The organism is Acinetobacter colistiniresistens, from assembly GCF_000413935.1.
GTDB classification, from domain to species: Bacteria; Pseudomonadota; Gammaproteobacteria; order Pseudomonadales; family Moraxellaceae; genus Acinetobacter; species Acinetobacter colistiniresistens.
In genome coordinates this window covers 92627-207969 of record NZ_KE340378.1, presented here as the reverse complement: position 1 = coordinate 207969, position 115343 = coordinate 92627, and the positions used below count along the sequence as shown (strand labels likewise).

Here is a 115343-nt window from a genome sequence, read left to right as displayed (position 1 = left end):
TCGAGTAAGTCAACACGGCCAATCAAATCTTTCAGTGATGCAACACCCAATGCAGCTAACCATTCACGGGTTTCTTCTGCAATAAACTTGAAGAAGTTGATCAGCATTTGTGGCTCACCAATATAATGTTCTTGGCGTAAGTGATCCTGTTGTGTTGCCACACCCGTTGCACAGTTATTTAAGTGGCAGATCCGTAGATATTTACAACCGAGCGCAATCATTGGTGTCGAACCAAAGCCAAAGCTTTCAGCACCTAAAATCGCGGCTTTGATGACATCTAGACCTGTTTTCAAACCACCATCGGTTTGTACACGTACCTTGCCACGCAAGTCATTCACACGTAGCGCTTGATGTGCCTCGCTTAAACCGAGTTCCCATGGCGAACCCGCATGGTGAATGGATGATAGTGGTGATGCAGCTGTACCACCGTCATAACCAGAAATGGTAATGAAATCGGCATAGGCTTTTGCCACACCTGCTGCAATCGTTCCAACACCCGGCTCAGATACGAGTTTTACTGAGACCATCGCTTGAGGGTTGACTTGTTTCAAGTCAAAGATCAATTGCGATAAATCTTCAATCGAGTAAATATCGTGGTGCGGTGGTGGGGAAATCAAAGTCACACCCGGCACTGAGTAACGTAAACGTGCAATTAAGCCATTCACTTTACCACCTGGTAACTGACCGCCCTCACCTGGTTTTGCACCTTGTGCCACTTTAATCTGCAACACTTCAGCAGAGGTTAAATACGCTGGAGTAACACCGAAACGACCCGATGCAATCTGTTTGATCTTCGAGTTACGGATGGTGCCATAACGCGCTGGGTCTTCACCGCCCTCACCTGAGTTTGAACGACCACCAATGGTGTTCATGGCAATGGCAATGGCTTCATGTGCTTCTGGTGACAATGCACCTAAAGACATGCCTGCAGAGTCAAAGCGTGGCAAAATATCTTCAATTGTTTCAACCTGATCTAAAGCAATCGAATCCGTGGTTTTTAACTTGAATAAGTCACGGATGGTTGCCACAGGACGGTTATTTACCAACTCTGCATATTCTTTAAAGTCTTGGTATTGACCTGAACGCACCGCTTTATGCAGTGAGTTAATCACGTCTGGGTTAAACGCGTGATACTCTTTACCAAATACGAATTTAAGCAAACCACCTTGATCAATCGGCTTACGATTCTGCCAAGCAGTGCTTGCTAATTTCTTCTGATCACTTTCCAGATCAGCAAAAGTCGCCCCTTGAATACGGCTAGGTACACCAAGGAAGCATTTATCCACTACTTCAGAAGATAAACCGACTGCTTCAAACAATTGACCACCGCGATAAGAAGCAACTGTCGAAATCCCCATCTTAGAAAGAACTTTGAGTAAGCCTTTCTCAATCCCTTTACGGAAGTTAGCCTGTGCATGGATTGGGTCACCCAAAAGTTCGCCTTTTGCAACCAAGTCATTGATTACGTCATAAGCCAAGTATGGATACACCGCAGTTGCACCAAAACCAAGTAACACAGCAAATTGATGTGGGTCACGTGCAAAACCTGTTTCAACTAAAATGTTTGCATCGGTACGCAAACCGGTTTTAATTAAATGATGGTGCACAGCGCCTGTTGCCAATGCCGAGTTCGCAGGTAAGAAACCTTCACGCAAGTTCTTATCAGTAAGCACAATCAACGTTTTACCGTCACGAACCGCTTGAGCTGATTCTTCACAAATCCGTGCAATTGCCGCTTGCAGACCTTCTGCTTCTGCATAGTTCAAATTGATATCAACAACGCCATAGCCTTCACGTTCTTTTTCAACATCACGAAGCTGCTGCATTTTCGAATTCGATAAGACAGGGCTTGAAATGATGATCCGATCCGCATGTTCCGGGCCTTGCTCAAACACGTTCTGTTCACGGCCTAAGCAAGTTTCCAATGACATCACGATTGATTCACGTAATGGATCGATCGGAGGATTGGTCACTTGCGCAAACTGTTGACGGAAATAATCAGACACATGGCGAACTTGGCGAGACAATACTGCCATTGGCGTATCATCGCCCATTGAACCCACTGCTTCCTGACCGCTTTCTGCAATTGGACGCAATAATTGATCACGCTCTTCAAATGTCACCATAAACATTTTTTGCGCTGCTTTTAAGGCATCACCTGTTAAGCCTTGATCAAGTAACTGCTCTTCAAGCTGTGGATTAGCTTGTAAACGGATCGCATGGTCACGCAACCATTCACGGTATGGACGCATATTTTTAAGATGGTTACTGACATCTTTGGTATCCAGCACCTTACCAGTCAAAGTATCAATGACTAAGATTTGACCTGGCCCCACACGACCTTTAGACACCACATCTTCAGGTTCATAGCCCCATACACCAATTTCTGATGCAAGCGTGATGTAATCATTCTTGGTGATCACCCAACGCGCTGGACGCAAGCCATTACGGTCAAGCATACAGATGGCATGACGACCATCTTGAATCACCAGACCCGCAGGGCCGTCCCACGCTTCCATATGCTTCGAGTTGAACTCATAGAAAGCACGTAAGTCAGCATCTAGAGTTTCCACGTTTTGCCATGCAGGTGGAACCAGCATACGTAGTGCACGGAACAGATCCATACCGCCACCCACCAAGATTTCAAGCATGTTATCCAAGCTTGATGAGTCCGAGCCAGTACGGTTCACAATTGGATTTAACTCAGTTAAACCTGGAAGTAATGGATTTTCAAATTTTGGCGTACGTGCCAATGCCCAGTTACGGTTTGCAGTAATGGTGTTGATTTCACCATTATGTGCTAAATAACGGAACGGCTGTGCCAACGGCCAACGTGGTAGCGTGTTGGTTGAGAAACGTTGGTGGAATACTACAATGTGTGAAGTTAACCGTGCATCGGCCAAGTCGGTATAGAAGTCAGCAATCGCAGCTGGCATCATCAAACCTTTATAGCTGATAACTGTAGTCGCCAACGTGGTCACATAGAAAAGTGGGTCATTTTGTAATTGTTGTTCTGCACGACGACGCGCCAAGAAGAGCTTACGGTTAAACTCAACTTCAGTTAAGCCCATTGGGCAGTTCACTAAAATTTGTTCAAATGCCGGTAAGGATTGCAGTGCAATTTCCCCTAGAGCATCATTATTTGTAGGTACAACACGCCATGCTGCAACAGTTAAGCCTTCGGCAGCAATTTCTTTATTCAAAATGTTTTTGGCATTTTGTGCTAAAGCAGGATCGATGTTTAGGAATACAGTTCCTGCAGCAAAAATCTCTGTCAGGTTACTCCCGAGTTTCTGTGCTTCTTCACGGAAAAACTGTTTCGGCATCGCCAATAACAATCCGCAACCATCTCCTGTCTTACCATCCGCGGCAATACCTCCACGGTGCGTCATGCAACTTAAACTGTGAATCGCAGTTTCGACCAGATGATGGCTTGATTCACCCTTCATATGGGCAATCAGACCAAAACCACAGTTATCCTTAAACTCGTCAGGCTGATATAAACCTTGAGCGGGAGCTACAGTATTAGGCGATGGCATGTGCATAGCGTACCCTTCTTTAACATGGCTCTTTCGAGCAACAAACAATCAATTCATTTTCTGCGATATTGCCGAGCAACTCATATAAAGTTCAATGCTTCGCGAAAACATTTTTCATGGCGGATTTGCAATATACGCCTTTCTTATCCCAGACGCAGCGCAATTCGCCATATAAAGTGTTTTCAGTTATTACACCCTCACAAATGTTTGTAAAGCACAAAAACTTTCCATTTCACTAAACTAATGAATCATTTAGTATCAAAAGGAGCAATGAGCAGACAAATTAGCACCACAAAAAAGCAAAAAACATGCCATGTAGGCATGTTTTTACTAAATCATTAAAAAAGTTAAAATAACATCAGAACATGTATGAGGAAGGGCTCATTTTTGCGCACAAAAATGCACCAAAAAATATCATGCTGCTATAAAAGGAAACACATTTGCACAATTATGGTGCAATATTAGTTAAATGGGTCACTCACTTCTCGTTTTGGAACATCTGAATTTTCTTTTATTTTTTCAGTAGTTGTAGTCGGTTTAGGTGCCGATTGGCTTTGCTTGACATTGACCACATTGCCCTGTGCATCGCGCTGAGTCACTGTCGTTTTTACTGTAGTGGATGTCTCTGTTGTCCGCGGCGTGCTGGTATTTTGTGAACCACTTCCGATCAGCAAGCTTTCATCTACACGAGGCAATGCTGCTGGTCTTAACTGTACCGCATATAGCTGATTGGTCGCCGACTTCATTTCATCAGAACCCAAGTCATTTACCAAAGCTGCATAGCTTGATAATTGATGTGCTGTAGGGTGAATTGATTCAGGTAGTGCTAAATTCAACTGCGACAATTGACGGTTAGCGTCTTCCGCACTCGCAAATACTCCATAAGCTAAAACGTATTGTTCAGCCTGATCTTCGCCACTTAAACGGAAATATACAAATTTTCTGCGGTCTTCACGATTGAGCAAAAAGTTTTTCACAATCGCCTCATCCGAACTACGGAAAATTTCCATCGTCCATTGGCGTTGATTTTCTTTGATAAACTTAGTTCCACGAAATTCAGGTGCATGCTCACTAGAGACGACAACACGCGTGGTTAAGTCCAATGGTTTTACTTCATCGGAAAGTGCACCAAGATGCGTGGTTGCCGCTACTTTTTCTGGCTGAATTTGAACCTGTGCATCCGTTTCAACGGGCTGCGCCTCTTTGACCAGTGCATTGCTATCTGTAACACCCCAGAATACCAATGCAGCAATTAAACAAGCTAGCGCAAAAACGAGCCAGCTATACTGTTGAATATTTTGCCAAATTGATCGTGATACAGCCATGCTTTTCCCAAATGATTAATTATGCAGTTTGATTTGCAAGAATAGATTGTTTCATCAGCTCAACATCAAAGTCTTTGGTAATCGTCGCTTGTCCTAATTTCTTCAACAGAACCAAGCGCAATTGACCATTTAAAACTTTTTTATCGTGCGACATATAAGCCAAGAATTCATCTAATGGAATTTGCGGACATGATATCGGTAAATTAGCGCGTTGAATGATATTTTTTGTACGTTGCAGATCTTCAGGAGAGATCCAGCCCAAACGCTGTGACAAATCTGCCGCCATCACCATTCCTGTGGCAACAGCCTCTCCATGTAACCATGTCCCATAACCGAGATAAGATTCAATCGCATGTCCAAAAGTATGTCCAAGATTGAGCAACGCGCGCTCACCTTGTTCTTTCTCGTCATTCGCAACAATACGTGCTTTGTGCACACATGAACGATAAACCGCTTCCGCCAACAAATCTGGATTACGAGCAATTAAAGCATCTATGTTTTGCTCTAACCATTCGAGAAAATCAATATCTCCAAGCAAGGCATATTTAATCACTTCAGCCAAACCTGCGGAAAGCTCACGATCTGGCAAAGTATCCAATTGAGCCATATCCGCAAGCACCACTTGCGGTTGCTGAAAAGCACCCAGCATATTTTTACCTAAGGGGTGATTAATGCCTGTCTTACCACCGACACTCGAATCTACTTGTGATAATAACGTTGTTGGCACTTGTACAAAATATACGCCTCGCTGGAAACAGGCAGATGCAAAGCCCGCCATATCTCCAATGACACCGCCCCCCAATGCGAGCACGGTACAATCACGGTTAAAACCAGCTTCCAGTAAAGCATCAAAAATGAGGTTCAGATGCTGAATGTCTTTATATTTTTCACCATCTGGCAAAATGCACTGTGCAACTTGTTTATCCAGCTGAGCCAAAGCATCGGCATAATGCTGTAGGTATAAAGGTGCAACCGTTGTATTCGAGACCAACATCACCTGACGCCCATGCAGATAGGGCTCAAGTAATGTTTTTGGATCTAAATGACTGCCAATAAAAATCGGATAACGACGATCACCTAACTCAACATGTAACGTTTGCATAAACTTAGACCAACCAAAGACTATTTAACTTGTTTCGATAAAATAACGTGCAAAATACGTTGCGCCAGATCTCGCGCTGCACCTTGATTTGTTTCAATAACATGATGCGCAACTTCACGATATAAAGGATCGCGTATTGCCAGTAAATCACGTAATTTTTGCTCTGGATTTTCGACTTGTAATAAAGGGCGATTTTTATCGCGATAGGTTCGCTGTAATTGCAGTTCTACAGGTGTGTAAAGATAAACAACAATGCCGCGCTGTTTTAAGAATTCACGATTTTTAGATTGTGTAATCGCACCACCACCCGTCGCCAATACCAATAAAGAGCGAGAGGTGAGATCATTTAAAACATTGGTTTCACGTAACCGAAACCCAACTTCCCCTTCTTTTTCAAAAATCCATGGAATGGTCGCACCGGTTTTACGTTCAATTTCGTGATCACTATCAATAAAATCACGACCTAACAATTCTGCTAAATGTCGACCAACTGTTGTTTTTCCTGCCCCCATTGGCCCTACCAAATAGATATTTGGCAGGGTTTCAAACGCTTTGCTTGGCAACGCGCCACCTATATTCATTGCAATTATTGAAAATATATTAATGATTTCTGGTCAAAGTGTCATTAACAATTCTCGGTGTCACAAAAATAAGCAGCTCTCGTTTATTATCCGTTTTAAGGTCACGACGGAATAAGCGCCCCACATATGGCAGATCCCCCAAGAAAGGCACTTTCACCTGAGAACTAATATTTTCCTGTTCAAAAATACCACCCAAAACAACGGTTTCACCATTATCAACCAGAACATTGGTATCAATCTGGTTCTTATTAATCGTCAACTGGCCCGTTGGCGTTGGTGTACTTTGTGAATCTTTGGTAATGTTCAGCTTCATCATCACCTTACCGTCTGGGGTAATGCTTGGGGTGACATCAAGACTGAGTGTGGCATCAATAAATTCGGTCTTAGGTACAGCATTGGCACCGCCACCGGTAGAAGAGGTATAAGGAATTTTCTTACCCGATTCAATTTTTGCTGGCTGCTTATCCGCAGTCATCACTTTTGGCGTCGAAATCACTTCACCATAACCATCTGCTTGTACAGCTGATAGCTCCAGATCCAACATAAAGTCAGACAAACTAATTAAACCAAAAGCAATACGGCTTGCGCCTGGTGTGACCGCACCTAAATCGACATTCAGATTATCTGGACGTTCAATTTCGTACTTCCAACCACCCGTATCACTGTTTTTTTGCGGATCTCTTAGATTCCATAATGTCGTATTACTACCACCAACCAAAAGATCATTATTCTTGGTAATTCCTTGCGACAAAATCCCCCACTTCACGCCCATTTCTTTGGTGAAATCTGTACTCGCACTGACAATACGTGCTTCAATCATCACCTGTTTAACCGACACATCAAGCAAATCAACCATCTTGCGAATTTGATCAATCTTCTGAGAGGTATCATTTACAATGAGCGTATTGGTTCGGGGGTCAACAGAAATGGTTCCTCTAGGACTTAGTAATCCGCCTGCCAAAGTATCATTGCTGATAGAGCCAGAAGAGCCGTTATTGTTATTACTTACATTTTTACCCTGTGTAATGAGCTTCTCAAGATCCGTCGCTTTGGCATAATTTAATTTAATATATTCGGTTTGCAACGGTGCCAATTTTACACTCTGTGCAAGGGCTTTGGCTTCTTCTTCCTCAGCTTTAATCAGCTCAGAAACAGGCGCAATCCAGATCACATTACCATTACGGCGTTTATCCAGATTTTTAGTTTTTAATACAATATCAAGGGCCTGATCCCAAGGTACATCTTTGAGACGCAAGGTAATATTACCCTGTACCGTATCTGCTGCCACCATATTGATGCCGGTAAAGTCGGCCAATAACTGTAACACTCGACGCACTTCAATATCCTGGAAGTCCAGAGAGATTTTATTGCCCGTATAGGTTTGTGCCTTGGCTTTGGTTGGAGAGTTATCGACAGGACGTTTCAAGCTAATGGTCAGCTTATTCTCTGCCTGATAAGCCATATATTCATAGCTCCCTGCAGATTGAATGGTAATCACACCATTGCCCTTATCGTTATAAGCATCCACACTCGCGACAGGCGTGGCAAAATCATTGGTATTTAAGCGACGTGCCAAATGGGTTGGAATCTTATTCCCCATAGTCCGGACGACAATTTTACTGCCTTGTTGCTGTACATCGACAGGCGTATTATTTCCTAATAAATCAATAACAACCAGCCCTTCGCCTTGGCTTCCTCTCTGGAAACCAATATTTGAAACGCCCTGCTGTAGTTGACGCGTAACAGCTGATGGTACATTTACGGCAGTAGGCTTAGCAGAATTAATTTTGAGAACGAAGGTGTTTCCCTCAACACGCGTGGTAAATGCGCCCGCATCTTTTAAATTCACAATCACACGAGAACGTTGATCATCTGATGCGACTTCGACAGAACTCGCCTCAGCTGTTGATACGGGAATTGAATTTTGCTTTAAGCTCTGTTGCGCTTTATCAAAATCCAGAATCAAACGAGCAGGCTGCTCGAGTTGATAAGCTTGTGGCTGTGGAGGGAGACCATTAAACATCACACGAATTTCTGTGCCTTGATCGGCCAAGCTCATTGGTACGATATTGGTCATGCTGACTTGTGCTGATGCCACTTGCATCACCGCAATCGCAACAGCACCCATAGAAAATTGACGGAATGCATGATTCATGGTCTTCGCTTCCCCAAATAAAGAATCTTTAAACTGTTTTTTCATTGTTATTCCCTTAATCTTACGGCGCTGGCCCAATTAAAACGAGTGTACGAGGTCTTTCGACATAACCTTCTCGTCCATCGGGCACAATCTCCACCAAATCAATTTGGGTTGGACTAATTTTAATAATACGCCCTTGATTCATCCCCAAATAACTGCCGACTTGTACACGCTCAATCTGACCGTCAGGTGTTTGGATCAGCGCAATGGTGTCACTGCTTTTACCACGCATACTGCCTTTCATATTCAGCGACTCTAATGCATAAGCTTCGAGTGGCTGTGGCTGACGGTTAAAGTTCGGATAAACACGCTTACCGGCCATAATCTTTAATTCAGCAGCCAGCGAGCTTGGCATAAATGGGCTTTTCAACTGATGGGCTGAATAATTAAATAAAGGCACAGGAGTAAACACCGGTGCAGGCTCAATCGGCAGCGGCGGCTGATTACGAATTTCTGCAATCTTCTGATTGACGGCATCAATGCGAGAATCACAACCGACAAGGCTTACCCCAATCAAGAAACCAAGTAATAATTTATAGTTATTCACTACTATTTTCCTCCTTGTGCAGGTGGAGTAGTTGCTGTTTGAGTTGCTGGTGCCCCCGCAGCATTATTGGCTTGATCATCCGTTCCAACATAACGATAGGTTTTTGCTTTAACCGTATAGTTCACTACAGGAATATCAGATTTTTTCTGTGTATCTTCTTTTGCTTCAACCGTAAAGTCATGCAAAGTCACAATTCGGGGTAAAGCGGCAATACCTGTTACAAATGAGCCAAAAGCATGATAATCCCCTGTCGCATCGATACTGATTGGCTGTTCAATAAAGAACTCTTGCTTAACCTCATTCTCTAAACGGATATTTTTAAATTTCAGTCCAGAGTTCACCCCTGTTAAGTTAATATCTTCAACTAGACTTGGAATTTCAGTTTCTTTTGGCAACTGTTCTAGCTGTTGATTAAAATTGGCTTCCATTTCCTGAAGCTGTACTTGATATTGCTGCAAGTTACGTAATTTTGAGTCTTTTTCTTTAAACTCATTGAGTAAACTTTGCTCTTTGGCTTGTTCATTGGCAATCGACTCTAGTTGAGACTTAATCACCAAAAAATAGCCCAACGCAGCAACAGCCAAGAAAATAAAAATCCAGCAAGTAATTTTGACAGATAGCGGCCAACTACCATAATTATTCATATCCAGCGTATTGAACTGCTGGAAAAATTGATCTACCGTCATTTTCTTTTTCTTTGTAACAACGGTGTCTTGATTCAGATCATCTGATTTATCTAGGCTCATTTTGCCACCCCGACTGCCCCTGATGCCGCTGGTTCTGAGGTTGGTGCAGCCTCAGCCGTTGTACCAAGCTCACCCAAATCTACAGTGACCACAAAACTTCCATAATTCTCCTCAACCCGAGGCACCAAAGAACTGGCTGTTTTATCTTTATTCTTGTTCTCATCCACAGCAAGGAATGAGTTCATAAAGGCATTTCGATACCACGGAGAAGCTTCCAGATTACGCAACAGTTCCGCCACAGTATTGGGGCTTTCCGCCTTCCCTTCAATGCTAAACTTATCACCGGTACGGCTAAACTTGGTTAAATACATCGTAGGTGGCGTGACACGTACCAACTCATCCACCAAACGTACCGTAACTGGACGCTGACCTTGCAAGCCTTGAATCAACTTCATCCGTTCGATAATGGCATTACGGCGTTCCTGCAAGCCATCCAATGCTTTTAATTGCGTATCCAAATTCTGGTTGGTGCTCACAATCAACTGATTGGCTTGTTCTTGGTCACTCAACTTGTGATCAAAATACATCCATCCAGAAAAAACCGATGTGATCCCCAATGCAGCAACCCCAACACAAAAGACAATAAACTGTTTCTTTTTTTGTTCTCTTAGCTCGTCACGCCAAGGGAGTAAGTTAATCTTTGCCATTAATCAAAACTCCTCAATGCCAAACCACATGCGACCATCAAAGAAGACGCATCATTTTCAATTTTTTTAATATCAATTTGGGAAGAGAAACCCATTTGTAGGAATGGATTGGCAATCGTGACGCGGTAACCGAGTTTTTGCTGTAATAGCTTGGCTAGACCTGGGATATTGGCATTTCCACCCGCCAACAGGATATGATCAATTTCATTAAATTGAGACGATGAAAAGAAGAATTGAAGTGAGCGTGCCGCTTGTTGAACCACAGCATCCAAGAACGGTTCAAGCACTTCGGTATCATAGTCATCAGGCAAACTTCGTTCTTTTTTGGCACGACCTGCCTCTTCAAAAGAAAGGCCATAACGGGTCTGAACATCTTGTGTCAGCTGACGGCCGCCAAAGACCTGCTCACGGGTATAGATAATCTTGCCTTTTTGCATCACTGATAATGTGGTCATGGTATGACCAATATCTAAAATACCGACAGTATTCGCACCCATTGGCAATGTATCTGCAAATACACTAAACGCCCGCTCCATCGCGTAGCTTTCAACTTCAGCAATTTTGGCAGTCAAACCAGCAAGTTCAAGCACTTCTACACGTGTGTCGACATTCTCGGTACGAGTCGCGACCAAGAGCACATTGACCCGATTCTGATTCGCCAAGCGATCAGATAAAACCTCAAAATCAAGACTGACTTCATCTAATGGGAACGGGATATATTGCTCAGCATCCATCCGAATTTGAACTTCACGTTCTTCATCAGACATGTCCGCATCCATTTCAATGATCTTGTTGATCACCATAGATGTCGGCACTGCAATAGCGACATTGGTGGTATGAGGATTTGCAAGGTTGACCACTCTCTCAAGTGCATCGCCTACCGCCTCCGGATTCAATATGCTTTTTTCCACGACACTGCTTTCAGGCAATGGCATCACCGCATAGCTTTCAACCCAATATCTACCGTTCTTTACAGAGAGCTCCAATAACTTAACAGTTGTCGAACTAATATCGACACCCACTAACCCCTTATTTGGTTTACGATATAACCTGAGCACAGTACTTTCCTATTATTTTTTTATCCCCAAAAAATACAACATACTAATTCGTTTTGGTCTTTAATTGATACGGATACAATAACTCATCTAACAATCCGCATGTCTAAAGGATATACTGACCACAATTAGTTTGCCATTCGCTCTTATTAAAACTTACTTATTATGAAAAAGCTATCCAGTTCTGGTATTGTTCGCCCATTTTTTTTGATCGTTATTATTATCTTAGTCTCACTTCCAATGGGATTTTATGGCATGTATCTCTATCTTGCACCTTCGCTGCCAGATATGAGTTCACTCAAAAAAGCGCCGTTACTAAAACCATTGCAAGTCTATACGACGGATGACCAACTGATTGCAGAATATGGTGGGAAATTATCCATTCCGGTTAAGTATGAACAGATCCCTCCGACCTTTATTCATGGTTTCCTCGCAGCAGAGGATTCCTCTTTTTTTGAACATAATGGGATTAGTTTTAAAGGGCTTGGGCGAGCACTCACTGAATCTGTTACTGGGTCTGATGTCCAAACTGGGGGCTCGACCATTACCATGCAGGTGGCAAAAAACTATTATTTAAGTCCAGACCGAACTCTTCGACGCAAACTAACCGAAGTATTTCTAGCACGTAAAATCGAGCAAAACTTAACAAAACAGGAAATTCTGACCGCTTACGTCAATAAAATTTTCTTAGGTAAAAATGCCTACGGGATTGCGGCAGCTGCACGGGTCTATTACAACAAAAACCTGAATGAACTGACCACCGCACAAATGGCCATGATCGCAGGCCTTCCTAAAGCACCTTCAAAATATAATCCTGTGGTGAATCCAGAGCGAGCGCTAGAACGCCGCAACTGGATTTTAGGTCGCATGTTACAACTCGGCTATATCAACCAAAATCAATACCAGCAAGCAGTCGCAGAACCAATCAATTTGAATATGGTTGATCGTTCCGTCAGCAATGTCTTCCCCTATGTCGGTGAAATGGTCCGCTCAGAACTGGTCGAACATTTTGGCGAACAAGCCGTTGATTCAGGCTACAAGGTTTACACCACCATTGATAGCAAACGCCAGCGTTATGCTGAACAATCGATTCAAGATGGTTTAGAAGCCTATGATCGTCGCCATGGCTGGCGTGGGCCTGAAGCCCATGATAAACCGTTGAAGCAATTCATTGCTTATGCCAACACCTATCCCGCACAAGTGATCAAGGTCAATAACAATTCTTTTGATGCCTTAATGCAAGATGGCTCAACTGTGACGGTGAACTGGTCAGGGATGTCATGGGTACGCCCTTACCGCAATGCCAATAGTGTCGGCGGTGCACCTTCGAATGCCTCTCAAATTGTTAAAGTCAAAGATATCATTCGCCTACGTCCAAATGAAGGCAAAACTGTTTGGTCACTGGTTCAGGTTCCTAAAGTCCAGGGACAGCTCATTGCCATCAACCCAAATGATGGTGCGATTGAAGCAGTAGTAGGTGGATATAATTTTTATCAATCTAAATTCAACCGTGCAATACAGGGCTGGAGACAGCCTGGTTCGACCATTAAACCCTTTGTTTATGCATTGGCGCTAGAACGTGGCATGACCCCGTATAGCATGGTCAATGACAGCCCGATTACCATTGGTAAGTGGTCTCCAAGAAACTCAGATGGCCGCTACCTTGGCATGATTCCTCTACGTCGTGCACTTTATTTATCTCGAAATACGGTGTCTGTGCGTTTATTACAAAATGTCGGCATTGAACGTACGCGTCAATTGTTTATGGATTTTGGTTTACAAGAAGACCAAATCCCGCGTAACTATACCATTGCTTTAGGGACACCTCAGGTACTCCCTGTGCAAATGGCAACAGGCTATGCCACTTTTGCCAATGGCGGTTATCGTATTCAGCCACACTTTATTAAACGTATTGAAGATGCTTCAGGCAAAGTGATTTATGAAGCGAAGCCTGAATATGCGTGTATTCCATGTATTAGCAATCCAAATACCAATACAGCACAGCAAGCTGCTGACACAGACAAAGATGAAAATAAATCCAAAGATCAAGTCACAGACATCACCAATCAAAGCCTGGATCAAGATGGTGCTGCTTCTGAGGCACAACTGGTGGCAGCGGATACAACACCGGCAACCAAAACCAATAGCGATTACCGTCAAGCACAACGCATTTTAAAATCAAGCTCAGCCTATGACATGGCCAATATCTTACGTGATGTAATCCAGCATGGTACAGGTCGGGCAGCACTGAAAATTGGCCGTGATGACTTAGGCGGTAAGACAGGAACCACCAATGATGCCAAAGATGCATGGTTCGCAGGCTTTAATGGCAACTTAGTTGCAATTGCTTGGGTCGGTTTTGATCAGCCACGCACCCTCGGCCGTCGCGAATATGGTGGCGTTGCTGCACTTCCAATCTGGACCAACTTTATGGGTCAGTCTTTAAAAGACACGCCATCCGCATGGGTTCGTCTAGATAAAGATGCCAAAGATCCAATCTCTCGTGATAAGTTGCAAATCCAGCAAAGCGAAGATAAAAAGGAATATCGCGCCTCTCCGCCATTGGCTCGTCCACTATATCGCCCTGCACCACCTACGCCAACGCGTTCAGTACAAAATGATTTTTCTGATTTACCGGGAACATCATCAGCACCTGACGAACAGCCGATTGTGCCTGCTAAAAAGCAACCGCCAGCGATGGGATCAAACTCACAAACTCAGACACCTCCTCCACCAAAAGAAAAGGATGGTATTGAGCATTTGATTAATCAAATTCAGTAAATAAAAAAAACAAGCCATCAATTTGATGGCTTGTTTTTTTTCTGGAACAGATAAATTTGAAAAGCGGCTGTCACCTCAAAGGTCTGTGCTTGCTCCAGTGCTTTACGTCGCTCAGGATTGGCTTTATACGCATAAGGGGTCATCGCGATTAAGTTCTTTAAGGCCTGTTGTTCCAACTGCATCGGCGCTTCAACGATTTGAGCCTGTTTTAATTCAAACTGAGCCTCCAACTGCTGCACAAACTTCTGTGGCTCATGTAAATTGACTTGTTCAAATAGGGCTTCACGTAAATCGAAGAGATGTCTTGGCGCAGGGGTAACCACGATTAGATAACCATCATTAGCTAAGACTCTGACGATTTCATCTTGTGGAATGGGGCTAAATAAACTGGTGCAGAGATCCAGCGAATGATCCTGAACGGGCAATGTTGCCCCTGTTCCCACAACCCAAGTCACTTTTGTATTTAATTTCGCAGCGCGTTGTACCGCAGTTTTAGCAATATCCACACCAATACACTGCTGAGTATGCGCTTGCATGGCGCTGGTATAATAACCTTCACCACAACCAATATCCAAAACAGCTCGTGGTTGGAGCTGCTGTAATAATGCAACAACGGCTTGTTGTAGCGGCTGATAAAATCCAGCTTGCAAGAACTCACGGCGTGCCAATACCGACTCAGCTGTATCTCCTGGGTTCTTGCTATGCTTGTGTTGTACCACATGCAAATTGACATAGCCTTGTTTGGCAACATCATAATGATGCCCTTTTTCACATTGCCAAGAATTCGCGACCAAATTCAAGGCTTGGCGACAAACAGGACACATCAACAAACTCATCTATTTTCTCCAAACATAAAAAAAGCTGGTCATCACCAGCTTCTTTCTTGAATCATGGTTTAACGTAATTTTAGCGTCATTAGACCCAATACAACGAGGAAAATGGTAATAATCCAGAAGCGGATGACCACTTGTGTCTCTTTCCAGCCTTGCTTTTCATAATGGTGATGTAACGGTGCCATCAAGAATACGCGCTTATTCCGCATGCGTAATGAACCGATTTGCAAGAAGACCGAAATTGCTTCCATCACAAAAACACCGCCCATAATGGCAAATACGATTTCCTGACGAACCATTACCGCAATCGTACCAAGCATAGCTCCAAGCGCCAATGCACCCACATCTCCCATAAATACTTGGGCTGGATGCGCATTGTACCAGAGGAAGGCTAAACCAGCACCGACCATGGCAGAGCAAATTACCACCAGTTCCGAGGTATATTTTACATAAGGAATATGCAGATATTCAGCAAAACGAATGTCACCTGACAAATAAGCAAATACCCCTAAACCGGCAGCCACCATCACAATCGGCATAATCGCCAAACCGTCCAAACCATCGGTCAAGTTGACCGCATTGGATGCACCATTAATAACAAGATAAGTGAAGCCGATAAATGCTAAACCTAATGGCACAGCCGAAAGCGGAATGGACAGATTCTTAAAGAATGGGAGCAGCAGATCCAGCATATCTGCCGTATGCTGAACACTATCTTGTTGTTTCGCAATGATATACAAGGCAATACCTGCGCCCAAAGACGCCACCGAAGTCCAGAAAAATTTCTTACGTGCTGGCAAACCTGCATTGTCTTTATAACGGACTTTAATCCAGTCATCCGCCCAACCCACTGCACCAAATACCACCATCACACCGAGCACAATCCAAACATAAGGATTAGATAAATCAGCCCACAACAAGGTACTGATGCCAATGGAAAGCAGGATTAAAATCCCACCCATGGTCGGTGTCCCCATTTTCTTGGCATGGTTTTCAGGCGCAAACGAGCTCACCGCCTGACCATATTTTAATGCTTGTAATTTACGAATCATCACTGGCCCTAAAACCAGCCCGATCGTCAAGGCAGTCAGTAAACTCAACAAAGAGCGCAATGTTAAATAACGAACAACCTGAAACGAACTGTTATAGTCCGCCAATTGCTCAAATAACCATAACAACATTTAAATTTTCTCCATCAAGTCAGTCATCAACGTTTCCATATGGGTATAACGAGACCCCTTGAACAGGAAACTCATTGACTGGGGTTGATGTGTTTGGACTAAATTAATTAAAAACGGCAATGCATCTGCTTGAGAAGCAAAAGCATGTAACTTTTCCGCATGGGTGGAACCCTGCTGAGCAGCTGCAGCAAACTCACCGACGACAACCAATTGATCTAAAGGCAAAGCCGTTAAGTCTTTCCCAAGATCATGGTGCTCTTGCCAACTGCTTTCACCTAATTCCCCGATATCGCCCATCACCATGACTTTTAAGCCTTGCTGTTGCAGCAATACCTGTGCTGCTGCACGCATAGACGTTGGATTGGCATTATAAGTATCGTCGATAAATAGATGATTTTGGTGTTGAATAAAGTTCAAACGACCTTTCGCCCCTTGCGCCTGTTCCAAACCTTGCACAATATCATCCAGCACAATACCGATTGCCAAGGCAAATGCAGTCGCTGCTGCTGCATTCTGCACATTATGGGCACCTGCAAAGGGTAAATTTACAGCACGAACCCCTTGAGGGGTATGTAAATTAAATTGGGCGGATTGAGGATGAAGTTGAACATCGCTCGCAAAGATATCTCCGCCTTCGCCAAAACTGAGGATCGGATGTGCTTGCGCATTGTCACGAATCGTTGCGGTGAAATCATCATCGGCAGGAACAATCGCGGTGCCTTGAGGCAAGATATGCGCATAAATCTCGGACTTGGCACGACAAATGCCATCACGACCACCAAACTCACCGAGATGTGCTGTCCCAATATTTAAAATACCGGCCACATGCGGTTGAACCAAATCCGAGGTGTAATCAATTTCACCTTGATGGCTGGCGCCCAGTTCCATGACCGCATATTGATGCTCTGGACGTAACTCGAGTAGCATCATCGGTACACCCAAATCATTATTCAGGTTGCCGCGAGTAATTAAGGTCGGTGCCAAACGGGATAATATGCTACCAAGCATTTCCTTGGTGGTGGTTTTACCACTACTTCCCGTCAACGCAATCACTTTCAGTTGCGGATTCTGTTGACGGCGATACGCACCAAGCTGCCCCAAAGCCAAGCGGGTATCTTTTACAATCAACTGGGCAATATTTGCATCGATCGGACGCTCTACAATCGCAATTTGGCACCCTTGTGTTGCCACTTGTGCCACAAAATTATGCGCATCAAAACGCTCACCCTTTAAGGCAAGAAAAGCATCGCCGGCTTCCGCATGACGTGAGTCGGTTAAAATACGCTTAATTTCACCCTGAGGCAGATTTTGCTTGTACCACTCACCTTGAGTCGCCTGCTGTAATTGTTCTGCTGTCCAAGGTTGTAATGGAACGGTACTGGTGGTTGAAGTATGCATACGCTTTTTTACCTTTGAGTCCTATTGCGCAGAATAAGCTGAATCGACAGAATGAAGCTGTGCCGCAATCGCAGACTGCACCTCCACCACATCATCAAACCAATGGCGAACGCCATCAATTTCTTGATAGTTCTCATGCCCTTTACCTGCGATCACGACGATATCTCCCGCTTGAGCCTGAGCCACCACAAATTTAATGGCTTCACGACGATCATGAATTTCATGCATCACATGTTGTGCAAAGCTGATGCCTTGTTTCATATCTGCAAAAATCTGTTCAGAGCTTTCGGTACGGGGATTATCGGAGGTAAGGACTACAGGATTGGCATGATCAAGTGCGGCCTGTGTCATCAATGGACGCTTACCCCGATCACGATCGCCACCACAACCAAAGACAGCCCAAAGCTGCCCCGTAACATGGCGCTTTAGCGTGGTCAGGACTTGGATCAAGGCATCTGGAGTATGTGCATAATCCACTACAAATAGACGCTCCGCATCTTGAATCACCTGCATGCGACCCGGTGCACCTTTGAGCTGAGGCACAAACTGAACCAGATCGGCCAAGGAGAAACCCGCACACTCAGCCGCAATCAGGCTTGCCAACAAGTTCTCAACATTAAACTGTCCAAGTAACGGACTCTGAACTGGATAAGTCCCTGTAGGACTGATCAGGCTAAAACTGGCCCCACTCAGACGATACTGTAAGTCCGCAATATGATAATCCGCAGTGCTTTGTGTTAAGGAATAAGTCAGAATTTTAGGTTGCGCCAGATTGGCTTTCGCCGCTTCCAACATCAGCGCCGCATGTGCATCATCCAGATTAATAACCACAGCTTTTAAAGTCGTAAACTTGAATAACAAGGCCTTGGCTTCAGCATAAGCATCTAAAGTGCCATGATAATCCAGATGATCACGGCTTAAATTGCTATATACCGCAATTTCAAGTTCACAGCCATTTAATCGGCCTTGTTCCAAACCATGTGAACTGGCTTCCAATGCCACAAAACTCGCCCCTTGTTTGGCATAGTCATGCAGGGCCTGTTGTAATTGCAATGCATCTAAAGTGGTATGCGTTGATGGAGTTAAATTTGGCAAAATACCATTGCCCGTCGTCCCCATTACAGCACAACCTTGCCCTTGTGAGCTGACCAATTCCGCAATGAGACGAGAAATGGTGGTTTTACCGTTGGTTCCTGTGACTGCAATACCTCGTAATGGCACGATCGGATCAACGGCTTGCACATACTGTTTTTGCCATTCACCCATCAAATAACGCACATCTGGACAGACCCATTCCTTGTCTAGTCCTAATTCAGCTTCACTAATAATCGCCAAGGCACCTGCATTTAAAGCATTCTGTGCAAACTGGCGGGTTTTTTCAGGCTGGCTATAACTGTTTAGGGCAATAAAAATTTGCCCCGTGCTGACCTTCCGACTATCCAGACAAAACCCTTGAAAAGGCTGCGTATACCAAGCCGCATCGATGTTGATTGGATGTATCTGTTGAAAACTAATCGACATAATCTACCTACGGATTGGATTTTATAGAAGTATCAAGGGGCTTATCTAAAGGCACATTCAGCAGACGCAATGATTCTTGCATCATTCTTGCAAACACTGGAGCAGCAACAAGACCACCGTAGTAACGCCCCTGTGGGTTTTCAACAACGACAATCATGGCCAGACGTGGATCACTGATCGGCGCAACCCCAGCAAACAAAGCACGATATTCACTGTTTGAGTAACCTTTACGGTCTGCACGCAATTTATGTGCAGTCCCTGTTTTACCACCCACGCGATAACCGGGGATGACGGCTTGTTTTGCAGTTCCGCCTGGCATGGTCACTTGCTCAAGCATCGTTAAGACCTGATCCGCTATTTTAGGTGCAAGAACCTGTTGGCCTTCAGGAGCTTTGTCTAATTTACGCAGGCTCAATGGCATTTGCACACCATGATTGGCCAGCATGGCATACCCTTGTGCAACCTGCAAAATGGTCGCATTTAAGCCATAACCATAGGCCATAGTCCCCAATTGAGACGGATTCAACTTATCGCCCGAATATAGTAAACCTGCGCTTTCACCCGGGAATTTGACTGCCGAGCGCTGGCCAAAGCCCGCACGTCTAAAGAAGGACGGCACCGTGTCTTTGGGTAGAGACAGGGCAATTTTAGCCGAGCCCACGTTCGAAGATTTAATAATGACCCCAGAAACCGTTAATGCGCCATAGTTATGTGTATCACGGATAGTGTGCCAGCCTAAACGCATTGAGCCCGGTGAGGTATTCACGATGGTATTCGGCGTATACTTACCACTTTCCAAAGCCGCTGCAATCGTAAACGGCTTCATGGTCGAACCCGGCTCAAACATGTCAATCGCACCACGGTTACGCATGGCGTCTTTATTATTGAGACCATTTTTGTCGTTCGGGTTGTACGATGGCCAACTGGTCATTGCCAAAATCTCACCCGTTTTCACATCAACCGCAATCGCAGTCGCCGAACGCGCATTATTGGCTACGCCTGCTGCGGTCAATTCACGATACATAATATATTGCAGACGTGAATCGATGCTCAGGGTGACATTTTCGCCTGATTCTACTTCTTTAATTACTTCTGAGACTTTAAGGCGGTTACCTTTTTTATCACGAATGATTTTCTGCTCGCCATCTACCCCAGACAACTGTTTATTCAGTTGCATTTCCAAGCCTTCAATCCCCACCCCTTCACTATTGGTCAACCCAATAATCTGTGCATTTGGTTGAGGTTGCGGGTAATAGCGCTTATAACTTTTCTCGGCATATACCCCTTGGAAATTACGCTTGGTAATTAAATCTGCTTGCTGCGGTGGAATTTCTTTTTGTAGCACCAAATAACGTGAGCGTGGACGTGCCTGCATTTGCTTTTTCAAATCCGCACGGTCAACACCCACAGCATCCGCCAACTCATCCAGATTTAAATTTTTATCGGGCAATTGACGTTTTAATTTACGGTTATTTGGATCTTTTTTTAGCTCAGCAGTAATTTCATCAAATTGCTGCTTAGTCTCCCAATAGTCTCTTGGATCAATCACAATTTTCATGATTGGCGTGCTAATCGCTAAAGGAACACCATGCCGATCACTGATCACGCCACGCATCGCTTCTAAGCGTTCGGTGCGTAAAATATTGGCATTGGCTTTATTTTGCAGAAAGTCTTTATTCACCACTTGCACATAGAATGCACGTGCAACCAATACCACAAAGCACAGCAATACTGCGCCCCAAAGCAAGTAAAATCGCCACATATCCAAAGCAAGGGTCGGTCTTTCAGAAATGGACTGCTGTTTTTTTCGTATTGGTTTACTTCGCTTATCTGCCATACAGCATGCCTTATTTATCTTGCTTTGAAGTCATAGGTAAAGAAATCACGACCGTCTGCGTCGCTGGTGGTGAAAACATACGGAGTTGCGTCACTGCACGTGAACCGATCTGGGCGGTTGCCCCGAAGGTCTGCTGTTCAATCAGCAAACGCCCCCATTCAGCGTTTAAATCATCTCTTTCACGCATATAAGTACTCAAGTCACGATAATCATGCCGATATTCAAACACTTGAAACACCACCATCATCGCACTGATAAATACCAATGCAACGAGTACAGCATAAACAGCAACCTTTTTCAGTCCCTTTCTGCTGCTTGATATAAGGTCTTCGTCATTGTTGTTGTTCATTCTCAGCCTTTTTGCTCTAAGCGCTCTGCAACACGTAGCCATGCACTACGCGAACGAGGATTTGCTTTTACTTCTGCTTCACTCGCACGAATACGAGAAACTTTCTTTAAACGTCGAGTATCCACCTGTGCTTGAGGCATGCCCCAACCCGAATCTTCAGGTAAGCTCGATTCTTTTTGGATAAACTGCTTGATTAAACGATCTTCCAAAGAGTGAAAGCTAATCACTGCCAACTGCCCTGTTGCTTTTAACAAGCTTACAGCTTGCGGCAAAAAGCTCTCGATATCATCAAGTTCTTTGTTAATTGCAATACGAATCGCCTGGAAAGTACGTGTTGCAGGGTGTTTATGCTTTTCCCACTTTGGATGTGCTGTTTTAACCACTTCTGCCAGTTGTGCGGTAGTGCTCATTTCACCAGCCAGTTTAATCGCTTTGGCAATACGGCGGCTATAACGTTCTTCACCATATTGGTAAATAATGTTTGCGAGTTTTTCTTCTTCAATTTCAAGTAACCATTCTGCTGCGGTTGGACCCTGTGAATTGTCCATACGCATATCCAGTGGCCCATTTTGCATAAAGCTAAAACCACGTTCCGCTTGATCCAACTGTGGCGATGAAACCCCAAGGTCCGCCATGATCCCGTCAACTTCGGTAATCCCGATATTGGCGAGCTCCGCTTGAATATCGGCAAAACTGGCATGAATGATTTTAAAGCGCGAATCTTCTTGTTCTAATTGTGCTGCAACCTCAAGGGCTTGCGGATCTTTATCAAAGGCATAGACGCGTGCATTGGCATCTAGTTTTGACAGTAATAGCTTGGTATGCCCCCCTCGACCAAAGGTTGCATCAACGAAAATACCAGTATCGCGGCCTGCCAATACGCCATCAACGGTTTCATGAAGTAAGACAGAAATATGCGACATAAGAAATGAATCAACAGCTAAAAATGTAACTGCACATTATCACCTTGTTTTATGCCAGTACCAAACGACTTTTTGTAGAGAATTCTTAACTTTTCATAGATAAAACCGTTTTCTTGTCATTTTTCAGTCAATAAAAAAGCAAATACTTCCTGTATTTGCTTTTTTAAATTTAGATACCCAATGAATAGCAGCCCGATCTATGGTTTTTCTGCATAAATTTGATCGAAGATCGCCCCATTCACAAAGTGGGTTTTCTGCGCTTTTGCCCATCCACCAAACACGTCATTAATTTTGAAAAGTTTGATCTTCGGAAATTGTTGTGCATATTTGGCAGCCACTTGAGGATTACGTGGGCGGAAATAATATTTTGCAGCCAGATCTTGCCCCAAGGGTGAATAAAGGAAGTTCAAATAACCACGTGCTAATTGACGATTACCATTTTTATCGACAGTTTTATCAACGATTGCCACTGAAGGTTCTGCCAGAATTGAAATCGATGGATACACAATTTCAAATTTATCCTTGCCCAAGCCTTGGGTCGCCAATAATGCTTCATTTTCCCAAGACAACAGCACATCGCCAATGCCACGCTCAGCAAACGTAGTTAAGGAGCCACGTGCACCCGAGTCCAAGACTTTGACATTCTGATAGAGTTTTTTTACCAGTTCACGCGCTTTGGCATCATTTCCACCTGGTTGCTTCAGTGCATAACCCCAAGCTGCCAGATAAATACAACGTGGCGCGCCCCCTGTTTTTGGATTCGGGGTAATGATTTCTACTCCTGGCTTGGTCAAGTCATTCCAATCTCGGATATTTTTGGGATTGCCTTTGCGTACCAAAAACACAACCGTTGAAGTATAAGGAGCCGAATTGTCTTTAAATTGTTTTTGCCAGTCTTTGCGGATTAAACCTGCATTGGCAATTTCATCGATATCATTGGCTAAAGCCAAAGTCACCACATCCGCTTGCAGACCATCAATCACTGAGCGTGCCTGCTTGCCAGAACCACCATGTGACTGCTTGAAATCCACATCTTGCCCGGTTCTTTTCTTCCAATACTGACCAAATGCCTGATTATATTCTTGATAAAATTCACGCGTTGGATCATAAGATACATTTAAAAAAGTGGTTGCTGCTTGCGCAACACTATTCAGACCCAACGCCAATAACGCTGCTGCAATAACTGTTTTCATTTTATTCTTCGCTTCTATCACCCCGTTTGTGTTCACTATATTTGTTTAAAAATATTTTACAATCATGCAGTTATATCAATAAATCAATTACTATTCTGTTTTTTAGATATGTCTGTTGATTGTGATTCTATGTATTTTTTAATTAAAATGAGAAAAATTATTATTCTCCACTTTTTCTACACATTTGCTTGCTAAATTCGACTTGTATAGAAAGTAGACAATTTGCTATAAACACCTATCAGAATGTGTCAATTTTTTATATTTTTTGTAAAAAGTGTGACTTGGTTCTACTTTTTTATTAAGATTTATGTTTGAATCGTATTATTAAAGCAATACTATAGTAGTTTGGTTAGTCTTGTAGACTCAAAGTCATAAAGGGGTGTGAGCAATGCGAGCATTAGAATTGAAAAAAACACTATGCTTCAGCTTGTTTTTAGCATGTTCTGTTCAACTGGGGCATGCGGCAGCAATTAAAGAAAGCAGTAACATAAGAACGATTGATAAATCATCTTCGAGCCTGATTGTTAAAGCCCTTGATCAGCAAAAACGCAATACCAGCATGTTACCGTCATCAGATGACGAGTTAAAAATGCTGAATACGATTCGCACAACGCCAACACAAACATTCTTTGCTAGTCAGCATGAACGTTTTTCCCGTTTCGTTCAGACCATATTCCAACCCCATACTTCTTAATCGTTAAATATGTGCCCCTTCACATATTTAAATCAAGCCTAGTCATGCCGTGACTAGGCTTTTTCGTTATAATCATTTTAATTTAAATTTTAGCTCCGATCATTTATGAAAGTTCGTACCCGTATTGCGCCTTCTCCTACTGGTTTTCCACATGTAGGCACAGCTTATATTGCGTTATTTAATCTATGTTTTGCCAAACAGCACGGCGGTGAGTTTATTTTACGTATTGAAGATACGGATCAACTTCGCTCAACACCTGAATCTGAAAAGATGATTTTAGATTCTTTACGTTGGTTGGGATTAAATTGGTCAGAAGGTCCAGATGTGGGGGGCCCACATGCGCCTTATCGCCAATCGGAACGTATGGGCATTTATAAGCAATACGCTTTGGAACTAGTTGAAAAAGGCCATGCTTTTTATTGCTTCGCAACCGCAGAAGAACTTGATCAAATGCGTGCAGAACAACAGGCACGTGGCGAAACACCAAAATATGACGGTCGTGGTTTAAAACTCTCACAAGAAGAAGTACAACGTCGCCTCTCTGCGGGTGAACCGCATGTGATTCGCATGAAAGTACCTGAAGAAGGGATTTGTAAAATCAACGACCTGCTGCGTGGCGAAGTGGAAATTCCATGGGCACAAGTGGATATGCAAGTATTGTTAAAAACAGATGGCTTGCCTACCTATCACCTTGCCAATGTGGTCGATGACCATTTAATGGAAATCACCCATGTATTACGTGGCGAAGAATGGTTACCCTCTGCACCAAAACACCAGTTGCTGTATCAATACTTCGGTTGGGACATGCCAACACTATGCCACATGCCTCTATTACGTAACCCGGACAAGTCAAAACTGTCTAAACGTAAAAACCCAACCTCAATCAACTACTATCGCGACATCGGTGTCCTCCCTGAAGCCTTGTTGAATTACCTCGGTCGCATGGGTTGGTCCATGCCGGATGAGCGTGAAGTGTTTACCTTAAATGACATGATTGAGCACTTTGACGTACAACGTGTTTCACTCGGCGGACCGATCTTTGATGTTGAGAAACTCAACTGGCTCAATGGTCAGTGGATCAAAGGGTTGACACCAGGTCAACTTCTGGATCGTTTGTTGGCATGGAAAAGTGACCGCCAAACGCTTGAAGATATTGCTGCTGCGATTCAGCCACGTATCCACTTATTGTCTGAAGCAGTCAATTGGGCAGGTTTCTACTTCAACCATATGCCGCAAATCAGCAAAGAACTGTTTGAAAGCAAGAAATTGACCGAAGAGCAAGTGCGTCAAAGCTTACAGTTTGCAATCTGGCGTTTAGAAAGCCAGTTCACATGGAATAATGACACCGTTAGCCAAACCCTGATGGACTTGGCCAACCAGATGGAAATCAAATTACGTGATTTCATGCCTGCTTTCTTTATTGCGATTGCTGGATCAACAAGCTCTACCCCAGTGATGCAATCCATGGTGACGTTGGGTCCAGATTTGACCTTTGCACGTCTCCGTCATGCCTTAGAACTGGTCGGTGCACCAAGCAAGAAAGAACTGAAAGTTTGGGAAAAGCTAAATGAATCACTAAAATTGCCGAAAAATGATGCAAATAGTGAGACTTAATTCAGTTTAATGATTGACGTGTGAGCGCATTCCCCCTAATATTGCGCTCACACATTCTGGGGTCATAGCTCAGTTGGTAGAGCGCTACAATGGCATTGTAGAGGTCAGCAGTTCGATCCTGCTTGGCTCCACCAGAATTTCGAAATCGCAACGCGGTATCGAGATGAACGCTAGATTTCGATCATTCGTGTGTTGCCTCATCTGTCCCTATCGTCTAGAGGCCTAGGACATCGCCCTTTCACGGCGGTAACCGGGGTTCGAATCCCCGTAGGGACGCCATATTCTTTATACGAATAATTATATTTTTCTCACAATCTTCCTCAATCAGATTGCACATTTCCGAATTTTCCATAAAATAGCCGCTTCTCTATGCTTGGACAAATTGTCGTATGCAATCTTCCAACTCGAATACGCATTCAGAATCAAAAACTTTAAAACGTGCAATGAGCACTCGCCATTTAGTTATGCTTTCTTTAGGCGGTGCAATTGGTACAGGTTTATTTTTAGGTTCTGGTGAAGTTATCGCTCAAACTGGCCCTGTGGGTGCAATTATTGCCTATATCCTAGGTGGTTTAATTGCTTATATGGTCATGCTCTGTTTAGGTGAACTTGCAGTACATATGCCTGTTGCTGGATCTTTTGGTGCATACGCTCAAAAATATATTGGTCCAGGCACAGGTTATATGGTTTCTTGGGTCTACTGGCTCACTTGGACCGCGACCTTAGGGACCGAATTTACTGCTGCTGCCCTGCTGATGCAGGAATGGTTCCCTGATATCTCAATGTGGATCTGGACCATCATTTTTGCCGTGACCATCTTAGGCTTAAATCTGACTTCGACCCGAATGTTTGCTGAGTCGGAATTCTGGCTAGCCTTAGTTAAAGTCGTCACCGTCATTGCCTTCATCATTTTAGGCTTATTGGCGATTTTTGGTTTGATCTCATTTAATGGTTACGAATCAGCACCCCTGTTCCACAATCTGACTGCGCACGGTTGGTTCCCGCAAGGCCTGATCCCCATCTTTACCACCATGCTGATTGTCAACTTTGCTTTCTCGGGCACAGAATTGATTGGGGTTGCTGCAGGTGAAACCAAAGACCCTGCTGAAAATGTGCCTAAAGCCATCAATGCAGCGATCTGGCGCCTATTAATTTTCTTTGTCGGTACCATCATTGTGATCAGTGCCCTACTGCCGTTCCAAGTTGCAGGCTTAGGCGGTGAAGGCGTGAGTAGCAGTCCTTTTGTAACGGTATTTAACTACATTGGTATTCCTTATGCCGATGACATTATCCGTTTCGTGATTATTACCGCACTCCTTTCGGCTGCAAACTCTGGACTGTATGCAGCATCACGTATGATGTGGTCTTTGTCTGATCAACGCCAGCTACCAAGTGTATTCTCACGTTTATCAAAACGTGGTACGCCTGTGATTGCACTGGTCGTCACGATGTTTGGTGCGATTCCCGGTCTGTTATCCGAACACTTTGCGCCTGAAACGATTTTCAAGAATCTATTGGGTGTTGCAGCCTTCACAATGGTCATTGTGTGGATGAGCATCTGCTGGAGTCAGTTTAACTTTAGACGTGAGTGGTATAAGGCCGGTCATTCAGCAAAAGATTTAAAATTTGCTGCACCGCTTTACCCGATTGTGCCAATTTTAGGCTTTGTCTTCTGTTTCATTACCGGTTTGAGTATGGCTGCAGACCCTGAAATGCAGGCAGGTTTTATTGGCTGCTTACTGTTTATCGCAGCCTGCTATTTAAGCCATTATGTTTTTTATCGTGATCGTAAATAAACAACCCTTAAAAAAATGCAGCTGAAGCTGCATTTTTTTTGCCTCTTAAACACATCAATTTCTCAATATTTTTGCTTAACTGCTTATTTTTGATTATTTATTCCGCAACATGTTTTATTTTTAAACACTTATCCACTTTTTTTAGATTTTCTTGAGAAAAGTGTTTGACACCCCATCCGATTCACCCTAATATACGCCCACCTCTGAAACGTCCCTATCGTCTAGAGGCCTAGGACATCGCCCTTTCACGGCGGTAACCGGGGTTCGAATCCCCGTAGGGACGCCACTAAATTCGAGGAAAAGCAAAGAATTAAATCTTTGCCGAGAATTTAGGCCTAGCGATCAATATGTATTACATATGCCGCTCAGGTAAATTTCCTCAGATATGTCCCTATCGTCTAGAGGCCTAGGACATCGCCCTTTCACGGCGGTAACCGGGGTTCGAATCCCCGTAGGGACGCCAAATTCTGAAAAAGCCACTGCATTGACAGTGGCTTTTTTATTGCCTATTCACTCCCAATCCCGACCTGCACTTCCAGACGCCCAGACTGTACCCGCAGACCCCGAATCTCAAATTGATCCACCAGTTGTTGTACCAACTCCCGGCTTTCTTGCAAAATATTTAGACCCGGTAAAATACTAAAATCGGTCAAGTTTAGAAGTTTATCGACCATCCATGAGCGGTTATTAATGAAATCAATAAAACCTGCCTCTTCCAGATCGATATACCATAAGCGATGCCCTTCTTTTTGAATACCGGGGATATCGCGAATCAGATGATTGATCAGAAATGGGATCGGTAAAGAATTAATTAATTCAAAACTGACATTGCCAACACGACGTGCTGCCCAATTGGTCAGGGTTCCGCCATGACGGATTTGTAAATCCAGATGCTCATCAACCTGGCGTAAACGTAAATACTTTTCTTGTCCGATACGACACTCTAAGACATTAAATTCGAGTGAAAGACGATATAGAAAACGACGATAGTGCCCATCCAATTCAATATGGAAACGGTCATTCCCACATTCAATTTTAATGTCATCAATTTCACTACGATCCATTCGCTTGCGAATTTGATTATTCAGCAACATCTCGGGAAGATACAAGGTCAGACTACTTTTGCCTAAAGAGGCTCTCGCCATGGCCAAAGCGACCTGACGTGCTGCTTCACTGGTCTCCGAGACCATATCACGTACGGTATTGCGCACCCCTTCGACACCACGCTTGGTATGATGCGTGACATGATCCAAGGCATCCAGCGCTGCATCTGCCACACCCGCAATATTGCGCGAAGTATCACTGGCAAATTCCACCGCATCCTGTGCATGCTGCAATGTTTTATTGATCAGTCGACGTGATAAGGATGGTTTCTCCGCAGAAACTTCCGCATCGGCCGGCATAATATCGAACATCGCTTTTTTATCATCTTGTCGATTCAAGATGCTCTCCCTCTTCCTTTTCTTACAGGCTCATTTCTTATGAGCATCAATCTGCTTTATGAACTTATTAGATATTTTTCTGTAGATTAGCACGCTCTTCGCTGTGATTTGCGTATTTTTGTTGCATCGCCTCAAATTATTTACCACTTCAGAGCAACGCCGCTTTGACATAAAATTCTATGGTTCATCCGCTTGAAGAGGCTCTTGCCCATCTTCGGCGCTCAGCGCCTGAATCTGCTCTAAACGCAGCACTTTATACTGTTTCAATATCGATTCAAGCTGCTGTACTTTTTCCTGCCCAACACCAAAATTTGGTAGTTCACGCAAAGCCACCCATGCAGCTTGCATCTGCTCAAACTCACTACCTTTTGCCAATTTTAGCGTCATCCAGTCAGCAAGATCCTGTACACGTTTATGCATTTCAAACTGCAATGCAAATAAATGACTGACTAAGGCTGATGCATCCAATTGCCTCAACAAGTCTTGAACATGGCGAAGCTGCTGACTTTGTTGTTGTAGATATGGAGCTAAAACGTCCTGATTGAACCAGACTGCAAAAGCAATCATGTCCTCAATAACAAGATCACGCTGTAGATACAGTGCATTCCGTTCAGGATGTTGTTTATTCAAACGAATATCACCTAAATACGCCATCAAGCCTTGTTGCAAGATCAGCTGAATCTGGCCCAGATCAAAATCTCGCTTTGGTTTCGAATCAGTCTGGTGAAGTTGACCCAGCAATACTTCATATTGAACAGGGGTTTGTAATAAGCGCAAAATTTCTGCATTTTGTTGGATGGCTTGCCATAAACAAATCAGCGGTAGATCAGCTTGCCCTGTATTGATCGTATCCTGCGCCAGAACACGCTGCCATGCGGCTTGCATCGTATTCTGCTGAACTAAGCTTGTGAGCACACTCTGCTCGGTTAAAAGCTGTGGTGCAGTTGCAATCACCTCCTGACTAAAAGGGAGATGCGCTTGCTTAGCACCAAAAATACCATTTAAGGATTTTCCCAGTGAATTCAGACCACGTCCCAAATCCGCCAACAGATGGGTATTTGCGGCTCGTGTTCGAAGGATGGACTCGGGTAATAATAAGCTGACCGCACGCTGTAATCGCTGGTTCTGATTTTTCTGATCAATTGGTTTCAGATGGTGCAACAACAAATGAAGGGCATATTCAACATCACTCAGCTGTGGCTGATATTCAGGCTGATTGCGACTCAGTAAACAATCAATATAAGCATAAAAGGCGGTTTCATTGCGTTGCTGCGATTGTTGTGCTGCCCATTCATAGTATTCAATCGCTTGCTTATATTGCGTCGCCCCTGCATAAGCTTTGGCCAGTGCGATCGCATATTGCGCACTCGGATAATGTTGTTGGAAATAATGCAAGAGATCAATCTTTGGTTGTTGATCTAGACAGCGATCCAACCGACGCAGGTAGCCATTGATGTGTTGCTGATTCGGCTGTTTCACAATGAAATTCAGTCTATAGACCAAACACTGCTCATACCATGCATACTTACGCGCATGCGACTCATAAGCACTCAGCAACTCATCTTCAATCAACTGAATTAATTGGCTGGCATAGAGAATGTCTTCATCACTCTCATGCCTGAATTGCCATTGTTTGGGTAAAACCACTTTAAATAAACGTAACAGAAAATGTGCACTAAGATCAGGGCTTTCCATCGTCACCAACATGAGCTTCTCTTGAGCTGACAGATGTTCTTTGCCCTTCTGAATACGTAATAAACGCAATTTGAGAATCTTGGTGGGTAACATGCGCTTCCTTTCGCATTCTTCAGCCTGCTCAAGTTGCAACTTAGCAGACTGCCCCAGCTTTTGCGAATGGCTTTAGACGAGCTGTCGCAGTACTTCTAAAGCCAATATGATGCTCGGCGCTGTGGCGCGATAAACGATAAAAATAAGTAAATTTATGTATTTGAAAGGCTCAAGATTTTTGCTTTCACATAATTTTCGTTAAAATGAACAAAACCGAATAGGAATTCTCTATGCAATATCGTTGCCCTAAATGTCAAAGCGCAAAAATCATGCCCGCCAGTCAGGGAATGAACAGCCCCCGCCCGAATGTACCTAAAAGTTTGGTGCTTTTAGTTCCTGCAATTTTTATTTTGTTGCTCTTGGTGCTGATCAGCGTTGGCATGTGGATTTTTGGCAATGGTGCGGGACAAGGCCTGCAAATCACGACGGTTGTCGTCTTTGTAATCTGTGTCATTGCAGGTGTTCTATTCTGGCGTGATCTACCTGATTTTAAAATTTCTATGCAAGCGTTTATGCAGGCACAGAAATATTGGAAATGCCGTGACTGCAATCATGAGTGGCAGAACTAAAATATCGAGATGGAGATTCACATCAGCTTAATGCTGATGTGAATGAGCCTGTTCTTCATTGTCAGCATGTTGATGCGTATGCTGACAGTTGATTTCTGCATCATCTTCAATCTGCAAAGTCACCTCAGCAATACCATGCTCATGCGATAACATTTCCGTAGCAGCACGATGCAACTGATTACGATCAGCATTTGGTGCGAACAGATGAACCGTAAGATGAATATTCTTTGAGGTAATTGCCCAGACCTTTAACTGGTGGATACTCTCAACGCCATCCAATCCGAGTAAATCATTTCTGAGTTTTTCAATATCCACTTCTTCGGGAACACCTTCCAGCAAGATATTGATACTTTGCTTGAGCAGAATCCATGTTCTCGGTAAGACCCAGAAACCAATCGCAACCGCAAGAATGGTATCAACCCAGTACCAGTTGGTGTAATAGATAATCACCGCACCCACGATGACAGCGACTGAACCCAGTGCATCACTCAACACTTCCAGATATGCACCTTTCATATTCAGGCTTTCTGCAGCACTGGACATTAACAGCTTCATGGAAATGAGATTAATAATCAGGCCCAAGCTTGCCACGATCAGCATGCCAACACTTTGAATTTCAGGCGGTTGCGTAAAGCGCTGATACGCTTCGTACAGGATATACATGGCCACAAAGAACAACATCGATGCATTAAACAATGCCGCCAGAATCTCAAAACGCTGATAGCCAAACGTGCGCTTGTTATCTGCTGGACGTTTGGCAATTTTAATCGCCACCAAAGCAATCGCCAACGCAGCAGCATCGGTAAACATATGCGCTGCATCGGACAGTAATGCTAAACTTTGCGTTATTAAACCCGCGACCACTTCAACCACCAAGAAGGTTGAGGTCAGTATCAGCGCAATGGTGAGTTTTTTGATATTACCTTCTGTGACTGCTGCATGACTATGGTCATGCCCTTGATGTCCACTCATGTAGGACTCCTCTTATCATTATCAAAGCAAGACCTGTTGCAGTCTTACCGTCAGCCAAAGCGAAAATCGCTTTGGCTGGTTCAGATTCTTCTTAATAAAGTGCTTCATTAAGAAGATAGCATAAACGGATTAAATTGCACTTTCCTGACGTTTGCTCTGTTTCGCTTCATTCATCCAACGATATACCACAGGCAGGATCAACAAGGTCAGTAAGGTGGATGAAATAATCCCACCAATCACCACGGTTGCCAGTGGACGCTGTACTTCCGCACCCGTACCCGTGGCAATGGCCATCGGAATAAAGCCAAGCGATGCAACAAAAGCGGTCATCAGGACGGGGCGTAGACGCAATACCGCACCATGCCAAGTGGCATAATGAACATCATATTGTTCTCGCAGCTCTTTGATAAAGCTCAGCATCACCAAACCATTCAATACTGCGACACCCGAAAGGGCAATAAAGCCCACACCTGCCGACATTGACAATGGAATATCGCGTAGCCATAGCGCCACCAACCCACCCGACAAGGCAAATGGCACACCACTAAACACCAGCAGACTCTCTTTAAAGTTGTTAAACACAGCCATCAACAGAATAAAGATCATCAACAAGGCCAATGGCACTACAATCTGCATTCTGGCTTTAGCCGAAGCAAGATTTTCAAACTGCCCGCCATAACCGAGCCAATAACCGCTTGGTAATTTTTGCTGTGATAACTTCTGTTGCATCTCACCCACAAACGAGCCTAAGTCACGATCTCGAACGTTGGTGGTCACTACAACACGGCGCTTGCCATTCTCACGACTGACCTGAGCCAAGCCTAAAATGTTTTCCACTTTTGCAACGTCTTGCAATTTGATTAATCCGCCATTCGGCAGCTGGATCGGTAACATCGCCAATTGCTGTGGCGTACGCATCACATCATCTAAACGCACGACAAAATCGAAACGGCGGTCACCCTGTAAAATCTGTCCGACACTTTGTCCACCAATACTTGCGGCAACTAAATCTTGGATCGATTTCATCGACAAGCCATATTGCGCCGCCAGTGCATGGTCAATATCGACATTCAGCAACGGTAAACCGTCCGTCTGCTCGACTTTAACTTCGCTCGAACCAGTAATCGTCCTCAGGGTTTGAGCAACTTTTTCAGCCTCTTGATTCAAGACCTGCATATCATCACCAAACACCTTCACCCCAATATCACTGCGTACACCTGAAATTAATTCATTAAAACGTAGTTCAATCGGTTGTGAAAACTCACTGTTATTACCCGGGATTTTCTCCACATAAGCCAACATTCGAGTCCGAAGGTCATCGATGGTTTCCGACTTGTCTGGCCACTGATCACGCGGCTTTAACAGCACCACAGCATCGGAAATGTTTGGTGGCATCACATCCGTTGCCACCTCTGCGGTCCCTGTACGTGCAAAAATCGCTTTGATTTCAGGAAATTCTGCAAGTAATTGCTTCTCAACACTTTCCTGAATTTTAAGTGACTCTTCAATCCCGGTACTCGGCGCACGCATCAACTGCAAGGCAAAGTCACCTTCACTTAGTTGAGGTGCAAACTCGCTGCCGACACGCGAGCCGATTGCAGCAGTTAACACTAAAATCGTGACTGCTCCTGCTATCACGACATAACGGAAAGCATAGGCTTTATCCAATAAGGCCTCATAATTGCGCTTTAATGCCGCCATCCAGCGACTTTCTTTCTCTTTCACTTCACCGGTAACAAATAAAGCCACTGCCGCAGGGACAAAGGTCACTGATAAAATAATGGCACCGATCAAGGCCAACACCACCGTCATTGCCATAGGATGGAACATTTTTGCTTCCACACCTGCCAATGCAAAGATCGGTAAATACACCACCATAATGATGATTTGTCCAAAAATCAGTGGACGTCGCGCTTGTTTCGCTGCCAAGAAAACTTCGGTGAAACGTTCAGAACGGGTCAGCAACCGCCCCTTATGATGTTGTGCTTCGGCCAGCCGTCGAATACAGTTTTCGACAATCACTACCGCACCATCGACGATAATCCCGAAATCCAGCGCCCCGAGACTCATCAGGTTGGCACTGATTTTCTGTTCCGCCATCCCCGTCAGGGTAAACAACATCGATAAGGGAATAATACAGGCGGTAATTAATGCAGCACGGAAGTTCCCCAAGAACACAAACAGAATCACAATCACCAGGATTGCACCTTCAATCAGGTTTTTGGCTACCGTTTTAATGGCTTTATCCACTAAATTACTGCGGTTGTAAACGGTTTCAATCACCACGCCTTCTGGCAATGAGCGTTTGATTTCCTGCATTTTGCTGTCGAGTGCTTGGGCGATCGATTTACTGTTCTCGCCCATCATCATCATGGCAATGCCCAGTACCGTTTCTTCACCGTTATAGGTCGCACCACCAGTTCTCAGATCATGGCCAATCGAAACGGTTGCGACATCAGCAACACGGATCGGTAAACCATTTTTGGTACTGACCGTCACGTTTTCAATATCTTGTACGGTTTTCAGCATGCCTGGAATACGCACGGTAAGCTGTTGACCATTTTCTTCAATAAAACCCGCACCGCGGTTTTCATTATTTTCGGTCAACACCGTTTGCAAATCGGATAACGGAATTTGCAGTTGTTGCAAACGTTTTAAATCTGGAGAAACCACATAGGTCTTGTTATATCCCCCGATGGTATTAATTTCTGCAACGCCTGGCACTCGCTGTAATTGAGGGCGAATAATCCAGTCCTGAATTTCACGCAAATCCATGGCTTGATACGACGTCCCATCTGCCTTTTTCGCATTCGGTTCCGCCTTGACCACCCATTGATAAATCTCCCCCAGACCGGTTGAAATCGGTGACATTTGCGGGTCAATCTCATCTGGCAAAGCACTCTTGGCTTCCTGCAAACGCTGATTAATCAGCTGACGCGCCCAATAAATATCCGTCCCATCTTTAAAAATCACCGTGACTTGTGATAAGCCATAGCGTGAGATTGAGCGGGTCTGTTCCAGATTTGGAATACCAGACATGGCATTTTCAATCGGATAGGTAATACGTTGCTCAACTTCAGGCGCAGTAAATCCACCAGCCTGACTGTTAATTTGCACCTGTACATTGGTAATATCAGGGACGGCATCAATCGAAAGCTTCTGGTAGCTATAAATCCCAACCCCGATCCATGCCACCACAAACAGCATGACCCAGATCGCATTGCGGATTGAAAACTGAATAATCCGATCAAATAGGCCTTCCGCAGGCGGAAGCCCCAAATTATCCTTAGTGTCCATGCTCAGCCTCTCCTTTCTCGATCTCAGATTTCAAAAGGAAACTGCCTTGACTGACATATTGTTGCTTTTCAGTCAGACCGGATTGAATTTCCACCCATTGCCCATCACTTGAATAACTACCGAGCTGAACAGGTGTTGGCGTGAAATGCATTTGGTCTTTTTCTTGCTTGGCCACAAACACCGTCGCTTTGCCTTCGATCTGCTGAATCGCTGCTTTGGCAACACGCAACACAGGTTTTTTATCGGTGCCATCTAACAGCACATTCACCATTAAATTCGGTCGTAATTCTTTGGCAGGCGTTAACACTTTGGCACGTACCTGCAAACGACCCGTTTGCGTATCTGCGGCTGTGGTTAAGGTCTGGATTTGTGCTTTAAAGCTATTATTGGTTTGCAGTGATTTAAACTCGATCTGCTGATCGGGTTGGACATTGATGTTATTCACGCTCGGTAAAATAAATTCAATCCAGAGTTGATCCAGCTGATCAATCACAAAGAGCTGCTTATCTGCAGTAATTTGCTCACCGACCACAATATCTTTCAGACTCACCACCCCACTTAAAGGCGCGGTCAAGACATAGCGCCCCTGACTGCCACTGGATGCACCCAAGGCAGATAAACGGCTTCGCGCAGCCTGTACCTGAATCTGTGCCTGACGATAGGCATTATAGGCACGTTGATAATCCTGACGTGCAGAAACACCTTGCTCCCAGAGTTGCTTTTCACGCTGATAGTCTTGCTGAGCAAGCGTTAATGCTTGCTGCGCAATACTTAAATTGGCTTGTTGATCGACTAAATCCGGAATGAATAAGGTGGCTAACACCTGCCCTTTCTTGACCTGTTGACCCAGTACTGCATTGACGCTTTCTACACGTCCAGCAAAGGTTGCTGAAACATGCGCTTGTTGATCGGTATTGGTCACCAGTTTCGCAGGATAGGCAAATTGCTGTCCAACCTCCCCGACACCCACCTGAGCCAGTTTAACGCCATACTCGGTCATCTGTTTTGGGCTTAGATTTAAACTGCCTTCCTCACTTTCCTTACCTTGCCCAGCTTCACCTTCTGCATGCCCGTCCTCGCCCTCAGCATGGCTATCGCCCGCACTAGCGGCATCACCACCAGCTTTGTTCTTGCCAGTGAAAAATAATAATGCGCTGAGGACTAAGCCAACCACGACAACCAGAATGACCCAAAACCACTGCTTTTTAGATTTATTTGTCGACATTATTCTGCTCCTACTACAGTGGGAAGGTTATTGGTATCTTTCCAAAGGGTTTGATTAATCTGGTTTAAAGCATCTGTTGAGCTCACAACACTTGGCTCAATGCCCAGTGCTAAACTCTCAGCTTCAATTTGTTTTTGCCATGCACTTTTCAGTAACTGCACTTTATTTAGGCGCTGATCTTGCAATTGCATGGTGGCTTGCTGCACATCGGTAATGGCATATTTACCCACTTTAAAACCTAGCAGCATTTTTTCTTGTACGGTTTCAGACAGTGGAATTTGTCGTTGGTTGACCAAATCAAACTGTTGTTTTAAACCCATCAGTTCAGCTGTAAGCGTCTGAATGGCATTTAAGTTTTGCTGTTTATAAAACTGTTGCTGTTTGACCAACAAATCTTGTTTGGCATTGGCAATCCGCAGAGAATATTGCTGACGGTTAAAAATATTCAAAGGAATCTCGATCCCCACTCTGAACTTGTTATCCGTCGAATTGGTATCCGCACTTTTACTTTGCACCATGCCGAGATTGACCGTTGGATTCGGTCGGTTGGATGCTTTTAAATAATCAATATTGGCTTTTTGTCGCACAATATCGAGCTGAATTGCACGCTCAAATAAGTTGTCCTGCAAATAGCTTTGCAGATCTTGTTGTTGCGGCCAAACATTGGCCATTTCAGCCGAGTAGCGGTTGTCAGTACTGCCCCACAAGTTTGCCAACTGACGCTTTGCTGTGGCTAAAGCCAGTTCGGTTTGCTGAAATAAACGCTGATTTTCAATATGCGCCATTAGCGTACGGTCTAAATCGACCTGTGCGATACTGCCTGCTTTCAGTCTTAAACGTGTCGCATCTAAAGTCGCCTGACTAGTTTTTAACTGTGCCTGCACCACATCATGCTCAAGTTCTAAAATCACAACTTGTGACCAAAGATATTTGACGGCGAGCTCTAGCTGCGCATCGTAAAGCGCCTGATTAAGCCCCACTTGGGTAGCTTGCACATCGGCGAGTTTGACCGCGGCACGACGTTGACCAAAAACATCCAGTTTTTGCGACACACCAAATTCAAGCTCTTTATCCTTACCAGACCTGAAATCAGTCTGCTGAATAGAGACACTTGGATTTGCCCATAAAGCGGCTTGTTTGACATTGGCCTCGGCAATCCCCTGCTGGGTTTGCCATACGCCCATGCTTGCTTGATGTTGTTTAACATCTTGCAAAACTTGTTCAAAGCTCAGGTTGCGTTGCGCCACCTTGCTTGAAGGCTGATTTGCATCAAGCAAAGACTCTGCTGCAATGGATGGACTCAAAACGGCAGTGCTTAAGGCAATCGCGATGACCGACCACTGCAATGACAATTGAATACGATTTTTCTGCGTATGCTGCTCAATCGCATGGATACGCTGATTTAAACGAAAAGACATATAAAGCCCCGCAAAGTAATAAGATTGCGGTGGGCTATTTTTCGGCTACCCCACCTATAGCGGGGTCAATACAGGGGGCGGATTTAATCCGATTAAATGGGGGGACTGATACGAATTAGACCAGTAATATTTTTGTTCTGCTTTATGCATCCGCAACATGGGTTCATTCAGTTGCTGTTGAACTTCAGCCACCACTACATGGAAGCATGAAGGTAAATGATCATGATGATCTTGCAGACTGAGCGGCATAGGCAAGTCAGAGGCATCTTGATCCACCACGACTTGCTTTTTCTCTGGCACATGATGCCCGAAATGGTTCAGGCTGCTGTACTCACTTGAGGTTTCGTGCGCGCAAAACGCTGCCGCCACATTCCAGAAACTTTGGAACATGAACAGACTCAGCAAGACGGTCACGAAAACAGTTGAGCGTTGCAACAGCACACCCTTACAGTAAATTGCACAAAGGCACTATAGCAGGCTATTGCGATGTAATAAAATTACAAAACAATTTTTAATCAATTTCTCTCTGATTTAGAAAGTTTTTTCGTCGACTTTGATCACCATGATTTTTCTTTGACAGGTATTTTATGTCTAAAATCTTCTCTATTTTGCTGTTGGCTATGGGGCTTAGCCTCAGTGGATGTGCCACCACCCTTCTTTCAACTGCGCTCCCCAATGAGACCAGTCGTATTCAAACCGACACCTTAAAAACCGACCAGATTATTGCACTGGGGCAAGCCATTCAAAACCAGCAAAGCCAAGGACTGGTGTTTATTGGTCAGGATTTTAATTATTTAATGACGGATGGGAGTGCTGAGCTACTCAAACTTCTGCATGCAATTCCAGCGCAACAGCGATCTTTCACCAGCGCATCTCCTTTGGTTCTCACGATGGAAGATCCAAATCATTTTCGTGGTGTCTTACAAATTCAATATAATACTCGCATGGTTGATCTCAATCAGAAGCAAAAAGATTTATTAAAGTCTTTAGGCTTTAGACAAAATTTTGACTTGATTCAAAATCAGCAAACCGCCCCTTATCCTTATATTAATGTTTTTTTCAAAGGCCAGCTGTATCAGGGCTTAGACCGCCAGAAAGTTCAGCAACAATTGGCAACGCCTTATCCTATTCGGCTACAGCAAGAAACAACCATTACCACCAAACATCCAGTAAAACGAGCAACTCGTATGGTGTTATATCCTTTAGCCATGGTTTTTGATGTTGTTACCGTTACACCGCTATTAATCTGGTCAGATCTGCGTGGCGATTTTAATAAATAGCTTGGGTTTAATGCTAACGCTCACTTTTGAATCGTTAACATTATTCGCTCATCTTTTAAATTAGCAGTATGATCTTTTATTATGACTACAAAGTCTCATTCATTTAAATCAATAAAGACGCACGATATGAAGAAAAATCGGATAATAGTCCCTCTTCATTTCTTTTTTAATATAACAGTTTAAATAAATGTGACGGTGTTTACATTTTAATCTCATTATATACATAAATAAATTAACACAAGCTAATAAAAAAGATTTATATTCAAATCACAATAATGAAAAAGCTTGAACTAAAGGAGACTGCTATGAATCTAAATATCGTAAAACAACAGTTGCGCTCATGTTTCCTTAGTTTGAAGGAGAATGATGCAGTTCCTGAATCAGAACGAGAAATTAATAAAGCACAATTCTTTGAAAGTTTAGCAATCAGTGATCACTATAAAGAAGATCACTATACCATTTCCTCTAATGACCGAAATGCAATGTGGTATTTTCTACGCGCAGCACTAAGAGGTAATGCGAATGCCGCATTTAAATTAGGTGAAAGTTACTTACACGGTGAACTCGGTCTAGATAAGGACTATAAAAAAGCCCAATATTGGCTAGAAAGAGCAATGCACCAAGGGCATCCTCAGGCAAAAGATTATCTCTATACTGCATTTAGTGAATTGGCTTTTTCATAAGCTAAAAAAACCAGCTCGAAAGCTGGTTTTTTCAGACCTTAGCCTGTGATTTTTTTGTACTTGGTTCGTTTTTGAGCGGCATCATCACCTAAACGAGATTGGCGATAAGCTTCATATTCTGCATAGTTACCTGTGTAGAATTCTGGCTGTTCGTTCTCAAATGACAAGATATGCGTTGCAATACGGTCAAGGAACCAACGGTCATGCGATACCACCATCACGGTGCCCGGGAAGACCAGAATTGCATCTTCAAGTGCACGTAAGGTTTCAATATCCAAGTCGTTCGATGGTTCATCCAGTAAGATAACGTTTGCACCTAACTGTAAGATTTTCGCCAGCTGTAAACGGTTACGCTCACCACCAGACAATTCACCTACACGTTTTTGCTGATCTTGGCCTTTAAAGTTAAAGCGACCGATATAAGCACGTGATGCAATTTCGTAATCACCAATTTTTAAGATATCCAAACCACCAGAAACTTCTTCCCAAACGGTTTTGTTGTTATCTAAGGTGTCACGGATCTGACCGACGTAAGCCACTTTAACTGATTCACCTAACGTCACCGTACCCGTATCTGGTTGTTGTTCGCCAGTCATCATACGGAATAAGGTGGTTTTACCTGCACCGTTTGGACCCACGATACCGACAATCGCTGTAGGCGGTACAGTAAACGTTAAGTTTTCGTAAAGTAAGCGACCATCAAATGATTTACTGATGCCTTCAACTTCTACAACTTTATTTCCTAGGCGTGGACCTGGTGGAATATAAATTTCAGAGGTCTCATTACGCTGTTGGAACTCACGTGAGTTAAGTTCTTCAAAACGCTCCATACGCGCTTTGTTTTTCTTTTGCTGACCTTTGGCATTTGAACGAACCCATTCAAGTTCTTTTTTCAATGCTTTGGCAAAAGATTCTTCTTGTTTGTTCTCTTGCTCTAGACGGGCATTCTTTTGTTCCAACCAAGAAGAATAGTTACCTTGATAAGGAATCCCCATGCCACGGTCAAGTTCAAGAATCCACTCAGCCACGTTATCCAAGAAATAACGGTCATGCGTAATCGCCACGATCGTACCTGGGAAATCTTTTAAGAAACGCTCTAACCAAGACACTGATTCAGCATCTAAATGGTTCGTCGGTTCGTCAAGAAGTAACATGTCTGGCTTAGACAGCAATAAACGGCACAAGGCAACACGGCGACGTTCACCACCTGAAAGTAGCGATACATCTGCATCCCATGCAGGCAGGTTCAATGCATCCGCAGCAATTTCAAGCTGGTTATTGAGGTTGTGTGCATCCCATGCATGGATGATCGATTCCAATTTTTCCTGCTCTTTCGCAAGTGCATCGAAATCTGCATCTGGTTCAGCATATTCAGCAAAAACCTGGTCAAGACGCGCCAAAGCATCCAATGCTTCACGTACGCCATCTTCAACGTTACCACGAACGTCTTTAGTCGGATCAAGTGGCGGTTCTTGTTCTAAGTAGCCGATTTTGATTCCGGGTTGTGCACGTGCTTCACCTGAGAAATCTTTATCTACGCCAGCCATAATACGGAGTAAGGTTGATTTACCTGCACCGTTCAAACCAAGCACACCAATTTTTGCGCCCGGGAAAAATGATAAAGAGATGTCTTTTAAGATTTCGCGCTTCGGCGGAACCATTTTCGACACTCGGTTCATCGTATAAATATATTGGGCCACGCAGGACTCCTCAATTGAAAAACCAATACATCGCAAATAAAGCGAATAAATAATCGGGCGTATTATACGCTGAAAACCCAATTGACTTGAAGTTAAGTTAGGATTTGTTTAGCCCAAAGCACAGATTTTCTTTTTCAAGACATTACAGGCTTGAATGATTTCACTTTTCTTAAAACAATTACTGGCATTATGGAACTCGCTATATCACGAAAAACGCTATACAGCGCAAAATTTATGCACCATTTTGGATAAAATATGCGCTAGACTCGGTCAGTATTTAACTCACGTAGATGATGTAATCATGACCTATAAAGATGAAACTTTAGCCATTCATGCGGGATATTCACCAGAAGCGACCACCAAAGCCGTGGCCGTGCCGATTTATCAAACCACTTCTTATGCCTTTGATAATACGCAACATGGTGCAGATTTATTTGATCTCAAAGTACAGGGCAATATCTATACCCGAATCATGAATCCAACCACCGCCGTGCTGGAACAGCGTATTGCAGCACTGGAAGGCGGGATTGGTGCCTTGGCTTTAGCCTCTGGCATGGCTGCGATTACATATGCGATTCAAACCATTGCCGAAGCGGGTGACAATATTGCATCGGTATCGACCTTATATGGCGGCACTTATAACCTGTTTGCCCACACCTTGCCAAAGCAAGGCATTGAAGTCCGTTTCTTCGATTATCAAAACCCAGAAGCATTGCGTCAAATTATTGATGATAAAACCAAACTGGTCTTCGTTGAGTCGATCGGTAATCCACTCGGCAATATCATCGACTTAGACGTGATTGCCAAGATTGCACATGAATACGGGGTTCCTGTGATCGTAGATAATACGGTGGCTACGCCTGCGTTGCTCAAACCTTTTGAATTTGGTGCAGATATTGTGATTCATTCACTGACCAAATACATCGGTGGTCATGGCAACAGTATTGGTGGCGTGATTGTCGATAGCGGCAAGTTTCCTTGGGGCAAATATCCTGAACGCTTTAAGGCGCTCAATACGCCTGACCCAAGCTATCACGGTGTGAATTATGTCGAAGTACTGGGTGAAGCGGCTTATATTGCACGTGCACGTGTGGTGCCGTTGCGCAATACAGGCGCTGCGATTAGCCCTCTCAGCGTGTTTTTGATTCTACAAGGTCTGGAAACCTTGAACTTACGCATGGAGCGCCATACTGAAAATGCCATCAAGGTTGCTGAATATTTAAAACAGCACCCCAAAGTAAAATGGGTGAATTATGCAGGCCTCTCCGATCACCCACAGCATCATTTGGCCCAAAAATATGTGAAAGGTAAACCTTCTGCCATCCTGTCTTTCGGCGTCCAAGATGGATTGGCTGGCGGGACCCGTTTTATTGATGCATTACAGCTATTTACCCGCTTAGTAAACATTGGCGATGCCAAAAGTCTGGCTTGCCATCCTGCCACCACCACCCATCGTCAACTCAATGCCGAAGAGCTGAAGTCAGCAGGCGTCAGTGAAGACCTGGTCCGCTTGTCTATTGGGATTGAACATGTAGATGACCTGATTGCTGATCTCGAACAGGCCCTTGCACACGTTTAATTTGAATGAAATCGATCAGCCCCTGAAATGGGGCTTATTTTTTATACAAATATTTAAAAATATTATTTCTTTTTCAACTATTACAATATCTTATTTTAGAGTTTTTACTCTAAAAAAACTATTATTTTTCAGATATTTACACTAGACAAACAAAAAATATAGACTAATATTAGACCAAAATAAATTGCAATGTTAATCGCAATAAGAAAGCATTGCACACAACAGCGTGATTAATGTAGGACACTTACATGAATGCAAAACTCAAAAAACTTTTTCAGCAAAAAGTCGACGGTAAAACAATCATTGTCACTGGTGCATCAAGTGGCATTGGTTTAACGGTTTCAAAATACCTGGCTCAGGCAGGTGCTCATGTCTTATTGCTCGCTCGTACGAAAGAGAAGTTAGATGAGGTCAAAGCAGAAATCGAAGCTGAAGGTGGTAAAGCCTCTGTTTTTCCATGTGATTTGAATGAGATGGAATCGATTGATGCCGTTTCAAAAGAAATTTTGGCGGCGGTCGATCATATCGATATTTTGGTCAACAATGCAGGTCGATCAATTCGTCGTGCCGTACACGAGTCCGTGGATCGTTTCCATGACTTTGAACGAACCATGCAGCTCAATTATTTCGGTGCAGTCCGTCTGGTTCTGAATATCTTACCGCATATGATGCAACGTAAAGATGGTCAGATCATTAACATCAGCTCGATTGGTGTATTGGCCAATGCAACCCGCTTCTCGGCGTATGTGGCCTCTAAAGCAGCACTGGATGCATTTAGCCGTTGTTTGTCTGCAGAAGTTCATTCACACAAAATTGCGATCACCTCTATTTATATGCCGTTGGTCCGTACACCAATGATCGCACCAACCAAGATTTATAAATATGTCCCGACGCTGTCACCAGAAGAAGCAGCAGACTTAATTGCTTATGCCATCGTGAAGCGTACAAAGAAAATTGCCACCAACCTAGGTCGCCTTGCGTCAATTACTTATGCCATCGCACCTGACATCAACAATATTTTAATGTCCATTGGTTATAACTTGTTCCCAAGCTCTACGGCTTCTATCGGTAAGCAAGAGAAACTCAATCTGATCCAACGTGCCTATGCACGTTTGTTCCCAGGTGAACACTGGTAAGCCGCTCAAATTTAAAAAACCTCCCTGTTTGGGAGGTTTTTTATGCGCTATTGGCAAAAACCAGGCTGATAATCATAGACGAATTGTGTTTTGGTCGCAGTTGAACTCGGTGCATTAAATTGCGTTAACGCTTTTAAGGCACTAAAACTTAAGGCTGCGCGCGAGACCACTTTTTTGGTGTAATTGGCGTTGCCATCTGCATATTTAAATGAAACTTCTGCCACTGCGGGTTTTAGTCCATTATAAGGCATTTGCGTATACCAGAGGCTAAGCTCCAGATCTGCATCAAACTCCCCCAAATCAATGGTTGCACCGGCATATTTACGTTCATAAATGGTTAAGCCACTCACCACTTGCAGTGCCTGACTATTGCTATAACTATAGTTATTTTTAAAGCCTGAAAATAAGGTATTAATATCCTCAAAATCATTGATCGTCCGTGTGGTTGGCACAGTGGTGGACTTACTTGCAACCACCAAGAAGCCCAGATTGTCCTTACGGGTAATATCATCTTCCAGTTTGGTTTTCGCCCCCGCCACACTGCTACTGAGATCTTCAAAATCGGTAATATAATGATCATAGCCGCGGTATTTCAGCGTGACTTCTTTTTTACCCGTTTCAATCCGCTCTCTCAGGCTATACCCCATACTGTTTAAGGGGCAACTGCCCTGTGTGTCATAAAAACGGATTTCGCGCTGTGTATCCAGACTCATATTGCCCGTCACAGTACGAGCAATCTTGTTTTCAATAGCCGTTTTTGCCTGAGCAAAATAGCTATTGACGTTGCTCGCTTCTGTTACATAGCTAAAGTTATTCGGGTCTAAAAGCAGTTTATATTCACGGCTCACCACTTTCGGTGCCGCATGGCTGATACTCGGCAAAATCATGGTACTGGCTAACAGCCCAAACATCCATTGCTTCATTTTCATCGTCTTCCCACCCTTAAAACAGTATAAAAAAGGCTGCCTAAGTTTTATGTGTGTCTAGATCTTATGGGTTAAAAAGATTGAGCTTATCAATGACATATAAAGTCGATGCATCGATACGTGTGCGCGCCTGATCTAAATATTTTGCTTCCAGCCCCTTGCTGTTTTTCCATACCCCCATGTCATCGTCATTGACGACACCGAGATGATGTTGGTCAATCAGCCATAGCCCTTCCATTTTATCATGTGCATAGCTGACACGTTTCGCCATATCGAGTACCAAGGTTTTGCTTACAGGCTGAATATTTAGGGCTTGGAGTTTGTCCCACCCCTGTGCCAAAACATACTGTTCCAGTGTTTTGCCTGCTATCGTCAAACCAAGTTTTGGATCTTGCTGGATATCTCCCTGTACAACCACGCTTTCCAAATTGGTCGCATTGCGTAAATCAATCCGATAGACATGCTTCATGATATTGGGCTCATCTTTTAAGAAAGCCCCATCACGCTCAAGCACCAAGAACTCATGATCATTGATGGCCACAATCGCAGAATTTGAATTGGCCTCAATCTCTTGTCGATAGAGATATTGTCCAATTTTTCCTGTTTCCAGATTAATGGTCACAATACGTGTCAACGTCGACTTATTTACCGCTTTGGTCGGTAAATCCATGGTCGACTGCATAATGCCTACCAAGGTTTTCTGATCTGGGGTAATCGTTAAGCCTTCCATACCACGATTGGCACGGCGATAGCTAAACTCTTGTGGCAGAGTAAAGGTATTGCGTGCATCATTCGGGAACGGATTGATCCGTCCGATCTCTTTCCCATTGGCATCATAGTGCACAATGTGTGGACCATATTCATCACTGACCCAGAATGTGCCATCTTTTAAAGCAGCCAGCCCTTCACTGTCTAGGCCGTAATCATCCAGTTTGATTGGATTGCTGACAGGATCATAGGGTTTATTGGGATCGACCGTAATCACACGACCATTGATGTCATAGGGAGTTTCACCTGTGCCACCCAACGCAGCCGTATTCGGTATACCACTAATATTTTTACCATTACGATCTTTCAGAAAAATGGTTTTGACCAATGTCACTGAACCATCGTCCTGTACCTCGAACAGACCAATTTTAGGCACATAATCGGGAATCGGAAAAATCTTACCTGCACCATGTATCCCATCATCATAATCCGCATTTGGGCCACGATCGGTTAGTGCATAAAACTGTTTTTTATTACTTGGATGCGCCGCCACATCTGAACCAAAGCCACCTTGCCGAATGGAGAAGGGGCTATCGATGGTTGTGCCATTTGCCTGATACTGCCCTAACACTTGATAAGGCAGAACACTGCCTTGGGCAAACAGATTCGGCCCACACTGTACCGAACTCTGCTGGATTTCATCCGCATCTAACTGACCATTTCTATTTTTATCCAATCCACTATCAAAGCGCGTCCCTGCACTCCAACATGCATCGTTACCTAGCGCCAATGATGTTTGCTTGACCAAACTGTTGAGGCCATTTTGACCATCATCCCCCTCTGAACAGGCAGTCATTAAGGTGGTTGATGCAAAAAGCATCCATACAAGCGGTGTTCTTTTCATTGTTTTTCAATATCATTATTAAAAGATGGCTTTATGCTAAAAAGCAAAAATGACAAGCCGATGAAAAAATAAGCATTAAATCGCATCCATTGCACGTGTGTATAAAACAAAACTTATCCACAGCTTTGCTGCATTAAGCAGCAACGCAGTCTGCTACCTTGTCCACAAGCCTATTTTCTGGATCCGTTATTTTTCAGCGTGATGATCAAATCGTGCTACAACACCCGCATACCTTGGCTTAAATCGGAATCATAAAATCACACTCACCAGCATGCTTTCATGACAATCCATGTACATAACACCACATGATTTACTGAACAGAATTATCCCCTCCCACAATTCAATTAGTTGCTTTTAAAAACATTAAATTCTCAATATTGACTATTTTGACATTGCTTTCCTGTCAAAGAGTTAGCAAAAAATCGCGCCTATTCTCCACATATAAAAATGTTTTCATAAAAAACATACAAAATAGTGCCATTTTCATGCTTTTTTAGCGGTATATAACATTCTGTAAAGATTCAGTTACAGAATCTTGCTTGGTTGAAAAGGAACGTATATGAGTCAGACATATAGCAAGGAAGAAAGAACAAGCCGTATCAAGGGTATTGTCGGTGCGGCATCAGGGAATCTAGTTGAATGGTTTGATTTCTATATTTATGCAGTTTTTGCGGCTTATTTTACGCATGCATTAACTGCACCAGATATGGAACCAACCACCAAAGCAATTTATGTTTGGGGGGTGTTTGGTGCCAGCTTCTTTATGCGACCAATTGGGAGCTGGCTCTTCGGACGGATTGCTGACCGTCAGGGCCGTAAGCAGTCGATGGTCATTTCGATTTGCTTGATGGCGCTCAGCTCATTCCTCTTTGCCGCTTTACCGACCTATGATCAAGTCGGAATGTGGGCACCGTTTTTACTGCTCATGGTTCGTTTATTACAGGGTCTCTCTGTTGGTGGTGAGTATGGTGCTGTAGCGACCTATATGAGTGAACTGGGTTTAAAAGGACAACGCGGCTTCTTTGCTTCCTTCCAGTATGTCACCTTGTCAGGGGGGCAGTTACTGGCCAGCTTGCTTGGGGTAATCTTGCTTGGTTTCATGACTGAGCAGCAGTTGAATGATGGCGGCTGGCGGATTCCATTCGTTATTGGTGGTATGGCTGCATTGCTTTCTTTAGTCGCACGAAGCCGCTTAGAAGAGACTTTATCGCATGAAGATGCCGAGCGCGAAGAATCGGGCAGCTTAATCGCATTGCTAAAACAGCACTGGAAAACCTTCTTATTGGTGGTGGGCTATACCTCGGCAGGTTCACTGACCTTCTATGTGGTGACCGTTTATTCAAAAACCTATCTCACCAATATCGGCATGGAAGGCAAAACCGTCGGTTTCATCATGACCACTGCCTTGTTTGTGTTTATGTTGGCTCAACCACTATTTGGTATGCTTTCAGACCGTATCGGTCGTCGTGCATCCATGCTGGCCTTCAGTTTACTCAGCGCCATATTTATCTATCCAGTGATGGTCACGGGCATGCGTAGCTTTGCCGATTCGCCAGTCATCATTACCTTATTGTTGATTTTCCTGATGATGTTACTGAGCTTCTATACCTCGATCAGTGGTCTGGTCAAAGCTGAAATGTTTCCACCGCATGTCCGTGCTTTGGGCGTTGGTTTTTCTTATGCAGTCGGTAATGCCTTGTTTGGTGGTTCGGCCCCCTCTGTGGCCTTATTGTTCAAAGATGCAGGCATAGAAAATACCTTCTTCGTCTACGTGATTATTATGCTGATTATCTGTTTCTTCTGTAGCTTGGCCTTACCGAAAAAACCAGAATATCTGGAACATGATCACTAACTCAATCCGTTGAAATACAAACCACTTTTGCTGAAGCAAAGGTGGTTTTTTTATATGCGGTACTCATCATGCATAGGGATTTAACTTCACCAAGTGCTTGAAACCACTATTTACCAACATTGCGGTCCGAGATTTTGGACGTCTTTGTCCTTCCTGCTGGGTAAATTCAATCATGTTTTGGCTGAAATCCAAGCGCGGATACTGCTGCTGTAATTGCTGTCTGAACAGGCTGGAAAATTCAAAACCGCGACTGCCAATCACATCACAACTGGCAGCCTGTTGCAGTAAATGTGCCTCGACCCCTTCATCCAATGCAACATAAGGATTCATATGCAGGCTAATTGCGTCAAACAGTTGATCTGTGCGTAATTGTTGCCACCCTCGTTGAATCGACCAGTCTTTTGCAGCATATGCCCCTTGCCCGGCAAAGCAACGGCAGTTTGCATGATGCTGATCATATTGCTCCGTCATGCCCAAATCATGCAATAAACACGAAACTGCCAACAATTCATCATCGCGTTTTAATTGTTGCATCTTGGCAAATGCAACAGCATAACACCATGTACGCAGACAATGATTTTGCAAAGCCTCTGCGCTACAAGACTGCATCAGCTCCAATGCCTGTTGTACCTCTAAACTATCGGGTAGCTCTAGGTCATCCAGATTCAATTGAAACTGAGATGCAGGCCTTATACGGTGCGACAAGCTATACATTTTTATGCTCTGTTTGAGCACAGGCAATAGACTATAGCGCAGTAGCGCCATGCGATCTTTTAAGGATAAATCACCCGAACTTTGCACCATCCAGGCTTGTCGGCCAATCCACATGTTCATCTCACTGGATAAATTAGAGTAAATACTCTAATTTATCCAGTGCTAAAAAGTCAAAGTCTTTAACGGCTTTTATCCTGGGCACATGTACGGCAGTAATCCATCTTGACGAAGACGGATATTTAATAGCCCTCTTTCATTAGGGTAATTTTATGCAAGCACCTAAAAAAGAATAAATATTTCTTTATCTATCAAGTATTTTTAAATTTTACCCATCGCTATTGTTTATCAAAATTTAAATGAACTGGCTATTTATTCGCCTTTTCGTTTAATTTTCCTGCTTAAATTTAAGTTTAAATTAAGTTTTTATGCATAATGGTCAGCGCTTAATTTTTTATTTTTAGTGTATTTTTAACACTTTTTTTATGGCAAGAGGTTACAACTTAAGGGAGTAAATAATGCTTACGCTGATAGGTATTCTAATTATTGTGACGATTGTCGTGCTATTGATGTCTGGTAAAACCAGTCCCATTGTAGCTATGTCCATTGTTCCACTGATTGGCGCTTTAATTGCAGGCTTTTCGATTAGCGACATTTCTGGCTTCTTTGAAGCAGGGCTATTAAAAGTCAGCAAAGTGGCCACCATGTTTTTATTTGCCATTTTGTTTTTTAGTATTTTAAAAGAGTTACATGTCTTTGATCCAATGATTCGAAGCATGGTGCGTATGACACGCGGTAATGTAGTGATTGTTGCCGTCATGACCACTTTAATTGCGGCTGTTGTGCATCTGGATGGCTCAGGTGCAGCCACTTTTCTCATCATTATTCCCGCATTACTTCCACTTTACCGCAAATTAGGGATGAGCCCTTACCTGATGCTATTGCTAATGGCAGGCAGCATGGGGGTGATGAACATGGTTCCGTGGGGTGGTCCTTTAGGACGTGCCTCAGCCGTTACAGGAATTGAAGCAGCAGAACTCTGGCGTAGCCTAATCCCGGTTCAGGTGGTTGGGGTACTCGGTATGATGGGCTTTGCTGTTCTTATGGGACTTCGTGAAAAAAAACGTATCTTGGCCGCCCAAGCTTTCGGCACCACGCCATTTGAGCAAGATTGTATGGCCGCAGATCTTGCAGAAGATACACAAGAAGAAGTAAAGCCTAAAAAGTTCTGGTTTAACATTGCATTGGTTATTCTCGCCGTGATCTGTCTTGCGTTTGGTCTGTTCTCAGCACCTTATGTCTTTATGATTGCCTTATCGCTGGTCTTACTGGTGAATTTCCCCAAACCTAGAGAGCAAATGGCTGTTATTAGCCGCCATGCGCCACAAGCGCTTAGCATGGTTGCCATTATTTTTGCTGCAGGTGCTTTTTTAGGGATTCTCTCCGAATCTGGTATGTTGCAATCCATTGCACTGGATCTGATCAAGATTCTGCCCACTACATGGGTAGGTAGTCTACATATTCTGGTGGGGATGCTCGGTGTTCCAATGGACTTATTTACCAGTACCGATGCCTACTATTTTGCCTTGCTCCCGATCGTGCATGAAGTCACTTCCACAGCTGGAGTTTCTGCTCACTCGGTGGTTTATGCCATGGCCATTGGCAATAATGCTGGGACCTTCGTCAGTCCATTTTCTCCTGCCACTTGGCTGGCTATGGGACTGGCAGGAACAGATATGGGACGTCACTTGCGCTATTCATTTGGCTGGATATGGTTATTTAGCTTTTTCACCTTGGGTGTGGGCTTCTTGCTTGGCCTGTACTAATCGTTGTAACCGTCAAAAAGCATACTCAGGTATGCTTTTTTTATGTCCGACTAAAGTTGGGCTTTTAATAGCTCATCGAGCCAATCAATAAAATCTTGAAGATATTTGGGACGATATTGGCGATCCGTCAATAAAATATTGACGGGTAACTGCAAGCTTGGAATATCCATAAATAAACGTTGTAACTGGCCTTGCTGAACATAGGCAGCCGCATCAAATTCAGGAATTTGAATGATGCCAATACCGGCTAAACCCGCTTGAATATAAGCTTCAGTATTTTCAATCAACAAGCGATACGGCAGCTTGATCCGTTGCTCTTGAAAGACCAGTTCACTGAATTCACGATAATGCTTGGCAACATGATAATCCACAGCGAAATGCTGCTGAAGCTTATCCACATGCTTTGGTTCACCAAACTCTGCCAGATATTGCGGCGAAGCCACCGTCCAGATCTGAGTGTGGGTAATGGGCCGAATCAATAAATACTCATCCTGCACCTGCCCCACACGTACCACACAATCAAGCTGTTGTTCGATCAAATTGGAGAAATCATCACTACCGTTGATCAGCACTTTGACCTTGGGATAACGCTGATAAAAAGAAAGTAAATGAGGAAGGAGAATTTGTGTAACCATTCGTTTTGGCATCCCGATACTGATCGTGCCCTCTTGACTGCGTGCCTGACGTTTAAAACGATTCAACTCTTTTAACTGCGTGACCAGACGTAATGCCTCATCATAAAATAAACTTCCTTCATGCGTTAATGCCACCTTACGGGTGGTTCGATAAAACAGGAGCACTTCATATTCTTTTTCCAATGCCTGTATGGCATAGGTTACGTTCGAACGCGGCAATCCGAGTTGTACCGCAGCTTGTGCAAAAGACTGTTTCTCTGCAACCAAACAGAAAATTTTTAAACGATCAATCTTGTCCATTTTATTATTCAACTTTCTTGCACAATCAGTTCCATACTAACAACTATTTCAAACAAATAAATTGGATTAGGATAATTTTCATGCCAAAACAACATGAGAACAATCCGATGTCACAACATCAATTAAATGGAAAAACCGTCTTGATCACCGGTGGTGCTAAAAACCTTGGTGGACTAATTTCACGTAAATTTGCCGAACAAGGCGCAAATTTATTGATTCATTACAATAGTGCTGCCACGCAAGCCGACGCTGAACAAACCTTAAAAGACGTACAGGCACTTGGGGCAAAAGCGATCTTGGTCCAAGCCGATTTAGCTGACATTCAAAATATCGAACAACTCTTTATTACCGCCAAAGCCGAATTTGGTGGCATCGATATTGCCATTAATACTGTAGGACGGGTGCTGAAAAAACCATATCTGGACACCACCGAACAAGAATTTGATGGCATGAATGACATCAACAACAAAATTGCCTATTTCTTTATTCAATCGGCTGGCCGTCATCTCAATGCGAACGGCAAAATCTGTAGTATCGTGACCAGTCTGCTTGCCGCCTATACAGGTCTTTATTCAACCTATGAAGGTCTAAAAGCACCCGTCGAGCACTATACCCGTGCTGCATCGAAAGAGTTTGGTGAGCGTGGTATCTCAGTAACCGCCGTTGCACCTGGGCCTATGGATACCCCGTTTTTCTATGGTCAGGAGGGACCTGAAGCGGTGGCTTACCATAAATCGGCGTCCGCATTGGGTGGACTGACCAAGATCGAAGATATTGAACCTTTAGTTCGCTTTCTAGTCACAGATGGCTGGTGGATTACAGGCCAAACCATTTTCGCCAATGGCGGTTATACCACACGCTAATTGTGAGGCTCACTGATGCTTGGGCATGGATTGCCACTGCCCAAGTCGACTAAGGCAGCCAAAATACCAAGGCATAAAAACAGGCCAGACTGAGGAAAATTGTCAGCAAGGTATGCTTGACCTTATAAGCAATCGCAATGGTTAGAATCGTGGCCAGAAAATACGGGTTCAATAAAGTCTCACGAAAGCTACCCTGCTCATCCATAAACACAATCGGGGTCGCAATCGCAGTCAACAAACACGGTGCAGAATATTGCAACGATTGCTGAAACCATTTCGGTAGCCGTAAAGGGATATTCGGTTCCAGCAGCATATAGCGATTCATAAACACCACGATTGCCAGAAGAACCAGAAGAGACCAACTCATGCTGTACGCTCCCGAAGATTCTGTAAACAGGTGGCCGTCAACATTCCAATCACGCCCGCCAAGATCGCAGCACTTTTGATGCCCAAGCTCAGGAAAACCAAGGTTAAACCCACAGAGACCAACACACCCACCAAGGTATTCAGGTTTTTAATAAAAGGAATCACAATCGCAATAAAGGTGGCAACAATGGAAAAATCCAGATGGTATTGATCCAGATTTGGCACAGAGGCCGCCAACAGGATCCCGCAGACGCTAAACAGTACCCAACACAGATAGAAGCAACTGCCTGCTCCCAATAAATAGTAAATATAATGCGGCTGCTTTTTAATACTGACCGCGAACAGCTCATCCGTCAGTAAAAAGCCCAACAGTAAACGATGCTTTAATGGCTGTTTGGCAATGTCTTCACGTAAATACAGCGCATATAAATAATGCTGGGTGGTGATCAGGAATACGGAAATGATAATCGTGAGTGCAGGCGTTCCAGCCATCACCAAACCTAAGGTCATCAATTGCGCCGCACCAGCAAAAACCAAAGCCGACATACCAATCGCTTGTAGGGTGGTTAGTCCCGCCTGTATCGCCATGGAGCCCGCAAGCAAACCCCAAGGTAGAACTGCGAAGCATAGAGGCAGTATTTTAATCACACCGTTTAAAAATGCCCGAGATGCGGTCATTGGCGTGTTATCTGTTATGGTCTCACTTAACATCAACATCACAATTTTTCATACTAGATCAGCTGACTATGCCAAAATTCGGCCAATTAGAATTGTATAAAATTGCTGTTTTATTTGAGGTAGGTGATATAACCACCGGGTGTAATACCAAATGTCTGACGGAAATGCCGACTAAAATGACTCTGATCCGAAAACCCACATTGCTGTGAAACCTCAGATAGGTTAAGCCCTTGTCTTAATAGTTTTTGTGATTTTTGCAGCCGTACCTGCACCAACCATGCATGGGGTGACAGTCCCACATGTTTTTTAAATTGACGTAAAAAATGCCACTGACTCAGATTGGCCATTTCCGCAAGTGCAGCCAATGAAAACTCCTGCTCTGGCATGCTCGCCATCAGCTCTTTAATATTTAAAATTCGCTGCTTGGCATTGCTCAAGTCCGTTGTTTGTGGTTTGACCTGACTATACTTCGACACCAACCATGCAATGGTAGACAAGAATAAGGTTTGTTTTAATAAGGTATTGTTGGGCTGTTCCAATAAATCAAACAGTAAACGAAATTGTTGCGCTAAACCTTCATCATGTAATACCGCCTCTCTAAACCAAGGCGCTGTGCCGTGCACGGTAGTTAAATCACGTGTCAATTCATGAAATATTTCGGGGGTCGGATAAATTGCACGATAGCGCCACCCTGTTTCTACAGCCGAAGATCCAGTATGTACTTCATCGGCATTGACCAGAATAATGTCGCCCTGTGGTGCCACATGGTTGCCCCCTGTGCGGTAGAAACGTTGTGCACCCTCTTCAATTACACCAATGCAAAATCCTTCATGAACATGTCGTGAAAACTCCTGCTGATAGTAGCTAGCTTTCAGCATTTCCAGACCACCCAGTTCTTCTAGGTGTAAATAATCGACTTGTTCACGAGGTCTACGCGACATCACGACCTCCTTTAAATTTTTGCATCAAATCAGGTTAACCCAATTAAACCAGATTTATAGAATAAAATTGCTGTTTGTTCAAAACAACGATGCATGGGTCTAAGTAAACGCCGATAGATCAATCTGCATTTTTAAAGTTAAACCGATTCATTAAAATAAGGCCTCTATTTTATATCATCGAAATCGCAGTAAATTAAACAGCTACTTACTAATATTCTGCTTGATCTCCAAGCCTTAAAAATGGCGTCAAATGAACAGAACATCATTCAACTCGAATGAAGAGAACAACAAATTCTCCAGTTAAAATCGGCAATTGAACACAAATAAAAACCTCTCTCAGGAGGTCTAAAAACATGGATTATTTTAATGACGCTGGAATATCCACACGCCTAATGGCTTGACCATATTTGAGCCCTGGATCTTTTTCCATGCGATAACAGACTTTGACATTGTCATACACATCTCGATAAGCATAGACACTGCCTTGAATGCATAATTGTGGTTGTTTAAGCGAAAATTGAATCAATGCGGGTTACCATTTAATCCGCCTTCCTCATCTTTAAAACCTAAGATTTCATCACGTAACGGAAATACGACCCCAGTTTCGGTATCAATCACGACATAACGGATCGCTTGAGCCGATCCGACATTGAACAAAATTTTTGTTGCATCATAGTTTGGAGACTGTTTTGCCAATACGGCTTTATATTGAGCAATATTTTGTTTGGAGCAAAAGTCAAAATCATCATAATCAAAACGACATTCAGCGGTTGCGCGATAAGGGACTTTGGCCAGCGCAACATTACTTAAGCTTGAAATCACCAATAGAAACAGTATTTTTTTCATTATTTAATCCTTCATCTTGTTATGGTTATTGTGATCTCTGCGATTCAAAAAAATTAAAATAAAATTACTTAAAATAAAAGCCTCCGAAGAGGCTTTTATTTATTTGGTCAACTACTTAGAACCTTTAATCCCTGCTTGTAATAACAAGGCACCTAAACCACCAATTTTTTGCTCTTGTGGTTTTTCAGCTTTTGGCTTGTGATGTTGCGGACGTTTATCCCCATCTTTACGTGGCGGACGTTGACCTTGTGGCTTACGCTCTGAACGTTCAGCACGATCTTGCTGTGGACGTTGTTGCGAACGAGCTGCTTTGGCTGGTGCAGCGCCTTCGGCACGCATACTCAAATTCACGCGATTACGTTCCACGTCGACCTGCATGACACGGACTTGTACGATCTGACCTGGTTTGACCACTTTATGTGGATCAGACACAAATTCATTTGCCAATTCAGAAATATGCACTAAACCATCTTGATGCACGCCCACATCAACGAATGCGCCAAAGTTGGTGACATTGGTCACCACACCTTCAAGCTGCAAGCCTTCAGTCAATTGTGCAACTTCGGTAATATCTTCACGGAATTTCGCGGTACGGAATTCTGGACGTGGATCACGACCTGGTTTTTCCAGTTCAGACAAAACATCTTGAATGGTTGGTAAACCAAATTTGTCATCCACAAATTCATCTGCTTTGACTTGGCGAATGATTTCAGTGTTGCCGATGATGTCTTTGATCGTGGTTGCTTTTGCTGCAACAATTTTTTCCACCAAGCCATAACTTTCAGGGTGAACTGCTGATGCATCCAATGGTTCCGAACCATTCTGCACACGCAAGAAGCCCGCAGATTGTTCAAAGGTACGCTCACCCAAACGAGGTACTTTTTTCAATGACTGACGGTTGTCAAAACGACCATTTTCTTTACGGTATTCCACAATTTGCTGTGCAATCGACTTATTCAGACCTGCAATATAGGCCAAGATCGCAGGTGACGCTGTATTTACATCTACACCCACCGCGTTCACACAGTCTTCAACCACCGCATCCAATGTTTTTGCGAGACCCGTTTGATTGACGTCGTGTTGATATTGGCCCACACCAATTGATTTCGGGTCAATTTTAACCAGTTCTGCCAAAGGATCTTGTAAACGGCGTGCAATTGAAACGGCACCACGAATCGAAACATCCAGCTCAGGAAGCTCTTGAGAGGCCAGTTCACTGGCAGAATAAACCGATGCACCCGCTTCGCTTACCGTAATGCGTGTCAATTTAAGATCACTATTGGCCGCCATCATTTCTGCTACAACCGCTTCGGTTTCACGACTTGCTGTGCCGTTGCCAATTGCAATAAGTTCCACGTGGAACTCTCGACATAAGCGCGCCAGTTCCGTAATAGAACCTGCTTTATCTTCTTTTGGAGCAAATGGATAAATGGTGCTATGCGCCAAGACATCGCCCGCATCGCTCACCACAGCAAGCTTCACGCCCGTACGGATGCCCGGGTCTACACCCAAGGTGGTACGACTGCCTGCAGGTGCAGAAAGTAACAAATGACGCAGGTTTTCAGCAAATACATCCATCGCCTCAGCTTCAGCTGCCAAACGTTTATCCGTTAATAACGAATGTTCGATTTGTGGGCGAATCTTACCTAACCAGAATAATTTTGCGGTCTGTTTTAAATAATCCTGACGGCTTTGTGGTTGAGTTTGCTCAAGATTGTATTCAGTCTCAATACGAGCCAACGGCGCATCATCTTCACCATCCACTTTCAAGCCCAAGACATTTTCTTGGCGACCACGCAACATCGCCAACAAACGGTGGGATGGCACTTTATTCAGGTTTTCTGAAAACTCGAAATAATCACGGAACTTTTTGCCGACTTCTTTTTTCTCATCAGAAGCAACAGCACTTTTCAACACCGCAGTTTTAGAAAAAGTTTGTTTTAATTCAGTGGTTAAGGCAATGTTTTGCGCCCAATCATCAATCAAGATATGCTGAATGGCATCCAGCTGGCTTTCAACATCTGGATAGTCTTCGTGACTAAAACCAGCCAAAGCTTCAGTTGGATCCACTTGGTCGCTGATAATTTTCTCAGCAATCGCGCCCAACCCTGCCTCTTTCGCTTTAAATGATTTACTGGTGCGTTTTGGGCGGTATGGTGCGTAAATTTCTTCTAATGCATTTTTGGTTTCTGCTGCATTCACACGTGCTAATAAATCATCGTTTAATTTATCTTGTTCTTGTAAAGATTGGATTACCTTCTCACGACGCTCATATAAATCACGTAAATAAGTTAAACGTGTATCGAGTTGACGTAATTGCGTATCGTCTAAGCCTTGCGTGACTTCTTTACGGTAACGTGCAATAAAAGGAACGCTGGCACCTTCATCAATTAAACGAATAGCAGCTTCTACTTGGTTTGGACGTACGGCAAGTTCATTTGCCAACTGCTGAACTAAGTCAGTCATCGTGATTGATTCCACAAGGGTTAAGTCTAAAAGCAATGATTATAAAGTTCATGGCTATAAAATCCACCATTGTTTTTTTGAATATTGTGTTTTAATCCTGTTTAACTTTTATTCAGCTCGGCTGAATTGTCGATTCAGTGCTCAACGCTTGCGAAAATCTCCGCACTCAATCTTTTATGCAAATCTTTGAATGTTTCTAAAATACCAAGATTTTTTCGCCTAAATATTGATAAATAGGTTGATTGTCATCATTTTGCCTGTATATATTTGGTATCTATCTCTTGATTTTATTGGCAATATTTGTTGCTTTATAACATAGCCAAAACTGTGCAATGAATCGTATACTTCTTTGCATTGCTGAAAGACGATGACAATAAACGATAAAGGAGCACATCATGAGTTTAGTTGTACCTGCTGAATCGACGGAAACCGTACACCATGAGACAGACCGAGTCGAACGCATTTTAGTGGTCGATGACGATGTGCGCTTGCGTACGCTTTTACAACGCTTCCTCGAAGATAAAGGTTTCGTGGTAAAAACTGCTCATGATGCAACACAAATGGATCGTTTACTGCAACGTGAACTGTTCTCGCTTATCGTGCTTGATTTCATGCTTCCTGTTGAAGATGGTTTAAGCATTTGCCGTCGTTTACGCCAATCCAATATCGATACGCCAATCATTATGCTCACTGCCCGCGGTAGCGACTCTGACCGTATTGCAGGTTTAGAGGCTGGCGCTGACGATTACTTACCAAAACCGTTTAATCCAAATGAGTTGCTGGCACGTATCCGTGCGGTATTACGTCGTCAAGTTCGTGAAGTTCCAGGTGCACCAAGCCAACAAGTTGAAGTGGTCAGCTTTGGTCCTTGGTCTTTGGATCTGTCCACGCGTACACTGACACGTGAAGGTCAGGTGGTTACACTGACAACAGGTGAGTTTGCCGTTCTGAAGGCGCTGGTTCAACATCCACGTGAACCATTGACGCGTGACAAACTGATGAATTTGGCACGTGGCCGTGAATGGGGAGCGATGGAGCGTTCGATTGACGTCCAAGTCTCTCGTTTACGTCGTTTAATTGAAGATAACCCTGCTCGTGCGCGCTACATCCAAACCGTTTGGGGTGTAGGCTACGTTTTTGTTCCAGATGGTGCAGAGTAAGCTCGGGAAATTAAACGTTGAAACTTGAACCGATTGATCCACAAGAATTTACTGACTTCGCGGCTTATTCAGAAAGACCTCGAACCAAATGGGAACGTTTTTTAGATAAAATCAAACCACGTTCCGCAGCCATGCGTACCACCATTTTGGTGCTGTTCATGGTGTTCTTTAGTCTGTTTATGTCCTTGTGGTTCTTTTGGCGAACCTTATATCTTCCAGAACTGCAGCAACATGCCCGTTATCTTGCGATTGAATTAGAACTGGTCAACAATCCAGACATCCGCATTCTGCATCGTGATAGCGAAGTGGATGTCGATACTTGGCTCAAAAATCGCATTGGTATTGAATATATTACCGATCCAGCCGAGTTCCCAAAGGTTGAAGACAAATTCCTCGCTGAACTGTTTACCAACCAAATTGAACAGAAGCTTGCGAACGAACTGGGTGTTAAAGACGTTACCGTTTATTTTAAATTTAAACCAATTCCGCGGATCTGGATTCAAACTCCGGAAATGAATGGTAACTGGGTTAGAGAACCATTAAAAACCTATACCAACTATAGTGTTGAGCTGATTGCAGGTTGGCTCTTTGGTGTGCCGATTGTCTCCTCCATCATTATTCTCATTTTGGTTCGCCAAATGAACCGACCTTTGCGTCGCTTACAAAATACCGCCAATAATTATAGTAAGACAGGTAAAGCCCCTTATTTAGATACCAATCATGGCCCACTCGAAATCCGTCAGGTGAATCAAGCTTTTAACCACATGGTGTATACGCTTGAGCAAACCGAACGCGATCGACAAATCATGCTGGCAGGGATCTCACATGACTTACGCACGCCACTGACACGGATTCGTTTAACGGCGGAAATGCTCCCCGATGAGTTCTTCCGTGAAGGGCTGATTTACGATGTAGATGATATGGATGCCATTCTGAACCAGTTCATTTCCTATATGCGTGATGGCTCAGATGAAGAACTTACCGACACCAACCTCAACACCCTCTTACAAGAACTGGTGGTGCAATTCAAACCTTTGGATATCCGCTTTGAAGCAGAAGAACTGCCGATTATTCCTGCGCGTAGCTTGTCCTTGAAACGCCTGATTGCCAATCTGGTCAATAATGCCAAACGCTATGGTGCTGAACCGATTGAATTATCGGCCAGTCATGTCGATGACCACATCCTGATTACGGTCGCTGATCATGGTGAAGGGATTCCATCCGATCAGGTAGAAGAGTTAATGCAACCTTTCGTTCGTGGCAACTCAGCACGAACAATTCAAGGCAGTGGCTTGGGCTTGGCGATTGTGAAACGTATCGTGGATATCCATCAAGGACAGATCAGCATCCGCAACCGCGATCAAGGTGGTTTAGAAGTGGTGATTTCTCTGCCGATTCATGCCGCAGCTGGCGATGAGCCACAAAATAATGCAATTGATAAGATCAAACAGACCCTGACTGGACATTTCTAAGTCACCAATTCCAGTCAAGCGGACAAAAATACATGATTTAGACTAAAGTCGCCCATTGAATAACCAGAAAGTTGGCGACTTTCCGCCCATTCAGTTAGCCTCACTCTGTTTCTAAAAATTCAGTTTTTCTCCGCTTTCCCCTCTAAATTCAACTGAATACTACATCACCCAAAAACCAGCTGAATTACAAGTGAATAAAGCGTATGCAGCTGTATTAGACCTTAGCCTTATTTCAATTCACTTTTCATGTTTTAGCGCTAAAATCCATAGCCAATGAAAAGCAATATTGAGAATGGATGATGTCTTTAAGTCGTATTCGTCTTGCAGCACTGCATGACAAAGTGATGAGTGCAGAGCAGGCAGCTCAGTTTATTAAAAATGATATGACGGTCGGTATGAGCGGTTTTACCCGTGCGGGCGAAGCCAAAGCAGTCCCACAAGCCTTGGTTGAACAAGCTAAAAAAAATCCGTTAAAAATCACATTAATTACCGGTGCAAGCCTCGGCAACGACTTAGACAAACAATTGACGGAAGCAGGTGTGCTTGCGCGTCGTATGCCATTCCAAGTCGACAATACCTTACGTCGCGCCATCAATAACGGCGAAGTGATGTTTATTGACCAGCATTTGTCTGAGACTGTTGAACAAATGCGTAATCAACAATTGAAACGCCCGGATGTCGCAGTAATTGAAGCGGTTGCCATTACGGAAGACGGTCATATCGTCCCAACCACCTCTGTCGGTAACTCAGCGAGTTTTGCGATTTTTGCAGAAAAAGTCATTGTTGAAATCAATACCTCTCTGAGCGAAAACTTTGAAGGCTTACACGATATCTATATCCCAACCTATCGCCCAACCCGTACACCATTGCCTTTAACGCAAGTGGATGATCGTATTGGCTCAACGGCGATTCCAATTGATCCGGCAAAAATCGTGGGGATCGTCTTTAACGATACAGCTGACTCGCCTTCAACCGTGACCGCACCTGATGCCGAAACTCAGGGTATTGCCAATCACTTGATCAAATTCTTTGAACAGGAAGTGGCTGCAGGCCGTTTAGCGAAAAACCTCGGTCCATTACAGGCAGGTATCGGCTCAATTGCCAATGCAGTACTGACTGGACTGAAAGATTCAAATTTTGAAGATCTGGTCATGTATTCGGAAGTCCTTCAAGACTGTACCTTTGAATTGATTGACGCAGGTAAAATGAAGTTTGCTTCTGGTAGCTCTATTACTTTATCGGCTCAATGTGGCGAACGTGTTTTTGGCAATCTTGAAAACTACAAAGACAAATTAGTGTTGCGTCCGCAAGAAATTTCAAACCATCCTGAAATTGTGCGTCGCCTAGGCATTATCGGCATTAACACTGCACTTGAGTTTGATCTCTACGGCAACGTGAATTCAACCCACGTTTGCGGCACCAAAATGATGAATGGTATCGGCGGTTCAGGTGACTTTGCCCGTAATGCACACCTTGCAATCTTCGTGACCAAATCCATTGCCAAAGGTGGTGATATCTCATCGATCGTGCCAATGGTCAGCCATGTTGACCACAATGAGCATGATGTTGACATTTTAGTGACTGAAGTCGGGCTTGCTGACTTACGTGGCCTAGCACCACGTGAACGCGCACGCGTGATTATCGATAACTGTGTGCATCCACTGTATCAAGGTGCACTCAATGATTACTTTGACCGTGCCTGTGAACGCGGTGGACATACCCCACACATCCTTCGTGAAGCATTGTCTTGGCATGCCAACTTCGAAGAAACAGGTCATATGCTAGCACGTGTGGATATTGCTAAATCGGCATAACCCCCTCTCTTCATGAAAAGCATGCTTCGGCATGCTTTTTTATTTTCCTATCCTGAAGTAGTTAGGCGCCCGACTCTGAGCAAAATTGGAAAGGTGACTCGAATTGGTTGCTGTTGCTGTAACAGCCCCTGTAAGCTCAGCAATGGGCTCTCATGCTGTTGATCTTGGTAATGCTTTACCGCAGACCAGGTATTTAAATAATCCCACAACTGCGGCCCAGTCCAGCTTAACTCGATCTGGAACTGCGGCATGCTGATCTCTTCAAAGGGAAATGGAATCGTTTGATAACATTCATCAATATAACGCCGCTCCACATCCCAAAAGCCCTTTAAAGTATGATGATAGAGCTGATCAATTCGCTGATTTAGATCGGTATCATCTAACTGGATTAAGCCATAACCAATCACTGCAAAAAGACCATCTGCTTTCAGTGTTCGCTTAACTTCTGCATAGAATTTTTCAAAATCAAACCAGTGAATCGCCTGTGCGACAGTGATCAAATCAAAATATCGCTCAGGGAAAGCGCTGTGTTCTGCGGCTTGTTGTAAATACTGCACATTGGGTAGTGCTGGAGCCTGATCAAGTTGATTCTGACTTAAGTCAGTTGCAATCACTTGCTGAAAATAGGGTGCGATCAGTTGGGTTAACTGGCCCGAGCCTGCACCGCAATCCCACGCTCGTGCCCGTGTTTTCACCTGCAGTAGCACCGCCTCAATCATCGATTGCGGATAACTTGGACGTGCCTGTTGATAAAGTTCACTCCGCTCAGAAAATAAGTCTTTCATGATGATTTATTCTTAAGTGTTGACTTTGATTCACTATAGCAAATTTTTTTTGACATAAAAAAAGCCCCAAACTTTCGTTTGAGGCTTTTTGAATATGGTGGCGAGACCCAGGATCGAACTGGGGACACACGGATTTTCAATCCGTTGCTCTACCTACTGAGCTATCACGCCGATGGGGTGTATTAAGCCGTATCTCAGCTGAATAGTCAATAATTATCATGAGCTTTTGATTTGAATGCACATTTTTCACGCAATCAATTTTAAGGCAAAAAAAATCCCTGATGGGATCAGGGATTGAAAATACAAATTTATGGTGGCGAGACCCAGGATCGAACTGGGGACACACGGATTTTCAATCCGTTGCTCTACCTACTGAGCTATCACGCCAAAGTGGGCGTATTAAACAATGTTTGTCTAAGCCCGTCAAGCAAATTTGTGGGTTTTTCTCTTAAATGCTTAATTTTACTGCAAAGGAGCAAGTAATACCCTATAAGGCTTAGATTTTGCCAATATGCGATAAACAGCGATGGATGGCCCCACAACCTGGTTCAAACTGTTTAACCCCTTGCTCTTCTTCCATACGGCATACTTCTTCAACCAAGCGTTCTGCCACCCCACGCCCGCGATTGGCAGGATGTACCACAATATATTCCAAAACACGGCTTTCACCTTGTCCTGTTGCCCAAATTGCACCTATAATTTTGGTGTTAAATTCAGCAGTATAAACTGTGGTATATTGCTGTAGATTTTGTTCAAGTTGTTCCATTGCATCTTGCCCATCGCCAAACTCTGGGCTGGTATCGTAAAGTCGCTCTAGCTGAGTACGAATCCCTGAATCTTCCAGAGAACTGTAAGCATGTACGGTAATAGGCATTGATTAACCCTCCTGAGCAAACTATGATGCTGTCACTTTTTCGTCACAGCGAAACTATCGGTTTTTAATTCAATCATTTTTGACGTTTTTTGAGGAACGTGTCCATGACGCAACGTATCAGTGAAGTGGTAAGAAATACCAACGAAACAAAAATTCGAGTTCGTCTCAATCTCGATGGTACTGGTCAAGGCACACTCAACACTGGAGTTCCATTTTTAGACCATATGATTGATCAAATCAAGCGCCATGGTCTATTTGATATCGATATTCATTGTGATGGCGATCTGGAAATTGATGACCACCATACCGTTGAAGATTGTGGAATCACCTTGGGACAAGCCTTTGCGCAAGCACTCGGCGATAAAAAAGGCTTACGTCGCTATGGTCATTTCTATGCACCATTAGATGAAGCATTGTCTCGTGTCGTGGTTGATCTATCTGGTCGTCCGGGTTTGTTTATGGATATTCCATATACGCGTGCCCGTATCGGTACTTTTGATGTCGATTTATTCTCAGAGTTCTTCCAGGGCTTTGTCAATCATGCACTGATGACACTGCATATTGATAACCTGAAAGGCAAAAACAGTCACCATCAGATTGAAAGTGTATTTAAAGCCTTGGCACGTGCATTACGTATGGCCTGTGAAATTGATCCACGCGCAGAAAACACAATTGCTTCAACCAAAGGTAGTTTGTAATGACCCGTATTGCTTTACTTGATTACGGCATGGGTAACTTACACTCTGCGGCGAAAGCGCTAGAGCATGTTGGTGCGACAGTTGATGTGACCAATGATCCCAAACTGATTGCCAAAGCCGATAAAATTGTCTTCCCAGGTGTAGGGGCGATGCGTGACTGCATGCAAGGCATGCATGAAGCTGGGATTGATGAGGTGGTCCGTCAGGCTGCGTTCAATAAACCCGTTCTCGCGATCTGTGTCGGTATGCAAGCCCTCCTGCAAAGTTCGGAAGAAAATGGCGGTGTGGCTGCATTGGGTATTTTTGATGGCGTAGTGAAACACTTTCCTGAAATCCCCAATTTAAAAGTACCGCACATGGGCTGGAATCAAGTGCATCAACTTGATCCAAGTCATCCGATGTGGAATAACATTGAGCAAGATGCGCGTTTCTATTTTGTGCACAGCTATTATGTCGAGCCTAAAGATGTAGCTGTTACCGCTGCAACTTGCGATTATGGCCTAAATTTCTGCACCGCGATTCACAAAGACAATTTGTTCGCGACCCAGTTCCATCCTGAAAAAAGTCATACCGCTGGTTTGCAGTTGTTAAAGAATTTTGTGGAATGGAAGATTTAACTTTCCACTAGAACCCAAAACCATCGATCCAAAATCAAGCCAATCAATATTGGCTTGATTTTTTTTAATTCTTCTTTTCTATTTATTTTCAATACTATTTTGCTTATCATGCAAGCGATTTGAATAAAAACCAAACAGCGTATCCTTAAAAAATTAATCAATATAGGAACTTAAAATGACCGCTAATTTTCAAGCAAATGATTCAGGTTTTAGCGCAAATGGGCGTTTTGGCAGACTCTCTTATTTAGGCTGGAATATGCTCCTGGGACTTTCCATGTTGGTCCTTGGTATTATTGCTGCGATCTTCATGCCTGCATTTAGTAATTCTTCTACGGGTATTTTGGTCTACCTCTTAGGTGGCGTTTTTATCATTATTTATATCGCCGTCCTCTACTACAGTTTTATTTTCTCTATCCGTCGCCTACATGATCGAAATCAAACAGGATGGTTATCACTTTTAATGCTGATTCCACTGGTGAATTTCTTGTTTTTTATTTATTTAAGTTGTGCAAAAGGAGATGAGAATACAAATAATTATGGCGCTCCCCGTATTACACAGGGTTGGGAAAAAGTTTTAGCCTGGATCTACATCATCCTGATCCCAATTAGTATGTTAATTCTCGCGGCGACTGCCATTCCTGCTTACCAAAGTTACATCCAGAAAAGTCAGCAACTGCAATTTGAACAACAACATCCTTATGCCGAATAAATATTTCGCAGGACAAAAAGCCAAGTGTTATCACTTGGCTTTTACATTTGGATAAAACCGTTTAAGCTCAAATAAATGACTTGGGTTTTAATACAGATGGATACCCCCCAACACCTCCCCCTCCCTATAACCAAAGAATACATCCGGACTTTGCCTGTATTTCCAAACCTCGCCACTGACAACATTCTAGTCATCCAAACCCTTGAGCAATGTCTGGCACTGCAAGCTGAACTCGATGCCATCCAGATCTTTGGTTTCGACACCGAGTCTAAACCCACCTTTAAAGTCGGTGAGCAATCGACAGGCCCCCACCTGATCCAGCTTGCGACACCGCATAAAGCTTATTTGTTTCAGGTTAGTGCTGAAATTTTGGATTTTCTTCGTCCCATTCTCGAAAATGAACAACAACTCAAAGTTGGTTTTGGACTAAAAAATGACACCCATATCTTTCGTGCTAAAGGCATCAGCTCCAATGCCATGATTGATCTGTCCAAAAGCTTTGGCAGTTTTGGTTATCGCAGTCAGGTCGGTACCCAAACGGCGGTTGCTCTACTTTTTCAGCGTTATTTTGCCAAAAGCAAAAAGGTCAGCACTTCAAACTGGTCTGTTAAAAATCTCAGTCCGCAACAAATCCATTATGCCGCTGCAGATGCCTATGCTGCGCTACTGTGCTTTGAACAACTGTATCAGCAACAATTGCTGACACCTCAATTACTACAACAAATCATGAAAATACTGGAGGGTTCAGCAGACAAGGCTTAGCGATTGATCAATACTTTGCTAATATGTAGCCAATTTAAACTCTATGATGACGCAAGGAGCGAAAGCATGCTAATCATCCCAGCAATTGACCTGAAAGATGGTAAATGTGTCCGTTTGAAGCAAGGACGTATGGAAGACGATACCGTTTTCTCTGAAGACCCTGTGGCAACTGCACAGCATTGGGTGGATGAAGGCGCACGTCGTTTACATTTAGTCGATTTAAATGGTGCTTTCGCAGGTACGCCCATTCATAAACCCGTAGTTGAAGCGATTGCGCGTGCACAACCTGAACTTCCAATTCAGATTGGGGGTGGTATTCGTTCGCTTGAAACCATCGAACACTATTTGGAAGCTGGCGTTTCTTTTGTGATTATCGGAACCAAAGCAGTGAAAGAGCCTGACTTTGTTGACCAAGCATGTAAACGCTTCGCGGGTCATATCATTGTCGGTATTGATGCCATCAATGGCATGGTGGCAACCGATGGTTGGGCCAATGTCACTGATGTAAAAGCCACTGACCTTGCCAAACGTTTTGCTGATGCTGGCGTATCGAGTATTGTATATACCGATATTGCACGTGATGGCATGATGCAAGGTGTCAACGTCGAGCAGACCGTGAACTTGGCCAACTATTCAGGTCTGCCTGTGATTGCTTCTGGCGGTGTCACCAATTTGGATGATGTACGCAATCTAAAAGACAAAAAAGGAATTTTGGGTGCGATTACAGGTCGTGCCATTTATGAAGGCACTTTAAGTCTTCGTGAAGCACAATTATTGTTAGACCAACAATCACTCTAATCATTTCAAGCTCTAGTTATTGTAACAATCGCTAGAGCTTTATCAACTTGGGTGCTATGCTTGCCCCAGTTCAATTCAAGTTCCTCTCTTCTCACATGATGCTTACGCCACCTTAAGTTTTTACATGCCCTATGTATTGACTCATCACTGTCTAGTGATGTGGTGTAGTTGTGTGTCTGTATATCACATCACTAGCCTTTAAAAATTCCTAAAAAATAGGCTATTTCTATGTTTTCCAATATTCGAGCACAATGGTTCTCCAATATCCGTGCGGATATTTTGGCTGGACTGGTTGTCGGTTTAGCACTGATTCCAGAAGCTATCGCTTTCTCTATTATCGCAGGGGTGGATCCCAAAGTCGGTTTATACGCGTCCTTCTGTATTGCCGTGGTGATTGCTTTTGTCGGTGGCCGCCCCGCCATGATTTCAGCCGCAACAGGCGCTATGGCTTTGGTCATGGCCAGTTTGGTGAAAGAGCATGGCTTACAATATCTGCTGGCTGCCACCTTGCTCACGGGTGTATTACAAATTATCGCGGGCTACCTAAAGCTAGCAAAACTGATGCGTTTCGTGTCCAAATCTGTGGTGATTGGATTCGTCAATGCACTGGCGATTTTAATTTTTATGGCGCAACTACCTGAACTGGTCAATGTCACCTGGCAGGTCTATGCATTGGTACTGTTGGGCTTACTCATTATCTATATCTTTCCGCTGATTCCAAAAGTCGGAACATTATTGCCTTCACCCTTGGTCTGCATCATCACAGTGACTTTGCTCGCCATCTACTTCGGCATTGATATTCGTACGGTAGGAGACATGGGGTCCTTACCCGATACACTTCCTGTATTTTTGATTCCAGATATTCCCCTCAACTTTGAAACCTTAAAAATCATCTTTCCTTATTCTGTTGCTTTGGCTGCAGTCGGTTTACTTGAGTCGATGATGACGGCGACGATTATTGATGAAATGACCGATACTCCAAGCGATAAATTCCAAGAATGTAAGGGTCAAGGTATCGCCAATATCGCTTCTGGTTTTATGGGTGGCATGGCAGGCTGTGCCATGATTGGACAATCGATGATTAACGTCAAATCAGGTGGATTGACTCGATTATCAACCTTTTCAGCGGGAATATTCCTTTTAATTTTAGTGGTGTTTATTAGTGACTGGTTAAAAGTGATTCCCATGGCTGCCTTGGTTGCCGTGATGATCATGGTCTCAATCAGTACCTTTGAATGGAAATCCATCCGCAGTTTTAGCAACAATCCGATCAGCAGCAATATCGTGATGCTGGCAACAGTGATTGTGGTGGTTGCAACTCATAATTTAGCCTTGGGCGTGCTCACAGGCGTGTTACTGTCGGCGTTATTCCTTGCCAATAAATTAGAGCAAGATATTCGAGTTGAACGATATTTTGAAAATCAGGCACGCGTTTATGATCTGAAAGGACAGATTTTCTTTAGCTCCGCCGAAAAGTTTATGCAAAGTTTTGATTTCAATGAGGATGTGAAAGCAGTCATTATTGATTTAAGCCATTCACATATTTGGGATGTCACTTCAGTGGCCATGATCGACAGTGTGGTGCATAAATTCCAGCGTAAAGGCGTGCATGTTAGTGTGCGAGGCCTGAATGAAGCCAGCTCAATCATGATTGATAAATATGGGACTCATCACAGCTCAAGCTAAATTTGCATAAATAGCCTCAAGACTCTAAACGTGCTTAAGCCATCCCGCTTAAGCACGTTTTTAGACTTAATAAATCACGTTTCGGACAAAACGAACGGTGCTACTTCCTTGATTGAGATAACGATAATTGACAGAGCTTTCAAATAAAATCGACTCGCCAGCCTGAAGCACTCGATTTTCATGTTCAAACGAAATCGTCAATTCACCCTCCAGCACATAAATCAACTCTTGCCAGCCTGTTTGATCTGGCTCAGCCTGATACACCTCACCCACAGCCAGAGACCATGTCCATAATTCGACTTGTGTTTGGGTCGGTACTGCAGCCAACAGCGTGGCCTGACTTTCAGCCTGTTGACCTTGCCACGCCAAGGTATTCACAACAGCAGATTCACTCAGCTCAGATGGGCTGACCAGCTTTTTAAAATCGACCGTTAAAGCCGTTGCAATCGCATCAAGCTTGGCCAAACTAATATTGACCTGTCCTGTTTCCAAAGCAGCAATAGTACGGCGACTGACGCCTGCTCGATCAGCCAAATCTTGCTGGCTGAGCTGACGTTCGGTACGAAACAGACGGATATTCTGTCCCACATCTTGCAATACCGTCTCTGAATGGCGCATTCATTCCTACAATGAAAATAAAAAATCTGCGCAATATATTGCACAAGACCAACAAGCAATGCAATATGTGCAATATATTGCACTTTATTCATGAGGATGGCTGCGTTGACCGCTTTATCTCAATCTCCGAAAGCCGCACAATTCGCACTTATTTTTATTACCCTGATTTGGGGTGGCACCTTTTTAGCGGTGCAATATGCGCTGAATTTTAGTAGCCCAATGTTTTTTGTCGGCTGTCGTTTTGCAGTCGCGGCCCTAGCCATTTTCTTGATCTCGCTTAAATCCATGCGTGGCCTAACCCTAAAAGAGAGCTTGGCAGGTACCGCCATCGGCATTGTGATTGCGATTGGTTATGGCACTCAAACCATCGGTCTGCAAAGCATCCTGAGTAGCGAGTCGGCTTTTTTAACGGCGCTGTATGTCCCCTTAGTCCCCATTCTGATGTGGGTGATTTTCCAAAAAATACCTTCTGTAATGACTTGGGTCGGCACGGCACTGGCCTTTACCGGTTTGGTCTTGTTAACCGGCAATGGCTTCTCCAATATTAACTTTAGTTATGGACAAACACTGACCTTGGTCTGTGCCTTTGTGATTGCACTGGAAATTATTCTGATTGGTTATTTTGCCGGGAAAGTTAATCTAAGACGGGTCACGGTGATTCAATTGGCAGTTGCTTCATGCTTATCGTTTGCCAGTATGCCTTTGGTTGGTGAACACAGTATTCCTGATTTTTCATGGGGATTGCTGATTATTGCAGTGGCACTCGGCTTAGCTAGTGCTTTAATTCAGTTTGTGATGAACTGGGCACAACGTATGGTGGAACCGACACGTGCTGCGATTATTTATGCCGGTGAACCGGTCTGGGCAGGTGTAATCGGTCGTATTGCCGGAGAACGTTTACCCTTATTGGCCTTGTTTGGAGGATTATTGGTGGTTCTTGGCGTATTCGTCAGCGAATTAAAATTTAAATTCTTTGAGAAGAAACAACGGCCAGAAAATAAATAGATAAAAGCGCACTACAGTTTTAGTTCAATAAAATCTATTGTGCGCTTTTAAAAAAACTAAGCTGGGATTTGTTTTTGATTCGCAGCAACAGGACTATTGCCAATCTGCCAGACATAAGGCAATGGCGTTTGATTGACTTCCCAATCACCAATCACTTTCTGTTTATAGACCAATGGATTGTGTGAGGCGACCACACGGGCATTGCGCCAAAAGCGGTCTAACTGCTTGTCAGTGCTACTGGCCGATGCACCCAAGGCATTAAACAACTCAGTGCTCAGATTGAGTACCAATTCCGCAATCACCACCTGACCTTGCGCCGATACTAATTCAGCATGCTCATTGGCTGCTAACTCCAACTGTTCATCATTCTGAAAATGCTGTAAATACGCCGCATCTAAGGCTTCCGCAGTGTTGAGTGTAATACTTTGTGCTGCATAAGCCTGTGCCGAAGCCTTGCCAATCACTTGCAGGATTTGAGCATCATCACGCACCAGACTGGCATTGCCATGACTATAGATTCGGGTTCGCTGACGCACTTCCTGCTTAAAGGTTTCTACTGCACTTTGCGCAATACCCGCCAGAGTCGCCAGATGCACCACCTGATAAAAGGCAGTTTGGTATTTAAAGCGGTTTTCAAACACCAAAATATGATCTCGGTCAATCTCCACATTATTTAAGGTTAAGCTTCCACTGCCCGTGGTTTTTTGACCAAAACCATCCCAGTCATCGACAATATCAATGCCTTCGGCTTGCGTGGACACCGCCGCAATCACATGCTGATTGGTGGTCTCATCCAAAGCGAACAGGTCAATCCAGTCCGCAAAAATGGTACCTGTGGAATAATATTTCTGACCATTCACACGCTGTTTGCCATCTTGCGCTGCCGTGACACGGGTCGCCACATCCCCGATTTCAACTTGACCAATTTCGGTCCACGCATTCCCCACAATTTCACCACGGACAAAGCGCTCAAACCATTGCGTCTGTGCTTCAGTTTTTTGTGCATTTAAACGGTCTTCGACAAAGGCAAAGTGCCCCCTTAAGGCCTGAACCACATTGGAGTCGGCCTGAGCCAGCTCAATCAATAACTGAAATAACTGCTTTTGCGAAACCCCATCACCACCAAAAACCACAGGCACCCGTACCGCGCCAAAGCCCGCCTGTTTTAACCATTGAATTGCTTCATAGGGCAATGTTCGGTTTTTTTCCCGTGCTAAAGCACCTGCTGCAATGCGCTGAAAAATAGGGCGGAACTTCGCCGCCACCTGCTCATAATGTGCACCCAAGGCAAGATTTTGATTACTTTGACTGGTCATAATACTGCCCTCTTAGCTCCAGGCATGACGTGGCAGTGCCACACCATTCAGATAATAATTACCCACCAGATTGAACTTCCAACGTACGGGGTCATGTAAGGTATGGGTTCGTGCATTACGCCAGTGCCGATCCAGATTCAACTCCGATAAGGTCGAGCGCGTACCCGATAACTCAAATAATTTATTGGCCGCCAACAATGCAATTTCAGTGGTCAGCACTTTCGATTCAGCCGTCAGTAAGGTCGCTTCGGCTACAGGGTCTTCAGTCGGATCTGCTAAAGCACGATCAATGGCTTCGCCTGCCAAGGCTAAAACCGCCTCGGCTGCACGCAGTTTAATTTTCAGTTCACCGATATTGCTAATGGTATAAGGGTCTTGGCTGGCATGTTCCACACCTGAGTCAATCCAAGGACGGGCATGCTCACGCACATAGCGAATGGTTTCCTCAATGGCGCCACGCGCAATCCCCGCATCGACAGCAGATTGAATAATTTGCGAAATGGCACCTGCTGCGGTGGGGCGTTCAAAGGCTTGATGAATTGGAACCACATATTTCAAATCGACTCGAACCTGATCGAGCTGCACGCTGCCACTGGCGGTGGTGCGCTGCCCGAAACTGCTCCAATCATTTACAATGGTCAATCCTGACGTATGTTGCGGCACCAATGCAGCAAATACTTTGCCATCATCACTGACCGCAACCACAGGAATCCAGTGTGCCAACAAAGCCCCTGTGGCAAAGAATTTCTGCCCGCTAATCACTGCATAATCATCATGAAATTCAATTTTGGTGGTCAGATCTGTCACGGTTTTCGAGTTTTTTTCAGAGAATGCATTGCCTAAGCGCTTACCTTGCAGCACTTGTGTAAAGAAGAATTGCTGCTGTTCCAGTGAAGCATCCAAACGGATATGTTCTAAGAAGGCCCAATGATTTTGGGCAATTTGCCCTAAAGATGAATCTGCACTGGAAATAATGGTCACCACCTCAGCAAGAGTTTTATAACTCACCCCTGCACCACCGAACTGTTTCGGAATATTGATGCCCCACAGACCAGAGGCTGAATATTGCTGGATTTCTTGCAAGGGCAGCTTGCGTTCATGATCACGCTGGGCGGCGCCTTTGGCAAAAGCAGCCGCTACGCGATGCGCCACAGCAATGGCTTCTTGATCTGAAGCAATCACATGTGCTGAAGTATTATTCAGGTAAAAATCTGCTGGAATACTCTGTGCATCTTCCAGTTTTATTTCTATTTTTGAGGTCATTATAAATACTCATTTTTCAGTTATAAAAATAAACTAGCACTATTTTTATTGCCTATTTATAAGTTAAATTTAGAAACAAATCTTTTTATTTTAAATAACCTTCAGCTGCCACCTATTTTTTAAAAATATTCATTTAAAATCAATAGATAAATAACCTTTATAGAATTCCCCTCCACCAGAGCACCCTTACTTTCATACAAAAATAACCTTTTGAATTTAATTAGAAATAACCACAAAAGTAAAAGATCGGCATCCAATCCAAAATATTCATGATAAACATTGATTTTTTTATGATTAATCAATTCGATCTTTTTTAATTAACATCAATAAAAAGCTTTAATTTAGTAAAGACCAATGACCAAGAAAATTAGATTTAATGCCTTTGAAATGAACTGTATTGCGCATCAATCGCCAGGCTTATGGCGGCACCCTTTGGATCGCTCAACTGAATATAAAGATCTTGCGTATTGGACCGATTTGGCCAAAATCTTAGAGCGTGGCAAGTTTGATGGAGTGTTTATTGCCGATGTTTTAGGCATTTATGATGTTTACCATCAATCCGCTGAACATGCGCTCACGGGTGCCGTGCAAGTTCCTGTGAATGACCCCTTGCAAATCGTGCCTGCGATGGCAGCCGTGACCCAACATTTGGGCTTCGGACTCACCACCTCGATTTCTTTTGAACACCCTTATCCTTTTGCACGGCGCATGAGTACTTTAGATCATCTGACCAAAGGCCGTATCGGCTGGAATATTGTCACTTCCTATCTTGAAAGTGGCTCAAAAAATTTAGGTCTTCAAACCCAAGTCAGCCATGATCAACGTTATGACATCGCCGATGAATATCTCGAAGTACTTTACAAACTCTGGGAAGGTTCTTGGGAACAAGATGCGGTGCTACGTGATAAAGAACGCGGTATTTTTGCAGACCATCGCAAAGTCCACCCGATCAATCATCAAGGTCAATATTTCAGTGTTCCGGGTATTCATATTTGCGAACCGTCACCGCAACGCACCCCTGTACTCTATCAAGCAGGTGCATCCAGTCGCGGGCAGCGATTTGCCAGCCAAAATGCCGAATGTGTATTTATTTCTGCCCCCACCAAAGCTGCCGTCAAAAAACTGGTACAAGGCATTCGGTCCAACCTAGTTGAACAAGGCAAAGATCCCCATTCGATTTTGATCTACACCATGCTGTCGATTGTGGTGGATGAAAGCGATGCCAAGGCCCAAGCAAAATTTAAAGACTATCAACGCTATGCCAGTTATCACGGTGGACTCACTTTAGCCTCGGGTTGGTCGGGCGTTGATTTTTCACAATTCCATGCCGAAGACAAAGTGGAATATATTCATACCGATGCGATTCAATCGATGCTCGATTCTTATGTCAAAGCCGACCCCAATCGAGTCTGGACCATTGAAGAGATTGCGAAATTTACCAGTATTGGCGGCAATGGTCCGATACTGGTCGGCTCGGCTACGACTGTGGCCGATCAACTCCAAGCATGGGCGGAAGAAACCGATATTGATGGCTTTAACTTGGCCTATATTTTGGCGCATCAAAGCTTTGAAGATGTGGTGGAATATTTGGTGCCTGAATTGCAACAACGCGGTGTCTATGCAACTGAATATGCTGAAGGGACACTACGTGAGAAACTGTTTGGCCAAGGTCCATTGCTGAGAGAACCACACCGCGGGGCAGGCTATCGCTCTCTTTCAACAACGAAAGCCGTCAATCATCCAGAACTCGCTTAGTGCTTTACTGCCCCAAGCGAGTGCTGATCGATGTTAGTCTTGATACATCGGTTTATTGTCATTTAAGGCAATCAAGCCACGGATGGCACGATACACAATCCATACCCATGCCCCAAAAATCACCGCAAAGGCGAAAGTGGTTGCAGAAATAGCCACACCAGCAAAGGCAGTCTCATTGTCCCCTGTCAAGAACAGGAACGAGAACGGAATAAAGGCAATGATATTCCAAGCCAAATACCACCAGAAGGTGCGGATTTGCCAAGTAAAGTGACTTTCAAAAATTGAACCTTGTACGTCACTGCGTTTGACATAGTTGATGATCAAGGCAATGATCGCCAATAGACCACCGGTAAAAATCGCAATGATATAAAGCACATACAACACTAACGTTAACGTACGGTTTGGATCTTGATCAACGGAATAATTCATTTTTATTTATCTCCAGACTCCGTCAATAGAACACATTGAGCGGAGAAATTAGCCAACATATCAACAATATATGGAAGACTATGGTACAGAAATAAATCTTACCAAACGGTTGTTTTTGTGTTTTATGTCTCAGTTTTTTCTGCGCAAGCCAACCACCACACCATCCTCCCAAAGAATCTACGATATGCAAAGTTTGTTCAGGAATACGCCGATTGCCCAATTGTGCCGCCTCTTTGTCCTGGGCATACAGCCAATAGCTCAACACATTCATCAAGCTCACGAACAATAAGGTATATGGCGGCAGTAATTTACTAAAGCTCGCAATCACCATGAAGACGATATAAATCACAATCGCAATCTGCATCGCTGACCAAGGTTTAGAAGCCGTTGGCTTTACGGCTTTGGCTTTATGTCCAAACACTTGCGATGCTTTGAGATAAGTGGCCTGCTGAGCGCGATAACGACCACGCTCGTCCAGAATGACCACATACTCCAAGGCACAGCCCACAAGCGGTCGTGGCCCCGTACGAGCAAAGTCTTTAATATGAATAAAAATACGGTCTTTATGCACATCATTCGGTTGAATAAAACCATAACCTTTGTCATCAAACCATTCAACTAAGCGACCTTGATCTCGCATGTCTGTTTCCTAAACTGTGATTCGTTGTAAACGGTCTTGCAACATCATGCGCATTTCCAGCGGATCTTTTTGCAAAATGTCATCCCCTGTACGCCCGTGCGCGGCATTTTTCTGTGCCACTTGTAAACGCATGCTCCAGAAACGGCACGCCGCCATCGCCAAGAAAATGTTTAAACAGGCCAGTTCATCAGCAGTGAGCTGACGAATGCGTTGATAAGCCGAGAGAAAAGCATCTGCCTTGGCTTGATCTAAATGGGCTTGCGGATAAGCCGTACAGAAGTCATTGATACTGATCGCAATATCAAACAACCATTCATCCTGATTTAATTCATAAAAATCAAGAATACCCTGTAGTTGATCGCCTTCAAACAAGGTGTTATCTCTGAATAAATCCGAATGAATAAAGCCCGTCGGACGGTCTGGATGCTGCTGGGTAATTGCCGCAAACTGCTGGAACACCTGTGCCAATAAAGCCTGATCTTGCGCATTCATTTGCGGCTTGAGCTGGGTCGCAACCTCTGACCAGTATTGGTGATTACGATTAAAATCACGTTCTAAAGCAAAGTCCTGCAAAGCCAAATGCAATTTTGCCTGCGCCTGTGCAATCGCCTGAATTTGGATAATGCTGGCATCTTCAGGATGCTCACCCATCAAGCGCGGCGCAATTTGCGCAGGCTTATCGGCAATAGTATGAATGGCCTGAGCACCATGCTTTAACGGCACCGCCACAGGCACACCTGCCTGACCCAAACAATCCAGTACAGGTACCAGTTCACCTGCACCTTCAGCATCTAATTCTTCAAAAACCGTTAAAACATATTGTTTCTGTGATTGATCCACCAAAAAATAATTGGTGTTTTGAATACCGCCTTGGATTGGAATCAGGTCAATCACCGCTAAACCATAAGGCTCAGCAAAGGCTTGAACTTCTTCTAAACTCAACGGGGTATAAACCGACATGGAAAACCTGCAAAAAATAGCTGTGAAGTTTGATAGAATACCTGTTCCCTCCATGAAGGTGTAGCACCCCTTTCTTTATTGGCGATTTTTTGGAAAATTTTATGCTCGCAAAACGTATTATCCCTTGCTTAGATGTTGATAATGGTCGAGTCGTCAAAGGCGTTCAATTCCTTGATATTCGTGACGCAGGCGACCCTGTCGAAGTGGCGCGTCGATATAACGAACAAGGTGCCGATGAAATTACCTTTTTAGATATTACTGCTACCCATCATGGACGCGACACCACATATCGCACAGTAGAACGTATGGCAGAAAGCGTTTTCGTGCCATTAACCGTCGGTGGTGGTGTCCGTAAAGTTGAAGATATCCGTTTGTTACTCAATGCTGGTGCCGATAAAGTCAGTATCAACTCAGCAGCGGTGTTTACCCCAGAGTTTGTGCAGGAAGCTTCACAACGTTTTGGTGCACAATGTATCGTCGTGGCGATTGATGCCAAAAAAACGGGCGAAGACAAGTGGGAAATTTTTACTCACGGCGGTCGTAAACCAACAGGCATCGATGCGATTGAATGGGCAGTAAAAATGGCCGACTTCGGTGCAGGTGAGTTGCTGATTACCAGTATGGATGCCGATGGTACCAAAGCGGGCTATGACCTTGCCTTAATGCGTCAAATCAACGATCGCGTCAATATTCCAACTATTGCCTCAGGCGGTGTCGGAAATTTACAGCATTTGGCGGACGGCATCTTAAAAGGTGGCGCAGATGCGGTATTGGCAGCATCTATTTTCCACTTTGGTCAACATACCATTCCAGAAGCAAAACAATATCTGGCTGCACAAGGCATTGAAATGCGTCTTTAATCAGATAAGCCATAAAAAACCTCTCAAGCGAGAGGTTTTTTTATTCGAACATCGCTTGATGCAGACAAAAAAATACCTTGCTGAGCAAGGTATGGAAACTGCGTTATACAACGCTAGAGGGTAAACATCACACGGTCAATTTGAACAAATTCTGAGCATTTAAAATGCTTGAGCTAAATTAGCGAGAAAATGCACAAAGATATTGACATCAAAAACCAATTTTATTGACAATTTACGACATGAGCTTTTTTTGCCATGAGGATGCGTCAATAAAAACAAGGCTTCCCTCTATTATTGCTCCTTAAATTCACGCGACTGATTCTTGTGCTTCCTTCGGCGGTGTTGTCACGCTCGGCGCCTCGACCAATTTTGGCTTTTGTTCTACCCATTTTACTGGAAAAACGGCCTCCACCGCTTGGGTCAGTGCTTTAGACAATGCTACTGGTAAGGGAATACCCAGTGGATTGGCCTCTTTTAAATCGGCCGAAGACACCACACGCGTCCCCATCACATAATCAAACCATGGACGGGTTACACACCAGTTGACATCCTGATTGGAGTTCATATGATGGTCATAATGCCAAGGAATCGTGCGTTTGGCCCAATCAGGTTCCAGATGCGCACGACGATGTACATAATAATAATTGCCTGCACTATATAGCGCCGCCAAGGACATGCCTTTTGAGATTGGGTAAAACGCCACACTGGCAACCCCTGCCACCACAGCCAATGACATGATTTCGTTGCGGGTACGCCAATGCTCCACGCCCTCAACATAGCAATCATCTGAAAATTCCTGCTTACGCACTTCCCGATGGTGTGCCCAATGCGACTCCATGCTCTTTGGCACAGGGCTATAACGCGGCTGCCCCGAACGATGTACCCCGTGCAAAATATATTTATGTGCAAACCATTCAAATGCATTGGCAACTGCCAAACCTGCAATAAAACCCTTGATCATGGTTTTCTCCCAATGTTTCCTTATTTTTATTCAAGATATAAATTTTTGTAGGCGAAGTATTGACGATACGATATATTTATATTGACAAAACACGACAATATCAGGAGTGGACAGGATGTCTCAACTCAAGAACTATACTGGCTCTGTTTTTGGGGGGTTGGGGCATTTATTAAAAGCCTATTGCGAGGCAAAAAATATTAAAATTCCTGAACAATTACAACAGGTTCAGAATCAGGAACGCTTTGATTACGTGATCTGGCGTGACCTGCTCGAAAACCTGAACCAGCGCCATCCAAAAGTTGGTTTAGGCTTAGAAATCGCAGAATATGTACAACCCAAACATTTGGGGATCATTGCCTATCTGGCCCTGTCCTGTGAAAATCTTGGTGAAGCTTTGGCGCGTTATCATGATTTTCATCGCCTGATTTATGATGGCAGCCCGCTGGTGGTCGAGTTTAGTCATCCCTATGGCTCAATCCGTTGGGAAGCTCCTGAACCACATCCGACCCAATTGACCGATGAAATTGCAATTGCGCTGATGGTGCAGTTTCTTAAACTGTTTATGTCAGGTGACCGGATTCATCTACATGAAGTCCATTTTGTGAATGCCGCGCCTAAAAACATTAGCATCTATGAACAATATTTCCACTGTAAAGTCCGTTTTGAACAGCCGAAAACCCAATTATTGATCCCAGTCAGTGAGGCGTTTAAACCCTTACGCACAGGCGATCATACTTTACAACAACTCCTCTTACAGCAAGCCCATGCCTTGCTGGACAAGTTGCCGAATTCCACCCAACTGGATCAACGTCTGCAACATGCGATTTTGACTGGACTACAAAAAAACCAATATCAACTCGATTTTATCGCTGAAAAACTCGGCCTGTCCGTACGTCAATTACAGCGTCATTTACAGCAACAACACAGCACCTTTCAGGAACGGGTACAGCAAGTACGTTTTATGCTGGCGACTGAATATTTGAAAGATCCTCATCTGAGTTTGCAAGAAATCGCACTACTCCTCTGCTATTCTGAACAGAGTGCTTTTCAACGTGCTTTTAAGATTTGGACGGGACAAACCCCGCAACAGTGGCGAAACAACAACACAACTTACAATTCTTAATAAAACAACTTAAGAACTAACGGTTTAGCAACTGATCGATTTCATTGCACGTTTTATATAAGAGCCTATATACCTATGTGAATTAGTTCACAATTTTTTCACAAGGGTTAAACATATCCATAATAAATTTTGGATGCTTGCTTTTTTATTTTTTTAGAATTGGTGTGGTGATAACAATGAACAAATATTTAGCAGAATTTCTCGGAACCTTTTGGCTTGTTTTCGGTGGTTGTGGTAGTGCTGTGCTTGCAGCTGCATTTCCAGAACTTGGGATTGGCTTCTTAGGTGTTGCATTTGCGTTTGGTTTAACTGTTTTAACCGGTGCTTATGCATTCGGTCATATTTCTGGAGCACATTTTAACCCAGCCGTCAGTGTCGGTTTATGGGTCGGTGGGCGTTTAGATGCCAAAGACTTGGTTCCGTATATTATTTCTCAAGTCATTGGCGCAACTTTTGCAGCATTCGTGCTGTACATTATTGTACAAGGCCAAGCTGGCTTCGCAGGGACAGGTGGTTTTGCAACCAATGGTTATGGCGAGCTCTCTCCAAACCATTTCTCTATCGCATCTGCGTTCCTGATTGAAGTGGTACTGACCGCGGTATTCTTAATCATTATCTTATTATCTACGCATAAAAATGCACCTGCTGGCTTTGCTCCAATCGCGATTGGTTTGACACTCACCGTGATCCATTTGATCAGTATTCCAGTGACCAATACTTCGGTAAACCCAGCGCGTAGTACAGGTGTGGCTTTCTTTGCTGAAACCGCTGCTCTCGGTCAACTTTGGTTGTTCTGGGTTGCGCCAATTATCGGTGCCATCATTGGTGCAGTGATCTATAAAGTGGTAAGTAGCGAGAAAAACTAAGCTCGAAACCTCCCATAAAAAACAGCCTGCAACGGCTGTTTTTTTATTTATAGAAAAGGATTTTCAATGTCCTGTTCAGGCTGACGTTCAATCTGCTCAGGCAAATCTTGCTGCTCTAATGCAGTAACTACATCATTGATAAAATTTTGCAGTGCCTTCGCAGTTTTTAGACCGGCCTGATCCTTGGTAATCTGCAAATTGCCATAGAGACTGACACAATCGACCTGATTTTCTAAAGTCAGATCATAGATCGCAGACGACTCATCGCCCTGTTCAAACGGTTTAAACATCTTTTTCTCTCATTGTTCTTGTCTATCCCACAACATGAGCCAAGCACGCGGACATTGCAAGATGTTCTACATTATCTCAACATTTGTAAAAAATACTGCACCAAGGCATTCACCAGCTGATTGATTAGGGCTTGTTTGGTCTCTTCATCAATTTGCGGGAATTTGCTGTCAGGCGCTTCGGTTGGCTGTGAGCTAAATTCACGCTGCTGCGCTTGAATGGCATCGGTCTTGGCTTCTTCCGCACATTGACTTCGCCCATCCCAATGCAAATAGCTGATGTCTTTGTTCGGCTTCACTTGCTGCGCAGATACTGGCAACTGGTACACATTACGCTTTTGCTGCTCAGTCAATTGTGGAAATAGGTTGATGCCCAGTTTTTCTTCGAGATAGCAAACGCTGACCACTTCGACCTTTAAAGAATTATTGTTGGGCGCGTAATAGGCACCAATAATGCCCTGCTTGGGTAAATACACCGCTTTATAGACCGCTGTCGGGACAATCACCCCTTTACCAATGGTTTTCAGGCGTTTGCCTTCAAATACAGGACCTGTCAGGACATAGGCATCTTTATGCTGTTTGGTCACCATCGAACGCACCGCTTCTTCTAATTTGCGCCAGACTTCCTGATTGTTTTTCGGTGCTTGTGGCACCATATTGGCTAAAGAAAAGCTATCATATTGTGATGCGGTATTACTCATATCGCCATTCGGTGCCATATGACCACGGTCATAACCCGAACCACGATAATCCGATAATAAAGCACGGTGTTGTAGCTTCACCCGTGTTTCTTCATGGAAATTATCTTCACGTTTAATTTTGACACTGAGACGTTCAGGGGTCAGATATTCTGCTGACCATAATGGTGTTTTGGAAAGACCCGAATACATCACACTAAAATCATTAAAACACAGTGCATAGCTGTCTTTTTTCAGACTATCTCTGCTCAATAGCGGTGGGACGTCACGATAAAACTGTTTCAAACATCCGCTATTACTGGATTGAAATGGCATCAACTTCGAAATTTTTTCACTGCCAAATGCGATCGCAAAACTGCCTGTTGCGACCAATGCCAACATCATCTTTCCAACATTTTGGCTCAAAAAAGCAAATGGGCTTTTACTCTTTCGGGTTGGTTTCTTTGCCATAACTACATCAAAATCAATATGAACGCGCAGCTTAACAACTCAAAAGCCCTGTGTATATTGAGTTTCAGCCCAGAGCGACATTTTATGTCGCAAATCTGTACACTCAGGCAACAGACAATAAAAAAGGCACCCAAAAGTCACTGCTGTCCCATAGTTTGCTTTAAATAAAAAAACCTGAGTCCTAACAGTTAAAATATGAGTGCAAACAAACACTTTAACGACCAGGATTCAGGTTTTGTCACATCAGAATACCGTATTTCATGAGCTAATTAAACCTGTTGTGCGACAGGATTTTGAACAACTTGCTAAAGTACACCATGTTGGACAGAAATTTAGAGCGGCTTCCCGGTGGGATCAGTTTATTGCCATATTGATGTCTCAATTCTCTTGTAGACAAAGCCTGAGAGATATTCAATCCAATTTGGAGTGCCAACAGGAAAAGCTAAGTCATCTCGGAGCAAAGTCTATTCCCCGAAGCACGCTGGCACGAATCAATGAGCAGCAGCCTGCTGCCTTGTATCAACAGCTATTTTACAAGTTGCTTAAATACTATGAACACTCAAAAGTAGCTCATAAATTTCGCTTTAAGAATCCCTTGTATTCCTTGGATGCCAGTCATATTGACCTGTCGCTTTCCTTATGTGAATGGGCCAAAGTTCATGACTCAAAAGCCAGCATGAAACTCAGCATAGGATTGAATCACAGCAATGATATTCCTGAGTTTGTTGCAGTTGAAGATGGCAAAGAAAATGACATGGTACAAGGCCGCAAATTCCAGTTTCCTGCTGGCAGCATTGTAGTTTTTGATAAAGGCTATGTCGATTACCAATGGTATGCAAATCTGACTGCTCAAAACATTGGATTTGTCACACGTTTTAGGCCTAAATCTGTGTATCAGGTGATCCAGCAACATCCAGTGCTTGAATCCAAAGGTATTCTAAAAGATGAAACCATTCAGCTGAATAGCGCACATGCCCTAAAAAGAAAAGCCCCAGTGTTAAGAAGAATTGAATATAGAGATCAGCAAAGTGGCAAGCACTTTAGCTTTCTCAGCAATAACTTTCATTTAGCCGCCTCCACCATTGCGGCGATTTATAAAGATCGTTGGAAAGTTGAGCTGTTCTTTAAGGCGATTAAGCAGAATCTCAAATTAAAAGCGTTTCTAGGCCGCAGCAGGAACGCAATTCAGACACAAATCTGGATTGCGATGATCGCCTATTTATTGGTGAGTTTCGCTCAACATTTAGGGAAAACAGGTTGGACAGTTCAACGTTTACTCAGAATAATTCAAGTGAATTTGTTTGAAAGAAGAACTTTAAAAGCTTTATTTTCACCCGATAAAATACCCATAAAACAAGAGGAAGCTCAAATGAGCTTCCTCTTGTGAAAAATTGTGGGACAGCAATGACCCAAAAGTGCCTTTTTATCTGTTTTTATTTAAATTTCAATCTGACTGCCTAGTTCCACCACACGGTTGGTCGGGATCTGATAAAAGTCACTGACGGGGCTGGTATTACGCTGCATCGAGATAAACAGTTTTTCACGCCACGGCGACATGCCATCCCCCACGGTATGCACGATACGGTCACGCGAAATAAAGAAGCTCATTTGCATCATGTCAAACTCAAAATCTAGTGCTTTATAGGCTTGTGCCAAAGCAACCGGAATATTCGGCTGATCTTTAAAACCGTAATACACATAGATGCGATAAAAATGCTCATCCAGTTTTTCAACTTTCAGGCGATCTTCATCAGCCACATATGGAATATCTTGGGTATAGACCGTCACCATCACATTGCGCTCATGCAGCACCTTATTGTGTTTAATGTTATGCAACATCGCATGCGGCACAATGTTAGGCGTACCCGTCAAGAAAATCGCTTCACCGGGTACAAAATGGGTTTCTTTGCTCATCCCAATACTTTGAATAAATAATTCAATCGGTAAAGCATTGGTTTCCATACGGTTGTAGACAATTTCGCGGCCACGTTTCCACGTCATCAAGATAGTAAATACGGCCACACCAATCAAGATTGGCACCCAGCCGCCTGACAGGATTTTTAATGAGGTTGAAGCAACAAAAACCAGATCGATAATCAGGAAAGGTACGGCAAATAACGCCACTTTCCATAATGGCCAACGCCAAACCCCATAAGCCAAAGTCGAGATCAGAATGGTACCGCAGAGCATGGTCATAGTCACAGCCACACCATAAGCACTGGCCAACTCGGCACTGCTTTCAAACAGTAAAATCAGAATCACCACCGAGATGAATAGCACCCAGTTGATGAAAGGCAAATAGATCTGACCTTGTTCCACATCTGAAGTGTGGTGTACGGTTAGGCGCGGTAAATAACGTAATTGAATGGCTTGGTTTGCCATTGAAAATACGCCCGTAATCACCGCTTGAGATGCAATCACGGCTGCGGCTGTTGCCAAACCGATCATTGGGAATAAAGCCCAATCAGGAACCAGTAAATAGAACGGGTTTTCAATGGCTTTGGCATCACGTAGCAGCAATGCCCCTTGCCCTGCATAATTCAGTAATAGGCAAGGAAGAACCACACAGAACCAGGCCAGTTTAATCGGCACACGCCCAAAATGGCCCATATCGGCATACAGTGCCTCACCACCAGTCATGGTTAGAATCACTGCGCCCATGGTGATAAAGGCAACTGTTGGTTGATCAAAGACAAAATGGAATGCCCAATAAGGGTTAATCATCATCAACACATATGGGGTTTGAATGATGCTCCATAGTCCAATCAGACCAATGGACGCAAACCATAACAAGGTAATTGGCCCAAAGAATTTGCCCATGGTGGCGGTACCATGCCGTTGCACCATAAACAGTGCGGTCAGAATGCCCAAGGCAATCGGCACCAGCCAACGATCTAAAGCAGGCGTCACCAGACTCAAGCCTTCAATCGCAGACAGTACGGAGATGGCAGGCGTAATGATCCCGTCACCGAAGAATAGGGATGCCCCGATAAAACCCAACGCAATCAGGAAGATTTTATTTTTGTTGCTAAAAACGGTCGAGCGCAGGTTCAGTGCGAGCAAGGACATGATCCCGCCTTCGCCGTTGTTGTCTGCGCGCATGATCATCGACACATATTTAAAACTGATGGTCAAGTTCATACACCAGAAGATCAGGGAAAGAATACCTAAGATCGATCCTTCGCTGATATCAACATGTCCTGTGACAAAGCATTGCCGTATTGCATAGAGGGGGCTGGTTCCAATGTCTCCAAATACCACCCCTAATGCTGCCAGCGTCATCGCGGGCAAAGCGGCTTTTTTTGCAGTACTTTGCATATTATGTCGTCTTCAAAATAGAACGTTATATGCCGCAATATTATCACTAGCCAAAAAGTTTTTCTGCAAATCTGTTCGACTACAACTTGGCAGCGTGCATTTTTTTCGTTACTATCGCACACCTTGGTGAGGTGTCCGAGTGGCTGAAGGAGCACGCCTGGAAAGTGTGTATACGTTTGCGCGTATCGAGGGTTCGAATCCCTCTCTCACCGCCAAGTTTAATTTCCATGATATCTCATAGAGTCCTAAAAGCTTAAATCAAAAGGGTTTAGGCTTTTTTTATTGCCTTATGTTTTCCAATTGACCCTATTGAATCCTGATATAGTTGGGGGTATAACTGGGGGTATAATAAATTACCCCCATTTCTATACCCCCAAATTTCTACGGAAAACGCTGCAATGCTTACAGATGCTCAGGTTAGAAAGATCAAGCCATTAGAAAAGAAAGCCAAGTATTCTGATGAAAAAGGCATGTATCTGGAAGTCACGCCATCAGGTGGTATGCACTGGCGTATGAAATTTCGCTTCAATGGCAAAGAAAATATCTTTAGTATTGGTTCATATCCTGACACTACACTTGCCCAAGCAAGAAGAATACGTGATGAAGCTCGCTTAAAATTAAAAGATGGAATTAATCCAAACGAAGCGAAGAAACAAAAGAAATTGCAGGTAGATGAAAGCACGCTTTTCAGAGTGCTCGCAATGGAATGGATGCAAGACCGTAAAGCAGTGATTAAAGAAACGACCTATTTACGCGATTTATCGGTATTTGAAAAAGACCTTTTCCCAGCCCTAGGTAATATGCCAATTGATCAAATCAAAGGTAAAGACGTATTAGCTTGCGCCAAGAAAATTGAAGAGCGTGGTGCGCTGGAAATGGCGAAACGCTCAATCCCTTTAACTGGCCGTATTTTCCGATTTGCGATTCGTAAAGGCATTATTGAGAACGATCCTACCCCACACCTAGGAGAAGCTCTTAAACCACGCAAAGTCAAGAATATGGCACGTCTGGATATTTCTGAATTCCCTGCCTTTCTTGAGCGTATGGATCGCTACCATGGCAACCTTATCATTCGATCCGCCTTACAGCTTATGACTCTGACTTTTGTGAGAACGGCAGAGCTGAGAATGATGGAATGGAATGAGATTGATTATGAGAATCGCTTATGGCGTATTCCAGCACACAAAATGAAAATGGCTATGCCTCATATTGTACCTTTATCAACGCAAGCCTTAGAGATACTAGAGAGAATTCAACCAATCACAGGCATAAAACAGTACGTTTTCTATAATTACAGTACAGCTAAGCCAATCAGTAGCAATGCACTTCTGTGTGCAATCCGCACGATGGGATATAACGGGAAGATGACAGGGCATGGCTTTCGTGGACTTGCATCTACAACCTTACATGAGCAAGGCTATATGCACGATGCGATTGAGATTCAGCTCGCACATAGAGTTGGAAATGCCGTATCACAGGCTTACAATCATGCTCAGCATTTAGACTATCGAGTTAAGATGATGCAAGAGTGGTCTGATTTTATTGATGGGTTGAGGACGTAAGTTTATTTCTTAATAAGAATCGATTAGATAAAGCTAGAGCTTACAGCTGAAAAAGTTAAGTTCAGGAAACAATCAAAAATTTCTTCCGTATCTTATTGATACCGAAAAAACTCCTCCTTTCTTTAAAACATACTTCAGAATTTATATTTATTAAATATATTATCCAGATCCAACCATAGAATTTAAAATAATAAACGTCCAAATAGAAAAGATAAACGTCCCGTGATATGATCATTTGAGTTTAGGTTTCAATTAAAGTTGTAATATTATGGATGGCAATTGGTTTGAATTCGCTGCAATGCAAGGGTTACAAGCACGTTCAGCATTTTATGTCATTATGGTGCCACTCAAATTTGTGCCTAAGTTTTTTAAATTTGATGATGAATCTTTACCAGCCCCACTTCGAGCTCAGCGAACTCTCAATAAAGCACGCATTCCTCAAATTAGTCGTTACATGATAGAGAACCCAGAGGAATACATTATGTCTTCTCTGTGCGCGTGTGTAGATGGAGAGGTTAAATTTAAACCTAATGAATTCTCCAATAACATGGGGAAACTCAAAATTTCCATGGATGCAACGGTTCTTATTAATGATGGACAACACAGACGTGCTGCAATTGAAGAAGCTATAAAAATAAAGCCTTATTTGGGTGAGGAAACTATTTCAGTAGTGATTTATGCTGATAAAGGTTTAAAACGTTCTCAACAAATTTTTGCTGACCTTAATATGCACGCAGTAAAACCTGCTCAGTCAATTAAATTATTGTTTAACCATAGGGATGAGCAAACACATATTACAAAATCTGTGATTGATACTATACCGTTATTTAAACAGTTTACTGATTTTGAAAAATCGAGCATTTCTCACCGCTCAACCAAGGTTTTCACATTTAGTTCAATACATCAAGCAACAAAAGAACTATTAACATCCAAAAATTCAGATATTAGAACAGAGGATGCTATAGAAATAGCCACTCAATTTTGGAAAGAAGTAATACAATATATTCCTGCTTGGCTTGACCTAATTGAAGGCAAAACGACAGCCTATCAAATGCGACAAAACTATATTCATGCTCATGGTATCGCCTTACAGGCACTTGCAAGAGTTGGCAATATTCTGTTGAAGGAATATCCTCAAGATTGGCAAAATCATCTTTGCAAACTGATTCATGTTGAATGGTCACGCAGTAATTTGGCTGTATGGGATAGTCGTGCTTTGGTCGCTGGGAAAATCAATAAGTCCCGTAACAATTTGGTCCTAGTGACCAATTACATTCAAAAAGTCTTAGGAATCCCGTTGAGTATAGAATCACAAAGAGTTGAAGATATATTAATGAACTCTTTTAAAGTTAAACACGAAACAGTAGCAAACATTGAGGAGATGGTCTAAATGAGTTTTTTTGAGACCAACTCACTTAAAGATATTCATGCATCAATTCAAGAAGTTTATCTTTCTGATCAGCGGCCTTGGGTCGTAGGATACTCTGGTGGTAAAGATTCTACCTGTGCATTACAGTTAGTTTGGAATGCTCTAGCTCTACTTCCCACGGAGAAGAGACAAAAACCCGTGTACGTGATTAGTTCAGATACATTGGTTGAAACTCCTATTATCGTTCGTTATATCGACAAAAATCTGGAAAGCATTCAGAAAAAATCTGATGAACAAGGCATGCCTTTTATTGTTCAAAAAGTAAGCCCACGAGTTGAACGCTCATTCTGGGTCAACTTAATTGGCCGCGGTTATCCTGCTCCAAGCAATAAGTTCCGCTGGTGTACAGAACGATTAAAGATTGAACCAGCAAATGACTTCATCACGCAACGGGTAAGCGCCTTAGAGTTGTCGCATGTAAGGTCTTAAAAGAACCTGTAGAATCATTTAAACATTCATTTATTAAATTTAAGAAATAGGAAAGGTTTAATGGATGAAATGGAGTAATATATTCCACCCCATCTAACTCACAGAACCCAAGATTCACTAGAGTTTTTGACCCATCTGAAAGCATTCTCTCAGTAGGGATTGCATGAATAAGTTCTACATATTCTGTAACTACTCGATTCACCAGTGACCTAAATTCTTTACCCCATGAAACTAAACTTAAAGTTGTATTTTTATCTTTTAAATAATTATAAAGCTGCGTATAAGCCATGCTTAATGCAGGATAAGTAGTTGCTAAATCATCAATCAAAATCTCAGCACCACGAATAGTATTCGTAGATAATACGTTTTGTGAAACAAGCTCTATTTCTAATTCTAGTAACTTTTTATATTCATTCTTAGTTCGATATTCTCGGCCTGAGAAGGATATTCTTGAGCTTTTAGCATTGTAAACCCCAAAAACTTGATCATCAAAGAAATTTTGATAAGATTCCGAGTTAAAAATTAGAGGTAGATTTAGGCTTGAGACTGAAAGAATACCCTGTATCTCAAAAGTTAAAGTATGCTCATTTCTCGTTAAAATAAAATTAACTTGTTCTTCTGTATTTAGTAGATTATCAAAATCTACAGCACCGAATTTGTTTGTATCTATACTTTCACCACATTCAGACAGGGGGTAAGTTGTACTAATAGATGAATCGAAAGTGAATTCGGATTGGTCCGTCTCAAGAATGATCATTTCTTTATTGGGTACTATAAGAAACTTATCCTCAAATGAACTCACTGAGAAAATATTTTCTGGAATTAATAGTACTCTAAATTTGAAACACTCTTTCGGCTTCGATCTTTTAATTTCAAAATTTAGATATTTGGGTGTTCCATCAAACTCTGTTTCTAAACTAATAACTGTCTTTTTAATAGAGCGATTATTAACTCTAAAATTTAAAAACTTCTTAAATTTATTTGATATTTTTATTTCATCTTCAGAAAGCTGCCCCTTTATGAATACAACATCAAAGTTTATGAATGTTTGATTAGGGGCAACTTCTAAAATCAAATGATGCTCACGACTGGCAGAACTACTTTTTTGGGAAGTAGCTCCTTTGGTTCGGTGATATCTTTTTACCTCATAAGTATTCAATTCAGAAAACTCTATAAGATCTACAGAGTTCTTTTCTCTTTCTTGCTGACATTCACCAAAATCTAAAGTCTTTTTCCACGACTCTAAATCATCATTAGAGAAAAATTTCTCAATAAATTTTTCACTGAAATCTAAATCAACTAGTTTTTCAACATATTCTGTTGGAAATTGTTCAATAATATATTCTATATCTTCTTTGAGTCTTTTATTTTCATTGAGCCTTTTTTCAATTTGATTAATATTACACTCATCCCAACTTCCTAACGCAGAATCGTTTAAATAGCCAAGTTCATTAAACTCAATATTTCCATCTTGAACAGCATTGAATAGTTCTCTAAAGCCGAACATAGTGGCGCCATCAGCACAAATCAACTCAAACTGATGATTCAAAAGGTGTTTAGATATTTCATGATCTTTGAAAGAGCTTTCATTTATAAACCCTAATAAAGCCTCATAAATTGCTTTAGTATTCCAAATATTACCTGCTAAAGTTAAATCTTTAGATGAATTATTTAAGGTGTCTAAAGATGAGTTATGTATGATGAGTAAAATAGAATTTTTAAAGTTCCCTATTTGACTTGATACATGATCTCTCAAATAAGAAATATAATTTTCTGTGTACCCAGGAGCATCATCAGAATGAAGCACTGGAATAACCTTAAAATCATTTATTAAGAAATATTTAACTTCTTCATCATCTAAATAGAATGATGATTTTGATTTATGACAAAAAGCTTTGAAAAGTTCAAGGCTATTTTTATCGTCTGGAGATTTAAAGTGGAGTTTCTCACCGATGCTTAAGTAATTTTTTGCCCAGTCAAAAAATAATTCGACCAAAAAATCCTCATATTGTTTTTTTGACATAGATTGCATCCCCACTATCACTCATTTTTTCAACATTACCTAAACGCTCATAAAAACTAACTAACGCTTTTCTACTTTCCTTATCAAAGAAAATCCCTCGACATTCCAATTCTGTAATAACATCATATAAGCGTAACTTCTCTCTATGACCAATCACTAAATTTGTTAATAACAGCAAGTATTCTTGAGTAAGTACAAATACCGTACCAGCACTTCCCCTAGTCTGCATAAAAGGTTTTAAAACAATATTTTTTATTGCACGGACAACATTTGAATTTCGACTTGCTCTCGTTTCACCTTTTGCAAATTGCGCTTTGAATAAATGTTGTAAGGCATCAAGTGCTGAAACCACATCATCAAATTCATTACTATTTATTGTTAGACGTCTATCTTCAGCAAATGCTTTATAATAATACTCTAAGTTTTCAAGATCAGCATCGCTTAACTGCGTTACTAATTTCCATAAAGGAAATTTTTGACCTTCACTATTCTGTAAACTTTCACAGAGGGCTAAAGTCGGAAATATCGAATCTAATCCTTTTTCTACTAACTTATAGCCGCTTCTTTGTAATGAAGCTCTCTCTCGGCTTGCTTTTTCGCTGTCTAATATAAAATAACAGTCTTTGATATGTGGCTCATCAGCCTCTTTCCAACCATTAATTACAATAGACAATTGAGCTGTATATAAGAATGTATACAACTCCAAAAATAGTTGAATATTTTCTAAAAAATATTTTGAATAATTTGTTAAAAAAATTAGGTCTTTAGCAAAAATATTAGAAAGCTGTGGTAGATAAGAGTATAATCCCTCATAATCTGGTAAACGACTGGGAAAAGAATTTTCAAATGTTTCATAAATTCTCTGCTCTATAAAATTCAGATTATTTACATCATTTTTATAAATAACATCTTTTTTAAATAAAGTTTTTAAGAGACTTACTATTCGCTTTTCGGCTGATAGATTCTGATTATCTTCGGACAATGAAAAAATACGTAATTTAGGTGAGATCTTAGCAATATTATTTTTTAAAAAATAAATATCATTGACCATTGCCCAAGCCTGTTGATCTTGGATTTCATTTTTGAAATTTTGCTCAAAGTTTGTATGAAATTTCTGCAAATCCTCTTCAAACTTATTTAATTTTTTCTCTGCTAACAATCCGTATAACTCACTTAAAAATAAGCTTGTTACATGCTCCCAATTGAAGTCATTACTATTTTCATTAGTGCTGATAGGGTAAAAGCTAGCCATACTATTACTTGTTGGCTTTAGATCAGTTGTCAAACTCATCATCAATATTCTACCTCTATACAATCATCTTCACGAATAAATTTAATTTCATTAGAAATAGATTTAAAATTAATCTGATTAGACTTGTTGGCAAAATTAAACAGTCTATTCACAATTTCATTAAGCATAACAACCACACTTCTGTCATTTTTATTTGGTCTATATCCAGCTCTAAGCCTGCTTAATAGTTCATACAAATTAATATCTACACTAAACTGTACTGTAGGATCACTTTCTTCCTCTGAAAAATCCTTAATACGAATATAAACATCAAAAAAGCCCTTACTATTTTTAGACTGATTTTTCTCTATAGCAGAAAAATCAGGACCAAGTTTTAAATGAGAAATTACCTTATATTCACCATATTCCGAGATTAAAAATTGATCATCCCTTAAATAAGGTGCTTTTTTATTAATATATCCTCTAATCGCATTAATGAGTTCTTTATTATAAAAGTTTCGCAATGTAGATTTTGACTTAGCCGGACCATAATAAATATGGTGTCTATAAACATCTAAATAATTCAAGAGTAATTTTTCAGCAAAATTATCAGTAAATTTTTTATGATAATTATTCCCTAGATCTAAATACTTTAATATATAAAACAATCTTATATAAGATTTAGAGTCATTTAAATCATCAATCATTAACTCAGCTTTTAGTTTTTGTTTAAAACTATAAAAATCATTTGGTAGGCTATCAAGCTCATAACCTATCACAAATCGGTCAATCGTCTTTGTTCTCAATCGAGATGGGTCAAATTCAATTGTTTTTTCTAAAATTTCGTTTTCATTGCAACTGAATAAATTGTTAAATAAATAATCTTTTTTTGCAATTAACTCATAAACCAGATCTAAGAATGTTCTTGCTGTAATAAATTGATTTCTAAATAATCTTATTTTTAACAATAATTCAACCAGTACTTTTTGTACCTGTTCGTTACATAGTAATTTGTAATTGACGAATTTAAACTGATCTGCACTGTTTAACCCCTCAAGCTCATCTTTTAGAAAGAGTTGATAAAGTTCAGATGATGGGCAAGTAATTCTATGCAGAAGCCTAGTAATAAATTCACTTTTGTACCCATCTTCAGTAATTTCAAACTTTGGATAATCTTCAAAATTTATAAAGTTGAAATCATCTGACTTTTCTTTTAGTTCTAAATATTTCTTAAGTTTTCCACTTATACAAAGATTTTCTGCTTCTTCAGCATAATTACCCAACATCCCAATGTTGATGCCAATTACTAAAGAATGGTTCCCTGCTTCAAACTCTTTAAAAACCTTATTTAAGGTCCCAATCGCTGTATCATGCGGTTCAAAACTATGTGTAGCATCTAAATGAAATTTGATATGAGAATTATCAAACTTTTGTTTAGCTCGAAGAAGTAATTCTGACTTACCATCACCGCTGCTTCCACACAGAAAAACAACTTTTTTTGTATTTTTAGTTATTTTTCCCAACAAATCAAATAGATCCTGCTCAATTGGCATTGCCACATATAAACTTTCTTTTAATTTGACTAAGTCTTTATCAAGATCATTTTCTGTAGTCACTGCATATGATGAAGATTTTGATAATACACCTAATGCATTAATAAATTGCATAACACCCCACCATACTATTGATTAATAGTGATTTTATATTCTAAATTCATTTAATTTACCACAAAATCACATCCATAGTGAGCTAATAATCTTTACCTTTTGGCTAATTTACTTCTGTTTGTTAGGATTACAGTCACTAATTTTTATAAATTCAGCTCTAAAACAAAAAATTAAAGAGCAAAAATTCTCCCTAGATTAGTAACCAACTTCAATTAAGTTGGTCACTAATCAAGGAAAGCCATTAATGGCTTTCCTTGATTTCACAAATAGCTTGATGAAATACCATATAAGCCTGCTTAGCAAATTCAATACATTCATTAACTTCCATATCCACTATCTGCACCTTTCCCAATACTTTACTTTCCTCGCTTTCACTATGCTCAGTTTATTTGTTTACGGCACATTAGGGCCTAACCGTCCCAATGCCCATATTATGGAAAATATTGGTGGTACATGGGCAGACGCACATGTATTTGGCACACTCAAACAACAAGGTTGGGGCGCTGAACTGGGCTTTCCAGGTATTGTTCTAGAACAAACAGATCAAAAGGTCTCTGGCTTTGTGTTTTTCTCAGACAACCTAGAACAACACTGGCAAGCACTGGATGAATTCGAGGGTGCAGGCTATCAACGTGTCCCTGTTAAAGCGCATTTAAGCACGGGTGAAGTGATTGATTCCTTTGTTTATGCGCTCAACACATAAATCAAAATTGGCGAAAATTTGCTGATTCAATTAAATTTATCTGTTTGCTTATTTTTTCGCTTGTTTTTTTAATTAGATTCTGTAGAATTCTCGCCACGTTGCCGGCATAGCTCAGTTGGTAGAGCAACTGACTTGTAATCAGTAGGTCCACAGTTCGAATCCGTGTGCCGGCACCATTTCTCGCTTTATTCTCTTTTCTTCCCCATCATTTTTTCAAAATGCGAAATATTCGGATTTAATAAATCCCATTCATTTGCATGACTCACAAAACATTCTGCTTGCGGTTGATACAGATTTGGATCATCCAGTGTTCCTGCACGGATTGAAATCATTTCGGGCACGAGTTCGGGTAAGCCAAACATTTGCGAGCCACAATTGGGGCAAAATGCACGGCGTATCGGCTTGCCAGATAATCCCAAAGACTCAAAATACTTGAGTTCACCATTAATTTTTAGTTCAGATTGATGAAAGAAAGCAATCGGTGCATAAGCACTACCTGTGGCTTTCTGACAATCACGACAATGACAATTAAAACGATAACGTGGCGCAACCTCGGCCTGATAGCTCACTGCCCCACACAGGCATGAACCTTTATATTGATTTGGCATTTTGTTCTCACTTTTTTACTGCACTGACTTGAATATAACGCACCCATCCATCTTGGTAGAGTTTTCGGCACAACTTGGCAGTCATCTCAATTTTGAGTTGAGCCAAATCAAAGGCGGTTTTTTTAGATTTTCGTGTTTCGATATATTCGGCAAAACCATTCAATACAGGTTCGGAAAAATCCTGAATTTGAATTTCACCAAAACCATGCTGCGCTAAAGTCTGCGCAAGCTGCTGCTGATCCATCAGATACTGCCAATTCACATCCGCACTTTTTAATAGATAGCGATATTTTTGTTTTTGTAGAGCAGAACACTGCTGCCAAGTATCTGACCATATTAAGATGTGAAACGCGATTCGTCCTTTTGAAGTCAAAACTACGGATGTCGAATCAAGAAATGAATTCAAATCACTGTGATAAGCCGCATCTATACACAGCACCACATCAAATGAATTCAAAAGTTGCAGTGCTTTTAAATTCAAAAAAGATCCACAATGAATTTGCACTTGCGGTAATTGTTTTTGAATTCGTTTGACGTAATCCGGCTGTAACTCAACTGCACTGAGTTGTTGAATGTGATAATGCTGAAGCCAGTGCAATAAACTGGCACCTTGTCCACAGCCGAGATCTAAAACACGATCTGTGGATTTCAGTTGAATCGATTGCGCAATTTGATCGGCCAGACTTCGACAGGCCTGTGGATAACTCTCATATTGGCCTTGCCAAAAGCCTAAATTACTCCAAGCAAGCCATGCATCATCACCAAGTCGTTTGGCATCAATCGCATATTTATGCCCAATGACTTTTTCGATCAGCGCTTGCTTGAAGGTGGTCATGCTTAATAACCGAGTTCAGGCGCAACTTTGACTTTTGGTTTTAATCCAACAAAAGGTACGGCTGCACCTAAGATTTCAGAAATATGCATGGCTGAGGTCACAGCAGATTCTAAAATTGGCAAACCATCACATGACCATGAACCGCAATAAAACACTTTACGGTTTAAATCCAGATGACGCTGCTGAATTTGTTTATTCAAGGCCACAGTTTCTGAATCAACCACTGCACGCGTGAGTTTGACTTTGGAAATCACTTTCTTTGGATCGATATCAATGACAGGACACCAGGTTTGGAACACGGCATTTTTACCCACCAAGCTCGGCTCAATTGCATTAATCCACACGGTAAATTGCTGACGGGTAAATTTACGATCCATCATATAGCTCAATACCGCCCAATCTTTACGGCGTTGTGGCATCACAATTGGATCAGTGTGAATCACCAAATCACCCTGCTCAAAGCGGAATTTTTTCAGCAAGGCAATATCATCGGCAAATTGTGGTTGCTTGAGAAAATCTTCAATCACTGGGGTCGGTGTCGCAATCACTACACGGTCGAACAACTGGCTTTCGCCTTGTGCATTTTCAACTAGCACTTTTTCACCCTGTTCTTCCACTTTTTGAACAGGCGAACCACTATGAATGTCGATGCCTTCAATCAAGCGATTGACCAGTGCAGGCGTTCCACCTTTCATCCGCAATAACGCTTCACCTTCGGTCAACTGACGGATAAATTCCAGTAAAGGTTTCGCCGGCCATTCACCAATGGTTTTGGGATGGCACGTACAAATGGTATACAGCACTGGCATCACCGTACCATGCCAGAACACTTCCTCAATATGATACTGATTCATGAACTCGGCCAAGGTGATGTCTTGATTGTCTGATTTAAAGAATTGATGTACCGCGGTTTTCAGTTGCAGCATACCTTTAACCAGACGCCAGCCATATTGCTGAATCCCTTTACGGTTATTGATAATCGGGAAGTTGCCGATACGGCTGCGTGAAGTGGTCAACCATGTATCGGTTTTATCTTCAAATAACCAACTGCAAGCCATAAAGGTACGGACTGGAAAAGTTTCGATGCCTAAATAGCTGGCTAAACTTAGGGTATTCTGCCAAAGTTTTGGATTCATGACCCTTAAGGGTGCATCAATAATACCACCATCAAAATCAATACTATGACTATCCATGCCTCGCCCTGCGAGTGCTTCGAATATGGTTACTTTATGCCCGGCATCATGTAGGATTCTGGCTGAGGCAAGTCCTGCCATTCCACTGCCAATAATTGCAATATCCAAAATTATGTCCCATCAGTTGATGTTTTTCTTGATTATGACTGATAGTTCAGCGAAACACGGTATTAAAAAATACCAGATTCAAGCCTTCTGCCAGAGTTTTGTCGTAATATCGTTGTTACTTTTCTGTTACATTTTATCACAATTTGCATTTTAAACTTAACACAATGAAAAAAATGAACTTATTACATTTTAGGCCAAAAAAATATACAGAACATTCTATATTTTTTCATTTTCAGCACGTTATCCACTTTGCAAGGCCCCAAAACGGTGCTATGTTTATTGGACAACAACGAGAATAAAGTCACATAACAAGCTGAATAATTATAAGTGACATAATATTAAAAAAATCAATAGAGGACCCTTACAGCTAAAGCCTATCACTCCAAAGGAGTGATAGGCTTTCTTATATAGATCATTGATTTAATTCAATACTTAAGCATGCATCGAACCAAATTTACCGCTATTGAAATCACGAACTGCTTCGACGATTTCAGCTTTGCTGTTCATGACAAACGGTCCATAACCTTCAATCGGCTCATTTAACGGTTGACCCGTCAAAATCAGGAATTTGCTGTCTTGCTCGGCCTGAATACTAAAGTCAATTTCCTCTCGGCTAAGGACCACCAAACTTGGTGCTTCTATGCTTTGGTTATCATTTAAGATGACCTGACCAGAGAGTAATACCAACAACGTGGTCTGCCCTTCAGGTACATAAAACGTATGCGCTTGACCTTGAACAATTTTACCATCCCAGACATTGACTGGACTAAAGGTGGTTGCTGCACCTGCAGTGTCTTGGTATTGACCTGCAATTACCCGCATTTCACTGCCTGCGTCATCCAGTGCAATATGCTGAATTTGATCCGCTTCAATGGCTTGGTATTTTGCTGGCGTCATTTTTGAATGCGCTGGCAAATTGACCCAAAGCTGTACCATTTCAAACAAACCACCATGATGGGCAAATTCAGGAGAATGGAACTCCTGATGCAAGATCCCGCCACCTGCGGTCATCCATTGCACATCACCCGCTTTAATGGTTCCACCACCGCCACTCGAGTCTTTATGGGTGACTTCACCCTGATAGGCAATGGTCACTGTTTCAAAGCCACGATGCGGATGCGAACCCACCCCATGCTGTACTGTGGTTGGGTCAAAACGGTACGGTGCCGCATAGTCCAACAACAAAAAAGGACTAATGCTTTGACCTAAACGGTCATAGGAAAACAAGTTATAGACTGGGAAACCATCACCCACCCAGTGCATGTGCTTGTTTTGATACACACCAAGAATTTTTTTCATTTGGTTTCTCCTATAGGGTAGAAGTTCTGTTCTTGATGCTTATTTTACCCCTCTAGCCTCGATGCTTATAGCATCAGATTGGCAACACATTATTCTACAAATAGGACAATCTAATTCTAAAAATGGAATTAATCGCAAGATCTTAATAATCATCCTATTTTTGATATTGTTTATCTCATTTTTAGACTTCATCCCGCATTAAAATTTAATTAGCATCATTTCAAGCAAGATGAAAAATATCGATCTTTTAAACTTTTTTTACAAAAACATGAGGATACTATTATGGCTAAGAACTACGTTCGCCTAGACAAAGACAATGCTGCGGTGCTTTTAGTCGACCATCAAACAGGTCTACTTTCCTTGGTTCGGGATATTGATCCAGACAAATTTAAAAACAATGTTTTGGCATTGGCAAATGCCGCAAAGTACTTCAATTTACCTACGATTCTGACCACCAGTTTTGAAAATGGCCCGAATGGCCCACTGGTACCTGAACTGAAAGAGATGTTTCCCGATGCTCCTTATATTGCCCGTCCCGGTCAAATCAATGCCTGGGACAATGAAGACTTTGTCAAAGCCATCAAAGCCACAGGCAAAAAGCAATTGATTATTGCGGGTGTGGTCACAGAAGTCTGTGTGGCTTTTCCTGCCTTATCTGCCTTGGCAGAGGACTTCGAGGTATTTGTGATTACGGATGCTTCTGGAACTTTCAATGCCTTAACCCGTGATGCAGCATGGGATCGGATGTCACAAGCCGGTGCACAGCTGATGACATGGTTTGGGATGGCTTGCGAATTACATCGTGACTGGCGTAATGATATTGAGGGTTTAGGCGCTTTATTCTCGAATCACATTCCTGATTATCGCAACCTGATGAACAGTTACGCACAAAATACCACGCAAAAATAAATGCGCATATTAAGATTAGGATTGTTAATGCTATCCTAATCTTTTCATCTTTATCGGATTCGATTGGCCTTGATCAACTCATTTGATGACTTTCATTATTTTTACTTGGTCGTGAAACATGGCGGATTCAGTGCCGCCAGCGAAGCTGAAAATATCAGTAAATCCAAACTCAGCCGTCGTATCATTGAGCTAGAACATAAATTCAATGTCAGCCTGATCCAGCGTACCACCCGTCATTTTAAAGTCACGGATTTGGGCCAAGAATTTTATGAAGAGTGCTGTAAAGTGATTGCACAGGTCGAATGTGCCGAAAATGTCTTGCTCAAACAAAAAAATGAACCGCAAGGCGTAGTTAAAATCAGTTGTCCGCCCTTGATGATGCATTTCCAGATTCGGAAATTACTCAATCAATTTTTAAAAGCCTACCCCAAAGTTGAAATTTCCTTAGAGCTCACCAGTCGACGGGTCGATGTACTGCATGATGATATTGATATCGCCATCCGCACCAGTTTTGAACCCAATCAGGATTCCAGCTTAATTGTGCGCGATGTGATTCGCACCGAGCACTGTCTAGTCGCTGCGCCCGAATTATTAGAAGGCAGAAGCATTCGCCATTATTCAGAACTACAGCACTACCCAAGCGTCGCCTTGGGTATTCAGAAACATCAATATTATTGGCATTTATGTCATATCCACAGTGATGACACTGTCGATGTGCCTTATCAACCGCGGGTCAAGAGCAATGATTTGGCTGGGGTCTATTATGCGGTCCATGATGGACTTGGCATTGCCGATCTCCCCTATCTGACAGTACAAAGCGATATTGAAAAAGGCAAACTGATTCACCTCTTACCTGAATGGAAATCCAATCGGGGTACCGTGCAATTGGTCTATGCCTCACGCAAAGGCCAACGCTTGGTGGTGGAAAAGCTGATCGAAAGCTTGATGGAGGGTTTGCGAGAATTGGCAAAAACTGACAGTGGCTATTCCTTATAGCCCCATTTTTTTAATAGAGTACCGAATTCTGTTGCTTCAGCTCAGCAAATTTCTTGACCAGAAAATCGATCAATAATTTCATCGACGGTAATAAGCCTCGTCTAGAAGTGTAGACCAAGTGGATCAGCTCAGGCTTAGGCTGCCATTCAGGCAACACATGAATCAAACGCCCGTGTTTAATATCTTCAGCCACCATCAATTCAGGTAATTTCGCCACGCCCAAGCCTTGCAGCGTGGCTTCCCTGAGCGCAGTCAAATCGGTGGTGGTCAGTCGTGGATGACACTGAACTTTGAATTCTTGCTGATCTTGAGAAAATAACTGCCAAGCATATTCAGGTGCAAAGGATTCCATCATCAACACAGGGAACTGCGTCAGTTGTTGTGGCTCATGGATTGAATAAAACTGATGTAACAGGTCTGGACTGGCAACAATCAATTGGCGTGCCAAAGCCAGTTCTCGCACAATCAATTCACTGTCAGCCAAGGGTAAAGGCCGAATCCGTATCGCCAGATCAAAACGCTCATTGATCAAATCGACACGGCGGTTGGTGGCTTCTACATGCAGGCTGATTTTGGGATAGAGCTGCAAAAACTCATTCAGCATTGGACTGATATTGATATGTAATAAATTGGTCGGACAAGACAGCTTGATCAAGCCACGCGGTTCAGCGGTTAAGAATTCAATCGCTTCCTCGGCGGCTTCCGCTTCAATCAACATGGCCTTGCAATGCTGATAATAAATTTTACCGACCTCAGTAATCGACACCTGTCGGGTGGTTCGATTGATCAGCTTCACCCCAAGTCGTTCTTCCAGTTCGGCAATACGACGACTCAGTAAAGATTTGGTCACCATCAATTCTTGGCTGGCTGCTGAAAAACCCCCACAGTCGATCACTTTAACAAAGAAATATAAGTCATTTAAATCTTTCATGTTTATTTGCTCGATCTGTGAATGGAGGTGTTAATTGTTTTTTTGACATGACAATATATCCTAAATCATATATTTTTCAGCCATCGTCATGTCTATATCATCAATTATACCCCCTAAGACATGATGAGGATACAACAATGACAATACCAGCAAACTTCAATGGTCAAGCACCTGTTATCGATGTCAATGATGCCGTGATGCTGTTGATTGATCACCAAAGTGGTTTATTCCAAACCGTCGGTGATATGCCAATGCCTGAATTACGCCAACGCGCAGCTGCATTGGCCAAGATTGCGAGTTTGGCCAAGATTCCCGTGATCACGACGGCGTCTGTACCACAAGGTCCCAATGGCCCTTTGATTCCTGAAATCCATGCCAATGCTCCGCATGCCCAATATGTGGCACGTAAAGGTGAAATCAATGCATGGCATAATCAAGACTTTGTCAAAGCGGTCAAAGCCACGGGGCGTAACACCCTGATTATTGCAGGCACCATTACCAGTGTGTGTATGGCCTTCCCTGCGATCAGCGCCGTTGCCGAAGGTTATAAAGTGTTTGCCGTGATTGATGCTTCTGGAACCTATAGCAAAATGGCAGAAGAAATCACCTTAGCCCGTGTGGTACAAGCAGGCGTGGTGCCAATGGATACTGCTGCCGTGGCATCTGAAATTCAGCGTACTTGGAATCGTGACGATGCACTAGAATGGGCACAGGTCTATACCCAGATCTTCCCTGCCTATCAGTTGCTGATTGAAAGTTATAGTAAAGCGCAAGAAGTGGTAGCCAATCACGAAACCTTGGACTCTGCTCGATAAAACCGAGTCCAACAAAAAAGGCATAAAACTCAGTTTTATGCCTTTTTTTATGCTGAACCTGAAGCCTCAAAACGGATATATACACCAGTAATAAATAAAATATTAAATTACAATACATTAATAAAAAATGTTAATAATTTTGTTAAATTTAATTTTTAAAACTTAACAAAATTATCTCTTGCCAATCAATGCAACTAATATTTCAGAAAGACATCTCAATATAAAAAAGCAAACTTTGATAGATCTTTATTGAAAGAGCAACAAGACCCAATCATGAACGCAAATTATCGATACCTGAAAAAGATCTTAGAAAGGCACAAGCTATTTTACGAGTTTCTCAAACTAGCAAAGCAGAAGCCACAAAATATTTTAGTATGAACAGGTTTAGATTAAATAATGCACTGACTAAAGTAATAGATTTACCCTATCAGGTAAATCTATTAAGCCAAGACTATTTGAGATTTTTATTGACCTCTTTAAAGATAGTTTCAAATCTTGATAAAGTAGCTTCTGAAAGGTTGTTAACAAAATCCTTGTTACTAGCGAACTCTTTTGCTGGCAAATAGTGATTAAATCTAGATTTTTTAATAACTTTATTGATTCTTGATAATATATCTTCAATTTCTGTACTTAATTCTTCCACCTTAATTTCAGTATAGGTAGATGAGAGAGAAATATTAAATAGTTGAAGATATTCATCAACGGTAAAAACATCCTCAATATCAGCTTTTTTTCTATTATCAAGATAATCATGAAAGAATTTTATATTTTTATCAGATATAATTTTTTGTATAGTTAGACTATCAAATCTTGCTTGCGACTTTTGATCAGTAAATGAATCTAAAAGACAGAAAATTGATAGTTTTGAACCTCGAAGTAATGAGATAAAACTAGCAACTTTATCTAAGCCACCTGTAGGTACAATTGTAATATCCTCATTTAAACCAGTTCTGTTATTCGCATTCAAATATTCTGAAATTGTGGTTAAATATAGTAAATCCGAGACCCCTTCAACTAGTAGATTCTTTTTAGAAATGAATAAATTCTGTGCAACATCATATCCTAAAGCAGCTTGTAAAGGGAAAAGAGTATTAGGATCTTTTTGTTGAATACTATCACTAACGATAGAGCTATCGGAGTCACTAAACACCGTTCTGACACGATTTAATTTCGTTGTTTCTACCATAAATGGTGAGTGAGTTGTATAAATAACTTGATATTTATCAACTAAACTCTCTAAAAAACGTAGTAAATCTGCTTGGGCAGTTGCATGTAAGTTAAGACCCGGCTCATCTAGGAGTAGGATATATTTTGAATTTGAATCAGCTTGAATTTTATTAAACCAAACTAAGAATGAAAAAAACCAATTAAACCCTTTGCTTCTATTCTGGAGAGGTAAAGAAACTCTAGTTTTTGAGTTTTTTACACGAATGTCTAAAACATGTTCAACAATATTTGTATCGACTGTTGTTGCATTACCATAATTTGTATTTACGTGTCTTTGAGCAGTAGCTGTTTTTTTATCAATTTTAAACTCGATATTTAAGTCCTGATTTGCAGACCAATATTGGAATAATGTGTCAGAAATCAAAGCTTCAGTTGCTTCTAATTCTGCAATAAAATCCTCAAAATCATCTGTATTAATAATATCATTGATATTTATATCTGCTAAATCTAAAAGTGCTTTTGCTGTTTTTAGATCATCCGATAGTTCCACACCCTCATCTAAAAAATTTTCTAGTACAATTCTGGATGGAAGTTGGTAATATTCATCATAATAAATGAACTTTGGTAGATGCTTTTTTATTAAACTAGTATAAACATATCTTTCAATAAAGCTGTTCCATGTAGAACTTTTAAAAAAATATTTTTTCAAGGGTTCTAACTTGTCTGAATCTTCGGGAAATCTTGTTAGTAATTCATCAAATTCTGATATAGTTAAGGTTGATTTAAGCTCTTTTTTTAGACTGTCATTAATACTAGAGAGATTATAGTGTTTTAAAAAAGCTTCAAAATTTATCGAAACACCACTGATTAGAGTAGCACCATCTTTGTAAGAGCTTGTCACCGTAATCTCATCTTTTCCCTGCCAAGTACCTTTTCCTAATAAGTGTTCAATAAAATCAATAAGTTTTTTTGAAAGTTTATACCTACAAATAATAGCATTAGGATTTTCATCTGACTTATTAATGCTTTTTAATTCTTTACGTGGATAATCTAGTGTTTGATTAAACTTGAATTTCTCATCAGTTTCAAAATAATTAGTTTTTGCTAAACATTCTAAAATAGAGGTTTTTCCTGATTCATTCATTCCAACCAGTACAGTTATATCATCTTCAATATGTACGGATTGAGGTGTCGTGAATGATTTATATTTTAGAATTTCAATATTTGTAAGTTTAATCATTAGTTATCCCCTGAATTTAAATATCCAACTTAGGCAAAGCTTTGACAATCTTCATTGTTTCCAAACTTACCTTTATCACACGTAAAAACAAATTCAATGGATATTTAGCATCACCCATAGTTTCAATTGCCCAATTGTTTGCATCGTTTACAATACCACTGTCTTTGTGCGTAGAAACACCTTGGCGCTCCATTACCCATTCAAGTGCTGACTTACCATTCACAACGTAGTCATAAGCCTCTATAGGGATTTCACGAATGGTAATGGCATTGTTATAGACCACCGTATCCTTTTGATCCTTTTTTGGGAATTTCATTTTGGTCACATAGAAGTCTTTATCTGCTAGCTGCTTTAATGATTTACCACCCAAGTCCAATTTAGCTTTATACGGCTCTACAGTTTCATAGTTTAAATGCCAATGTGCCAAATCACGCCCTGCTTTAGAGAATGCCCAGAAATCTTCAGTTTTTTTCACGCATGGGATGCGTGGTAACTCTTTGGTAAGGTTGTCAGCATAACGACTACGATAATCTTCACTATGTAATAAGCCATACACATAGTAGAAAATATCTTCCTTGCTAATCGTTTCAGTCGGGTAGGCATCTTGGAAATGCTTTAGCCCTTCATCACTAATGGCATCTTTACGAATATATTTTCCATCTGCTGTTTTGGTTTGAGCATGGTTAAATAGGTCAGCACCATTGCCTTTTACTGTAGTTTCTTCGTAAAGGTAAAGTGGGAAACCTTGTCCTCCTGAATGTTGCATATTTAAATCAGGAATAATATTAGTGATAATTACAGAAAAATCTTTACCGCTACTACTGCTACCGCTTATATATAAAATTAAATTTTCCGTATCTGATGTTGGAAAGATTTGAGGCATCTGACCGACACGATGTATTAATCCACCACCAAAATATAAATTTTGTTTTTGGTATGGTCTATAAATTGAAAAGCGAATAAGACTTTCATCAAATGTTATGTTATTCTTTTTTTCAAAACTAGATAATAAGCTACTTGTCCAACTGATCTTGGTTGTATCCATTATTGGATTATTGCCATTTGTTAGATTATTATTATAAAAGTTGATCATACTTTCTATATTATGTTTTAACTTCTCATTACTACTTTGATATACCCAAGCATCGCGACCTGATTCTGCACCTCTTGAGTAATTCAAGAATAAACTTATTTTAGATTTATCTTTCTTATTTCCAATCTCAATAAAGCCGCTAAAACTATCATCACGCTGATTTAACCAATCGTTATGTTCATCAGGTGTAATTTTCGTCCAACCATCAATTGCAGTAATGCCATTAATACTGACTAGATCAGAAATTTTCTCTAATTTGTCTTCACGGCTTAGATAATCACCGATGTCATGAAAATAGATTTGACCATATTGTTTTACTTTTGGGTTTTTAACCAATACTGCAATCACAATCGGTGCACGACTACCACCACCAAAGATTTTGCCACCTTCTTGCCGTGAACGCTCGCCCGAAGTGCGTTGATTGCCTCTTAAATGGAAGAAGTACAATGAGCTAAATTCATCAGCCAAACATTTGCGTAAACCATCGGCAGAATTCGTATCAATGTAACCACCATTGGTTACAAAACCAATCACACCACAGTCTTTGATACGATCACTCGCCCAACGAATTGCACGAATATATGAATCATAAAGTGAGTTTTTATTGGTGGAAGTTGTATATTCTGCGTAGGTTGTTCTAATGCGTTCATCTAAATGGGGATAGGCAACATTCGCATTATTATCATTTGCAGATTCTTGACCTGATGAATAAGGTGGATTACCAATAATCACACGAATATCAAGATCCTTTTGGCGTTTACGTCGTGCACTGTTATCAATTAAAATTTTGCTAACTAAATCCTCTTTTTCGTACATTTCAAAGGTGTCGGTTAAACAAATCCCTTCAAATGGTGTATATTCTAGCTCAGGATTAATCACTTTCATCTGATCGTGATACACGGTTTCAATATTAATTGATGCGATGTAATACGCTAATAAAACGATCTCATTGGCGTGGATTTCATTTTTGTATTTGTAGATCAAACGATCCGCAGGGATTAAACCTGATTGTAATAAGCGATTGATAAATGTACCTGTACCTGTAAATGGATCAAGTACATGCACGTTATCATCAGCAAAGGTTTTACCAAATTCGCTTTTCAGTACATCATTGACACTATGAATAATGAAATCCACCACCTCTACAGGGGTATAAACAATCCCTAGCTTTTCAGTCATGCGTGGAAAGGCATTCTTAAAGAATGAATCGTACAGCGTTAAAATAATACTTTGCTTACCTTCGGCTGTATTAATTCCTTCTGCTCGCATACGCACTGATTCATAGAATGAATTAAGCGTGTCTACTTCTTTATCCAAATGATGCTCATTGAGGGCATCAAGTACCTTTTGCATTGCTAAACTCATTGGGTTGTGTTCAGCAAAGCTATGATCTTTGAATAGGGCGTCAAAAACTGGTTTGGTGATTAAATGTTGTGCCAACATTTCAATGATTTCAGCATCAGATACGCTGTTATTCAAATCATCACGTAATTCATGAGCAAATTCATTGAAAGCGGTAATTTCATTCGTATTTTCCGAGTTTTCAAGAATAGCTTGAATGCGGTCAATATGAGTTTTAGCAATTTTCGCTACATCACTTGCCCAATCTTCCCAATGATGACGATTACCACATTTTTTTACGATCTTGGCATATAAAGCACGTTCAATCTCACCAACTTCAAATACCATTTCCTCTTGAACTGGTAGCGGGGTTTCTGCTGTACCAATAGATGAACCACCTTTGGCTTGTGCTTTGGCCCTTTGTTTCTTTCCATCACTTAAACCTGTAGTCGTTGTTTCATCGTCACCTTGTTTTGGTTTGGCTTTTTTAGTCTTTTTAACAACCTTATCAGCAACCGCAATAACCTCCATGCGAGATACGTCTTTGCCATTAAACTCTAACTTGTTGATCATCGCATCAAAGCGGTCATCATGCGCACGTAGAGCGTTAAGTACTTGCCATACCACACGATAGGCTTCATTAGAATTTAACGCCTGTTCAGGCTCAACACCCGCAGGAATCACTACAGGTAATATGACATAACCAAGTTGCTTACCATCAGCTTTACGCATGACACGTCCAACAGATTGCACAACATCAACCTGTGAGTTGCGAGGTGTTAGGAAAAGAACTGCATCAAGTGACGGAACGTCTACACCCTCTGATAAACAGCGCACATTAGACAGGATACGACAAGTATTTTCAGGGGCTGTTTCTTTCAACCAAGTGATTTTATCTTTCTTCTCGGTTGCATTCATCCCTCCGTCAACATGTTTAACTTCGCAATTAAGTTTTAATGATGGATCAATATATGGATATTCTTCTGTTCTGTATAAATGATCCATTTCCGCTTGTTGATATGCTTCAACAACAGCACTAAACATTTCCGTGATTTGCTTAGAACTAACTTTATGTTTTTTGCCTTTATATTCTTTTTCAATCACTTGACAGAAGGCAACCGCACGTTCCATTGGCTTTGCAACTGTGCCATCTGGATTATATAAACCTTGTTTAGCGAGAGCTTTCCAACAGCCAACAATTTTTGCAGCATCATCAACTTTTAGAGAGTTATTTTCGTCTTTTAATAAGCCTTGTAATTGACGATTAATATGACTTTCTTCAACAGCAAGTACAATTACCTTATAGTCACATAAAATGCCCATTTTTACTGCTTGCGAGAATGTTATGACATATAGATCTTCACCATACAGCGATTTATCATCCATTGAGCAAAGTGTCACACCTTCTGTTTCTTTAGCTGTATCACCATAAATACGAGGAGTAGCTGTCATATATAGACGTTTCTTACCTTGTACATAATCATTATTATGAATACGCACAAACTTGGATTCATCATCTCCCTCAAAAGTTGCACCTGTGGTACGGTGTGCTTCATCACAAATAATTAAATCAAATTCAGGGAATCCTGCTTTTTGAGCTTCTGCAATGACATCAATTGAATGATAGGTTGAGAAAACCACATTCATGTCCTCATTCGCTTCATTCGGTTTAAATAAATCTCTTGCCTTAAATGCCTTAACTAAACTTTGGGGATTGGTTGTAGCAGGGAATTTTAAGTCACTAATCCCGACTACAATATTGTCATCATCTTTTTTCTTACCAACATCACTATCAGAACAAACTGCAAAACTGCGGATACCTAATGATGTTTGTTGAGTCCACTCATCAAGCGTTTGACTAAGTAATGCAAGACTAGGGACTAGAAACAATACATTTTTACCACGACCTACCAGTTCCTCAGCAATACGCAAAGAGGTAAAGGTCTTACCCGTACCACAGGCCATAATAAGCTTGCCACGATCTGCCTCAGCTAATCCATATTTGACTGCCGACAATGCGGGACGTTGATGATCTCTTAAACTATTTTTTTTACGAAATATAGGCTTCACATTTGAATCAAAATTAAACTGTGACCAGTCAATTAAACTGCCTTCTAAATCTAATAATGAAATAGTTGCAACAGGTGGATTTGCATCCACTAAAGATGATTTAGCATTATCAGTCCAATCATCCGTTGAGGCTACGATATAGCGATACGCAAAATAAGATTTACCAGAGCCACCTAAAAAGCTATCAATATCTTTCTTCTGAATTTTTGTAGTGTTGTAATTTTTACACTGGATTGGATGAAATTCACCATCAATAGTTACCGCAATAAGATCAATACCATAGTCACGTTTATCAGTAACTTTTAACTTTTCACCGTACTTTTCAACCCAATCAGAATATGACAAAACTTCTGTATAAATTTCGGCATATTTAGGTTCATTTAAGAAATATTGAATCATCAAATTCTCAAATGAAGTACCTTTATCTCTATTTGTAAGGCTAATTTTTTCAATCGATTGAAGTAAATTTGTTAAAGCTGACATTCAGACCAAGCTCCAAATTATAAAGTGCTTTTATCACTTAAATTTAAAAAATATATTGATGTAAAATTTAACATATTTTTAAAAAAAGCATTTGAAAATATGAGGTTTTACAGTTTTTTTAGTAGTCGAAACAAGAACGTTATATGAAAAAAGTGAATAGTTAGTTGAGCATATTTCTAGCCTTATTGCCTACTTTATCTACCTGAAAGATACTTTCCAAATGAATAAAAAAGTCAGTACGATCACCATCATTTCTAATTTGTTGAATACTCCCTGAAGTCTCCTCGTTCTCATAACTTCCTCCAATTCCTAGCACATAGAAATAGGAGGATAGACATCAATATATCTATTCAAATTTAGGAGTATTATTTCTGCTTCGAATACAACTTACTCTTGCTATCATACTGATAAATTATAATTTTATTTATTGTAACCTTCCGATCATTGTCGTTCAAATCCGTCCCTTTATAATGAATCTGGAATGGATAAAATGGTTGTCCATTTTGGTTAACTTTGATTGCTGAAGAATAGCCGTACTCTGGTTGTTCTGAAACTTTTCCCTCGTCAAACATTTGTTCAACAATATAGCTTTCTTCATTTAACAGAAGCAGTGACCATACGCTTTCCCCATAACCATTACCGTCATAACCATCAATGGTGTAGCTTCCTAGTGTATTGTTTCCAAAAGCTTGTAAATTCCTCTTAAACTCTTGGGCGTTCCATGAGGTTCGACCATATCCCTCGATACTTTCAATTCCCCCTTGGGCTGTTTTTGAAACCATTTGGAATTGTCCATTGCCCAACTTTTTAAAGAGATATAATTCCAAAGTACCTCGTGTAGTATGTGAGGTTTCTATCCTGTGAACCGTACCGGGTTTGTCGGAGAGTCAATATTCTGAGAGACTATCCCGATGACAAAACCAAACTATACCCCCGAAATTAGAGAAAGAGCGGTTCAATTACTAATTGAATCTGAAAAAGATTATCCTTCTACTTGGGCAGCAATCACAGCTATTGCTCCTAAAATCGGTTGTACTCCTGAAACATTGCGTGTTTGGTATTTAAAGCATCTGGATCAACTAAATCCTGCCAAAGTACAACAGATATCTGACCAAGAAAAAATGAAGCAAATGGAACGTGAAATTAAAGAATTAAAACGTGCCAATGAAATTCTACGTAAAGCAGCCGCTTTTTTCGCCCAGGCGGAGCTCGACCGCCCACACAAATAATGGTGGATTTTATCCATAACAATAAAGATCGATATGGTGTTGAAGCGATTTGTAGAATTTTACCGATTGCACCTTCAACCTATTACCGAACTTTAGATCTCACTGACAATCCAGAACATCGAGCGAAACGAGATCTACATGATGAGTATCATGCTGAACAAATTAAACGAATTTGGAAAGAAAGTTCAGGTCGATATGGTGTACGTAAAGTTTGGCAAAAATTGAAACGTGAGGGTTATGTTATTGCACGTTGTACAGTTGCTCGATTGATGCAAAAGCTAGGTATACAAGGTGTTTGGCGTGGTAAGAATAAACAAACCACCCGTAACCGAGATGACCAAAAACGGGCAGATGATTTAGTGAAACGTAATTTTAATGCTGATCATCCAAACCAACTATGGGTGGGTGACTTTACGTATATTCAAACTCATTCAGGCTGGGTATATACCGCATTTGTTATTGATGTGTTCTCACGAGCAATTGTTGGATGGAAAGTATCTACACGGATGAATACAGATATGGTGCTTGATGCATTAGAGCAAGCATTGCATGATCGAGGCATGCCAAAGAATGTGATTCATCATTCCGACAGAGGTGTGCAATATCTTTCCATTCGCTATACCAATCGTTTAGAAGCAGCAAATTTACGAGCATCAGTCGGTACAACGGGTGATTCATACGATAATGCTCTGGCTGAAACGGTGAATGGCTTATACAAAACAGAGGTGATTGAATATTTAAAAGCAGATTGGCAAGGTTTAGCAGATGTACAACTTGCGACACTAAACTGGGTAGATTGGTTCAATAAAAAGCGTGTACACAGTGCACTGGGTTATGTATCGCCTTTTGAGTTTGAAGCAATGTACTATGATAAGATTAACCCGTTAGGTCAGGTGGCTTAACTTAAATAAAAAAGTCTCCGACAAACCCGGTACGGTTCACTGCCTTCGATTGCTAAAGTCACTTCTACAGGGACTAAATAACGGGTTTCGCCCTGCATATTTTGGTATGTAAAAATAGGGGCGATACTGATCACAGCGTCAGTGAGATCGTCCAAGTCACTAGGCTTATTAACATAGTAATATTTGCCACTTCCCCAATAATCATCTTTTTTTCTTTCTCTGGATGATGTCACTTTATAAAAACTTCGGGCAATGGTATCCGTATTTAGGTTAGGAAGTACCACTTGCTTAAAGTTTTTAGGCTCAAGCGTGGATGTATTATAGTATTTAATAGCCGTTGTGGCTGTTTGTACTGATGACGTTTGAGTGGTATTGAGCTGTTGTGCTTTAGCCTGCAATGTATTGTATAACTTGACTGCTTCAGGTTGTCCCTGCCTTGCAGCACTTTGCAATAAGGCTATACCTTTTTCTGCATCCTGTGGCACACCATCTCCATTTAAATACATGGCCGATAATGCGTACTGGGATGGGGCATAACCATTAGCGGCTGACTTGGAAAACCATTCAGCAGCTTTTTTATGATCTATGGGTACGCCATTTTTACCTAGGTAGTAAAGCATCCCCATATTATGGTTACTTTGGTTGTTATCTCCCTTTGTTGCTACTTGAGACAGAACATAGTTTAACCCTGCTGACAGGTTCACTTTTTTGGTTTCAGCACATACTGTTGAACTAGTTACGACCATACCAGTAGTCATAACAATACTGAGCATTAATTTTTTCATCTGATTCTTATCCTATATATTGTTGTTATTGATAATGATCAGCCGATAGTAACTGACGGATTTCACTTGCCATTTTTGGACTACGCCAAGGGAACAGCACCTTAAGGCTATAGTTAGGTTTAAATTGATCTCGTGTTCCAATATTGACTTGGAACTCACGCTTCATTGGTGTTCGATGTTCACGCTGATTAACATGTGTACCCATCATCGGGTTACTGATCACGGTAGTCTTGGTTCTGAAGCGATCTTCGACCAAGTTGTAATGACCTACAGAGGTAATGTAATCAAAAGGATATTTAACTAAACGTTGATCAGGCTGATCAAAAAGAATGATGGTCTTGTCTTGGCTATTAATCCAGACTCCACGATTTTGATAATTAAAGGTTTCACCCTGACGTTTGAGCTGCTCGGTCATCCCATCAAAGTAGGTATTTCCGTATTGATATAGGTAGTAAATGATCACAAACCAGAATAGGTCAAAGCCAAAGAAGACATAGGCGAAAGCGCCAAAAGAAAAAATCTTGGCAACAATTAAAAAGATCACAATCGGTAAGACTACACACTTTAAAAATAGCTTGGATTTCTTTGGGTAGTTTTCGATTGGAATGATTTTTGGTTTCGTTAATTCAGTCATAGTTATTCCCACACATGTTTAATGCAATAACTCACAATCACAAGGGGGACATAAAAATAGGTATTTTTTATAGGCGTGACTTAGCCATCCACCTTATGAATTGTTCTATTTAAAAATGTTGTTTTTAATACACCTAATTAAGAATTAGCTCTGTATTCCCCATTGTCTGAAATAATGAGGCTGAACATGTGGCGAGGCACAAATGAGAAAAAATGAATGAGACATGATAAATTCCTATATGCGAATAAAGGTTCTACCAAATCACTGTCAAATGATGGTGGTAGAACAAAGAGGGGGTTGACAGACTGGGCATATAGAACCAGCACGCACGAAGCGTCCCCCTCCCGTTCTACCGCAAAGGGGGAACACGAGGGTTTCGCACATAAACCCACACTTGAAAAAGTATGAATCAGGTACGCTATACGCCACGGCCTGTCAAAACCGACTGACAATTTAGGTCAGCAAAGGAATGATAGTTTTAAGCAGCCGCTCAGTCAAATATTTTAAAATCTAAAATTCGATCACTTTTTCTTATTTAGAATCTATTATTTCTAACGAAATCGTGAACTTACTCTAAAAAAATCTTAAGAACATTAGAATTTATTAATATTATCTAACTGCAAATTTGTTAAACAAAAAATTTAAAATTCATATACCTAAATAATTAATTTCTGTATTTCTGTATTTCTGTATTTCTGTATTTCTGTATTTCTGTATTTCTGTATTTCTGTATTTCTGTATTTCTGTATTTCTGTATTTCTGTATTT

Annotated in this window: 92 protein-coding genes, 8 tRNA genes, 3 pseudogenes and 1 other annotated feature (1 of these 104 cut by a window edge); of the genes and pseudogenes, 41 read left to right on the top strand and 62 right to left on the bottom strand. The window is 42.1% G+C overall.

The annotated features are described in order from the left end of the window. The 9 genes from gltB to F907_RS14435 all read right to left on the bottom strand — a co-directional run. Positions 1–3539, bottom strand: partial view of a glutamate synthase large subunit gene (gene gltB / locus F907_RS14395; RefSeq protein WP_171068365.1) — the 5' portion only. It extends 940 nt beyond the left edge of the window; 3539 of the gene's 4479 nt are visible here — the first part of the coding sequence; its start codon is at positions 3537–3539; its stop codon lies beyond the left edge, outside the window. Between the two features lie 461 nt (positions 3540–4000). Next, positions 4001–4864, bottom strand: coding sequence for a hypothetical protein (locus tag F907_RS14400; protein ID WP_016651432.1), 864 nt, complete (start codon positions 4862–4864; stop codon positions 4001–4003). A gap of 19 nt (positions 4865–4883) precedes the next feature. Beyond that, positions 4884–5966, bottom strand: a complete 1083-nt coding sequence (gene aroB, locus F907_RS14405; RefSeq protein WP_016651431.1) for a 3-dehydroquinate synthase — start codon at positions 5964–5966, stop codon at positions 4884–4886. A gap of 20 nt (positions 5967–5986) precedes the next feature. Continuing rightward, a complete protein-coding gene (aroK, locus tag F907_RS14410; protein WP_005238370.1) occupies positions 5987–6547 on the bottom strand; it encodes a shikimate kinase AroK in 561 nt (186 codons plus the stop codon). 19 nt (positions 6548–6566) lie between these two features. After that, entirely contained in the window at positions 6567–8702 is a 2136-nt protein-coding gene (pilQ, locus tag F907_RS14415) for a type IV pilus secretin PilQ (RefSeq protein ID WP_162616960.1), read from the bottom strand. Positions 8703–8763: 61 nt separating this feature from the next. Next, positions 8764–9291, bottom strand: coding sequence for a pilus assembly protein PilP (locus F907_RS14420; RefSeq protein ID WP_016651429.1), 528 nt, complete (start codon positions 9289–9291; stop codon positions 8764–8766). Between the two features lie 2 nt (positions 9292–9293). Next, positions 9294–10037 (bottom strand): type IV pilus inner membrane component PilO, encoded by a 744-nt coding sequence (locus F907_RS14425; protein WP_016651428.1) that lies wholly within the window; start codon positions 10035–10037, stop codon positions 9294–9296. After that, the gene (locus F907_RS14430; RefSeq protein WP_016651427.1) at positions 10034–10684 is read right to left on the bottom strand and encodes a PilN domain-containing protein; all 651 of its coding nucleotides are present in this window, start codon (positions 10682–10684) and stop codon (positions 10034–10036) included. Before F907_RS14430 ends, F907_RS14425 begins: the two co-directional genes overlap by 4 nt. Continuing rightward, the gene (locus tag F907_RS14435) at positions 10684–11742 is read right to left on the bottom strand and encodes a pilus assembly protein PilM (RefSeq protein WP_016651426.1); all 1059 of its coding nucleotides are present in this window, start codon (positions 11740–11742) and stop codon (positions 10684–10686) included. Before F907_RS14435 ends, F907_RS14430 begins: the two co-directional genes overlap by 1 nt. A gap of 162 nt (positions 11743–11904) precedes the next feature. On the opposite strand from F907_RS14435, the gene ponA reads away from it, so the two are divergent. Continuing rightward, positions 11905–14520 (top strand): penicillin-binding protein PBP1a, encoded by a 2616-nt coding sequence (ponA, locus tag F907_RS14440; protein ID WP_016651425.1) that lies wholly within the window; start codon positions 11905–11907, stop codon positions 14518–14520. A gap of 17 nt (positions 14521–14537) precedes the next feature. Here ponA and F907_RS14445 read toward each other — a convergent pair whose 3' ends face one another. From F907_RS14445 to F907_RS14480, 8 genes and pseudogenes are all read right to left on the bottom strand, one after another. Next, on the bottom strand, positions 14538–15356 hold the full coding sequence (locus tag F907_RS14445; RefSeq protein WP_016651424.1) for a putative RNA methyltransferase: 819 nt from the start codon (positions 15354–15356) through the stop codon (positions 14538–14540). 59 nt (positions 15357–15415) lie between these two features. Further along, positions 15416–16534 (bottom strand): phospho-N-acetylmuramoyl-pentapeptide-transferase, encoded by a 1119-nt coding sequence (mraY, locus tag F907_RS14450; protein WP_016651423.1) that lies wholly within the window; start codon positions 16532–16534, stop codon positions 15416–15418. After that, positions 16535–17932: a UDP-N-acetylmuramoyl-tripeptide--D-alanyl-D-alanine ligase gene (locus F907_RS14455; protein ID WP_016651422.1), complete on the bottom strand. Its 1398-nt coding sequence runs from the start codon at positions 17930–17932 to the stop codon at positions 16535–16537. Positions 17933–17953: 21 nt separating this feature from the next. Continuing rightward, positions 17954–19453: a UDP-N-acetylmuramoyl-L-alanyl-D-glutamate--2,6-diaminopimelate ligase gene (locus tag F907_RS14460; protein WP_016651421.1), complete on the bottom strand. Its 1500-nt coding sequence runs from the start codon at positions 19451–19453 to the stop codon at positions 17954–17956. A gap of 3 nt (positions 19454–19456) precedes the next feature. After that, positions 19457–21290 (bottom strand): annotated as a pseudogene (gene ftsI / locus F907_RS14465) (penicillin-binding protein PBP3). Between the two features lie 10 nt (positions 21291–21300). Then, positions 21301–21639, bottom strand: coding sequence for a cell division protein FtsL (ftsL, locus tag F907_RS14470; protein ID WP_016651420.1), 339 nt, complete (start codon positions 21637–21639; stop codon positions 21301–21303). 2 nt (positions 21640–21641) lie between these two features. Further along, entirely contained in the window at positions 21642–22562 is a 921-nt protein-coding gene (rsmH, locus tag F907_RS14475) for a 16S rRNA (cytosine(1402)-N(4))-methyltransferase RsmH (protein ID WP_005275795.1), read from the bottom strand. A 197-nt stretch (positions 22563–22759) separates the two neighbouring features. Continuing rightward, entirely contained in the window at positions 22760–23755 is a 996-nt protein-coding gene (locus tag F907_RS14480; protein WP_016651419.1) for a sulfate ABC transporter substrate-binding protein, read from the bottom strand. Positions 23756–24143: 388 nt separating this feature from the next. Here F907_RS14480 and F907_RS14485 point away from each other — a divergent pair, with 388 nt between their 5' ends. From F907_RS14485 to F907_RS14515, 7 genes are all read left to right on the top strand, one after another. Further along, positions 24144–24449, top strand: coding sequence for a hypothetical protein (locus tag F907_RS14485; protein ID WP_005238346.1), 306 nt, complete (start codon positions 24144–24146; stop codon positions 24447–24449). 105 nt (positions 24450–24554) lie between these two features. Beyond that, entirely contained in the window at positions 24555–26063 is a 1509-nt protein-coding gene (gltX, locus tag F907_RS14490; RefSeq protein ID WP_016651418.1) for a glutamate--tRNA ligase, read from the top strand. A 58-nt stretch (positions 26064–26121) separates the two neighbouring features. Continuing rightward, positions 26122–26197 (top strand) — tRNA-Ala (locus F907_RS14495). Positions 26198–26266: 69 nt separating this feature from the next. Next, a tRNA-Glu gene (locus F907_RS14500) sits at positions 26267–26342 on the top strand. Between the two features lie 110 nt (positions 26343–26452). Beyond that, on the top strand, positions 26453–27859 hold the full coding sequence (locus tag F907_RS14505; RefSeq protein ID WP_005275786.1) for an amino acid permease: 1407 nt from the start codon (positions 26453–26455) through the stop codon (positions 27857–27859). Positions 27860–28069: 210 nt separating this feature from the next. Then, positions 28070–28145, top strand: a tRNA-Glu gene (locus F907_RS14510). A 101-nt stretch (positions 28146–28246) separates the two neighbouring features. Continuing rightward, positions 28247–28322 (top strand) — tRNA-Glu (locus F907_RS14515). A 43-nt stretch (positions 28323–28365) separates the two neighbouring features. Here F907_RS14515 and F907_RS14520 read toward each other — a convergent pair. Together F907_RS14520 and F907_RS14525 are read right to left on the bottom strand one after the other, a co-directional pair. Next, positions 28366–29301: a hypothetical protein gene (locus F907_RS14520; protein ID WP_005275783.1), complete on the bottom strand. Its 936-nt coding sequence runs from the start codon at positions 29299–29301 to the stop codon at positions 28366–28368. A 177-nt stretch (positions 29302–29478) separates the two neighbouring features. Beyond that, a complete protein-coding gene (locus F907_RS14525; protein ID WP_016651417.1) occupies positions 29479–31089 on the bottom strand; it encodes a hypothetical protein in 1611 nt (536 codons plus the stop codon). A 230-nt stretch (positions 31090–31319) separates the two neighbouring features. Between F907_RS14525 and F907_RS14530 the strand changes: the two genes are divergently transcribed. Then, positions 31320–31658 (top strand): zinc-ribbon domain-containing protein, encoded by a 339-nt coding sequence (locus F907_RS14530; RefSeq protein WP_016651416.1) that lies wholly within the window; start codon positions 31320–31322, stop codon positions 31656–31658. 27 nt (positions 31659–31685) lie between these two features. On the opposite strand, the gene F907_RS14535 is transcribed toward F907_RS14530, so the two are convergent. From F907_RS14535 to F907_RS14555, 5 genes are all read right to left on the bottom strand, one after another. Then, complete coding sequence (locus tag F907_RS14535; RefSeq protein ID WP_016651415.1) at positions 31686–32630, bottom strand: cation diffusion facilitator family transporter; 945 nt, start codon at positions 32628–32630, stop codon at positions 31686–31688. A 129-nt stretch (positions 32631–32759) separates the two neighbouring features. Then, positions 32760–35927 carry an efflux RND transporter permease subunit gene (locus tag F907_RS14540; RefSeq protein WP_016651414.1) on the bottom strand — a complete coding sequence of 1056 codons (3168 nt, stop codon included), beginning with the start codon at positions 35925–35927 and terminating at the stop codon, positions 32760–32762. Continuing rightward, positions 35917–37152 carry an efflux RND transporter periplasmic adaptor subunit gene (locus F907_RS14545; protein ID WP_016651413.1) on the bottom strand — a complete coding sequence of 412 codons (1236 nt, stop codon included), beginning with the start codon at positions 37150–37152 and terminating at the stop codon, positions 35917–35919. Before F907_RS14545 ends, F907_RS14540 begins: the two co-directional genes overlap by 11 nt. Then, complete coding sequence (locus tag F907_RS14550) at positions 37152–38570, bottom strand: TolC family protein (RefSeq protein WP_016651412.1); 1419 nt, start codon at positions 38568–38570, stop codon at positions 37152–37154. Before F907_RS14550 ends, F907_RS14545 begins: the two co-directional genes overlap by 1 nt. A gap of 54 nt (positions 38571–38624) precedes the next feature. Beyond that, complete coding sequence (locus F907_RS14555) at positions 38625–39005, bottom strand: cation efflux protein, CzcI-like (protein ID WP_212749738.1); 381 nt, start codon at positions 39003–39005, stop codon at positions 38625–38627. Between the two features lie 152 nt (positions 39006–39157). Here F907_RS14555 and F907_RS14560 point away from each other — a divergent pair, with 152 nt between their 5' ends. Together F907_RS14560 and F907_RS14565 are read left to right on the top strand one after the other, a co-directional pair. After that, entirely contained in the window at positions 39158–39850 is a 693-nt protein-coding gene (locus tag F907_RS14560) for a YidX family protein (protein WP_016651411.1), read from the top strand. A gap of 305 nt (positions 39851–40155) precedes the next feature. Then, complete coding sequence (locus tag F907_RS14565; RefSeq protein WP_005275758.1) at positions 40156–40533, top strand: tetratricopeptide repeat protein; 378 nt, start codon at positions 40156–40158, stop codon at positions 40531–40533. Positions 40534–40571: 38 nt separating this feature from the next. On the opposite strand, the gene ettA is transcribed toward F907_RS14565, so the two are convergent. Further along, complete coding sequence (ettA, locus tag F907_RS14570; RefSeq protein ID WP_005275755.1) at positions 40572–42233, bottom strand: energy-dependent translational throttle protein EttA; 1662 nt, start codon at positions 42231–42233, stop codon at positions 40572–40574. Positions 42234–42534: 301 nt separating this feature from the next. Between ettA and F907_RS14575 the strand changes: the two genes are divergently transcribed. Together F907_RS14575 and F907_RS14580 are read left to right on the top strand one after the other, a co-directional pair. Then, a complete protein-coding gene (locus F907_RS14575; protein ID WP_005238315.1) occupies positions 42535–43812 on the top strand; it encodes an O-acetylhomoserine aminocarboxypropyltransferase/cysteine synthase family protein in 1278 nt (425 codons plus the stop codon). A gap of 248 nt (positions 43813–44060) precedes the next feature. Then, on the top strand, positions 44061–44948 hold the full coding sequence (locus F907_RS14580) for an SDR family NAD(P)-dependent oxidoreductase (RefSeq protein ID WP_016651409.1): 888 nt from the start codon (positions 44061–44063) through the stop codon (positions 44946–44948). 47 nt (positions 44949–44995) lie between these two features. On the opposite strand, the gene F907_RS14585 is transcribed toward F907_RS14580, so the two are convergent. Beyond that, entirely contained in the window at positions 44996–45877 is an 882-nt protein-coding gene (locus F907_RS14585; RefSeq protein ID WP_016651408.1) for a hypothetical protein, read from the bottom strand. A 61-nt stretch (positions 45878–45938) separates the two neighbouring features. After that, on the bottom strand, positions 45939–47486 hold the full coding sequence (locus F907_RS14590) for an esterase-like activity of phytase family protein (protein ID WP_032861776.1): 1548 nt from the start codon (positions 47484–47486) through the stop codon (positions 45939–45941). A 559-nt stretch (positions 47487–48045) separates the two neighbouring features. Between F907_RS14590 and F907_RS14595 the strand changes: the two genes are divergently transcribed. Continuing rightward, positions 48046–49338 (top strand): MFS transporter, encoded by a 1293-nt coding sequence (locus F907_RS14595; protein WP_005275746.1) that lies wholly within the window; start codon positions 48046–48048, stop codon positions 49336–49338. A 66-nt stretch (positions 49339–49404) separates the two neighbouring features. On the opposite strand, the gene F907_RS14600 is transcribed toward F907_RS14595, so the two are convergent. Beyond that, complete coding sequence (locus tag F907_RS14600; RefSeq protein WP_016651406.1) at positions 49405–50166, bottom strand: HD domain-containing protein; 762 nt, start codon at positions 50164–50166, stop codon at positions 49405–49407. Between the two features lie 401 nt (positions 50167–50567). Between F907_RS14600 and F907_RS14605 the strand changes: the two genes are divergently transcribed. Further along, entirely contained in the window at positions 50568–51875 is a 1308-nt protein-coding gene (locus tag F907_RS14605) for a CitMHS family transporter (RefSeq protein WP_005275744.1), read from the top strand. A 50-nt stretch (positions 51876–51925) separates the two neighbouring features. Here F907_RS14605 and F907_RS14610 read toward each other — a convergent pair whose 3' ends face one another. Further along, complete coding sequence (locus tag F907_RS14610) at positions 51926–52810, bottom strand: LysR family transcriptional regulator (protein ID WP_016651405.1); 885 nt, start codon at positions 52808–52810, stop codon at positions 51926–51928. A gap of 107 nt (positions 52811–52917) precedes the next feature. Between F907_RS14610 and F907_RS14615 the strand changes: the two genes are divergently transcribed. Further along, positions 52918–53673, top strand: coding sequence for an SDR family oxidoreductase (locus F907_RS14615; RefSeq protein WP_032861821.1), 756 nt, complete (start codon positions 52918–52920; stop codon positions 53671–53673). Positions 53674–53722: 49 nt separating this feature from the next. On the opposite strand, the gene F907_RS14620 is transcribed toward F907_RS14615, so the two are convergent. From F907_RS14620 to F907_RS14635, 6 genes are all read right to left on the bottom strand, one after another. Beyond that, the gene (locus F907_RS14620; RefSeq protein ID WP_016651403.1) at positions 53723–54040 is read right to left on the bottom strand and encodes an AzlD domain-containing protein; all 318 of its coding nucleotides are present in this window, start codon (positions 54038–54040) and stop codon (positions 53723–53725) included. Continuing rightward, positions 54037–54750: an AzlC family ABC transporter permease gene (locus F907_RS14625; RefSeq protein ID WP_016651402.1), complete on the bottom strand. Its 714-nt coding sequence runs from the start codon at positions 54748–54750 to the stop codon at positions 54037–54039. The genes F907_RS14620 and F907_RS14625 overlap by 4 nt, the downstream gene beginning before the upstream one ends. 77 nt (positions 54751–54827) lie before the next feature. Continuing rightward, the gene (locus tag F907_RS14630; RefSeq protein ID WP_016651401.1) at positions 54828–55658 is read right to left on the bottom strand and encodes an AraC family transcriptional regulator; all 831 of its coding nucleotides are present in this window, start codon (positions 55656–55658) and stop codon (positions 54828–54830) included. A gap of 358 nt (positions 55659–56016) precedes the next feature. Then, on the bottom strand, positions 56017–56184 hold the full coding sequence (locus F907_RS19170; protein ID WP_228129546.1) for a hypothetical protein: 168 nt from the start codon (positions 56182–56184) through the stop codon (positions 56017–56019). Beyond that, positions 56181–56504 (bottom strand): hypothetical protein, encoded by a 324-nt coding sequence (locus tag F907_RS0117840; RefSeq protein ID WP_016651400.1) that lies wholly within the window; start codon positions 56502–56504, stop codon positions 56181–56183. The genes F907_RS19170 and F907_RS0117840 overlap by 4 nt, the downstream gene beginning before the upstream one ends. A gap of 111 nt (positions 56505–56615) precedes the next feature. Beyond that, a complete protein-coding gene (locus tag F907_RS14635; protein ID WP_016651399.1) occupies positions 56616–58970 on the bottom strand; it encodes a Tex family protein in 2355 nt (784 codons plus the stop codon). A gap of 395 nt (positions 58971–59365) precedes the next feature. On the opposite strand from F907_RS14635, the gene ompR reads away from it, so the two are divergent. The 3 genes from ompR to F907_RS14650 all read left to right on the top strand — a co-directional run bounded on the left by ompR (position 59366) and on the right by F907_RS14650 (position 63416). Continuing rightward, positions 59366–60130, top strand: coding sequence for an osmolarity response regulator transcription factor OmpR (ompR, locus tag F907_RS14640; RefSeq protein ID WP_004657337.1), 765 nt, complete (start codon positions 59366–59368; stop codon positions 60128–60130). Positions 60131–60147: 17 nt separating this feature from the next. Beyond that, on the top strand, positions 60148–61602 hold the full coding sequence (locus F907_RS14645) for an ATP-binding protein (protein WP_016651398.1): 1455 nt from the start codon (positions 60148–60150) through the stop codon (positions 61600–61602). 299 nt (positions 61603–61901) lie between these two features. Beyond that, complete coding sequence (locus F907_RS14650) at positions 61902–63416, top strand: acetyl-CoA hydrolase/transferase family protein (protein ID WP_016651397.1); 1515 nt, start codon at positions 61902–61904, stop codon at positions 63414–63416. 47 nt (positions 63417–63463) lie between these two features. Here F907_RS14650 and F907_RS14655 read toward each other — a convergent pair whose 3' ends face one another. The 4 genes from F907_RS14655 to F907_RS14670 all read right to left on the bottom strand — a co-directional run bounded on the left by F907_RS14655 (position 63464) and on the right by F907_RS14670 (position 65075). Then, a complete protein-coding gene (locus F907_RS14655) occupies positions 63464–64201 on the bottom strand; it encodes a class I SAM-dependent methyltransferase (protein WP_016651396.1) in 738 nt (245 codons plus the stop codon). A 95-nt stretch (positions 64202–64296) separates the two neighbouring features. Beyond that, positions 64297–64372, bottom strand: a tRNA-Phe gene (locus tag F907_RS14660). A gap of 140 nt (positions 64373–64512) precedes the next feature. Continuing rightward, positions 64513–64588 (bottom strand) — tRNA-Phe (locus F907_RS14665). 109 nt (positions 64589–64697) lie between these two features. Then, on the bottom strand, positions 64698–65075 hold the full coding sequence (locus F907_RS14670) for a GNAT family N-acetyltransferase (protein ID WP_005238285.1): 378 nt from the start codon (positions 65073–65075) through the stop codon (positions 64698–64700). Positions 65076–65179: 104 nt separating this feature from the next. Between F907_RS14670 and hisB the strand changes: the two genes are divergently transcribed. The 6 genes from hisB to F907_RS14700 all read left to right on the top strand — a co-directional run bounded on the left by hisB (position 65180) and on the right by F907_RS14700 (position 70345). Continuing rightward, the gene (gene hisB, locus F907_RS14675; protein WP_004803817.1) at positions 65180–65773 is read left to right on the top strand and encodes an imidazoleglycerol-phosphate dehydratase HisB; all 594 of its coding nucleotides are present in this window, start codon (positions 65180–65182) and stop codon (positions 65771–65773) included. Then, positions 65773–66390, top strand: coding sequence for an imidazole glycerol phosphate synthase subunit HisH (gene hisH / locus F907_RS14680; protein ID WP_016651395.1), 618 nt, complete (start codon positions 65773–65775; stop codon positions 66388–66390). Before hisB ends, hisH begins: the two co-directional genes overlap by 1 nt. Before the next feature lie 175 nt (positions 66391–66565). Beyond that, the gene (locus tag F907_RS14685; RefSeq protein ID WP_005275728.1) at positions 66566–67099 is read left to right on the top strand and encodes a DUF805 domain-containing protein; all 534 of its coding nucleotides are present in this window, start codon (positions 66566–66568) and stop codon (positions 67097–67099) included. 90 nt (positions 67100–67189) lie between these two features. Further along, complete coding sequence (locus F907_RS14690; RefSeq protein ID WP_373279037.1) at positions 67190–67861, top strand: 3'-5' exonuclease; 672 nt, start codon at positions 67190–67192, stop codon at positions 67859–67861. Between the two features lie 66 nt (positions 67862–67927). Continuing rightward, complete coding sequence (hisA, locus tag F907_RS14695) at positions 67928–68659, top strand: 1-(5-phosphoribosyl)-5-[(5-phosphoribosylamino)methylideneamino]imidazole-4-carboxamide isomerase (RefSeq protein ID WP_016651393.1); 732 nt, start codon at positions 67928–67930, stop codon at positions 68657–68659. A gap of 228 nt (positions 68660–68887) precedes the next feature. Further along, positions 68888–70345 carry a SulP family inorganic anion transporter gene (locus F907_RS14700; RefSeq protein WP_016651392.1) on the top strand — a complete coding sequence of 486 codons (1458 nt, stop codon included), beginning with the start codon at positions 68888–68890 and terminating at the stop codon, positions 70343–70345. Between the two features lie 66 nt (positions 70346–70411). Here F907_RS14700 and F907_RS14705 read toward each other — a convergent pair whose 3' ends face one another. Continuing rightward, positions 70412–70963 carry a helix-turn-helix domain-containing protein gene (locus tag F907_RS14705; RefSeq protein WP_016651391.1) on the bottom strand — a complete coding sequence of 184 codons (552 nt, stop codon included), beginning with the start codon at positions 70961–70963 and terminating at the stop codon, positions 70412–70414. A gap of 96 nt (positions 70964–71059) precedes the next feature. Here F907_RS14705 and F907_RS14710 point away from each other — a divergent pair, with 96 nt between their 5' ends. After that, positions 71060–71968 carry a DMT family transporter gene (locus F907_RS14710; protein WP_032861773.1) on the top strand — a complete coding sequence of 303 codons (909 nt, stop codon included), beginning with the start codon at positions 71060–71062 and terminating at the stop codon, positions 71966–71968. A gap of 56 nt (positions 71969–72024) precedes the next feature. Here F907_RS14710 and F907_RS14715 read toward each other — a convergent pair whose 3' ends face one another. Both F907_RS14715 and F907_RS14720 read right to left on the bottom strand, forming a co-directional pair. After that, positions 72025–73284, bottom strand: a complete 1260-nt coding sequence (locus F907_RS14715) for an acyl-CoA dehydrogenase family protein (protein WP_016651389.1) — start codon at positions 73282–73284, stop codon at positions 72025–72027. A 12-nt stretch (positions 73285–73296) separates the two neighbouring features. Beyond that, positions 73297–74547, bottom strand: a complete 1251-nt coding sequence (locus F907_RS14720; protein WP_016651388.1) for an SfnB family sulfur acquisition oxidoreductase — start codon at positions 74545–74547, stop codon at positions 73297–73299. A gap of 354 nt (positions 74548–74901) precedes the next feature. Here F907_RS14720 and F907_RS14725 point away from each other — a divergent pair, with 354 nt between their 5' ends. Next, the gene (locus F907_RS14725; protein ID WP_016651387.1) at positions 74902–76302 is read left to right on the top strand and encodes an LLM class flavin-dependent oxidoreductase; all 1401 of its coding nucleotides are present in this window, start codon (positions 74902–74904) and stop codon (positions 76300–76302) included. A gap of 33 nt (positions 76303–76335) precedes the next feature. Here the strand turns inward: F907_RS14725 and F907_RS14730 are convergent, their stop codons facing one another. From F907_RS14730 to F907_RS14740, 3 genes are read right to left on the bottom strand one after another with little or no spacing between them, the layout of a single operon-like run. Then, complete coding sequence (locus F907_RS14730) at positions 76336–76731, bottom strand: DUF4870 family protein (RefSeq protein ID WP_005238265.1); 396 nt, start codon at positions 76729–76731, stop codon at positions 76336–76338. A 22-nt stretch (positions 76732–76753) separates the two neighbouring features. After that, complete coding sequence (locus F907_RS14735; RefSeq protein ID WP_016651386.1) at positions 76754–77371, bottom strand: DUF1294 domain-containing protein; 618 nt, start codon at positions 77369–77371, stop codon at positions 76754–76756. 9 nt (positions 77372–77380) lie between these two features. Further along, positions 77381–78331 (bottom strand): homoserine kinase, encoded by a 951-nt coding sequence (locus F907_RS14740; protein WP_016651385.1) that lies wholly within the window; start codon positions 78329–78331, stop codon positions 77381–77383. 101 nt (positions 78332–78432) lie between these two features. On the opposite strand from F907_RS14740, the gene hisF reads away from it, so the two are divergent. Beyond that, positions 78433–79191, top strand: coding sequence for an imidazole glycerol phosphate synthase subunit HisF (gene hisF, locus F907_RS14745; RefSeq protein ID WP_005238260.1), 759 nt, complete (start codon positions 78433–78435; stop codon positions 79189–79191). A 307-nt stretch (positions 79192–79498) separates the two neighbouring features. Here the strand turns inward: hisF and F907_RS14750 are convergent, their stop codons facing one another. Beyond that, a complete protein-coding gene (locus F907_RS14750) occupies positions 79499–80152 on the bottom strand; it encodes a sterol desaturase family protein (protein ID WP_016651384.1) in 654 nt (217 codons plus the stop codon). Positions 80153–80267: 115 nt separating this feature from the next. Here F907_RS14750 and F907_RS14755 point away from each other — a divergent pair, with 115 nt between their 5' ends. Together F907_RS14755 and aqpZ are read left to right on the top strand one after the other, a co-directional pair. Further along, positions 80268–81275 (top strand): AraC family transcriptional regulator, encoded by a 1008-nt coding sequence (locus F907_RS14755; RefSeq protein WP_016651383.1) that lies wholly within the window; start codon positions 80268–80270, stop codon positions 81273–81275. A gap of 176 nt (positions 81276–81451) precedes the next feature. Continuing rightward, complete coding sequence (gene aqpZ / locus F907_RS14760) at positions 81452–82141, top strand: aquaporin Z (RefSeq protein ID WP_005275701.1); 690 nt, start codon at positions 81452–81454, stop codon at positions 82139–82141. Positions 82142–82188: 47 nt separating this feature from the next. Here aqpZ and F907_RS14765 read toward each other — a convergent pair whose 3' ends face one another. Then, complete coding sequence (locus tag F907_RS14765; RefSeq protein WP_016651382.1) at positions 82189–82431, bottom strand: hypothetical protein; 243 nt, start codon at positions 82429–82431, stop codon at positions 82189–82191. Positions 82432–82502: 71 nt separating this feature from the next. Further along, positions 82503–83576, bottom strand: coding sequence for a DNA/RNA non-specific endonuclease (locus F907_RS14770; protein WP_032861770.1), 1074 nt, complete (start codon positions 83574–83576; stop codon positions 82503–82505). 235 nt (positions 83577–83811) lie between these two features. Here F907_RS14770 and F907_RS14775 point away from each other — a divergent pair, with 235 nt between their 5' ends. Next, entirely contained in the window at positions 83812–84963 is a 1152-nt protein-coding gene (locus F907_RS14775; protein WP_016651381.1) for an IS4-like element ISAbe18 family transposase, read from the top strand. 50 nt (positions 84964–85013) lie between these two features. On the opposite strand, the gene F907_RS14780 is transcribed toward F907_RS14775, so the two are convergent. Then, the gene (locus F907_RS14780) at positions 85014–86894 is read right to left on the bottom strand and encodes a potassium transporter Kup (protein ID WP_005275695.1); all 1881 of its coding nucleotides are present in this window, start codon (positions 86892–86894) and stop codon (positions 85014–85016) included. A 125-nt stretch (positions 86895–87019) separates the two neighbouring features. Between F907_RS14780 and F907_RS14785 the strand changes: the two genes are divergently transcribed. The 4 genes from F907_RS14785 (at position 87020) to F907_RS14800 (ending at position 90314) form a co-directional block, all read left to right on the top strand. Then, positions 87020–87109: transfer RNA gene (locus tag F907_RS14785), tRNA-Ser, on the top strand. 183 nt (positions 87110–87292) lie between these two features. Continuing rightward, a complete protein-coding gene (locus F907_RS14790; protein ID WP_016651380.1) occupies positions 87293–88456 on the top strand; it encodes a tyrosine-type recombinase/integrase in 1164 nt (387 codons plus the stop codon). A gap of 268 nt (positions 88457–88724) precedes the next feature. After that, the gene (gene dndB / locus F907_RS14795; RefSeq protein WP_016651379.1) at positions 88725–89846 is read left to right on the top strand and encodes a DNA sulfur modification protein DndB; all 1122 of its coding nucleotides are present in this window, start codon (positions 88725–88727) and stop codon (positions 89844–89846) included. Beyond that, positions 89847–90314: an adenine nucleotide alpha hydrolase family protein gene (locus F907_RS14800; RefSeq protein ID WP_016651378.1), complete on the top strand. Its 468-nt coding sequence runs from the start codon at positions 89847–89849 to the stop codon at positions 90312–90314. It abuts the gene before it with no gap. On the opposite strand, the gene F907_RS14805 is transcribed toward F907_RS14800, so the two are convergent. The 3 genes from F907_RS14805 to dptF are packed head-to-tail and all read right to left on the bottom strand — an operon-like array spanning position 90268 to position 95235. After that, a complete protein-coding gene (locus F907_RS14805) occupies positions 90268–92337 on the bottom strand; it encodes a DNA phosphorothioation-dependent restriction protein DptH (protein ID WP_016651377.1) in 2070 nt (689 codons plus the stop codon). The genes F907_RS14800 and F907_RS14805 overlap by 47 nt on opposite strands. Beyond that, positions 92318–93631 (bottom strand): DNA phosphorothioation-dependent restriction protein DptG, encoded by a 1314-nt coding sequence (gene dptG / locus F907_RS14810; RefSeq protein WP_016651376.1) that lies wholly within the window; start codon positions 93629–93631, stop codon positions 92318–92320. The genes F907_RS14805 and dptG overlap by 20 nt, the downstream gene beginning before the upstream one ends. Further along, positions 93631–95235 (bottom strand): DNA phosphorothioation-dependent restriction protein DptF, encoded by a 1605-nt coding sequence (dptF, locus tag F907_RS14815; RefSeq protein WP_016651375.1) that lies wholly within the window; start codon positions 95233–95235, stop codon positions 93631–93633. The genes dptG and dptF overlap by 1 nt, the downstream gene beginning before the upstream one ends. A gap of 376 nt (positions 95236–95611) precedes the next feature. Between dptF and F907_RS0117835 the strand changes: the two genes are divergently transcribed. Both F907_RS0117835 and F907_RS14820 read left to right on the top strand, forming a co-directional pair. Continuing rightward, the gene (locus F907_RS0117835) at positions 95612–95938 is read left to right on the top strand and encodes a gamma-glutamylcyclotransferase family protein (RefSeq protein WP_032861767.1); all 327 of its coding nucleotides are present in this window, start codon (positions 95612–95614) and stop codon (positions 95936–95938) included. Between the two features lie 100 nt (positions 95939–96038). Further along, positions 96039–96114 (top strand) — tRNA-Thr (locus tag F907_RS14820). A gap of 9 nt (positions 96115–96123) precedes the next feature. Here F907_RS14820 and F907_RS14825 read toward each other — a convergent pair. The 4 genes from F907_RS14825 to F907_RS14840 all read right to left on the bottom strand — a co-directional run bounded on the left by F907_RS14825 (position 96124) and on the right by F907_RS14840 (position 99981). After that, complete coding sequence (locus F907_RS14825) at positions 96124–96546, bottom strand: GFA family protein (RefSeq protein ID WP_016651373.1); 423 nt, start codon at positions 96544–96546, stop codon at positions 96124–96126. 7 nt (positions 96547–96553) lie between these two features. Beyond that, positions 96554–97381 (bottom strand): SAM-dependent methyltransferase, encoded by an 828-nt coding sequence (locus F907_RS14830; RefSeq protein ID WP_016651372.1) that lies wholly within the window; start codon positions 97379–97381, stop codon positions 96554–96556. A 2-nt stretch (positions 97382–97383) separates the two neighbouring features. Further along, positions 97384–98682 (bottom strand): FAD-dependent oxidoreductase, encoded by a 1299-nt coding sequence (locus tag F907_RS14835; protein WP_005275630.1) that lies wholly within the window; start codon positions 98680–98682, stop codon positions 97384–97386. Positions 98683–99114: 432 nt separating this feature from the next. After that, the gene (locus tag F907_RS14840) at positions 99115–99981 is read right to left on the bottom strand and encodes a pirin family protein (RefSeq protein ID WP_016651371.1); all 867 of its coding nucleotides are present in this window, start codon (positions 99979–99981) and stop codon (positions 99115–99117) included. 282 nt (positions 99982–100263) lie between these two features. On the opposite strand from F907_RS14840, the gene ycaC reads away from it, so the two are divergent. Together ycaC and F907_RS14850 are read left to right on the top strand one after the other, a co-directional pair. After that, a complete protein-coding gene (gene ycaC, locus F907_RS14845; protein ID WP_005275625.1) occupies positions 100264–100890 on the top strand; it encodes an isochorismate family cysteine hydrolase YcaC in 627 nt (208 codons plus the stop codon). A 69-nt stretch (positions 100891–100959) separates the two neighbouring features. Continuing rightward, a complete protein-coding gene (locus tag F907_RS14850; RefSeq protein WP_032861816.1) occupies positions 100960–101886 on the top strand; it encodes a LysR substrate-binding domain-containing protein in 927 nt (308 codons plus the stop codon). A gap of 10 nt (positions 101887–101896) precedes the next feature. On the opposite strand, the gene F907_RS14855 is transcribed toward F907_RS14850, so the two are convergent. After that, positions 101897–102817 carry a LysR substrate-binding domain-containing protein gene (locus F907_RS14855; RefSeq protein WP_016651369.1) on the bottom strand — a complete coding sequence of 307 codons (921 nt, stop codon included), beginning with the start codon at positions 102815–102817 and terminating at the stop codon, positions 101897–101899. Positions 102818–102954: 137 nt separating this feature from the next. Between F907_RS14855 and F907_RS14860 the strand changes: the two genes are divergently transcribed. Further along, entirely contained in the window at positions 102955–103632 is a 678-nt protein-coding gene (locus F907_RS14860) for a hydrolase (RefSeq protein WP_016651368.1), read from the top strand. Positions 103633–104083: 451 nt separating this feature from the next. Here F907_RS14860 and F907_RS14865 read toward each other — a convergent pair whose 3' ends face one another. The 3 genes and pseudogenes from F907_RS14865 to F907_RS14875 all read right to left on the bottom strand — a co-directional run. Next, the gene (locus F907_RS14865; protein WP_016651367.1) at positions 104084–106039 is read right to left on the bottom strand and encodes an AAA family ATPase; all 1956 of its coding nucleotides are present in this window, start codon (positions 106037–106039) and stop codon (positions 104084–104086) included. 16 nt (positions 106040–106055) lie between these two features. Beyond that, the gene (locus F907_RS14870) at positions 106056–111026 is read right to left on the bottom strand and encodes a DEAD/DEAH box helicase (RefSeq protein WP_016651366.1); all 4971 of its coding nucleotides are present in this window, start codon (positions 111024–111026) and stop codon (positions 106056–106058) included. 365 nt (positions 111027–111391) lie between these two features. Continuing rightward, positions 111392–111886, bottom strand: a pseudogene (locus tag F907_RS14875) (sel1 repeat family protein); the annotation flags it as partial. 51 nt (positions 111887–111937) lie between these two features. On the opposite strand from F907_RS14875, the gene F907_RS14885 reads away from it, so the two are divergent. Next, positions 111938–113157 (top strand): IS3-like element ISAba19 family transposase gene (locus F907_RS14885; RefSeq protein WP_087486619.1). Its coding sequence is split into 2 segments (ribosomal slippage): positions 111938–112214 and positions 112214–113157, totalling 1221 coding nucleotides; the frame shifts between segments, so codons are not numbered across the junction. Next, positions 112213–112329 (top strand) — a sequence feature (AL1L pseudoknot). It overlaps the preceding gene by 117 nt. Positions 113158–113198: 41 nt before the next feature. On the opposite strand, the pseudogene F907_RS14890 reads toward F907_RS14885, so the two are convergent. Both F907_RS14890 and F907_RS14895 read right to left on the bottom strand, forming a co-directional pair. After that, a pseudogene (locus tag F907_RS14890) lies at positions 113199–113942 on the bottom strand (SEL1-like repeat protein); the annotation flags it as partial. A gap of 25 nt (positions 113943–113967) precedes the next feature. Then, complete coding sequence (locus F907_RS14895) at positions 113968–114576, bottom strand: sortase family protein (RefSeq protein ID WP_016651363.1); 609 nt, start codon at positions 114574–114576, stop codon at positions 113968–113970. Positions 114577–115343 lie beyond the last annotated feature (767 nt).

Excerpts from the sequence above, each read along its gene's own strand:
- F907_RS14655 (WP_016651396.1), bottom strand. The coding sequence starts at position 64,201 with ATGAAAGACTTATTTTCTGAGCGGAGTGAACTTTATCAACAGGCACGT.
- F907_RS14545 (WP_016651413.1), bottom strand. The coding sequence starts at position 37,152 with ATGTCGACAAATAAATCTAAAAAGCAGTGGTTTTGGGTCATTCTGGTT.
- F907_RS14855 (WP_016651369.1), bottom strand. The coding sequence starts at position 102,817 with ATGAAAGATTTAAATGACTTATATTTCTTTGTTAAAGTGATCGACTGT.
- ompR (WP_004657337.1), top strand. The coding sequence starts at position 59,366 with ATGAGTTTAGTTGTACCTGCTGAATCGACGGAAACCGTACACCATGAG.
- F907_RS0117835 (WP_032861767.1), top strand. The coding sequence starts at position 95,612 with ATGCTCAGTTTATTTGTTTACGGCACATTAGGGCCTAACCGTCCCAAT.
- F907_RS14620 (WP_016651403.1), bottom strand. The coding sequence starts at position 54,040 with ATGAGTTGGTCTCTTCTGGTTCTTCTGGCAATCGTGGTGTTTATGAAT.
- dptF (WP_016651375.1), bottom strand. The coding sequence starts at position 95,235 with ATGCAATTTATTAATGCATTAGGTGTATTATCAAAATCTTCATCATAT.
- F907_RS14830 (WP_016651372.1), bottom strand. The coding sequence starts at position 97,381 with ATGACCACCTTCAAGCAAGCGCTGATCGAAAAAGTCATTGGGCATAAA.
- F907_RS14605 (WP_005275744.1), top strand. The coding sequence starts at position 50,568 with ATGCTTACGCTGATAGGTATTCTAATTATTGTGACGATTGTCGTGCTA.
- F907_RS14540 (WP_016651414.1), bottom strand. The coding sequence starts at position 35,927 with ATGGACACTAAGGATAATTTGGGGCTTCCGCCTGCGGAAGGCCTATTT.
- F907_RS14700 (WP_016651392.1), top strand. The coding sequence starts at position 68,888 with ATGTTTTCCAATATTCGAGCACAATGGTTCTCCAATATCCGTGCGGAT.
- F907_RS14630 (WP_016651401.1), bottom strand. The coding sequence starts at position 55,658 with ATGTCGCGTAGACCTCGTGAACAAGTCGATTATTTACACCTAGAAGAA.
- rsmH (WP_005275795.1), bottom strand. The coding sequence starts at position 22,562 with ATGTCGCATATTTCTGTCTTACTTCATGAAACCGTTGATGGCGTATTG.
- mraY (WP_016651423.1), bottom strand. The coding sequence starts at position 16,534 with ATGTTGTTATGGTTATTTGAGCAATTGGCGGACTATAACAGTTCGTTT.
- F907_RS14625 (WP_016651402.1), bottom strand. The coding sequence starts at position 54,750 with ATGTTAAGTGAGACCATAACAGATAACACGCCAATGACCGCATCTCGG.
- gltX (WP_016651418.1), top strand. The coding sequence starts at position 24,555 with ATGAAAGTTCGTACCCGTATTGCGCCTTCTCCTACTGGTTTTCCACAT.
- F907_RS14860 (WP_016651368.1), top strand. The coding sequence starts at position 102,955 with ATGACAATACCAGCAAACTTCAATGGTCAAGCACCTGTTATCGATGTC.
- hisA (WP_016651393.1), top strand. The coding sequence starts at position 67,928 with ATGCTAATCATCCCAGCAATTGACCTGAAAGATGGTAAATGTGTCCGT.
- F907_RS14400 (WP_016651432.1), bottom strand. The coding sequence starts at position 4,864 with ATGGCTGTATCACGATCAATTTGGCAAAATATTCAACAGTATAGCTGG.
- F907_RS14670 (WP_005238285.1), bottom strand. The coding sequence starts at position 65,075 with ATGCCTATTACCGTACATGCTTACAGTTCTCTGGAAGATTCAGGGATT.
- F907_RS14460 (WP_016651421.1), bottom strand. The coding sequence starts at position 19,453 with ATGTCGATTAGTTTTCAACAGATACATCCAATCAACATCGATGCGGCT.
- F907_RS14770 (WP_032861770.1), bottom strand. The coding sequence starts at position 83,576 with ATGGCAAAGAAACCAACCCGAAAGAGTAAAAGCCCATTTGCTTTTTTG.
- ponA (WP_016651425.1), top strand. The coding sequence starts at position 11,905 with ATGAAAAAGCTATCCAGTTCTGGTATTGTTCGCCCATTTTTTTTGATC.
- F907_RS14595 (WP_005275746.1), top strand. The coding sequence starts at position 48,046 with ATGAGTCAGACATATAGCAAGGAAGAAAGAACAAGCCGTATCAAGGGT.
- F907_RS14565 (WP_005275758.1), top strand. The coding sequence starts at position 40,156 with ATGAATCTAAATATCGTAAAACAACAGTTGCGCTCATGTTTCCTTAGT.
- F907_RS14800 (WP_016651378.1), top strand. The coding sequence starts at position 89,847 with ATGAGTTTTTTTGAGACCAACTCACTTAAAGATATTCATGCATCAATT.
- aroB (WP_016651431.1), bottom strand. The coding sequence starts at position 5,966 with ATGCAAACGTTACATGTTGAGTTAGGTGATCGTCGTTATCCGATTTTT.
- F907_RS14730 (WP_005238265.1), bottom strand. The coding sequence starts at position 76,731 with ATGAATTATTCCGTTGATCAAGATCCAAACCGTACGTTAACGTTAGTG.
- F907_RS14615 (WP_032861821.1), top strand. The coding sequence starts at position 52,918 with ATGTCACAACATCAATTAAATGGAAAAACCGTCTTGATCACCGGTGGT.
- F907_RS14530 (WP_016651416.1), top strand. The coding sequence starts at position 31,320 with ATGCAATATCGTTGCCCTAAATGTCAAAGCGCAAAAATCATGCCCGCC.
- F907_RS0117840 (WP_016651400.1), bottom strand. The coding sequence starts at position 56,504 with ATGAAAAAAATACTGTTTCTATTGGTGATTTCAAGCTTAAGTAATGTT.
- F907_RS14580 (WP_016651409.1), top strand. The coding sequence starts at position 44,061 with ATGAATGCAAAACTCAAAAAACTTTTTCAGCAAAAAGTCGACGGTAAA.
- hisB (WP_004803817.1), top strand. The coding sequence starts at position 65,180 with ATGACGCAACGTATCAGTGAAGTGGTAAGAAATACCAACGAAACAAAA.
- F907_RS14740 (WP_016651385.1), bottom strand. The coding sequence starts at position 78,331 with ATGTCGGTTTATACCCCGTTGAGTTTAGAAGAAGTTCAAGCCTTTGCT.
- F907_RS14685 (WP_005275728.1), top strand. The coding sequence starts at position 66,566 with ATGACCGCTAATTTTCAAGCAAATGATTCAGGTTTTAGCGCAAATGGG.
- F907_RS14650 (WP_016651397.1), top strand. The coding sequence starts at position 61,902 with ATGTCTTTAAGTCGTATTCGTCTTGCAGCACTGCATGACAAAGTGATG.
- F907_RS14720 (WP_016651388.1), bottom strand. The coding sequence starts at position 74,547 with ATGACCTCAAAAATAGAAATAAAACTGGAAGATGCACAGAGTATTCCA.
- F907_RS14535 (WP_016651415.1), bottom strand. The coding sequence starts at position 32,630 with ATGAGTGGACATCAAGGGCATGACCATAGTCATGCAGCAGTCACAGAA.
- F907_RS14590 (WP_032861776.1), bottom strand. The coding sequence starts at position 47,486 with ATGAAAAGAACACCGCTTGTATGGATGCTTTTTGCATCAACCACCTTA.
- dptG (WP_016651376.1), bottom strand. The coding sequence starts at position 93,631 with ATGATGAGTTTGACAACTGATCTAAAGCCAACAAGTAATAGTATGGCT.
- F907_RS14710 (WP_032861773.1), top strand. The coding sequence starts at position 71,060 with ATGGCTGCGTTGACCGCTTTATCTCAATCTCCGAAAGCCGCACAATTC.
- F907_RS14790 (WP_016651380.1), top strand. The coding sequence starts at position 87,293 with ATGCTTACAGATGCTCAGGTTAGAAAGATCAAGCCATTAGAAAAGAAA.
- aqpZ (WP_005275701.1), top strand. The coding sequence starts at position 81,452 with ATGAACAAATATTTAGCAGAATTTCTCGGAACCTTTTGGCTTGTTTTC.
- F907_RS14705 (WP_016651391.1), bottom strand. The coding sequence starts at position 70,963 with ATGCGCCATTCAGAGACGGTATTGCAAGATGTGGGACAGAATATCCGT.
- F907_RS14750 (WP_016651384.1), bottom strand. The coding sequence starts at position 80,152 with ATGATCAAGGGTTTTATTGCAGGTTTGGCAGTTGCCAATGCATTTGAA.
- ftsL (WP_016651420.1), bottom strand. The coding sequence starts at position 21,639 with ATGAACAACAACAATGACGAAGACCTTATATCAAGCAGCAGAAAGGGA.
- F907_RS14550 (WP_016651412.1), bottom strand. The coding sequence starts at position 38,570 with ATGTCTTTTCGTTTAAATCAGCGTATCCATGCGATTGAGCAGCATACG.
- F907_RS14725 (WP_016651387.1), top strand. The coding sequence starts at position 74,902 with ATGACCAAGAAAATTAGATTTAATGCCTTTGAAATGAACTGTATTGCG.
- F907_RS14765 (WP_016651382.1), bottom strand. The coding sequence starts at position 82,431 with ATGTTTAAACCGTTTGAACAGGGCGATGAGTCGTCTGCGATCTATGAT.
- F907_RS14560 (WP_016651411.1), top strand. The coding sequence starts at position 39,158 with ATGTCTAAAATCTTCTCTATTTTGCTGTTGGCTATGGGGCTTAGCCTC.
- dndB (WP_016651379.1), top strand. The coding sequence starts at position 88,725 with ATGGATGGCAATTGGTTTGAATTCGCTGCAATGCAAGGGTTACAAGCA.
- F907_RS14825 (WP_016651373.1), bottom strand. The coding sequence starts at position 96,546 with ATGCCAAATCAATATAAAGGTTCATGCCTGTGTGGGGCAGTGAGCTAT.
- F907_RS14425 (WP_016651428.1), bottom strand. The coding sequence starts at position 10,037 with ATGAGCCTAGATAAATCAGATGATCTGAATCAAGACACCGTTGTTACA.
- ycaC (WP_005275625.1), top strand. The coding sequence starts at position 100,264 with ATGGCTAAGAACTACGTTCGCCTAGACAAAGACAATGCTGCGGTGCTT.
- F907_RS14445 (WP_016651424.1), bottom strand. The coding sequence starts at position 15,356 with ATGAGTTTGTTGATGTGTCCTGTTTGTCGCCAAGCCTTGAATTTGGTC.
- F907_RS14600 (WP_016651406.1), bottom strand. The coding sequence starts at position 50,166 with ATGTGGATTGGCCGACAAGCCTGGATGGTGCAAAGTTCGGGTGATTTA.
- F907_RS14895 (WP_016651363.1), bottom strand. The coding sequence starts at position 114,576 with ATGACTGAATTAACGAAACCAAAAATCATTCCAATCGAAAACTACCCA.
- F907_RS14735 (WP_016651386.1), bottom strand. The coding sequence starts at position 77,371 with ATGCGAGATCAAGGTCGCTTAGTTGAATGGTTTGATGACAAAGGTTAT.
- F907_RS14455 (WP_016651422.1), bottom strand. The coding sequence starts at position 17,932 with ATGCATACTTCAACCACCAGTACCGTTCCATTACAACCTTGGACAGCA.
- F907_RS14610 (WP_016651405.1), bottom strand. The coding sequence starts at position 52,810 with ATGGACAAGATTGATCGTTTAAAAATTTTCTGTTTGGTTGCAGAGAAA.
- F907_RS14635 (WP_016651399.1), bottom strand. The coding sequence starts at position 58,970 with ATGACTGACTTAGTTCAGCAGTTGGCAAATGAACTTGCCGTACGTCCA.
- pilQ (WP_162616960.1), bottom strand. The coding sequence starts at position 8,702 with ATGAATCATGCATTCCGTCAATTTTCTATGGGTGCTGTTGCGATTGCG.
- hisF (WP_005238260.1), top strand. The coding sequence starts at position 78,433 with ATGCTCGCAAAACGTATTATCCCTTGCTTAGATGTTGATAATGGTCGA.
- F907_RS14480 (WP_016651419.1), bottom strand. The coding sequence starts at position 23,755 with ATGAAAACAGTTATTGCAGCAGCGTTATTGGCGTTGGGTCTGAATAGT.
- F907_RS14575 (WP_005238315.1), top strand. The coding sequence starts at position 42,535 with ATGACCTATAAAGATGAAACTTTAGCCATTCATGCGGGATATTCACCA.
- F907_RS14840 (WP_016651371.1), bottom strand. The coding sequence starts at position 99,981 with ATGAAAAAAATTCTTGGTGTGTATCAAAACAAGCACATGCACTGGGTG.
- F907_RS14485 (WP_005238346.1), top strand. The coding sequence starts at position 24,144 with ATGCGAGCATTAGAATTGAAAAAAACACTATGCTTCAGCTTGTTTTTA.
- F907_RS14780 (WP_005275695.1), bottom strand. The coding sequence starts at position 86,894 with ATGCAAAGTACTGCAAAAAAAGCCGCTTTGCCCGCGATGACGCTGGCA.
- F907_RS14715 (WP_016651389.1), bottom strand. The coding sequence starts at position 73,284 with ATGACCAGTCAAAGTAATCAAAATCTTGCCTTGGGTGCACATTATGAG.
- F907_RS14505 (WP_005275786.1), top strand. The coding sequence starts at position 26,453 with ATGCAATCTTCCAACTCGAATACGCATTCAGAATCAAAAACTTTAAAA.
- F907_RS14525 (WP_016651417.1), bottom strand. The coding sequence starts at position 31,089 with ATGTTACCCACCAAGATTCTCAAATTGCGTTTATTACGTATTCAGAAG.
- F907_RS14585 (WP_016651408.1), bottom strand. The coding sequence starts at position 45,877 with ATGAAAATGAAGCAATGGATGTTTGGGCTGTTAGCCAGTACCATGATT.
- F907_RS14755 (WP_016651383.1), top strand. The coding sequence starts at position 80,268 with ATGTCTCAACTCAAGAACTATACTGGCTCTGTTTTTGGGGGGTTGGGG.
- F907_RS14865 (WP_016651367.1), bottom strand. The coding sequence starts at position 106,039 with ATGATTAAACTTACAAATATTGAAATTCTAAAATATAAATCATTCACG.
- aroK (WP_005238370.1), bottom strand. The coding sequence starts at position 6,547 with ATGAATATAGGTGGCGCGTTGCCAAGCAAAGCGTTTGAAACCCTGCCA.
- F907_RS14870 (WP_016651366.1), bottom strand. The coding sequence starts at position 111,026 with ATGTCAGCTTTAACAAATTTACTTCAATCGATTGAAAAAATTAGCCTT.
- hisH (WP_016651395.1), top strand. The coding sequence starts at position 65,773 with ATGACCCGTATTGCTTTACTTGATTACGGCATGGGTAACTTACACTCT.
- F907_RS14430 (WP_016651427.1), bottom strand. The coding sequence starts at position 10,684 with ATGGCAAAGATTAACTTACTCCCTTGGCGTGACGAGCTAAGAGAACAA.
- F907_RS14805 (WP_016651377.1), bottom strand. The coding sequence starts at position 92,337 with ATGTCAAAAAAACAATATGAGGATTTTTTGGTCGAATTATTTTTTGAC.